The sequence below is a fragment of the Chloracidobacterium validum genome (assembly GCF_018304825.1).
Classification (GTDB): Bacteria; Acidobacteriota; Blastocatellia; order Chloracidobacteriales; family Chloracidobacteriaceae; genus Chloracidobacterium; species Chloracidobacterium validum.
The window spans coordinates 1948653-2063995 of the sequence record NZ_CP072648.1; the positions used below are offsets into that span (position 1 = coordinate 1948653).

A 115343-nucleotide genomic window follows, 5' to 3' on the forward strand; every position below is an offset into this window, starting at 1 on the left:
CACCAGATGGCGGACGTAATCCGCCAGTCGCGCTGCCTCGATGTCACGTCGTGAGTCGTCGTAGGGTGACCGTCCCTGTTCGGGCTTTGGGACGGCTGTGTAGAGAAACGCCACAGCCGGGCGTTCAGCATCGAGCGGCGGACGAAAGGCCTGCCCCGGCTCATAATCCACGAAGCCGCTCCGATACAGTTGACTCGGCTCGCTCCCGGCCGGGAGCTGCATCACGCGGCTGAAGAAGGCATTGAAGAAAGCAACCAGGCGGGGATCGCTACGGAAGTTGACATCCAGGCGGAGATGCTTGCCCCCCTGCGCTGCCGCCGCTTTCAGGACTTCATCGAAAACCTCGACCTCCGCCCCCCGGAAAGCGTAAATGGATTGCTTCCGGTCGCCGACAAAGAAAAACGTCTGCCCCGAACACGGCCCGGCGGCCGCGCCAAGGGCATCCAGAATGTCCCGCTGAAGGTGGTTGGTATCCTGGAACTCATCCACCAAAAAGTGGCGATAACGCAGACGGACGCGCCGCCGGATGTCTTCCGACCCAAGCAGATGGCGCGCCCTGAGCTGCAAATCCTCAAAGTCGAGCGCCGCCGACTCACGTTTCGCCTGGCTGTAGAGAAAATCTATGCCGCGCAGCAGCTTGAAAACCACCTGCTGGTAATCGCGCGCGCACACGTCCAAGTAAGCGGCCTCGAGCTGACCGCCGCCTTGGCTGCGTGTCCCCAGCCAGGCCTGGAGTGACTTGACCGGTTGGCTGAACTTACCGCGCGCGTCCGGCAGCGCCGCCCGCAGACGCGCCAGCGCAGCCAGGAAGGCCGGCATCTGTTCCGGTGTCGGAGCCGGCTCAATCAGGTCACGCTCTTGCGCCCAGGCTTCCAGGAAGCGTTGAGCCGCCTCGAGTGTTTTGGATGGCTTTTGGGGCTGCCCTTCCTCCACAACCAGCGTCCGCAAGGCTTCTACCCAGCCGTCGGTTTCCCGGTAGCGCTTCTCATAATCATCAGGGGTCAACGTCTTTTGCCGGGTCAAGTGTTCGGCTTCATCCAGCGTCACCCCTAGACTGCGCAGTTGGTTGAATACCTGCTTGAGGGCGGCGACGAGTTCGGCCCGGCCATAGGCCGCCACCAGCTCGGCCGCCAACGGTCCACCGCTATCAATCTCGGCCGTCACCACCTGTTGGGCAGCCAAATCGAGGAGAGCCGTCGCGGTGTATTCATCCAGCGTCGAAAAGTAGGGGTCAACCCCGGCTTCGAGCGGGAACTCCCGCAGCAGCCGGGAACAAAACCCGTGAATAGTGCCGATGGCGGCCGCTTCGAGCTGGCGCTTGCGCTGCCGCCACTGAAGTTCGGCTCCCGTGCCGAGATGAGCTGCAATCCGGGCCTCGATACGTTGCCGGATGCGTTCGCGCATTTCATTGGCCGCTTTGTTGGTGAAGGTAATGGCCACGATGTTTTCGACGCCGACGCCTGGCTGTTCGAGCAAGCGCAGAAACCGCTCGGTCAGGACGCGGGTTTTTCCGGCGCCGGGTCCGGCTGTCACCACAACTGAGCCGTCGAGCGTTTCGACAGCGCGTTGCTGGGCGGGGGTGAAACCGGTCGTGGGATCAAGCGCAATCGTCATTGGGAACCGAGGTTATGGATGAGGCACAGCCAGGCGCAAAGGATGGACATATACTTTGAACCAAATGCTGCCACATGTACATGCCGGCCGCGGGTTGGGTTATAGTCGGCACGCAAATTCTCACAAGGCTTCACGAAACCCGCGCCATGTCGCTTGAAACCCTCGACTCATCGCCGGCCGTTGCGCCGCACCCAACCCTTTCTACCGAACAACAACTTGAAATTTACCACTACCTGAAGCTGACCCGGCTGCTGGAAGAGCGGCTCGTCAACCTATACCGGCAGACGAAGGTCGTTGGCGGCTTGTACCGCTCACTCGGCCAGGAAGCGACCGCCGTGGGCAGCGCGTACGCCTTGGATAAGTCCAAAAACGACATGATTGCGCCGCTCATCCGCGACTTGGGGGCAATGCTGGTTTTAGACGCCACGCCCCGTGAGCTGCTTTTGCAGTACATGGCCAAGCGCGATAGCCCAACCCGTGGACGGGATTTACAGATTCACTACGCAGACCTACGACGCGGCTTCATTGGGCCGATTTCGCACCTCGGCGACATGTTGCCCGTCATGTGCGGCGTGGCGCTGGCGTCCCGGCTCCGCCGCGAACCGCGCGTCTGCCTGGTGTACATGGGTGACGGGGCTTCCTCGACGGGCGCCTTTGCGGAAGGCCTGAACTTTGCCGCCGTCCAGCGCCTACCGGTTGTCGTGATCGTTGAAAACAACGGCTATGCCTACTCCACGCCGACGAAGAAACAAATGGCCGTTGAGCGGATTGTGGACAAGGCCGTTGGCTTTGGCGTCCGGGGTGAGCGCGTGGATGGGAACGACGTCTTGGCCGTGTACGATGTCACCCGCCGCGCCGTCGAACACGCCCGCGCCGGTGGCGGAGTGACGCTCATTGAAGCCGTCACCTTTCGGATGAAGGGCCACGCCGAGCATGACGACCAGCGGTACGTTCCCAAGGAACTGCTCGCGGCCTGGGCGGCCAGAGACCCGCTGGCGCGCTATGAGCGGTATTTGCTCGATTGCGGATTGGCGACGCCGGACGATCTCACCGCCATCACGAACCGCATTACCCGGCAGCTCGATGAAGATGTTGCCTTTGCTGAGGCAAACCCGATGCCGGAGCCGGCTTCAGCACTCCTCGATGTATATGCCTCCTGACACCACGCAACGCGCAGGGAACTTGGTATGGCTGCCGCTCGCCCATCGGTTTCATTTCGGTCAGCGCCTCCGCTGGTCAGCCTGACGAAGGCGTTTCCGACGCCCTTCAAAAACGTCATTGCCACGGCGCGCACCTGCTACTCCGCCCGTGGGCTGGTCCGTGACGAGGACATCCAGGAAGGTTTCGAGCCGTTGGCCCGGAGCATTTACGAAGCCGGCCATCACACGACCTACCAGCATGCGCACTTTCAATTCGCGCTGGCCAATGTCTCGCGGCAGTTCATTTGGAGCTTTCTGCACGCCCACCCGTTTTACAACTCCGAGCAGGTGAGTCAGCGGTACGTCCCGGTCAAACCGGGGACGTACTTCATTCCGGCGCTTTCCGGCGAGGCATTAGCGGTTTACGAGGCCGCCATCGCCCAGCAGTTCAGCGCCTATGAAACGCTGATTGAGGCGCTCCGCCCCGTCGTAACGGCAGAGTACCGCAAGTTGTTTTCAAAGCATGACCCGGCACATCCGAAGGTGCGCAGCAAGATTACCAAGCGCGCGATGGAGGCGGCCCGCTACGTGCTGCCGGTGGCGACGTTTGCGTATCTTTACCATACGGTTTCGGGGATAACGCTGCTGCGCTACTGGCGGTTATGTGAGCAGCACGACGCGCCAGACGAAACGCGGGCGGTCGTGGGGGCGATGGTCGAGGCGCTCCTGGCGCATGATCCGCTCTACCAAACTGTCCTGGAAGCGCCATTGCCACCGGAAGCCATCGGCGAGTTCGCCTTTGCTGAGTGGGGCAATGGGGATGGACAGCGGCGCATCTTTCGCCGTGATTTTGACCAATCGCTTGGTGGCTACGTCTCGCGGCTGGTGGACTGGAAGGCGCGCAATGAACAGCTTCTGGCCGACAGTGCGCGCGAAGTGCTGGGATTGCCCATCACGGCGCTTTCTGACGACGACGCAATCCGGATGGTGCTTGATCCGGCCCGAAACCGCTTGCTGGGCGAAAGTCTCAACCTGACTACCCATGCCAAGCTCACGCGGGCACTGGCACATCCGGGCTATACCTTTCGCAAGAAGTTGAGTCACACGGCGGATTCACAAGATCAGCGCCATCGTATGACGCCGGGTTCGCGTCCGCTCCTGACCGGGCACCTCGACACGGAGCCGGACTATGAAACACCGGTCTTGGTTCAACTCGATGCACGGGTGGAACGGATGTACCGTGAAACGATGGCACGGACGTGGGAAGCGATTGACCGACTCAAGGCGCTGGGTGTTTCGGCGGCGGACGCAGCGTACCTTTTGCCCAATGCGGTCTCCATTCGCTTTACCGAGTCATCCGACCTGCTCAACTTGCACCACAAGCACCGCATGCGGCTGTGCTATTTGGCGCAGGAAGAAATCTGGCGGGCATCGGTCGAAGAAGCGCAGCAGATTCGAGCCATCAACCCCCGGATTGGGCGGTGGTTGCTGCCACCCTGTGGCCAGCGGGCGGTGGCTGGCGCGCGTCCGATTTGCCCGGAAGGCGAGCGGTTTTGCGGCGTGCGGGTCTGGAAGTTGGATATTGACGACTACCGACGCACCTTTTAGCGCCCTGCAAGACGAGGTGGCACAGGCATTCCTGCCTGTGAAAGTGGCACGGGCATTCCTGCCTGTGAAAGTGGCACGGGCATTCCTGCCTGTGAAAGTGACACGGGCATTCCTGCCTGTGAAAGTGACACGGGCATTCCTGCCTGTGAAAGCAAGGCAGAATGATGTCAACCCAAATCGGCAATGAGTTCGCCGAGTTCCGCCGCCATGGTGGGATGGCCATGACGCTCGGCGGCTTGCTGTCCCTGTCGCCAGGCTGCCCGGGCTGCCTCGAAGTCGCCTAGTCGCTGATAGGCCTGCCCAAGCAGGCGGTAGCCGGCCCCCTGATCATCACTCCCGGCGAGATAAGCCGTCAGGTGCTTTATGACGGCCGCATAGTCAGACAGTTTCCAATACTCATTTGCCAATCCGTAGTGTGCCATCAGGTTGTCGGGATTGGCAGCCAGCATCTTGTTCATTGACTCAATCCGCGGCGTCATGCTGACACGTCCTCATGGGCAAGCGTGGCCGATTTGTCGGCACTGGATAGCGAAGGCACTTCGTATTTTCGGAAGGTGAGTTCAGGGTGTTCGATTTCAAGGCACTCAAACAAGCCGCGGGTCATACGTAAGCCACGAGTCACCCAAAACGCGCCACGTCCTTCGTACTCGGTTTCAAGCTCGCGGGGCAATCCACGCAGCTCAACTTCCTTGGACCAAAGAATTACGTCAACCATCATGGTGCCATCATACGCTCTCGGAGGTCGGCGTTGAAACCTTGTCCGGTGAAAGCGGACCTGTCCACGGGACGAGCCAGCCCACCCGAACGAGGTACGTTGCCAGGAGCAGTATCTTCGGCTCGATGTGCGGGAGGCCGGCAAGAATGTCGGCCAAGGTGCTCTGGCCGTCGAATAAATCAAAAAGGGCGATATTTGAAGGCGATAGATGGGCGGCTTCCAGCGCGGCTTCCAACGCAGGGGTCCGGCGATAAGGTACATCGAGCCGTGGGGCGAGCTTGGGATCGCTCAACAGCAGTACCAAGTCTTCACTGATTTCAAGGGTTTCCAGCGGTGAGGTGATGCGCGTGTGCGTGCCCTGATTTTCCGCCCATTCAATTTCGTCGGCAACCGTTGCCAAAAGCAGTGCCGGCGTCACAGGTTTGACGAGCGACGACAGCCGCAGTCGCTCCATGGCACGCGAGAGCACTTCGTCAGGCAGGCGAGTCAGTGCAATGATTGGCGTGGTGACAAGCTGTTCGCGCATGAGCCGCGCCGGGGCTAACTCACCAATGCCCGGCGTGGTATCCACGATGACCAGCGTGGGGGGCGGGTTGCAATGCGGGCGAGCGGCATCCGGGTCTGGGAAGACCGTCACTTGGTAGCCGGCCAAGCTGAGTGTCTTCTCGATGAGCTGCCCCGTTTCCGAGTCACTACCAATAAAGAGAATGGTTTGGTGGCGAAGGATACTCATGGCTGCTTCACAAAGGCAGCCGCCAATACCTCTAGCCGCCGGATGCGCTTGTCAAAAACGGCGTTTCTGATTTCGTGGAGAACGTCAAGCTGCTCAAGCTCAACCAGCACGATGTTGATCTGCCACATGACTTGCTGGCGCAACTTGCGGCAGTGCTTTTTCTCGGTGGAATCCGTACGGCGATACCACGCTTCGAGGGTGGCTCGCTTGAACTCGAACTGCCGTTGCTTGAGTTCTTCAACCAGGCCAAGAAAGCGCGTCTCGAGGTCGGCATCACTGGACTCACGGGTGCGCAAGTGATCCCGGAACCGGGCACAAATCCGTTCCGCCAGAACGCGCTTGATGCCAGCCGCCAAAGCAATATCGCTCGGCAGTCCGGTCGTGTAGCTTTCGATCCGAGACATGCCCGCCGCAAAGAGCTTTTGAATCGTCCGCTGCCCAACGCCTTCGACTTGCTTGAGTAAGGTCGTCACGACAATGCTTTCGGATGAAGCCTCCGCCATCGGGATAAAGAAAGCGCTGGGGAGGTATTCCTCCAGATCAGCATAGGCGCTCAGGACCCGAAGCTTCCAGTGCCGCCCATAACGGCGACGGTCGCCTTCACTGCGATCTTGCAGGAGCGCTGCCTCGAATCGCTCTAGCCGACCGCTCAGGTCTATGAAATCAATCGAGGCTGACGCCCGGCGTAAGTTGACGACGGCCGGCCGGCAGGCTTCCAGCCAATCGCGGGCAAAGCTGCCTTTGCGCAACTCGACGATAAAATCCTTGATAGGTTGGATGTAACCGGCCGCAATATCGGTAAACAACTGCCGAACTTCGTCCGGGACACCAGCTTCGGTCGCGTCTGTGCGCCAGGCGCCTTCAGGCAACGCAAATTCCGACGTCGGATGCACCACAGCGTCAAATGCGCCTTCGAGACTTCCAATCACGTCGTCAAGGAAGTCATCGTCAATATCCACAGCCAAGTCGTCGAATGGGTCTTCATTCCCGTCAAAGGTCACTTCCGTGGTGATCCGCCGGGCAGACTGCGTGGTGGTCGGACTTGGCATCGAGGGGGGAACGACCGTAAGCAATCCGTGGAGGCGCTGGGTGAGCTGGCGCGCCAGTGAAACGTCCACCGGGCGGGAGGAATCGCTGAAGGCCCGCACCACATCCACGAAGCAGGCGGTGGACTGAACCAAGCCATCCAGCGCCGCGGTTTGTCGTTCTGGACCAAAGCTTGCCAAGCGGAGGGCAAGGTCAGCCGCCGCCTCGGCCAGCGCCAGCAGAGCCTCGATCCCTTCCATGAGGTGCTCTGGCAGTCCGCTCGGTGCGCGGCGCAGTTCCCGGACGGCCGTGAGCAGTTCATCCGTATGCTCACAGACGGCCAGAAAGTACGCCGGGTTATGGGGCGCGCGACGCACGCGCTCAAGGTAGAGCTTCAGAAGTGTCGTGTGGTCTTCGACGCCAACGACGAAGGCTTCAAGCGTGGTGAACCGATCCATGGAGCTGTTATGTACGCCGTAAAATGTGAAGCTAGTGTAACACATGCGGACGACATGTGTGACGCATGAGAACGTACGATTGTGTAGCCAACACTGGTCTCACCCACGCCCCTGATGGACATCAGCCTCAGTGCGGCCAGTCTGCGCTATCTGTCTGATGAATCTGTCTGGTTGACCAGACCAGCCAGCGCGGCTGGCAACTCGACCTCCATCCGGAGCAGCGCCGTGCTATAGGTTTTCCCTTGCGCGTCACTTCGCAGGGACACCGTCCCACCCCCGCCAAGGGACTTATGAAGCAGGAAGTTGAGTGCCTCCAGATTGGGCAGCTCGTGGCGTTCGACCGGGCCTTGGCAAAGTTCGGCGAAGTGTGCCTTGACGCGCTCTGCCGTGACTTGCTCGCGCAAGACCGGATAAAACTCTGGACGGCGCGCGATGAGGCCGATGTTTGATGTATCGCCTTTATCCCCTGAACGCGCGTGGGCAATGTCGAATAACTTCACGTGCATGGTGAGTGCCTCAAACCGAGCTTTCTATGCTTGGGGTCGTGCCAAGCCTGCTAATCACGCTCAACCGCCAGCGCCACGGCATTGCCACCTCCCAAACACAGAGCGGCGACGCCCCGTTTAGCCTGGCGCGCTTGCAGCGCATGAAGGAGTGTCACGAGAATGCGCGCGCCACTGGCGCCAATCGGATGCCCCAGCGCGATCGCGCCACCGTTGACGTTGACCTTGGCTGGATCAGCACCCACCTCCTGTGTGACGGCAATGGCCTGCGCCGCAAACGCTTCATTGAACTCGAACAAATCCACGTCATCCACTCGCCAACCAGCTTTGGCAAGCACCCGCCGTGTCGCTTCGACCGGGGCCATCATAATCAGCTTCGGCTCAATGCCGCTCATGGCCTGAGCAACAATGCGCCCTAGCGGTTGGCGGCCTAAGCGTTCCGCCTGGGCCGCCGAAGTGACGACAACCGCTGCCGCGCCGTCATTGATGGTCGAGGCATTGCCAGCGGTAACAGTCCCGTCTGGCTGGAAAGCCGGCTTGAGTTTCATCAGCATCGCGGCCGTGGCGTCGGCGCGCGGGCCTTCGTCAACGGCAAAGACCACCGGCTCGCCTTTCCGCTGGGGGATGGTCACCGGCTCAATCTCGGCCTGAAATGCGCCGGCCTGCTGCGCGGCAATTGCCTTGGCTTGCGAACCGACCGCGAAAGCGTCCTGGGCTTCGCGTGAAATGCCATAGCGTTCGGCGACCACTTCGGCCGTGCAGCCCATGTGCCAGTTTTCAAAGGCGCACCACAGACCATCGTGAATCATCGCATCGAGGAGTTCGCCGTGCCCCATGCGGTAGCCTTCCCGCGCTTTCGGCAGCACGTAAGGCGCGTTGGTCATGGATTCCATGCCGCCAGCGACGACAAACTCGGCGTCGCCAGCCTGAACTGACTGCGCTGCCAGCATCACAGCCCGCAGCCCCGAACCACAGACTTGATTGACCGTCAGCGCGGCAACGGCGGGCGGCAATCCGGCGCCAAGCGCCGCTTGGCGGGCTGGGTTCTGCCCAAGTCCGGCCTGGAGAACGCACCCCATGACGACTTCATCCACCTGGACGGCATCAATACCGGCGCGCTCGATGGCAGCGCGGACGGCCCTTGCGCCCAGTTCTGGAGCGGTACAGGGCTTGAGTGAACCTTGAAACTTCCCAATCGGGAGACGAGCCGCAGAAAGAATGACGGGAGTAAGCATTGTGGATGATTTCTCGCAGAAGAATAATGACGTTGGCGTAGTATATGCCAAGTTGGCACTCGCAGACTATGGTCGTTATCTTGGAGTAAAGCATGGTTGGTGGACACACCTATCTTTCGATGACCAAACTGGCAGGAGAAGGCGTTCTTCAGGTGGAAGCCCGCACCCGATGCGGCGAGCTTGCTTGGCGCCCGGTCGCGGTGGCTCCGGTGACACGCTTTGTGGCGGATGACGACGGCATACGTTACACCCTGACCGACGGCCGCGATGGGCTGCCGACCATGCTCACGGCGTTTGACCCGGCGCGGCGAATCGTGCTGTGGAAGACAACCGGAACCCCAAGCACGAATCCGACCCTTGAGGCGCTGGCTGCTATCGTCAAGACCAAGTTTGCGCCGGCCAAGTCACCGCTGGAACCAGACATGTCGCGGATTTTGATGTTCCCGTTGCGCCGGGCTGTCCCTGACCAGGCAACGACTTGGATTGAACGCAGCGCCTAGCCACACATCGGGGACGGGAAAATCCCCAGAAACGATGGGGATGGCGGATTCTCTTGAAGGTAAGCTTGAAAAAAATCCCGGCTGGCTACCCCGGCAGTGAGCGATAGCTTCGTGTCCTCCGGGGCGTGGGGCTGGCAGCCTGCAAGGCAGGGATTGCCAGAATCCATTGCCATTGTTCATTCCGCCTTTTGCCCCCCTTGCAACCGGCAGAAGGTCTCCGGCACACTGCGCACCAGGGCGTTCACGCTCTGGTTGTTGCCGGTTGGGAGAACTTTGCTATGTCCGCACCCGTTGTCCTGGCGCCACCCCGCCGCTTGACCCTTGAAGAGTTTCTTGCCTACGGTGAGCCTGACCGCCGCTATGAGCTTGTCCGAGGTATCCCGGTTGAGATGCCCGCCCCCTCCAAACGCCACCAGGCCATCGTCACGGCGCTGTTGACCCGCTTCAACTGGGTGATTGCCGAGCGCGACCTGCCCTACACCGCGACCGTGCTTGGGGTACAGACAGAAACCGATACGGTGCGCATTCCCGACATCGTGGTATGCCACAAAGCGGTGGGCGATCCGCGGACGCCGGAAGCGGCGGATGGGGTGGTGCGGCTGGCGTTGGCGGCGGCGGTGCTGGTGGTGGAGGTGACGAGTACGAACTGGCGGGATGATTACGAGGCGAAGCGGACGGAGTATGGGCGGCGTGGGATTGGGGAGTACGTGATCGTGGACACGCGGCAGGATCGGGTGGTGGTGTGTCGGCGGCCGGTTGTAGGGGAGGGGAGGTATGCGGAGGTGCTGACCTACGGCAGTGGGGAGGTAATGAGTCTGGAGGCGCTTGGTGGCGTGGCGATTGCGGTGGATGGAGTGCTGGGTGGGGAGACGGCGGATGAGGTGGCCCGGGCGGAGGTGGAGCGGCTGGCAGCGGAGCGGTCGGCGCGGCTCGATGCCGAAGCCCGCGCCGCAGCCGAACACCAGGCCAAGCTTGATGCCGAAACCCGCGCCGAAGCCGAACGCCAGGCCAAGCTTGATGCCGAAGCCCGCGCCGCAGCCGAACGCCAAGCCAAGCTTGACGCCGAAGCCCGCGCCGCAGCCGAACGCCAGGCCAAACTTGACGCTGAAGCCCGGATGCAAGCCGCCGAAGCCCGCGCTGAAGCCGAACGCCAGGCCCGCGCCGCCCTTGAGGCTGAACTGGCCCGTCTTCGCGCCCAACACCAAGCGTCACCGGGTACAAAGTCCTGACGGTGCGCGCAATGCTTTTCTGAAGTGCTCAAACCGGCTTCACCTTGTCGCGCAAGTGTTGGGGTTTCATGCCGCGTGAGGTGTAACCGTACACTGACTGCCTATGGCTGCTGCGGATGTCCACGCTTCACTAGCCTCGGCGGCCGTCCGGCGCGTTCTTTGGACGCTCCTGGTTGCAAACCTGCTGGTGGTCGCAGCCAAAGCCATTGCCGGATGGCAGGCCAACTCGCTTGCCGTCCTGAGCGATGCCGTTCACTCACTCACCGATGCGGCCAATAATCTGATTGGCGTCTGGCTCATCCGGGCGGCGGCCAAACCACCCGACCGGGAGCATCCCTACGGCCATGCCAAACTCGAACCGATTGGGGCTTTTGTCGTTGCGGCCCTGATGGGACTGATGGCCTACGAAATTGGACGTGAAGCCGCGCTCCGGCTTTGGTCAGGCGTTGTCACACCAGTCACACTGACGCCGCTGACATTTGCCATCATGCTTGGCACGCTGGCCATCAACTTGGCGGTCGTCTGGTATGAGCGGTGCGCCGGCCGCCGTCTGGGAAGCACCTTTTTGCTTGCGGATGCCCAGCACACACTGAGTGATGTGTATGTCACGCTGGGCGTCCTGGTCGGGTTGGTGGGGATAGGGGTCGGCTGGGCTTGGCTCGACCCCGTGGCCGCGTTGGTCGTCGTGGCGGCCGTTGGCTGGGGCGCGTATCACGTTCTGGTTACCGCCATCAATGAACTGATGGATGCCGCCGCCGTGGACAGCGCAGACCTCATTGCCCTGGCACGGCAACATCCCGATGTGGTGGATGTCCGTTACGTTCGGTCACGGGGACGCGGGGCACACGGTTTTGCTGAACTAACCCTGGTTTTCCGGCACAACGACTTGCGCCGCGCCCACGCAACCAGTGACCTTTTGGAAGAACAAATTCGGCAGGCCCACGGCATCACCCACATCACGATTCACCTTGAGCCGGCTGAACCTGCGGCGGCGGACGCCGTGACCTCGTAAGGAGTCTTGCTATGAATGAAGCGCGTGATGTTGCCGTTCTGGCTGGTGGCTGTTTCTGGTGTCTTGAAGCGGTGTACCTTGACGTACGTGGCGTTGAAAAGGTGGTTTCCGGCTATGCCAATGGTGAGACGCCCAACCCGACCTACCGCCAAGTCTGTACTGGTGAAACTGGCTACGCCGAGGCTGTCGAAATCACTTTTGATCCGAGTGTTGTGAGCTATCGAGAACTGCTCGAAGTCTTCTTCGTCATCCATGATCCAACGACCCTCAACCGACAGGGCGCGGATGTCGGCACGCAGTACCGTTCGGGCATTTACTACCGCACGCCGGCGCAGCACGAGACAGCAACCCAGGTGGTCGCGGATTTGACCGCCCAGCAGGTCTTTGATGCGCCAATTGTGACCGAAATCGAGCCACTGCGGAATTTCTACCCGGCTGAGGCGTACCATCAGGATTACTTCGCCCGAAACCCTTACCAACCTTATTGCCTGGCGGTGGTGGCCCCGAAGGTCGCCAAGTTCCGCAAGCAGTTTCTTGACAAAGTCAAGGCATAACGTTCCACGCCCATGCCCGACGCCGCCACGCCACTTGCGCCAACCTCACCCATCCAACCAACAGTCGCAGAGCCATCAATCACTGCCGAAGAACCCCTGGTGGTGCGTGGGGCGCGCGTCCACAACCTCAAAAACATCACGGTTGCCATCCCCTACGAAAAACTGACGGTTATCACCGGTGTCAGCGGGTCAGGCAAGTCATCGCTGGCGTTTGATACGCTCTACGCGGAGGGCTATCGGCGCTACGTCGAGTCTCTTTCGGCCTACGCCCGGCAGTTTTTGGAGCGCCTCCCAAAACCCGATGTGGATGAGATTTCGGGCATTTGCCCGTCTATCGCCGTTCAGCAAAAAAACCAAACTCGCCAACCCCGCTCAACCGTCGCCACCCAGACCGAGATTTACGATTACCTCCGGCTGCTCTACGCCCGTGCCGGTGAAGTGTATTGCCTTCGGTGTGGCGGGCGCGTTCGGCGCGACACCCCACAGTCGGTTTGTGAAGATGTGCTGCGCTTGCCCGAAGGAGCGCGTTTTTACGTTAGCTTTCCTCTCCACGCCCCAACAAACGACGCTCCCCCGACAGCCAAAGCAAAGCGGTTGAGCAAAAAGCAGGTAGCAGACACCCGGTTGCAGACGACGGCGCACCTGATGAGCTTGCTTCAGCGGGGGTTTCGGCGCTTGCTCGTCAACGGACAGCCGCTTGAACTCAACACCCCAGACGACTTCCCCAACCTGACGCTCGATGGCGTCGAAGTGATTGTGGATCGGCTCGTCGTGCGCCCCGATGTCGCTTCCCGGCTGGCGGATTCGGTGGAAATGGCCTTTCGTGAAGGCCACGGCGATATGGGGATTCACGTCGTCAGTCCTGACCCAATCGTTTTGCGCTATGGCGAGGCATTTGCTTGCAAGGCCTGTCAACTGGCTTACCCCATCCCTGAGCCGAGCTTGTTTAGTTTCAATAATCCCTACGGCGCTTGCCCAACCTGCCAGGGATTTGGCAGCACGATTGGGATGGACCTAGCCAAAGTCATTCCCGACGCGGCGCGGTCGCTCGCCGAAGGCGCGGTTGACGCTTTTGAAAAACCTCAACTCACCTGGGCAAAGCAAGAACTCCTGGCGGCTTGCCAACGTCATGGCATCCCTTGGCAGACGCCTTTCCGAAACTTGACCGCCGAACAAAAACGACTGGTCATCGAAGGTGAGCCACGGGGCGAATGGGGTGGCATCCGGGGCGTCTTTGATTGGCTGGAGACGAAAAAGTACAAGCTGCACGCGCGGGTGCTCCTGGCCAGGTATCGTGGCTATACGACATGCCCGGACTGCGGTGGCAGTCGGTTGCGGCGTGAGGCGCGCGCGGTGCAGCTTGGCGGGCGTGACTTGCCATCGGTTACCCAAGGCTCGATTCGGGAGGCGCTCGCTTGGTTTACGGCACTACCCAAGCGCCTTACCCAGGAGGCACAGGCGATTGCCAGCCCCCTGCTCGATGAGATTACCAGCCGCTTACGTTTTCTGAGTGATGTCGGACTCGACTATCTGACGCTTGATCGCATGGCCTCGACGCTTTCCGGTGGCGAGGCGCAGCGTATCCAACTGGCAACGCACCTTGGGTCGGCCATGACCGGCGCGCTGTATGTGCTCGATGAACCTAGCGTCGGACTCCACCCCCGCGACACGGCGCGGCTGGTCGCCTCCCTTGAGCAGTTGCGCGACAGCGGCAACACGGTCGTGGTTGTCGAACACGATGAAGCGACCATTCGCGCCGCGGATTACATCGTGGACATCGGCCCCGGCGCTGGTGAGCAAGGTGGGACGGTCGTGTTTCAAGGCGCTTACCCTGACCTTCTGCAAGATCGGCATTCTTTGACGGCGGCTTATCTCCGCGGTGATGAGCGTATTCCGATCCCGACGCAGCGACGCTCGTGGCAACGGGCCATTCAGGTACGCGGAGCAGCCGTCCACAACCTCAAGCACATTGACGTCACCATCCCCCTCGACGTTCTGACCTGCGTGACCGGCGTTTCGGGATCGGGGAAATCCACGCTCATTCACGCCGTGCTGTGTCCGGCGCTTGGGTCGCCCGAAGCAGCGGCGGCAGTGTGCGCGTCGCTCGCGGGGAGCGCGCACATCAGCGGAACCATCGTGGTTGACCAGTCGCCGATTGGACGCTCGTCACGGTCGAATCCGGCAACCTATCTCAAGGCCTATGACGCCATCCGAGAGGTCTTTGCCCAGACGCCGGAGGCGCGCCGCGCGGGATTGAGCGCCGGACATTTCTCGTTCAACGTCCCCGGTGGTCGCTGCGAAACCTGCCAGGGGGCCGGAGCCGTGACCATTGAAATGCAGTTTCTGGCCGATGTCGAATTACCCTGTGAAACCTGCAACGGATTGCGCTTCACCCCCGAAGTCCTAGCCGTTCACTTTCGCGGGAAAACCATCCATGACGTGCTTCAGATGACGGTCCGTGAGGCACTGGCGCACTTTGACGGAATCCGCAAAGTCACCGAGCGGCTGCGCGTCCTCGATGACGTAGGCTTGGGCTACTTGCGCCTTGGACAGCCGGCCACGACCCTTTCCGGTGGCGAGGCCCAGCGCCTCAAGCTGGCGGCTCATCTCAGCGAAGGGGCGGGACCAGGAACGCTCTTCGTGTTTGATGAACCCACCACGGGCTTGCACTTTGCCGATGTCGCCGTCCTGCTGCGGGTGTTTGACCGGCTTTTGGCGGCTGGCGCGTCGCTGGTGGTGATTGAGCATAACCTGGATGTCATCAAAACCGCCGACTGGGTCATTGACCTTGGGCCCGAAGGCGGTGAGTCTGGCGGGGAGGTGGTGGCCGTCGGCACGCCTGAAATGATCGCGGCGGTTGAAGCATCACATACGGGGCGCTTTTTGCGAACAACCCTGTCTCGGCCGTAGGGATGGGCAGCTTGGAGACGGTAGGTGATGGCGGCAAAGCAACGCTTGGATGGCTACCTAGTAGAAGCCGGTTTGGCGGAGTCCCGGCACAAGGCGCAGGCGCTGATTCTGGCCGGGCAGGTCCTCATCAATGATCGGCCGGCAGAAAAACCGGGGCTGCTCGTTCCGCCGGATGCGACGGTTCGGCTCCGCGGCGAGCTACTGCGCTACGTCGGACGCGGTGGGCTGAAGCTCGAAGCCGCGCTGCGGATGTTTGACCTGGACGTGAGCGGGGCAGTCTGCCTCGATGTCGGCGCATCAACCGGTGGTTTCACGGATTGCCTGCTCCAACACGGCGCACGGCAGGTCCATGCCGTGGACGTTGGTCATCATCAACTCGCCTGGAAGCTGCGCTGCGATCCGCGGGTCGTCGTACACGAAGGTGTCAACGCGCGCTACCTGACACCGGCGGTCTTTCCGGAACGGTTTGGGGTCATCGTGGCGGACGTGTCATTCATTTCTCTCGGCTATATCTTGCCGGCGCTCGGTCCGCTGGCATTGCCCGAAGCAGGCTTGGTCTCATTGGTCAAACCGCAGTTTGAAGTTGGCCGCGCAGAGGTCGGCAAGGGTGGCATCGTCCGCAACCCGCGCCTGCACGCCAGGGCCGTGGCAGGTGTTGTGGTTGCCGCGGCACGGGCCGGTTTCCGACCACTGCGGATCATGGCTTCGCCAATCCTTGGTGCGGAAGGCAACCGGGAGTTTTTGTTGTTTGCGCGCTATGGTGCAGCATCAGCGCCATCTGATCAGTTACCGACCGACTGGGCAGGTCTCTTTCCAGATGTGAGGCTTGACGCCTCATTTGAAAATCTCGCGTCGGCTCAGTAGAGTTTTGGTGAGTGATATTTTTCAGCCTATCCAGCTTTCCCCCAAGCCGCGAACGATACCAAAACGATACGGACACGCGATGACCATTCATGAGCGCACAAAAGATGGAATTCTCATCCTCGAACTACAAGGGAGCGTCCTACTGGGTAATGGCGATGCGTTGTTGCGGGAGCACGTGTCGCGCCTCCTGTCTCAGGACGTACGCCGAGTCGTCTTCAACCTGGCCGGCGTGCCGTATGTTGACAGCAGCGGGCTCGGTGAAATCGTGCGGGCGATGACCTCCATCAAGCGTGCCGGTGGAAGCCTCAAGTTGGCCAGCCCAACGCGCCGCCTTGTGGACATCCTCAACATCACCAAGCTGTCTTCGCTCCTCGAAACCTACGACACCGAGGAAGCAGCCGTAGCCAGTTTTCTATCTTCTCCCACCTCGACCCAATCCCCTTGACGATGAAGCTGACCGGGACATCAGGCACGTCTAGTTTGCGTGGCTTTTTGAAGGCTTTGTGTCAATCCGGTGAAACCACAATCATCGCGTCCCTCTGCTGACTGGGGTCATTTCCTCGCGTCTGGGTGAAAAAAGCCCGTCAGCCTGTTGGCTGACGGGCAAGTTCACGACATCACCCGGCGCGCTAGAAGATGATCTTGAACGCCACCTGGATGTTGCGTGGGCCATTGAACGTACTGGTCACGCGCCCAAAGTTGGTCGCGTTCACATTCTGGTCACCGATGTTGAAGATCGGTGAGTTGAACGCATTGAAGAATTCAAAGCGCAGCTCGGTGTTGACCCGCTCGTTGACAGGCGTCCGCTTGACGATGTTGATGTCAAGATTGTAGCGCCGCGGACCGTTGAGAATGAACCGCTGCAACGAACCGGCCCGCCCCGGTGCCGGATTGAAAAACACCTGCCCGTTGAACGGCGCTTGACCATCCGGCTGCACGGCCCGCCCGTCAAAGTTGATCACGCGCGGGTCGATGAAAAATAGCCCCTGGGGCGTACGGTAGATACCGACCAGCCGCTGTAGCTCACGGCGGGTGAGCGTCGTATCCACCGTGTTGAGATCGCCACGTGTCCCAGCCGTAACACGGTTGATGGTGCCACGGCGGGAATAAATGCCAAATGGCGGCCCGCTGCCAACCTCCAGGAAGAACCCAACCTGGAAGCCTCCAACCAGGCGACGCAGGAAGCCATTACCGGGATCGAGCGTCTTGCCCTGTCCAAAGGGAAGCTCATAGATGCCATTGACCTTGAAAATATGTGGAATGTCGAATGGCGCCCGTGAGTTTTCCAGTGATGGCTGCTGGTTGTCGAGGAGCGCCTCGAAGCGCGTCTGGCCTGTTCCGGCCGTGTTGGTCAAGGTTTTGCTGTAGGTGTAGTTGGCCTGAACCTGGAAGTCCCCAACAATGCTTCTGGCAAACCGCCGCCGGAACTCAACCTGTAGCCCGTGGTAGTTGGAGAAGCCGGAGTTGTTGAGAATGTTGGCGGCCAAGGTGTTTGGGTTAGGTTGAAAGACCACGCTGCCGGTCAGGCGGTTGGTGATATAAACACCTGCCAACGAGCCGGCCTCACCCGTTTGAATGAGGTTGCGGATTGTTTGGTTGGTGAGCAGCCCGCCACTGGCCAAGTTGGGAAACACGGTAAGCGGCTGACTACCAGGGATGGACGAGTTGAAGGCCGGGTTGAAGACACCAGTTGCCGCCAAAGCCAGAAACCCATTGCTTCGCGCGCGCGCAACATCAGCCGCAAAGCCGTTGTTGATGATATCCAACTGATTGAGATCGACGGCGCGAATCAGGTTGGTGCTGCGGTTGCCGACATAGCGCACCGTGAGAACCGTGTCGCGGAGAATCTCCCGTTCGATCGAGACATTCCACTGCTGGTAAAACGGTGTCTGGAGGTTCCGGTCCGGGCTACCAAAGGCCGTGTTGGTCGTGATGGCAAACTGGCTGGCGTAGCTATACGGCACGTTGAACGGTGGTGGCGCAAGCAGGGTGTTGATCAGTCCACTGGCATTGCTGAGGCGTGGCCCAGCCGCCTGAATCTGCCCAATGGTTGGGGCGAGGGTCGTACTCAGCCCCGGATTGGTCAGAATGGAGTTGTCGGCTGCGCGGATGGCCTCATCGTTGACGTAAGCGAGTGAATAGCCGCCACGCAAGACGGTTGGCTGGCCGAGCCCCTTGATATCCCAGGCAACGCTGATATTTGGCGCGAAGTTATTCCGATCGGGCTGCCAGAAGCGACCGGCAAAGTTGACAATGCCACCCGGATTGAGCAGCGTTTGCGCTGTCGTCGCACCGGCGGCAGGAACAGGTAGTAGGGCAAAGTCGTTGGCTTCGGACAGCGGTGTAATATAGTCGTACCGCAGGCCGACATTGACCGTGAGATTGGGGCGAAGCCGCCACTGGTCGGTGATGTAGGCCCCTAACTGGTTCAAGCGGAGGTCGCGCGCCTGGGTGGCCGTTGGGTCAAACCCCGCCGTTGGGCGACTGGCGTTGACATTGAACGTCCGTGATAGCCCGCCAATGGCTCCACTGTAGAGCGTCAAAAAGGTGTTCGCGGTCTGAAGCTGCGTGACATTGATGCCGCCCGGAAAGAGAGCCGCCGTCAGCGCTGCCGGGTTACCTCCGACCCCAAGTGACTGCTGACTGAGCGTCAGCGTTGGCACAATACCGGCATCATTGACCGGGCGCACCTTCAGCCAATCGAACTGCACGCCAAAGCGAAGATTGTGCGCGCCAAGCTGAAGTGAAGCATTGTCAATGATGGTCATAATCTGCGTGTCACGTCCCTGCGGAAGAAACGTCACGTCCGGGTTGGTGAACGGGAGTCCACCCAGAAAGAAAGCTGGATTTTGTGACCGGTTCACATTGAAAAACGGCGCAGTGAAATTAGCCCCAAACCGAATTTCGTTATTGAGACGCGGCGAAACATTCCACACCCAGGCGGCGGCCCCGAAGTTCGTCGGACCAACATTGTTGACGATGACCGGATTGTTGAAGGTCGTATCAATATCCGTTCGCCCAATCGTTTCACCCGCTTGGCGGTAAATGAACTCGAGATGGTGCCGCTCCGTTGGGTTGTAGTCCACCCGGAACGCCGATGTGTCGCGGTCAAATGGTGTGCTACGAATGATCTGGAGCCCAGTCGTATTCAAACCATCACCCACGGTCGTGAGGTTTGATTAGTTCGGCACGCGCGCAATGAACGAAGCAATGGTCGGATCAATCGAGATACCGCGGAGAGCAAGCAGGTCAATCGTGCGGCGCACACCGGCATTGTCAATGTAAGTGAAAATGCCCTGGCGCGCGTTCGGTGTCAGGACAGTGGTGGTCAACCCGGCCTGAGACCGCTGCCGAATTCCCTCAAAGGTCGCAAAAAAGAACAAATTCTTGACGCGGGGGCCACCGGGAATGCCCACCGGCCCACCAAGTGTGAAACCGAACTGGTTGCGAATGAAGTTTGGGCGAGCAATGCCGGCGGCATTGTTGAAAAAGGCGTTGGCGTTGAGGACCTTGTTCCGATGAAACCAAAAGACCTCGCCGTGAAACTCATCCGTTCCGGCCGGAGTCACAAAGCGCACGGCCGATGAGCCGGCCACGTCGGCCGTCGCGTTCGAGGTAATGATGGTGGCTTCACCAACCCCGGCGACGGTTGGGTTATTTGGCGAAAAGTCAATCGCGTTGGCACGAATGAAGTTGTCCTGGATATTGATGCCATCCTGGGTCACGACCGTGGTCGAAGACCGTTGGCCGTTGATGACGGTGTTCGTGTTGGCCAACCGGCCGTTCACGCCGGCCTGAAGCTGAACGAGCGCCAGCGGACTCCGGGTAATCAGCGGTAGCTCTTGGGTTTGTCGCGCATTGACGGTGTTACGCACTTCGGCGTTCGTCGTCTGAAGCAAGGCCTCACCACCCGAGATGGTGACGACATCGCTTGCGCCTCCGACCTGAAGCACGGCGGCAACGCCATATTCCTGCCCAACATTCAGGTTGAGATTTTCAATGATGCTTTTGGTAAAGCCATCGGCTTCGATGGTGATGCTGTAGCTCCCGACCGGTAGTGGCGAGGTCGTGAAGACGCCGCTCTCGGTCGTCGTTCCGGTAATGGTTTGCTTTGTCCCCTCATTCGTGACAGAGACATTCGCGCCAGCTACCACCGCACCGCTTGGGTCTTTAACCGTTACAACGAAGCGTCCGTTGGTGGTTTGTCCGAATGTGCCGAGGGACATCACCAAGAGACTAAGGACCAAGGTAAAGCTAGCCGCCCAAGACGGCGGGCATACCCACTGAAGTCTGATCATGAGACGTTCCTTTCGTGAAACTTGGCTCTGAGCCAGTCAAGCTTGTATCCGTACTTGGTGTTTGAGGCTTTGAGATAGGCAAATTTGAAGCCAAATCTGATGCGCACGCCAGTCTTTTTTCAAGGATGAGCATAAAACCAGCTATTCAAAGGCCATGTTGGCTGCACATCCCCGACAGGGAAAGGAGACCGGTTCGGTCAAATCCACGGAGCGGGAAGCATTTTTTCCAGATTTTTGGATAAGTCTTTAGAAAAGACCGGATATCAGCCTCACTTTGGCGTGGCTTCCCCAGTGGTTTTTAACCAAGCGCTGACGAGCTTCATAAAAAAGCCCGCCAGCCAAGAGACTGACGGGCAAACTGGCAACCGGTGTGGAACCGGCAATCAGAAGGTGTACCGCGCCGTGAAGATCATCGAGCGGCCGCCAACATTCGTCTGTCCAAGGTTGAGGAACAGCGCCGGATTGGTGGCGTTGTTGACCGTGTTGGCGGGGATAACCGTGAAGTTCCGCCGGTTGAAGACGTTGAAGACTTCCCAGCGAATTTCGAGCCCCTGCCGCTCACCAAACGTGCGGATGCGCTTGACGAAGGCAAAATTCGTGCTGGCAACCCCGCCGGTCCGCAGAATGTTTCGTCCACTGTTACCATTGATGCCCGAGTTGACCGGGTTGGCAACATAAAATGGGTTGGTCACACCGGTGAAACCGGTCGCCGTGCCGGGCTGGCCGGCCGGGTTGATGCTGACCCGCTGGGACAACTCAACGGTGGAAATCTGCCCAGGGAGAATGCCCAATGCATTGAACGCATTGAGGACACTGAAGGGCGTGCCGGACGAGAACGTGCTGACACCGGACATGGACCAACCGTTGACCAACCGGTCGAAGAATGGATTCGAGATGTCAATGCGTGGAATCTCGAAGGAGTAGTTGGCGACAAAGCGGTGTGGTTGGTCGAGTCCAGAGCGTCCACGATCCTGACTGAAGTTAAGCGGATTGGCCGGCAACGTCGAGTTGGTCTGCCCGCCCAGGATGTCGTCGCTATCGTTGATAAAGGCGCTCCACGTATAGTTCAGTTCATACTGAATGCCATTGCGGAAGCGCTTCCCAAGCGTCAACTGCAACGAGTGATACCAGGAACTGGCCAAACCATCGCCGATGAGGATGGAGCCGCGGGACGGGTCACGCCGAAACGCGGTGATTTGCCCGGCGGCATTCCGAATGGGCTGCAACTGGGGCAGAATGTTGGCGTAAAATGCCGGGTTGGCGTTGACGGCGGTCGCATTGAAGCCCAGATTGCTTTCAACCTCACGCACCAGCTTCAACCCACGTGAGCCGATGTAAAACATGCGGAACACATAATCACTCCACAATTGCCGCTCAAAGCCAAAGTTGAACGACTGTTGATACGGCAGTGACACGCGCTTGTTGGGCGAATACAACCGCACCGGCAGCAGGTTTGGGTCGCCGGTAAACTGCGATGGCGTTGGCGGTGCCGGACGGTTGCTGGCAATGTACAACCGCTGATCGCTGATGGGTCCAATGGCCACGTTGACCCCGCGTGGGAAGTTACGCGAGTTGTTGAGCAAGATGTTGAGAAAGATTTGGTCGTAGGAGATACCATACCCACCACGAATCACCGTCTTGTCCCGGCCGAGCATGGTGGCAATGAACCCATCGCCTTCAACCCGTGGATTCCAGGCAAAGCCGATCCGTGGAGCAAAGTTGTTGATGTCTGGCTCGGCATTGGAGAAAAATCCAAACGGGGCAGACACATACTCATAACGCAGTCCAAGGTTCAGCGTGAGCGAGGGACGGATGCGGTAATCATCCTGGAAGAAAACACCCACCTCGTTGACCCGCGCGGGAACCAGCCCCGTGCCAGCATATTGTGAGAAGCTGGCATTTCGGTCGAAGAGCAGGTCCGACAGCGAGCCGTAGGAAACTGAGCCACGGAAGTTGGGCGCAAAGAAGGAGTCGAGGTTGATGCGATTGTAGCTTCCACCGAACTTCAGCGTGTGTTTGTTAAAGGTCCAGGTCAGCGCGTCGGTGAACTCGATGACCCGGCTGTTGCGGAACTGCGGGAAGTTGGCATTTCCCACTGAATTGAAGCCACCGATACTAATTTGTGGTGGCACATTTTCCGGGAAGTTGAGCGCCCGATCCACAAAACTGAAACGGAACTCATTGACGATACGCGGACCGAAAGTCCGAATGTAGTTGACCGCGCCGTTGTAGTTGTCAACGTTCGTTCCGATTTCGTTGCCGGCAATGGCCGTCGGCGACCCAGGGTCACGGCTGCGGTCCTGGAGGTACCGGAGTGAAAATCGGTCATTACTGGTCAGGTTGATGTCGCCCCTGACGAGGAGCCGCCAGAAGTTTGTGCCATACGGAAGACTTCCGGCCAGCGCCCGGTTGAATTGCTGCACAGGCAACGTTGCCACGATGGCGTTGTCTGACGGCCGCCGAACGGTGATCGTGCCGCGCGGCGTCGGGTCGTTTGCCGTTGGGAACGTATTGGTCAGAAAGGTCAATGCGCCTGGCGCGAGGGCGTTTGGCCCAGATGGATTGGCAGCCGCGTAGGCTTGCAAAGCTGCGATTCCAGACGGAGCAATGGCAACGGTGATCGGGGCGGCCGTTGTCCGAAATGTGTTCCGGTCAAAGCTGGTGAAGAAGAAGATTTTATCCTTCTTGATCGGCCCACCAAAGGTAATCCCCCAGGTATTTTCGACCGTCACGGCACGGGCGCGGCGCAGCGCTTCTTTCTCGCTAAAGCCTTGCGCGCGAGCGGCATTGAAGGTGCGTTGCTGGGCCGTGGTCAGTGAGTCACGACCGTTCCCCAGCCAAGTGTAGTGCGCAATCCCGCTAAACTCATTCGTTCCAGAGCGGGTGAGCTGCTGCACGATGGCGCCACCGTTGCGACCGAACTCAGCCGAAAAGTTATTGGTGATGATTTGGAACTCGGCCAGGGCCTCGGGCGGCAGGTTCTGCACCGGAATCGAGAGCGACGGGTCATTGTTCTGGGTGCCGTCAATGAGGAAGTTGTTGGAACGGGTCCGTGCGCCGTTGACAGCAAAGCCTGAACCTGGACGGGCGTTCTGGTTGTTGACCACACCCGGCTGGAGCAAAGCCAGTCCGTTGAGCGTGTTGCGTCCCGGCAGTTGCAAAATCCGGCGACCATCCACTTGCTTACTGACTTGGCTGCGGCTCGTCTCAATCAAGGTGGCTTCACCCGTCACGGTCACGACTTCCTGGCTGCTGCCGGGCTTGAGCTCGGCGTCCACAATGGCGTCGCGCGCGACCGTGACGTTCACGGGCTCCCGCACGAGCGTCTCGAATGAATCCGCCGAAATGCGAATGGCATAACGTCCGCCAGGCAGCGAGCGAAGAGTATAGGTTCCATCACTGCTACTGACAATTTCGCGAGTCTCTCCGGTGTCGAGATTCCTCGCTTCAATCCGTGCGCCAACGATGGCAGCGCCTGTCTGATCGGTCACCCGACCGGAGACATTCCCGTAGATGGTTTGCGCCACGGCGGCAACATTGGCTAACCCGACGATGAGGCAAAACACGCCGGTTTGAAGCCAATGCAGCCTGCGTAGGCTAGGGTAAGTCTTTACTGAGAACATAGGATTTCCTCTCTAAAGCCTAGCTAAGGGATTCCAAGGGTTATCAACGAGTCACTAGGTAACCCCACCGGAGTCTTTCAGGCAACTTTCGCGCCACAGCTTGCTTACTTAAACAGTTTTCGCTGCCTGGCTGCCTTCCTCAACGCAACCGGATACACCCAACGCTATTTTTCATTGGCTTCTCCAGGGGCTGGTACAAACACACGGACTGGTCGGCCGGTGCGCTCGCCCGCGTAGGGCATTTTATTTTTCGGATTAATTGTTTTTTTTGGATTACTGACCTGGCGCAAGCCTTGATGGTCAACCAAATCCAGGACGAATCTTCAACGCTTGGCCCAGCTTGGTACGCAGTTTTGGTATTCAGTTTTTGATACTCAGGGCTTGGGTTTCAGATGTTGGCAAACAGCGGTTTCAGACGCTGGCAGACAGCCCGCCGCAACGAGACCACGTTTTTCGGCCATACAGGCTGTTCCCACAGGACCGAATTCCACCGGACCGACCAACCTCGGTAAGCGTGGATGAGCGGCGGCGACTGGTCCGACACAGTCTTGATTCGCCAGGCCAGACGCTGTCAGGCTACAGTCGCTTGGCCGGCAGCACTCCTGTAAACCACCAAGCTCTGGAACTTTAGGCTGGGGGATAGCGTTTGAGCCACAGCTGGACGGTGGCCATGTGCCGCCTCAGAAGTGCTTTGTTCAACGAACAGGTAGATCCATTTCCCCCAAATCACCATTGGAAGGAGTTTGCGACATGGTTTCACCGACTGGCTTCTGGATGCGCGGCACGGCCCTTGGTATCGCCGCCCTCCTCACCAGTGGATGCTTTGCTTGCTCAGCATCCCGCCCAGCACCTCAACCGGTTAGCGCCCCACCAGCCAAGCCGTCAACGGTCACGGCAACCAGTAATGTTCCAGGTCAGGGGCTTGACCTTCAGGCGCTCATCGGACTGACCAAGCAGGCTAAGGATGCCGAAACCCTCGAACGCTTGCTCAACCAGCCCGGCTCCATCAATAACCTCGACCTCGACGAAGATGGCAACGTGGACTACGTCCGGGTTCAGGAATATGGTGGCGGAACTACCAAAAACTTCTCCTTCGTCGCGCTGCTCAATGACGGCCAAGAGCAGGAAGTCGCCAACCTCGTCATCGAACAGACGCCAGGACAGTCGGAAGCAACCGTCCAAGTGCAGGGGCATCCGGCCGTGTATGGCCCAAACGTCTATTACTCAGCGGCACTCCCCATCGCGACGGCGCTCTTCTTGGCCTGGGCGCTGACGCCGCGACCGGCTTTTTATGTTTCTCCGTATGGGTTTGGGGCATTCCCGGCCTACTACCGTCCCTATGCGCCAGTGCCGGTGGCGACCTATCGCACGACCGTCACGAACTACACCCGGAATGTGCCCGTTCAGCGGTCGTCCGCGCCGCCAGTTCGGTCGTTGCCGCCGTCACCCAACGCCGGCAAGGTAGCGCCTAGTTTCCGTCAGCCACTCACCCAACCAGGCCAGACCCAACGCCAGTTCCAGCAGCGCGACGACAATCGCCCGGTTGCCGCCGGGGGCTTTGGGCAAGGGCCGGCCGCACAGCGGTCAAATCCAGCATCGGCGCCGCCAGCCCGCCCAGCAGCGCCACCACCGAGCGCCAGCCGTCCAACGGCACCGCCTCCGGTATCACGCCCTGCCCCACCGGCGGCTGCCCGCCCGACAGCGCCGCCACCCAGTCGCAACTTCAACACGCGCGGTCGGCGCAACTGATCCATCCGTCGCCAATCCTGGCGAGCCGAATCCACCCAGCAGCCACTCGTGGCGGACGTATGCCGTAGCTGGTCGCGTCCGCCGCGCATGCCCACACGCACGGCAGGCCGCCCACCAGCGACATGACCACCCCAAGTTGAGGAAGATCCATGACCACACCCAAGCAGACCTATGCCCTAACCGACGCTCAACGGATTGGTTTCGCAAGCATCTTCGTGCTTGACAAAATGGCCCGCAAAGGCCGCCAGTTTGCCGTCGTGCCAACCGACCCGGATGAAATGGCGCTCAAGGATGTCATTCAGACGCTCTTCAACGAACATCTGATTGAAATTCAGGGTGCGCACTACGCACTGACGGAAGCCGGCAAGGAGCGGGTGCGTCGGTTCCGTCAACGTTACGAAGAGTATTTGACGGTTTATGACATCTACTGCGCGGTGGACTTGGCAACCGGCGAATTTGCTTTTGAGCGTTACTACGACTTCGACGACGATGGCTGGCGGCTTTACCTCCAGCAAGACCGCTGGGAAGACCTGCGCGTTGCCGTGGCGATCTACAAAAAGCTCGACCCAGTTGAAATCGTCTTCATGTCCTTCGTGATGGAAGGTCGGTTTGACGATTACGCCGATGGTAAGTGGGAACTGGGTGTGTTGTCGGGCGAGCTGTGGCAGGAGATTCTGGATATCGTCAACACCAACCTCCACCCCTGCCAGCTTGGCTACACGACAACTGACCCTAACAATCCCGGTCAAACCCTCGAAGTCACCCCAGACGATGTCCTGACGGACATGGTCACGCGCGGCAGCCAAATCATGCTCGAACTGGTGCGCCGTGGGCAGGAAATCGAGGCTGAACAGCGCGCACTCGAAGCTGCCACACCCACCACGCCTACCACTGCGACCACCACCACGACCGAAACGGTGTACGACTACGATTTTGTCATCACCAACCCGTACGTGTACTATACGCCCTATCTCAGTCCGTACTACGTCAGCCCGGTGTGGACCGTCCCGCTCTACCCGACTGTCGTCGTCTTCTGAGTCGATCTTGAGGTCAAGGCTGTTTGTTCAATGTCCAACATCTCGATCCGATTTGACTGGACGCGCGATGAACTGCGCGCCATTCACGATCTGCCACTCCTGGAGCTGGTGCACCGGGCAGCCACTGTTCACCGCGCCGGTCATGACCCGCGGGAAGTTCAGGTTTGCCGTCTCATTTCCATCAAAACCGGTGGCTGCCCGGAAGACTGCGGCTACTGTTCACAGTCGGCGCACTACGAAACCGGTATCGCTTCCCAACCGCTCTTGGACAGAGCCACCGTCGTAGCGATTGCCGAACGAGCCAAAGCCAACGGGGTCAGTCGGATTTGCATGGGGGCGGCCTGGCGCAACGTCCGCGACGACGACCAGTTTGAGGCGGTGCTCGACATGGTGCGCGGCGTCAACGCGCTCGGCGTTGAGGTGTGCTGTACGCTGGGCATGCTGACCGAAGCGCAGGCCCGGCGGCTGGAAGCGGCCGGACTTCATGCCTACAACCACAACCTCGATACGTCCCGCGAGCACTATGGTCAGATCACGACGACACGCGCGTATGACGACCGGCTAGAGACACTCGCCAACGTACGCAAAACCAACGTCACGCTCTGCACTGGTGGCATCCTCGGCCTCGGCGAAAGCGTTGCCGACCGCATTGGGCTGCTGCACACCCTGGCGACCATGCAGCCCCACCCGGAATCCGTCCCCGTGAACATCCTCACCCGTGTGCCGGGGACACCGCTGGAAAGCCAAGCGGATGTTTCCGTTTGGGAAACGGTGCGCGTCATTGCGACGGCGCGGATTGCCATGCCGCGTTCGATCATCCGCCTTTCGGCCGGTCGAACGCAGCTTTCCGAAGAAGCGCAAGCGATGTGCTTCCTGGCCGGCGCTAACTCAATTTTTTCAAGTGACGCCAAGATCATGCTCACCGAAGCTTCCCCGACCAATGACTATGCCGAAGATACGCGGCTGCTGGCCACGCTAGGACTTTACCCGCGTGTGCCTTTCAAAGCGCCTGCTTCCAAAGAACCGGTGGATGGAGAACCCTTCGGCTGCGCTGCCGCGGCCGCGACACTCGGTTGAGGGCATTGACTTGAGAACGTCGTTTCACGGCCATGCCATCGTTTTTGGCAGCAAAACTTACTCAACAAACCCATCATAAGGTAACACCATGCGACGACAAGTGTTGGTTGGATTGGGAGTGTCCCTCGCGGCAGCGGTGGCGTTCCCTGCGTTTGGCCAAACTGCGCGCCCAACGCGCATTCGTTTCACGCCTGGGGCGTCATCCACGACGGTGAGCGGCACGCTGCTGCCGAATCGGGCTGGGCGAAAATACGTCCTACGCGCCTCGGCCGGGCAAACGCTTTCATTCGCCCTGAGCAAAACCACCCCACAAGTTGGCGCAGTGGTTTACGATGTTGACCCAGACGAGACTGGCGGCGCAGCTCCGCTGGAAGAAAGCGTGTACCAGCCTGTCCGCACGGCGTCGGTCACACTGCCCAAGACAGGTGATTATATTCTCATCGTCTCGCAGATCTCCCCGCCCGACCGTCTCAGGAGCAGCATCAAGTACTCACTGACGGTCGAAATTCGCTGATGCAGGTTTTGAAGTTTGGTGGCACGTCGGTCGGCAACGCGGAACGCATTCGGCAACTGGTCTTGATCGTTGCCGCCGAACGCGCCCGTGATCCGCATGTGGTCGTGGTGGTGTCGGCAATGGCCGGCGTCACCAATATGTTGCTTGGCGCCGTCCAGGCGGCCGTTGGCGGCAATGTCGCAGCCATTGACCACGCTCATGCCGAACTGCGGCGGCGGCACCTTGAAACGCTGGCGCAGGTGGTCGCTTCGGATGCCGAACACCAGGCGTTGCAGGCTCAACTCGACGCTTTACTGGAGCGTTTCGCCCGAATTGGTGAAGGCATTGCGTTGGTTGGTGAGTTACCGCCCCGCGCCCAGGATTTCATCGCCGGGCTAGGCGAGCGGTTGTCTGCCCGACTGGTCGCGGCAGCGCTGCGCGCGGACGGCATCCCAGCCGTAGCCTTTGACGCCGACCAACTGATTGTAACGGACGATATGTTCGGGTCAGCCACGCCTGACCTGGCCGCAACCGCGCTGGCCGCCCGCGAATGCCTGCGCCCGGTGCTTGAAACTGGGCAGATTCCTGTCGTTACCGGATTCATCGGCGCTACGCCAGAGGGTATTCCGACGACGCTTGGACGTGGCGGCTCGGACTATTCTGCCGGAATTCTGGGCGCGGCACTCGAAGCCGACGGAGTGGTTATCTGGACGGATGCCGACGGCTTCATGACGGCTGACCCACGCCTCGTGCCAACGGCCCAGGTCTTGTCAGAGATTAGTTACGCCGAAGCCGGTGAACTGGCCTACTATGGCGCAAAGGTACTTCATCCCAAGACCTTGCTTCCATTGATTCCAAAGGGGATTCCGCTCTACGTCAAGAACAGCTTTCGGCCCGACTCGCCGGGGACGTGCGTCTCAGCCACCACTGGCGACTGGCAGGCCGATGTCAAGTCAGTGACTTCCATCAAGGGGCTGGCGCTGATCACCGTCGCCGGACGTGGCATGCTGGGCGTGCCGGGCATTGCCGCCAAGACCTTCGCGGCCGTGGCGGCGGCCGGGGTGAATGTTTTACTCATTTCGCAATCGTCATCCGAGAATAACTTGTGCTTCATGATCGAAGGCGCGGATGCCGAAAAAACCCGGGCGGCCCTGGTCAAAGCCCTGGCCGTTGAGTTTCACCAGGGCTGTGTCGAGCGCGTGGATGCGCACCAGCCGGTGGCTATCGTAGCGGTGGTTGGGGCCGGGATGCGCGGCCGGCCGGGAATTGCCGCGCGAATTTTCTCGGCCGTGGCCACGGCCAACGTCAATGTCATCGCCATTGCGCAAGGTTCATCAGAAATCAACATCTCGTTTGTCGTGGCCGAAGGTGAAGCCGCCGCCGCGGTGACTGCCATTCACGAACGCTTTGAGTTGGGCGCGATGACTTCGGCTTAGTGGTCGGGCTTGGCCGGTGGCGCTTGAACCGAAGACGCTTGGACCTGTGCTTGCAGTTCCGTTGCCCGGCAACGCCAGTAGGTCGCCAGTTCGTCACCGGTCAGCAACAGGTTGCCGGACAGGTCGTTCCAGCGCAGCCATTCGTCATCCCGCTGCTCGAACGTTCCACGCCAGAGGGTCAGCCCCAGACCAAGCCGCGGAAGCTGGGTATCTGCCCGGGGCGTCAGGCGTTGTCCATTCCGCTCAAAGACGGTCACCGGTTGCGCCGAACGGAGACGACATGGGTCATAGACCACCCAGTAGGTGACGCCCATCTGTTCGTAGGCCTGCTGCCTTGCGACCGGTGTCTCAGGGCGCTCGGCGGCGCGCGTCAGCAGGTCAATGGCCACATCCGGTGGCTTACCAAACCGGGAAACCAGATACACACGATGGGATGGCTTCCACCATTCGGCAGACGGCGTGACACCAGCGGCGACCAGGACATCCGGCACAACGGTTGTAACCTGGGATAACCGCTCCCCGCACCTGACGGCAACCCGCGCTGCGGCCAGGAAGGTCACGGCAGACGGCCGCCAACTCGCGTACAGCGAGGAAACCAGCAAGCGCAGGGCCTTGTCGGCCGCAAAACCGCCCGTTTCATCATCGCCGTGAATGTCGTCAAAATCGGGGTCGTCAAGCTCCTGCAAGATATACGCCAACGACATCGCCACTTGCCCCCTGCGGCCGGAAACTGCCGTCAGAGACTAGCCGAAAGCGCAGAGGTCGCCAAGCGATGACGGGATGAGCAACGGCGGGACTGGCGCGCCGACGGCTCGCAGCCCTCCACGGTAACCCGGATGGACGGTGACACCGTTGGGCAACGCTTCCCCAAACCATTCCTCACTCAAACAACGAGCGTCCGACTTCCTCGAGCACAATCGTGGTGTGCTGTTCATCTTCCATCCACCCACGATTGAAGAGAAAAATCAAGTCGCCACGTGACCGCCCATCGGCAATCTCCAAGGTGACGTGTGGCTTGCGTCCATAAGCCATCCGCATACTGAGGTCGTGGCACATCTCCGCGCCGTCACTCTGTGGGATTTCGATGGTCAACTGGTGGTAAAGCACATGGCCGATGTAAACCGGCTTGGTTTTACCGACCAGCCAGCCCCGATGGACACGGTTTGTCTTTGAGTTGCGGATTGTGATGGCAGCGTAGTTAGCTTTGTGGTTGTCGCAAGCTGGGCACACATAATCAAAACGGCGTGGTCCAGACTGCGCGGATGCCTCCATGGTTGCCCCACAAGTGCATACCTCAACCGGAGCTTCAACTGCGATTAGGGTCGGCATGGTTATCACCAGGCTTTCTCGGAACTTATTCAGTTGCCGCGATTGAGTGCGCTGTCCGCAGTCGTGCGAACCACACCCGTGATCTTGCCGATGAGGTTTTCCACCCCTTTGTCAATACCATGCTTGGCGACGTTGTCAGAGACAAACGTCAGCCCCTGAGCGAGGCCCAGCGGAACCATCAGCGGCATCATAATGACTGGCGTAATGACAGCCGTAGCCGTGATGTGGGAGGTCGTCGTCTTACCGAGCGGCGTATCTTTGAGTTGCTCAAAGACGAGCTTGCCGGTTTTGTAAATCCCCGTCAGGGGCATGAAGGGCAGACAGGTCATCGGATAGAGAATGCCTGTCACGAGAAGGTTGGAAAAGCCGCGTTCGAGGAGCGGCGTAGCAGGATTCGATTCGCTCATGGCTTCGTGCCTCGCAGGAACCGAGGAATGGCGCTCCGGGGACACGAGCAGTCGCCGATGAACAGACGAGTTGTACACGCCGGCGTAGTTCCACTATCGCTGAAATTGCGCGCAAGTTCAAATTTTCCGCACAAGTCGTCTGACTAATGCAGTCGTCTGACCGATGAAGGGGCCAGGCTGTCCGCTTCCATCTTGCGCAAAGCGCAGCAGGCGATGAGCCGCAAGGTGAAGTTCAGCCGCAACCGGAGGAAAGCCAAAGCGAGGAGACAACGCATGCATGCCCGCGTTCGCCACTCCGCCGCGACGTCCGGCACAAGGTCACGAGCGCCATCGGCCAAAACCACGCCGTGCATCGAGGACTTGCAGGTACGGAACATGTCCAAGTCGGCGGCCGGGACTGCCGCGCAACCGGGTAGAAACGTTCGGGCCAAGTCCAGACTGAACAAGTCCATTATCGAGCAAGGCTGGTTCGAGTTCCGGCGCCAACGAGCTTACAAGCTGGCATGGCGGGGCGGCTGGCCGGTCGCCGCGCCGCCGCAGAATCGCCGCGCCGCCGCAGAACATGAGCTAGACCTGTCGGGCTGTGGTTGCATGTCGGTGGACAACCGTCCAACGCAAGCCCGGTTGTGTCAAGTGTGGCTTCGAGGAAAACGCCGATGTGGTCGGGCGATAACATACCAGGGCAGGGTATGCCCGATGCGCCTGTGAAGTGAGCGATGCCGCATCGCTAGCCGCAGGTAAGGACGCCAAAGCGACTCAGAGGAGGTTTAAAGCCGCGCCTGAGCGTCGTAGGAATTTCCAGCCTTCAGGCCGGGAAGAATGTCCAAACCCCATGGATACCTGCCAGACAGATAGAATATCTATAGCCTGAGACGGAGCGCGAGAGGGGGCAGTGCTGACTTTTGGGTGCGGACGGCGACAGCGGATTGAGTTACCAACGTCACATCTATACGCAGGATAGACTGACTATGTCGCAGCTATGCTGGGTAATTTCGTCGCATTGCCTGCTCTCGAAGCCCGATTACTCTGTTGCTGCTTGGTCCTTTTTGTCGCCTGCCTTCCGATGATTGACGACTGGAGCAGTCCTTCTGGTCACGTTCAGAACAAAGCATGAGTTTTAAAGCATGAGTTTTTCGGCACACCAGAAGATACCGTCAGAAGTACCGTTACCGGTATCTTGATTGTACTGTGAATGGTAGAGTGCAACCTTTTTATCTAGATAGCCGGAATCGACCATGGCTTTGAAGGTCGGGGAATATTTGGAAAGCTCGACAAAACACTGCTTACCTTCTGGTGTGATAGCAAATTCTCCTTCAACAAAAGGCAATATGCTTTTAGGAAAGAAAAAGTCCATAGCACCTTTCATCAGTTCTTTTTCTTGGTCTGACGCCTGCTCGTAAAGAGCCTCAAAAGCTTTGGCGAGTTCAGGACTTTGTCTTTGAGCGTCCTCGTCACTTTTGATATTAAAGCGTGCCTCGATTTCTTCAAGTTTGTTGAGGAGGGCACGCTTGGTTTCAAGCGGAACATCCGGTTGAATAACATGCTCTAAGGCATAGTAGTAGATAAGCTTACGTTTCTCAGGGGACATGGCGATATAGACGCCGCGGCGAACGGGCGGTGGAAGGTCACGAAAGAAGTTCACGCCCTGTTTGAGATCCATTTGGTTGATATAAGCCGCAACTTCACCGTAAGCCTTCCTGAAGTTATTTTTTTCGGCAGCACAGGCTTCAGCGGATTGTGGGGTGGGCCGGTTCGCCTGCTGAGGTGTATCGGATGTGCGTTGAGCGTAAGAAGTCGTTGAGAATGCGAGCATTAACAAGGTGGCAACGATGGCGCAATGGCTTCGCGTAAGTTTCAGAAGCATAGGTTTACCTTCTCCTAGCGTTAGGATGTGACTCTGCTTCCGGCTTGGAAGCAGAGTCAGGTGGTTCACAGTTGAGTTCATGGGTGTGGTCACGAGCGTTTCAAGGTGAAGCTTGTTCGTTCAGGTCGTGGAATTACAACCTCAACGATTGCATAGTCCCCCAGCGTCCCACCTACCAATGCTGGTAATTCCCCACATGCACCAAGTACCACACAAACCATGAGCGGGTTCACAGCTGCGATAGCCTGAAATGCATGTGACCTGACATCCACGACAACCAATATTATAAAGTGCATGTACAAATCCCATTTCGAGTTATCGGCAGTGATAGGCGTTCGTCCAACCAGAAAGTCCCATCGGACATTACTTTACCAGTTTATTGCCTGAGTTGCTCCTGATAGAGGTTGACTTTTTTCCGCAGGTAGCCAGAGTCAACCATTGTTTTCAGGATCGGCGAGTATTCGGAGAGTTGAACGAAGAGCTGTTGTTCTTATCATGAGGAACTTCCGCAAGCCAAGTCAAGCTGATAAGTATCTGTTTGGCAATGATCTTCACATCTGAGGCATCTTGAGGGCAGGCATCAGTGATAATGCAGGATGAGTTTTTTTGGGGTGTCGTTTTTCTGAAAGATCGTCTTCGTCGGGTGGGCTATCACCGAACCCTGTGCCGCCCTTGTTCTCCATGATAACGGCATCCATGCTTGCGAAACGCCCGATACCATGACCTGCCCACAGTTCACTCAAGACGCAACGGTCTCTAACGACGTTGCAGTCATGTCGCTGGGGCACACATCACTTTCTTGGTTCTTGATCGTTACCGTGTTCCCCGGCACAGTGACAGTCATAGAGGCGGTCAATGAGGGGTGAGAGGGTTGGATTCCACAAAAAACATATCCGATCAAGGTTTACCGGCGCGTTGATGAGATTGGCCGGTACTGAGAGCAACCTTCCAGACGCCAGCTCTAAGTGTGGTTGGCAACGACCTGAAAAAGCGTGCCTTTGGTCTATCGGGATTCGCGTGATATGTTCGGCATTTCTCGGTAAACCTTGGTCAACATGGCTTTTTCTGTGGACAGGTTAGCTTCGGCTTTGGTTGGCGCGGCGGTCGAGGCAGTCCGTTGCGGACGGGCTGTGTTGAGGTGAGCGTAGGTTTCATCGTAGGAGCCGGATAGCAGGCAACAGGCAGACGCGAAGGTCGCCACCGCCGTTTGGCCCAATGCAAGCCAGCAATGATGTTTCAGGCGCTGGATGTTTGGTATTGTTTACCCCTGCCAGAGAGAATGGGAGACTTAGCCTACCCAGTATCTGAGCTAGTGCATTGGCTGCCAGTTGTCATGCGATCTTCATCGCCTTCTTCGCTTCCACGCCCATCCGACCCGTTGCCGCCCCGGCGGCTGCGGCCGGTCGTGATTGGCTACGCGATCTGGGTGGCATCGTGCACGGTTTTCTTTGCGCTCGGCGTGAACGTCGGCAAACTATCGCCCTTTGCTTCCCTGACCAAACGTTCTCCAGCGCCGGCGGCGATGCCGTTGGAGCAGCCAATTGAACACGCCATTGTGCTACCCGATGCACGGTACGCCGTGCAGGTCGCGGCAGTGGCCACCGCCGACGAAGCCAACCGACTTGTCGCGGAACTCAATCGGAAGGGCTTCACGAGCGCGTTCGTGACACGCCCAACCCCTGAAGCCGAAAATGAGTTGTACTTGGTCAAAGTCGGCTTGTATAACTTGGCGACAGCCAACCAAGTCAGCGAAGAGTTACGCCGCGATTTTGGTTTTCGCTCGGCCCGAGTCGTACAAAACTGACGCGACGCCAAACCGATCTACCATGTTCCAGCCGACGACACCGCTCATGACAAGCCGTTGCCAGTGCCTGATGGCGCATTGCCGGTTAGTGACCAAGATGGGTGCGATCGGGCTGGTTGTCTGTGGGTGGTTGCTCTGGGGTGCACTGACGAACGCCACGGCTCAACAACGCCCACTTCTGACCGAAGATGTGGATATTGTCGAGACTGGGCGTATCCGCCTTCAGGCCGGGGCTGACTTCTTTCAAAATCAGCGGTTTGGTTTGTCTGGGCTGCGTGGTGATCTGTACCGCCCGGTTGTGTTGGGCCTCCACTTTGGCTTGAACACCAATGTCGGCTTTTCTATCGAAGGGAGTCTGCGGGACTACTTGAGTATTCGTGAGCGTGGTACCAGCGCGATTCCCCTCGCTATCGCACCAGGTGCAGCCTCGACTTCCGGCGCGAGTGACTTCACGCTTTGGACCAAAATCAAGCTACGCAAGGAAACGCGCCGCGCGCCAAGCTTTGGCGTTCGGGTGGGGGTGCAGCTTCCAAACAGCGACCAGTCCCGTGGGATTGGCTTGAACGCGACCAATGTGTTTGGCGTGGCGCTGGTCGGCAAGCGGTTTGCCAACGAGCGCGTCAACGTTTTTGGCAACATCGGCATCGGAATTCTGACGAGTCCGATTGAACCCGGCGCACAGCAGGACGTACTGACCTACGGACTTGCCGCGATATACCGCGTAACCGATCGGGTGGATGTACTCGGTGAGGTGGCTGGGCGCTACAACCCGCGCACCCCAGTTCCTGGACTGGAAAGCCAGGGACAAGCGCGTTTGGGCGCACGCCTGCGAGCGGCTGGCTTCCAGTGGGACCTGGCCGGCGTGGCTGGGCTAACGAAGTTTAGCCCCCGGCGCGGGCTTACCTTTGGAGTGACCTATGAGTTCAAAGGCTTCGAGCCGGTCAAATAACCCCTGGCAAGTGAAATTCAGGCGTCGCCAGACGCAAAAACTGAGCTATAGTCCGATATGTCTTCACCAAGTATGTCGCTACCAACCAATGTTCCCAAGCGCTTCTCCTCTCATTCCACTACTGCCGTGATGAGGCTGCCAATGAGTGCCAACGTCCCAAAGCGCGTCGAACTCGAAATCCCAATTGCTCACGACAAAGAGCTTGAGGCGACCAAAATCGCGGAGCAACTGGCGGCAGAGCTGGAGTTTGGCCCGGACTGCGTGGCTGAGATCAAGTTGGCGCTCGTCGAAGGGATCATCAACGCTTTTGAGCACAGCGGTAGCGCGATCCAGAAGGTGTTCGTTGAGTTTACCATCCATGACGAAGAACTTGAAGTTATTGTCCAGGACTTTGGTCAAGGCTTCGATGCGGCCAACAAACCCAACGTGCGGCCGCTTCAGAAGCGTGGTTACGGACGAATGCTTATGGAAAGCCTCATGGATGAAGTCAACTACTTCACCAGCCCGCAAGGGACACGGCTGGTGATGAAAAAACGCCGCCCCCCGAAGTGCGCCTGACTGAATTTGACCGAGCTGACTCTAGCCTGCGACAGAGCCGATCGGCCGTTATGACAAACCGCTGACGGCACCTGAGCACCAAAAAAACTGAGCGCCAAGCTGCGAATCTTGCATCCACCCCTGAACTTTATGAGCGATGTATTCAAAGTGACAAGCCGCCAGGCTGGAAAATTTATCGTGATCGCGGTTGAAGGCTACATCAACAATCTAGCTGGCGAGAAAATTCTGGACGAGTTCAACCGACGGGCCGCCGAGGGGTATCGGCACTTCGTCCTCAACCTCGAAAAAACGCAACTCGTCAACAGTATCGGCGTTTCGATTCTGATTGAAATGATCGAGAAAACCCAGGAACTCAGCGGCTCGGTGGCGTTCTGCTGCCTGTTGCCGATCATTGCCAAAACATTCAAAATCATGGGGCTTACCCAGTACGCCCGAGTATATGAAACTGAAGCTGAGGCGCTCGCCGGCTGACTGCCCCACGCTCCTGCCAAAGCTAGACCGCATGGGCCATAACGTAGTTTGTTCAGGGCGTTCCCACGGCACGCCAAGGAATCCACCATGTCGCTACCCTCCACGGCAACGCCCCCTGCATCCATGACCGTTAGCGAAGAGCGCATCGAACGTTTGCTGTACAGTCTGTCCGCCCTGGCCGACATTGGCGAAGCTACAACCGCCGGGGGGAGCTTTGAAACGACGGCACGGGAGCTGCTCCATTTGATTCTTGGAACGCTCGCCGCATCGAAGGGAGCGATTCTGCTTTACGATGCTGCCACAGAACAACTCCGGCCAGTCGTAGCACGCGGCATTGATAATCCACCCGCAATCGCCCTGCCATCCCGGACGGCCGAGCAACTGCGGCTTCATCTAAAGCCGGTGGACCTGTTGGCAACAAATCACCTCCTGGCGGAACAAGTCACCGCTACTCCGTCGGCGTTTACCCGGTTGCAGTCACGTCTGTGGATGCCACTCGTCGTGGGGAGTCAGTTGGTTGGCATTCTAAGCCTGAGCGATAAGTTTGGGCGCAGCGACTATACGTCGGATGACCTGCAACTCCTGGCCACCATGGCGCAGCATGCGTCTCTCGCCCTCTATAATTTTCAAATCATCGGCGAGATTCGGGAAGCCAATTTTCGACTCAAGCGAAAAGTCCTCGAAATGCAATCGCTCTACGATGTCGGGCTGGCGATTGGAGCTTTGCATGAGCTAGACCCGATGGCCAGCGAGATTATCCAACGGGCGGTAATGCTGCTCGATGCGAGTGAAGGCGTCCTGTTTTCGCTCGAAAAGGGAGGACTGCGGGTTGCGGCTTCGTTCGGACTGGATGCCGACTACCCCCCCAAAGCCCTGCTCCCGCTCCATCAAATTCAGCCACGTGAAATTCACGAGGTCGTCATTGCCAACCAACAGGGCTGCCGTCTCAACCTGCGGGAACAGGGCGGGTCTAAAAATTACGCCATTCTTCCGTTGGTGGTGAGCGGGCAGATCGTTGGCGTTCTCATGGTTTGCGATAAGCAGAGCCGGGACGGTTACGCCTCCTTCACCGAAGAGGATGAGCAGTTCTTGTCGGCCCTCGCCACCCAGGCGGCCATTGCTATCGAAAACGCCCGGTTACACCAGGAAGCCATCGAAAAAGAACGCATCGAGAAAGAGTTGGAGGTTGCCGCGGCAATCCAGCAACGGATTTTACCCGATGCCTCGCCCACGCTCGACGTTGTCGAAGTCATTGGGGTGAACCTTTCCTGCCGCCAGGTGGGCGGTGACTACTACGACTACATCCGTTTCGACGAACCAAAGCTGGGGATCGTGATTGCGGATGTATCCGGCAAAGGAACGCCCGCGGCCCTTCTCGTTTCCACGCTCCAGGCAAGCTTTCGCGCGCTCGTTGAAAGCCATGATTTGGCTGAAACTGTCACACGCCTGAATCGGGTTATCTACAAGGCGTCGCCGTCATACAACTACATCACCTTCTTCTACGGCGTCCTGGACCTCGAAACGCGGTTATTTCGGTCAATCAACGCCGGGCATAACGATCCACTCCTGTACCGTCCACGCACGGGCGAGTGGGTACGCTTTGCCAGCGGCGGTTTTTGCCTGGGCATGTTTGACTGGGGAACCTACGAGGTTCAGGAAACCCAACTCGAACCAGGTGATTTACTGTTTCTTTACACCGATGGCGTCACCGAATCCACCAATGAACGAGATGAGGAATTTGGCGAGGACCGCGCGCGCGCACTGCTTGCCGCAGCAGCCCACTTACCGGTGGATCAAATTTCAGCTCGCTTGTCAGCCGCCATTCAGGATTTCGTTGGGAACGCCCCCCAGCATGACGACTTGACCTACGTACTTGCACGGGTGAAATGACATGCTCCGACACCAAATTGTCACACCTTTCAGTAATCGCTCGACCTGGGGCCGGCGGCTTTCCTACGGTGGCTTGCTTTTGCTGGTTGTTGTTGGCGCACTGGTGAGTGCCGCAGATCGCCGCGCGGCCGCCAATGACGGACTCGCCCTGGCGCGCGTGCTGCCGAAAGGGGCATTGGCTTATGTGCAGGCGCGTGATTTCTCCGACTTGTTGGCGCGCTGGCGAAACTCGCAGGTCCGTGAGCGTTACGAGGTGAGTGATAGCTACCGGGCCTTTCGCCGGTCACGGTTGTGGGCCAAGCTCAACGAACGGATCAAAGAGTTCGAGACCAATGTAGGTGTCACGCTGACAGAAGATGTCGTCGCGCAAATGGCAGGCAAGGGAGCGGCCATTGCGCTCTATGACATGGGCAAACTGGAGTTGGCTTTTGTCACTGAGCTGTCGGCAACCCAGGCAACGGCAACGCCCCTGCTGGCTCGCAAAGCGCTCTTTGAGAACCGAACAACGGCCACCGGCCAGTCCTACTTGGTACGGGAGCTGGCTACGGATGGCGGACGGCTGCGCCAAGGGCTATGTGTTGCCACCCCACCTGGCCAATTCATTGTCACGACTAACGAAGCTTTGATGCAGCGCGCCCTCGATAACCTTGGTGGCAACCGTGGGGATGACCTTCTTTCCACCATGGGGCCGACGCTGTCCATTGCCGATGGCTTCGTGCCGCATGATCTGACGTTATGGACGGACGTACCGCGCCTCCGCAAGCAGCCTTATTTTGGCTACTACTGGGTACAGGGGGCGGCAGCCACCGAACTCAATGGCATCGAAGCCACGCTGGCAGATGTCACCTTCGCACAAGACGGCATTGAGGAGCGCCGCTGGTCACTGACGACTGGGCGCGTAGTTCCGGCGGCCCTGACATCCCAGCAGCAGTCCGTTGCGCGCCAGTTGCTCAATGCCGCGCCGTTCGCGGCCGTTGAAACAGTCAAGAAGGCGGATGACGCGGTGGAGCGGATCGCCGCCTTGGTCGTTGGAGTGGTTTTCCCTCCATTGCGCACGCCAACCGCAACCGAGCCGCCACGGATTCGGGTGATTGACGATACGACGGACGCGACGGCAAGCCGTGGACGCTACCAGCGACTCGATGCGCGCTTCGACCGCGACCTCGACGACCCCAATGCGCCCTCATCACTCCCCACAGCGCGCCAGACACTGTCACGCCAGACGGCACAGCCACCCGATCCACTGGAGGTTGAGCTGGTCAATCTCCTTCGGTCTGCCCAGCCAATCTATATTGCCAAGCTTGGGGAGACCAACACTGCCCCTGGCTCGCCGTTCGTGACCTTTGAGCGGGCGCTGGTCATTCACTGCGAACGTTCCTTTGATACCAAAGCCTATGAAGCCGCTGTAGCGCGGGCGATTGCGCGGCGGTACTTCGTGGCTGGAACAGTTCCACAAATCACGTGGCAAGTTGGACCCACTGGCGTGGCGGCAGCGCAGGCGGCTGCGCCGCTCGAACGTGGCAGCGCCTACTTCGTGAGCAACGACTTGGTGGTTATTGCCAGTTCCCAAGCCTATGCGGAACAGCTCAAGGCACGCTTGGCCGCTTCGTCTCCGGCAGGTGCCGGAGCGTTGCCGGCTCCCTATCGGCAGGCCATTGTTCGCCTGCCGGATTTGTCGCCAGGCTACCAACAAGCCATGCGAATGATCGGATTTCGGGGCGCTTCGCCCCTGATGCCGCTTGAAGAAGAACCGATGGATGAGTCCGTCGCGTTCTTTGGTCAGAATGTATCTTCTTTGCTCACGGTGACGGAGGAATTCAACACGCTGACGGTTGAGTCAGCGGCTACCGATGGCCGCTTGGTCGAGCGCATTCACTATGGACGCCGAACAATGTCACCCCGGACTGGCGAATAGGGTCAACGGGGCGGCGGGGTGCGCAGCAAGGCAAGGATGCTTTCCAATCCGGCGCGGACTTGATGGAGCGTCGCCAGGGCCTTGTCAACCTGGGACGCATCCGCAGGCGATAACTCAGCCGGGGTTTCCGTGGTCGTTTCCACAAGGGACGACTCCACTGGTTGGGTAACGGAAAGTGAAGCGGCCGGTGAAGGGTCGGCCGGACGCTCGATGGATACGACCTTGAACCGACTACTAGCCGAGCGTTCAGCGGAAAGTCGCTTCTTGGCGCCGGCGATGGTGAAACCTTCATCCTCGCGCAACGACTTGATGCGGAGGGCAATCTCGACATCCTTACGCCGATAGATTCGCTGCCCAGCCGAACTTTTCTGGGGCGCGAGCTGCGGAAACTCTTGCTCCCAGTAACGCAACACGTGCGGCTCGACACCGACAATCTCGCACACTTCACCAATTTTGAAGTACAGCTTGTCGGGGATAGAAACCTTGCCGCGCGGCGTCTCGACGGTATGCGCGGTTTTCCGCCCCTCAGATGAATACGCCATAAACTAACCTCTTGGCGCGCGAACACGTGAGATGGAAGCACAGTTATGCGTAAACGTAACCGAATGTTAGGCTTCATCTCCTTGTCCGTCAACGATTTCAATCATGATCCCTGGTCGCGCGGCGCGACCAGGGCAGGAAAGGCAAAACTCACATGCTCAGTGAAGTGGTTTACCTCTACGATGATGGTTCTCATGAAGCGGAAGTCGGCCAACTCAAGGCTTTTTTCCTAGGTCTCAACGTGGATTGCAACGTAATCAACGTCGCTGAAGATACAGAGGCACAGCACATGGTCGCCAACTGGACTGACCAGATTCCGGCCGCCTTCCCCATCGTGCGCATTGGTGAAAAAATCCGCGCACTGTTTTTCAAGGCGACGCCAGCCACGCTCGCGCCGGCTTACGCGCCTGGGGTGGGCGTTCCGCTGGCCGGACAACCGGTGACCATCTATAGCGCCAACTGGTGCCCGGACTGCCGCCATCTCGAACATTACCTTGATGCCGCTGGCGCAACCTACACCAAAGTTGACATCGAGCAGACTTCGGGGGCGCCAGAGCAGATCATTCGGTGGAGCGGCGGACGGCGGGTCGTCCCGACCGTCAAAGTCGGCGATGCGGCGTTGCTCTTCAATCCAGGACCGCACGTTTTGGAGCGCTTGCTTGGTCTCAACGTAGCCTAATAGCCTTTTGAGCCGTTGCCCCGCAGATGGTTGTCACTTATGATTCGACCAACTGCACAGGAGGACGCGAGACAGACGGCGAGCCGCATCGAGCATCGTGTTGCGCGTGGCGACTTATTCCCGTCTCGCCCTCAAGGGCGAAATCTCTCGCGCAAGATACGGATGGAGCCACTCCCAAAACGCTTTGTCCTAGCGGTACTGGCTGCCCTCGCTTTGGCTGGACTGTCGGTCGGCGGGTACACTTGGCTTGGGTTCCGACCGCCAAACCCAACGGCTTCGACGCCAGGCTTCACACTAGAGACAGTCGCCGCCAAGGAAACCGCCAGTGACGCCATCCTGAGCGAGTTGCTGGCCGACGATTACGCCGACGCCGAGGAACTTGAATACTATGACCGCGCGGCGGTTCGACAGGCGTTGCTGGCCGAGGAGCGACACGCAACCGGGAAGCGCGCAGTGGCGGTTGCTTATTTGCTTGCCGCGCTCGATGAGGACTACACCCGCCATCGGGACATCGTGGTGGCGGCACTTCAGGCGCGCCTGGCCGACCCGACTGAAGATGATGACGCCATCGAATATGCCATTTCGCTTTGCATGCGCGGTGACGCCACGCTTCAGCAGCCGCTTCTGGCAGCCGGACTACGGTGCGCCGGAGAGACGGCCGAACTCCTTGGCTCGTTCTACGCTGAACTCATCGCCAGTGACGTGGATGGTTTTTTGGACGCCCTGAGCCTGTTTCAGGAACCGGAGCAGTGCCGTATCGCCGACTTGATGGCGGCAAGCCTTGTAACGACAACTCAGGAACAAGTTTCCGATGAGGTCTTCGAGGCAGTTTTGGAACGCCTGGAACAGCGCGCCAAATATGGCAAGCCAAGGCTGCGGGCGGTTGCCAAGCGGTGTCTAGCCGCTTTGGACCGCGAACTATCGGACGATACATCAACCTTCCCAAGCCACTTGGCGCGCGACTGAAGGCGGGAAAGGCAAATTCACTTGTTTCCCGTTCTCCTATCCGCCGTCCAGTTACTTGCCGGTCGCCACAGGGCAAAGACCAGGCGCAGACTTAGTGGGTGGTTGTATGGCTATGGCCGCGGTCGCCACTCGGCACGACATTCATTGAAAAACGATTGAAGTCAATCGCCCGCTGGCGCCCAACGATGCTCTGACGGCTATACCCATCGAAGCCCAAGACATCCAAGTAAAGCGCGAGGTCAAAATCTGAAACTAGGTAGAGTACGGCCGGGGCATGTTCTTCCTGGCATAGCATGAGAAGCCGTTCAACGACTTCCACTGGAGCGAAGTGTTTCTGTGGGTCTTGGAACGAGGCCATCGTCTGCCACCTCGGTGGGGTGGCATCCCGTGCGGGATACCTTCCAAACTACGCCACGCTACCGGAAGGGACGAAACAACATTGGTGAGTGATAGATGGCGTGGCACAACCTTGCCCGAACTTGCCACCCCCTGCAAGTCAAGCGCGTGAAGCGACTGGCGTCGTCTCGGTTTCCCAGTTAGCCGGCTCGGTGGGGGTCATGGCTGGCGCGCCCCACACACAGCGCCACTTTTCACGCCACGTTGGGCGCGTTCGCATCGCGTCAACCATCTCTTTCCAGGCGTGGAGATTGGCCCACAGCGGGTTGTAGCTCCGAAGTGGCTTGATGATGCCATAGCGCACCGGCTCGCGTTCCTCGGCAAATGTTCCAAAGAACCGGTCCCAGATGATCAGAATGCCGCCGTAGTTTTTGTCCAGATATGGTTCGTTGACGCCATGGTGAACGCGGTGATGCGTCGGGCAGTTGAAGACCCACTCCAGCCAGCCCATCCGCCCCACAAACTGGGTGTGAATCCAGTACTGATACAGCAGGTTGATCGCATGGGCAGTGAGCACCATCTCCGGTGGGAAGCCAAGCAGCGCAATGGGAACGTAAAAAATCCAGGCTACCAGCCCACCAAACCAGCTCTGACGCACCGCGACACTCAGGTTGTAGTGATCACTTGAATGGTGAACGACGTGCATGTTCCAGAAAAACCGGCTTTCGTGGCTAATCCGGTGGAACCAGTAGTAAAAGAAATCGTCCAGCAGGAGCACCACGGCCCATGACCACCACGCAGGCTCAATTTTGAACGGCGAAATGTACCAACAGAACCAGTAAATCGCAGCGGTGGGGATAAACTTCCCCATCAAACTGCCGGCGCCAATCGCCATGTTCGTCAACGTGTCTTTCCAGCTAAAGAAGCCGGTGCCCTTGATGCGATCCCAAATGGCTTCCAGCGCGATGGTGATGAAAAAAAGCGGAATGGCAGAAAGAATCAGGTTTTTCATGGCAAACGGCTCAGTCTAGCGATAGAAAACGGGTGAACGAGTTTAGCTCACCACACTGGAAACATAAACTTGGTAAACGACTTGTCTTGGTTGCGCTTCCAACCGTTCGGCGACGCACCGACGTCTGGTGTTTCCATACCGTCAGGGGATTGCTTCTGATGCCAAGGGCAAAGGCCACGTAGGTAACACGCAGATAACAAGCACATCGGATGACCAACCACACTGAACGAGGATACTGACATGACAGCCGACCGCATTCGAAGAACTTGCTCGCTAGTATGCGTGACTGGCCTGGCCAGCCTGCTGCTCGGATGGGGCAGTTTGGGAAGTGTCACAACCCAGGCGCAAAGTGGTGGGCGACCACGCACCGTCCCGCCGCCAACCACAAATCCGTCGGAGCAAGACTTCCCATCACCGACCACCGGGCAGAACAACCGATCAGACGTCCGCCGTGGCAGCCCACTCGACATCGAGCGGATCATCGAGCGCTTTGTGGAGAATGAATCGCTGTTGCTACGCGAGTTCGCCAACTACCTTTATCGGCAGGAAGTCCGCATGCAGACCCTAGGGATTGACGACCGCCCAACTGGTGAGTTCTACCGGCTATCTGAAGTGTCTTTCACGGAAAACGGTCAACGGAGAGAGGAAATCAAGCGATTCCCACCATCAACCCTGCAGGGGCTGCAAATCACACCGGCCGACCTCGAAGACTTTGGCACGACCAAGCCTTTCTCAATCACCAAGGAAGATGCTCCGCTGTACAGCATCGAATACGTTACGCGGGAGCGGCTTGACGAGCTGAACACGTACGTTTTTGAGGTTCGCCCCAAGCGAGTTCCCAAGTTTCAGTCTGGCGGCAAGCGATTCTTTGCCGGGCGCGTTTGGGTGGATAGCCAGGATTTGATGGTTGTCAAAACGGCTGGGCGCACGCTGCCTGAAGACAAAAACAACAAGTTTCCACGCTTTGAAAGCTACCGGGAAAATATCGAGGGGCGATTCTGGTTTCCGACCTATGTTTACGCCGACGACGTCCTGGAGTTTCCCGGAAGTTCAGTCCACATCCGGTTGGAAATCCGCTACACGAACTACCGACGCTTTGAAACTGATGTGAAGGTGATTGATTAGCCGGCCGACAAAGTCAAATCTCACCGTTCAAAAGTGAACCTGCACCGAACGTGGACGCGCGCGTTCGACGCGCGTCCACAACGGTTGGTTTGCACAGAAGGCTTGCGAGCCAAGCCCAGGCGCGGCGGGCGGCTTGGAAGTTAGGCGGCCTGGGCGAGATTGGCGGCAGCGAAATCCCAGTTCACCAGGTGGTCAAGGTAGGTCTGGAGAAAGTCCGGGCGGCGATTTTGGAAGTCAAGGTAGTAGGCATGCTCCCAGACATCGCAGGTCAGCAATGCCGTTTGCCCATGCACCAGCGGCAAATCGGCGTTGGCGGTTTTGGTGATTTTCAGGTCGCCATGGTCAAGCACCAGCCACGCCCACCCGCTGCCAAACTGGGTGATGCCGGCTTGCTTGAAGGCTTCTTTGAACTGGTCAAGACTGCCGAAGGCGTGGTTGATGCGGTCGGCCAACTCACCCGTTGGCGCGCCGCCGCCATTTGGCTTCATCGAATTCCAGAAAAACGTGTGATTCCAAACTTGCGCCGCATTGTTGAAAAGCCCGGCATTGGCCTCGGTGTGGGCGGCTTGAATAATTTCTTCAAGCGACTTTTCGGCATGGGGCGTGCCGTCAATGAGTTTGTTCATGTTGTCCACGTAGGCCTTGTGATGCTTGCCGTGGTGAAACTCAAAGGTGGTCGCTGAAATGTGCGGCGCGAGCGCATCCTTGGCATAAGGCAATTCCGGTAGTTCGAAAGGCATGTGGGTTGCTACTCCTGAGAACATGATGGCGCGTCCGGTGGCCGTCAGCGCGGATGAAATTTGGTGTGACGAGACTTTACCGAAGCCCAGCGGCCAGGGCTATCCATTCCAGCAGGTTGTCGCCGGACACCGGTCAGGGCTGCCCAGTCTCTGGCGACTCATCAATAAAGTTGCGAAGTCGCCCTTTGAGAAGCTCGATTTCGGCTTTGATCTGAATGAGTTCAGCGTTTTTCTCATTGAAGCGCGTCTCAAGCCCCACGAGAAGGGTCTGAAACGTCGCGTCACGACTTGCCACATCAGCGCGAACACGCGCTTCAGCATCCGCCTGCGAGACATAGGCCATGCGCGCCACTTCGGTGGACAGACTCTCCAGGCGGGCAAGGTTATTGGCGCGCTCCGTGCGCAACCGGTCATACTCAGTCTGAATGGCCTCGATTTGACTTTCGAGCGTCGTTTGGCGCTTGAGTAAGCTATCAAGGAGGGCACTGGCCGCCTGTACCCTGGTCTGGGCCTTGAGCGCCGCAACCGCCTTGACCAGTTCCTGGAGTTCTCGCACGATGGGGTTGGGCGTGTCCGACTCTGACGTGGTGACTGGTTCGAGCGGCACCCGATCTGGGACGGTTCCCGTGGGGAGTGGTGGCGGCAAGTCACGGCGGCGTGGCGTTTGGCCCTCAGCCGTGGTGAGCCACAAGCTGCATAGCAGAAGCAGATACAATATCCGCATGACGATCAATCTCCAGATAGATAGGTCAGTTGCCGGCCCTGCCGGGCCGGACGCGCAACGCTACACGGTGAGCGTCGAGTTTACGAGGCGGGCGGCGCAGGTCTTGCGGCGGTGGGACGCCGGCTATGCGCCAGCCAATGGTGATGACGCCCAGGCGGCGGTTCTCGTTCCACTGTTTTTCAAGCATGGCATGCCACACTTGCTCTTGACCAAGCGAGCTTCCCACCTACGCCGCCACCGCGGAGAGGTCGCCTTTCCCGGCGGCCGCCGTGATCCGCATGATACCTCTCCGGTGATGACGGCGCTGCGCGAAGCTCACGAAGAGATTGGGTTGCCAGCCGAACAAGTGCTGGTCATTGGCCTGTTGGACCCGTTTGAAACCAACACCGGTTTTCAGATTACGCCGGTGGTCGGCATCATCCCCTACCCCATCGCGTTTCAGCTTGACCACAGTGAAACGGAGTGCCTGATTGAAGTTCCCTTGCCGGTCATTGCCCGCACCGAGGCCCGCGAAACTCGGCAATTCCTGGTCAACAACCGCCTGCGGAGTGTTTACTTTTTCCACTACGCCGAGCGCGACCCAATCTGGGGCGCGTCGGGCTATATCGTGCAGCGTTTTCTGGATGTGGTGTACCCACTCGTCATCGCCGATCTGGCCGGAGAAGCCGTGCTTTAGGCTGATAGCACGCTGTGCGCCAATGCGCCATGAAGGAACCAACCGACCACACGCCACACATTGTTATCGCCATTGACGGCCCGGCCGGTGCCGGCAAAAGCACCATTGGGAAGCTGCTCGCCGCTCGACTCGGCGCGCTCTACATCGACACTGGCGCCATGTACCGCACCGTCGCGCTAAAAGGTTTCCGGCTGGGGGTCATTCGTCCTGATCATCCACCCGAACCACTCATCCCAGAGCAGGAAGCGCAACTGACGCAGATTGCCCAAGCGACCGAAATCACGCTGGCCGGCGACCCCTTTCACTTACAGGTTTTTGCCGACCGGGAAGATGTTTCGAGCGACATCCGACTTCCCGAAGTCAGTCGCTACGCCTCGATTGTGTCAGCCGTGGCCGGCGTCCGGTCGGCGTTGGTTGCCCAACAGCGGCGGATGGGCGCGGAAGGCACAGTTGTCATGGACGGACGTGACATTGGAACGCATGTTTTTCCAGATGCGGATGTCAAGTTCTTCCTTGATGCGAGTGTTGAAACCCGAACCGAGCGGCGCTACAACGAGCAACGCGCGCGCGGCATCGAGTGCACCCGCGAACAGACTCGGCTCGATGTCCTGGAACGGGACCGCCGTGACTACAATCGGGCGGTCTCGCCGCTGCGTCGGGCCGATGATGCCATCTGGCTCGACACATCCACGCTTTCACCAGAGCAGGTTCTCGAAAAAATGCTCAGCCTCATCCACCATCGGTTGACGCTTGCGGCTCCGGTTGGAAAGTCCACCTCTGACGCTAGATGACGCGCCAGAACACCAGTGTCAGGCCTCGGTGAGCAAGAAAAGACCGGCCTGCACGATACCGACCAGCAGCCCGACCAGAGCGCCAAACCGGACAATCATCTGTAACTCGCGTCCGGCAGCCCGGTAAATCAGGTCTTCAATCATTTGATCCGTCAGTTGTTCGAGCTGGTTGCGCAGCAGTAGCTCGATGTTGAGCCGCCGACCTAGCGACTGCACGAACTCTGTCACAGGCGTGACATTGGGCGAGGGCAGCCGCGGCGGCGTGGACTCCGGCTCGAAGATATCTCCACCGACCGTTGTGATTGCCTCGACCATGGCGGCGCGCGCCGGCTCATTCCGGCTCAGCAATGCGGCAATATCTTCGAGCGCCAAGGTGACAATCCGCTTGAGCATGCCGAGTTCGACAAGCCGGTGGGCAATCAAGCGGCCAACCAGGCCATAGGTTGCCCCTACTTCTTCAATCACCACATTGGCAAAGCCATCCGTGAGCCGGCGACCGATGCCAGCGGCATTCCGCTCGTCGGCCAGCAGTTCCACAATTCGCCGCGCCAAGTGGTGAAGAAAATCATCACTGGTCGTTTGCTCAGCGTAATGGCGCATTGACGCCGCCCCAACCTCACCCTCGATGCCAAGCGCCATGATCTCGTCAGCGATTGTTTCGACGGTGAGGACACGCTCGGCAATGACACTGGCAAAGCGTTTGAGAAACGCCGACCGTTCGGCCGGAATCATGCCCGGCGTAAAGGGAATCCGCCATCCAAACAGCTTCCAGGCGCGGCGCGGGCGAAATACCATCCGAACCGCCAGCCAGGCTCCCAGCATTCCATGACCGGTTGCGATGAGCAGGTGCAGAAGCGCCGTCCCAAACACGGAAGTCGTCATGGCGCGTCATCTACTTTGGGTTGATAGGCAGTGGTCGGGCGTCATGCTCAGTCAGTCTTGGCGTGACCCAGAGTGCTTCGTGACGCGCGTCATCGCCACAATTTTCCCTGCAACATCAATCCGACCATCTTGTAATCACCCCGGAGTGAATACCAGGGATTGGTCCACGTCGCCGGACGATTGCGCTCGAAAACAAAATGAGAAAACCAAGCCAGACCGTAAGAAACAAAAGGAATGGACAAAAGCCCCCACCACCAGCCTGTCACGGCGCAAGCGACGATAATCGGCACCTGAAGCACCGTTCCAACAAAGTGGAAAATGCGTGTCATGGGGTGACTGTGCATGGCGAGATACAAGGGAAAGAATTCCTCGAACGTCCGAGGCGACGCTTCAACGAGCGCCTTGGAAGCCGCATCCATGGCGGAGTTCCTCCGATCTACAGGAAAATCCAAAGGAAAATGGCGATCCAAGGGTAGCCGAGGTTTCACGCATGACGCAACCAACCGCCTGAGTTATGGCGTCAAGGTGACCGGAGAAGTTGGGACAAGGTGACTTGGAGAAAAGGCGGCAACGTGACCGGATATTGTGCGCCGCCTCCCCGTCTCCCTCCTGGCCGTCCCGGCTGCCCGCGCCTGAACGCCAACGGCGCTGCCTCTCACTCGGTCAGTTGCTTAGCGCGCAAGTATCACCTAGCATCGGCCAGGTCAGTTTTCTCTTGTTGCGTATTTGTTTTAGCCATGCATCTGCGCCCTGTTGTCTAGGATTCAACCGAGCCGCTGCCGGGCCAACTGATTGGGGAAGGAGTCTTTTGCATGTCTGCGCCACACCAACTGAGTCAGGTTCAACAAAGTTTCAACCAAGTCTTGCAGATGATGCTGTCCGTCTCAGACAAAGTCAGCGATCTGATTTTTTCGCCGGGGCGGCCGCCGCAAGTCGAGCTTGTCGGACAACTCCGCGCCGTCAAGATACAGGGGCTTGAACAGCTCACCCCACAGCACACGCATGCCTTTGCACAGGTTTTGCTGGCTAATAATGCGACCAATCTTGAGAAGCTCGATAAGTTTGGGTCCGTGGATTTGTCCTACAGCGTGCCAGGACATTCACGTTTCAGGGTCAATGTTTTCAAGCAGCGCGGAACAGAAGCCATCGTGATGCGGGTGATTCCAAACCGCATCCCAACCCTGGAAGACTTAGGCTTACCGCCGCAACTTCGTCAGATTGCCGACCTCAAAAACGGCGTTGTGTTGGTGACTGGGCCAACCGGGAGCGGCAAGTCTTCAACCTTGGCGGCGATTATCAACCTCATCAACGAGACAAAGTATTACCATATCGTCACGATTGAAGACCCGATTGAATTCATCCATCCGCACAAGAACTCAACCATTCACCAGCGTGAGCTGCACAGCGACACGCCAGATTTCGCGCTGGCGCTGCGGGCGGCGCTGCGGCAAGCGCCGAAGGTGATTCTGGTCGGCGAAATGCGTGACCGCGAGACCATCGAAATTGCGATGGAAGCCTCGGAAACCGGACACCTCGTGCTTTCCACGCTGCACACCATTGACGCCGCGAAGACTGTGGATCGCATCATTGGGGTGTTTCCAAAGAGTGAAGAGCACATTGTGCGGACGCGCTTGGCGCAGTCGTTCCGGTACATCATCTCCCAGCGGCTCATACCGCGCGCCGACCAGCGGGGACGGGTCGCGGCCATTGAAATTTTGCGCTCGACCATGCGGACCCGCGAATACATCGAGAAAGGCGAGACGGCGGGCAAGACCCTCGTGGACGCCATGCGAGATGGCGAAATCGAAGGCATGCAGCACTTTGACGGTGTGCTTGAAAAGCTGATTCGCCAGAACATCATCACAAAGGAAGACGGACTTGCCTACGCCACCAATCCGGGCAACCTCATGTTGCAGTTGAGCGATATGGGGCGTTCCACGCCGGAGTCCACACCGCAGCCCCTTACCGGCGGGCATCGGGTGCCGAATGATGCGTCAAAATCAGCATCGCCGACCGGTCAGCGGACGGGCTCCATGCTCGACTTGATTGATCGCTGACGCTGTTCCGCCGTGAAGGTTCGGCTAAGCCTTGTCAAGCGCCTGGAACGCGCCACCGGGACGGTTCACCACGCACTCCTGGAAAAAGCCGTTGCCGACCTCAATCCATCGCATCAGGTTGGTGTGGTGGCTGACCACGGCGGGGTCTGGCTCAAGTTGCTTCTGGCTGGCTACCCTGACCATGCCGTTCACCATCTCGCCACATCACCCCAGGAACAAGCCGTGGCGCGCGCGCTGCACGACCAATGCCCTGCACTCATCCAGTGGAACGTACTCAAGCTTCCAAATCTCCCGTCCCCTGAGGCGTGTGCCTTCGATGTGCTCCTTGGCGGGCTATCGGTTGGATGTCTCGACCTGGAGGAATTCCTGACTTGGGCGCGGAAGGCTGTTGTTCCCGGCAGGCGACTGGTGTTGCTACTTGAAACCTTCCAAGGCAATGTCCGCTGGCAAGCTTCCTACACGTGGTTTTGTCAGCAGTGGATGCGGCATATCGCCTGCGCACCGGAGCTTGAGAACCTGAAGTTTCCCACCGACGACAGACTCATTGCCAGCCTTCAGGGGCAAGGCTTCAAGCAAGTTCTACTCTGGGGTTTGCATCGGGCGCCGGCCTGGCGCGCGACCCGCTTCGTGCTGGTCGAGGCGCACTAGTCTTCACCAAAAGCGACGTTCAAGCCGGCGCCATGGTCCGGCCGCGCTACGTTTGCCGTCTAACGCGGACGTTGCTTTGGATCGAGTCGCTCACGCAACCCATCCCCCAGTAGGTTGAAGCCCAGGACAGTCAAGGTGATCATCCCGGCCGGAAAAACGGTCATGTGCCAGCCCGAAGCAAAGTGGGTTCGGGCATCACTGAGCATCGCTCCCCAGCTTGGGGTGGGTGGCGGAATGCCAAGCCCCAAAAAACTCAGGCTGGCTTCAGCCAGGATCGCCCCGGCCATGCCCAGGCTAGCCTGGACAATCAGCGGCTGGACGGCATTTGGGAGGATATGCCAAAGCAAAATCCGTGCGTTGCTCGCCCCCAGCGCGCGCGCTGCGGTGACAAAATCATATTCCCGAACCTTCAACACCTGCGCCCGGATGAGCCGCGCATACCCAACCCAACCGATCACGCACAAAGCCAAGATGAGGTTGACCAGACTGGCGCCCAGAAAAGCTACCGTGGCAATCGCCAGCAAGATACCGGGAAAAGCTAGAAAGACATTGAACCAGAACCCAGAAATAAAGCGATCCACCCAGCCCCCAACGTAACCGGAGACCAGTCCCAGAAGCATGCCAACGAGGGACGAAATTGCGACCACAATCACGCCGACCGTCAACGAAACCCGCGCCCCATAGACCACTCGCGCCAGGATGTCGCGGCCGTTTTCGTCCAGCCCCATCGGGTGCGCCCAGGAGGGCGGATCAAAGCTGCGGTCGAGGTCCTGAAACGTTACCTGTTCTGGGGCGATGAAAAACGGCCCCACGGTGGCGATAAGCACGAGCATCACCACAATTCCCAGACCAATTTTCCCGACGAGATTCATAAGCGGTAGAAAGAAGCCACTGCTCATCGCCGTGGCCGCCAAAGTTCGCTACTATCAACTTTGCTACACTAAGGCCATGACACTTGAGGCAAGGGCTTCACTTGTTATCCACGCTGCCAGTGGTGGTGGCGGCGCAAGAAAGGATGCATGGGAATCGTGACGGACACCAGACTGGAAATTATTCCGCTTGGCGGTCTCGGCGAGTTTGGCATGAACTGCATGGTCATGCGCTTTGGCGAAGACATCATCGTGATTGACGCCGGGATTATGTTTTCTGAGGTCGGTCACTTCGGCGTGGACTCCATGACCCCGGATTTTACCTTTCTCGAACGTCACCGCGAACAGGTGCGCGCCGTCATTCTCACGCACAGTCACGAAGACCATATCGGATCACTTTCGTTCCTACTCAAAAAAGTCAATGTTCCGGTTTATGGAACGCCCTACACGCTGCGGATTGTCGAACCCCGCCTGGAGGAACATCACCTGCTGCCTGCGACAGCGCTGCGGGTTGTCCAGGCCGGGGAGACGGTCGAGGTCGGCGCGTTTTCCATCGAGTATATTCGCGTCTCCCACTCCACTGTGGACTGCTGCGCGCTCGCCATCACGACGCCGATTGGCACCATTGTTCACACCGGAGATTTCAAATTCGATGCTACACCGGTTTGCGGCAACGCCATTGATGTCGCCCGGCTGCGCACCATCGGTCAGCGCGGCGTCTTGGCCCTGCTCTCTGACTCGACGAATGTCGAACGCCCTGGGCAAATGCCTTCCGAGCGCGTCGTCATTCCCGCACTGGAAGAAATTTTTGACCGCGCCCGCCGGCGTATCTTCGTGAGTTGTTTTGCCTCAAGTATCCACCGCATTCAGATCATGTTTGACCTGGCCCAGCAGTTTGGGCGACAGGTCGTAGCCGTCGGCCGCGCCATGGAGCGCAACATCGAGATTGCCGAGCGCACGGGGTTTCTCGACACCGCGGATTTACTGGTTAACCCAAAGGATTTCAAGCACTTCGACCCGTCTGAGATTGTCGTTTTGGCATCTGGCTGCCAGGGTGAGCCAATGGGCGCGATGGCGCGCATTGCCGACCGGAGCCACCGGCAGGCCTGGATGGAAGCCGGTGACACGGTGGTGCTTTCAGCCCGCCAGATTCCAGGTAACGAAAAGGCCATCTCGAAGCTCATCAACCGCTGCTACCGGAATGAAGTCGAGGTGATTGATTCCACGCAGGCGCGTATTCATGTGTCCGGTCACGGCGCGCAGGAAGACCTCCGCCTCATGCTCGAAGCCATCCGTCCCAAATACTTCATTCCCATTCACGGCGAATACCGGCAGCTCTATCGCCACAAATTGTTTGCTTGCCAAACGCTTGGCTATGCGCCTGACCGGGTTCTGCTCATCGAGAGCGGCGATGTTGTGCTCCTAGACGGCGAAACGGCGCAGATTGGCGACAAGATTGCCGTGAATCGGGTGTATATTGACGACACCTGCTCACTGGAACTCGATGAAACGCTGTTGCGCGACCGGAAGCGTCTGGCGTACGAAGGCGTTGTCATTGCCGGCGTCGCGGTGGAAGAAACCACCGGAGCCTTGCTCGGCCCGCCTGAAATCACAACCCGTGGGTACTTGGGCGTAGATGGAGAGGAAGAAGAAATTGCCGAACTGCGCGACGTTGCCCTGTCCGCGGTAGAGGCGATGCCGCCAGCCGAACGGGTCAACGGCGGCAAGGAGCACTTCCAAGAACATCTTCGACTGGCCCTCAAGCGCCACATCATGCGCTTGACCGGGCAAAAGCCAACCATCGTGCCGCTCGTCGTTGTCGTTTAGGAACCAGAGCCAGTCCAGTCAGTCCCGATTCCGAAGCTGGCTGCCTTCCCACCCCCAGCACGGCTTGAGCCGCTCACCATGCCGGAAGTCGAAACGTTGCAATCCGACCTGTTTGCCGAAGTGGCCGTGCCCGCCGCCGTCACAAGCACGTACACCTACCGGATTCCACTGATGTTTCACGCCCAGGCCGAACCTGGCTGTCGAGTGGTCGTTCCGTTTGGACGCCAGACGCTGGTGGGGTACGTCGTGGCCATCCACGAGCAACCGCCGCCCGACTTACCGCTCCACGACCTCAAGGCGATTACCCACTGGATTGATGAGACGCCCATCATCAATGCTGAGATTCTTGCCCTCACAAGGTGGGTGGCGGACTACTACTACGCGCCGTGGGGCGAAACCTTGAAAGCCGCGCTGCCGGCCGGACTCGATATTGTGCTGGAGGAGTGGGTCGTTCTGACCGATGCCGGGCGTCAAGCTGTCGCGCAAGGCACTTCCCGCAGCCGCGAGCAACACTTGCTGGCTTGGTTGGCCAAACTCGGTGGAGAAAGTCTGCTCGATAGTATTCCCAAAGACTTTGGAACAAAGCCGCGTCAACTTGCGCGCGACCTTGAGCGCGATGGCTTCGTTTCCATCACGGTCCGGCCGAGCGAGTCCCGCGTCAGAGCAAAGCAACGCCTGGTTGCCCGGCTCCCGAACCACACCGCCACGCCAGCCTCACCGGCGCAAGCGCGTGTCATTCACTGCTTGCTCGAGACACAGACCAAAACACTCACCGACCTTGCGCGGCAGGCTCAAGTCAGCCCGGCGGTGCTTCGCCAAATGGCTAAGAAGGGACTGATTGAAATCAGTCCCGAAACCGTTCGGCGCGATCCGCTGGCCCATTTGGCGGACTTGCCCTCCACCACGCCACTCGAACTCACCGCCGAGCAGCGCCAAGCCTACGAAGCGGTACTGGACGCCCACGACCGGGGACGGTTCCAGACATTCTTGCTCCATGGCGTGACGGGATCAGGCAAAACGGAAGTCTATTTGGCGGCCATCAGCGCCGTTGTCGAACGTGGGGGGTCGGCGCTCATGCTCGCGCCTGAAATCGGACTCACGCCCATGCTGTCCCGGCGGCTCATCCAACGTTTTGGCCCGCTGGTCGCGCTGTTGCACTCCTCGCTGTCGCCGGGGGAGCGCGTGGACGAATGGGAACGCATCCGGTCGGGCGCCGCGCGGGTGGTCATTGGCACGCGCTCGGCGGTATTTGCCCCGCTGGTCAACTTGCGCCTAATTGTCGTGGATGAAGAGCATGATGCTTCCTACAAACAGTCCGAAGGCGCGCCCCACTACCACGGACGGGATACAGCCATTCTCCGCGCAAGTCGGCTTGGCTGCCCGGTGCTGCTGGGCAGCGCCACCCCGGCTGTTGAAACCTTTCAAAATGCGTTGAGTGGAAAATACACGCGCTTGGTTCTGTCGCAGCGAATTGGCAACCGCACCTTACCTGAAGTGACGCTGGTGGACATGCGTAAAGTCTTTGAGCGCCACCATGCCGCCCGGTTCGTTTCCGATGAACTCCAGACCGCTATTGCCGAGACGTGTGCGCAGGGCGAGCAAGTGATGGTACTCCTCAATCGGCGTGGCTTTGCCAGTTGTTGGCTCTGCCGTGAATGCGGTTTTGTGGCCGAGTGTCCGCAGTGTTCGGTGACGCTCACCTACCATCGTGCCGACCACTATCTGACGTGTCACTACTGTGGCTACACCGTGCCGCCACCAAGACGTTGCCCAACATGTCGCGGCGAAGGCATGGCTTACATCGGTGAGGGCACGGAACAGCTCGAAACGCGCCTACGCGAACTCTTTCCGACGCTTTCCATCGCCCGCCTCGACCGCGACACGACGCGGCGGCGCGGCGCTTTCGAGCGGATCTTCAATGACTTCGCCACCGGTAGCCTCGACATCCTGGTCGGCACGCAGATGATCGCCAAGGGACATGACTTCCCGAACGTCACGCTGGTCGGCGTCGTCTCGGTGGATGCCGGACTCATGATGCCGGACTTTCGCGCCCCGGAACGCATTTTCCAGCTTATCGCTCAAGTGTCTGGACGCGCCGGACGTGGCGACCGCCCAGGGCGAGTCATCGTCCAGACCTATCGCCCTGAACACTATGCACTTGCCGCCGGCTGCCAGCAGGATTACGAAGCCTTTTTTGCCCAAGAAATCATCCAGCGGCGTGAAGCCTACTACCCGCCCTTCTGCGCGCTGGCCAACGTCATGATCCGGCATGAACGGGAACTCGAAGGGCAGGCCCTGGCCGAAAAAGCAGCGTGTTACCTGCGTGCCTTGACGAAAGCCAGCGCGAGGTGGTCACCTGAGTCGGTTCGGGTGCTTGGGCCGGCGCTAGCACCACTTGCCCGCTTGCGTGGCGAGTATCGTTTTCAAATTTTGCTCAAATCCCGTCAGCGACGGCAGGCCCGCCAAGCGCTGGAACGACTGCTGCCTGAACTCACAGACACGGAGCGCCGCCATGTTTTCATCGAAATTGACCCAATTGACCTGATGTGACGTTGACATCCTGCAACCAGCTTGGCATGGCGCTTGAAGCAACCCACAGACGAACTATCGAACAGCTACATCTGAATAACTATGTCCAAGATTCGCATTTTGCCGGATGTCGTCGCCAACCGTATCGCGGCCGGGGAGGTCGTTGAACGCCCGGCTTCAATCATCAAGGAATGTCTCGAAAACGCCCTCGATGCCAACGCCCAGCAGATTGATATTGCCATCGCGCGTGGCGGGAAGGAAAGCATTCGCATTCGGGATGATGGCGAAGGCATGACGCGCGATGACGCGCTGCTGGCCTTCGAGCGTCATGCGACGAGCAAAATCCGCTCGGCCGAAGACTTGACCTCCATACAAACCTTTGGATTTCGCGGTGAAGCCCTGGCGGCCATCGGGTCGGTAACGCGCGTTACCCTGACGACGAAGCTCCACGGAGCAACGTCCGGCACCGAGGTGTTCATCGAGGGCGGAAAGATTCGTCATGTCCGCGATGCGGCTGCCCCGGGCGGCACGGAGCTTGTCTTGCGTGACCTGTTTTTCAACTTACCGGCGCGGCGCAAGTTCCTCAAGACGGATGCCACCGAAGCGTTTCACATTACAAATCTCGTGACGCACTACGCGCTGGCCAATCCAACGCGCGGCTTCACCCTCGAACACAACGGCCGGCAGGTACTTGCGGTCACAGCAACGACTGACCTGCGCGCCCGCGCCTACCAGCTTTTTGGAGCGAACTTATTGGATAATTTGGCAGCACTCGACTTTGCCCAAGCCGATGTCAATGTTCGCGGCTTCGCGTCGCGCCCACACGTTCAGCGAACCAATCGAGATGGGCAGTATCTTTTCGTCAACGGGCGCTTCGTGCGCGACAAGCTCATCGGGCGAGCGCTCTCTGACGCCTACCGAAACATTTTGCCACCGGGCGCCTTCCCATCGGCGATGCTCTTTGTCGAGGTGCCACCCGACATGGTGGATGTCAACGTCCATCCACAGAAGACGGAAGTGCGCTTCCGCGCGCCGCAGCGCGTGCTGGAAAGCATTACCGCGGCCGTCCAGCGTGCGCTGGGCGTGGAGCCCAAGTTTGCTCCATTTCCGGCGACATCCCTCCCACCGCAACCCACCGTCGGCGCGAAACATCGCTCGCCCGTGGCGGCTTCCCCATCAACCATTCAGGCCGCGCTCGACGCCTTTGCGCCGCAAGCCACCGCGCGGCAAGCGCCACCACCACCAGACGCATCAGAACCAGGGACGGCAGAACAGCAACCACCACCTTTTTTCGCCACCGACCCAAGCCCTCGACCGGAAGTTGTCCAGTCCGGCGTTACAGCGCACCCGGACCACCTATCACTCACCGATGAACCACCATCCGAAGACACCGCCGCGCACCGGCTAAGAAGCATTCTGGAAGGTCGTATCGGCGGAGCGTCGCCCCGTCCCTCCCGGACTCACTGCGCCGGCGCTGCCCGCCCGGCGCAGGCCGCCGCGCCATTGCCGGAAACCACGCCTCAACGCGGAGCGCGAACCGACCTTCGCATTCTCGGACAAATCCATGACAGCTACATCGTTGCGACGGACGCCAACGGACTACTGTTGATTGACCAGCATGTGGCGCACGAGCGCATCCTGTTTGAACAGTGCGTCCGCGCCCTGCTTGCCCGTGATGTCGTCACGCAAATGCTACTCACGCCCCTCGTGGTGGATTTGTCACCCGCCCAAGCTACCGTGTTTGATACCCTGGCCGCCGAGCTGGAAGCCGCTGGATTCAGAACCACCCGTCTCGCCGGACGAACGGTAGCCGTGCAGGGCGTCCCGGCCGACCTTGCCCCTGAAGACACCCAACATCTGCTTACGGAACTGCTCGACACCTTGACGGCCGAGCACCACGGCCTCTCCCGTGAGCATTTTCTTCGGGAATTGGCCGCCAGCCTAGCCTGTCGGGCCGCCATCAAGGTCAACATGAACCTGACGCCGGAAAAGATGACTTGGCTGGTGGATGAACTCTTCAAATGCGAACAGCCGACCAACTGCCCGCACGGTCGGCCGGTCATCTTGCGATTCGACCTGCCGCTGATTGAGCGTGGCTTCAAGCGGATTTAGGCCGGCCTTCGGCACGCTGCCCAACGCTCATTCGGCCGCCACCATGCCGGGACGCTTGAGGGTCTCGATGTAACGCTTGATGCCATCGCAGAGCGACTCGGCGATACTTTGGCGAAACTCGATGGTACGCAGCGCTTCCCCATCCTTGGGATGACTCAGAAAAGAGACTTCTGCCAGGATGCTCGGCATATTGGCACCGAGCAGGACCACGAAGGGAGCTTTCTTGACGCCACGGTTGAAGCCAGCCGTTGGGCTGACGCGGCCGAGACCGGCGACGAGGCTCGTTTGCACGCTCTGCGCGAACGTCCGCGACTCAGTGACTCGCGTGTCGGTGACAATCCGTTGAAGCAACCCCTGCAACTCACCGGCGCTGCGCGACGTGGTCGCGTTTTCGCGGGTGGCCACGTCAAGCTCTTCCTTCGTGGCATCGAGGCTGAGGAAGTAGGTTTCGACCCCGCTGGCCAACGGGGTTGGGCTGGAATTGAGGTGAATGGAAATAAACAAATCAGCCTGGCGAGCGTTGGCAATAGCCGTCCGCTCTTCAAGTGGCACGAAGCGGTCGGTGTCGCGTGTCAAGACTACTTCGACATCCTTCAGTTCACGTTGAATGGTTGCCCGCAGGCGCAAAGCGATGTCGAGCGCTATATCCTTTTCATAAATCCCGTCCCGTCCAATGGCTCCGGTGTCTGAACCACCATGGCCGGGATCGATGATGATCCGTTTGACTTTGAGGCCGAGCGCGCGCACCAGCGATCCCGGCACTGAACCGGACGATGGCAGCGCCGGTGATTCCGCAACCAGGGAGGTTTCTTCGGCAATCGGCTGCGTGCCTCGCACATCGGCGACCAAGCGTGCGGGATTGTCGAGCGCAAAGATGGCAAAGTCGCGGAGGCGCACGCACTCGATCCGAATTTCAACCCCGCCGTCGCGGCTGCTGAACCGGATGTGACGGAGCATGCCATTCGATGGCGAAAGATTTTGTACCGGCGACACGAGGGGCGATAACTTGGCCGCCGGCAGTTTGATGACCAGGGCGGACCCCTCGATGCGCCGCTCATAGGTCACGCCGACGCTCAGGTCCAGGATCACCCGCGCATAGTCTGGACCCGAGAAATGGCGAATTTGGCTAATGGTAGCAATGCCGGCCGCATCATCTTCGGAGTGGGCTTCGGCAACGTCACGCGGATAACGCTGCCCAGCGGTGGCGTGGAGACGCGCCACACAGGCGACGGCTTCGCGGGCACTCACCGACTGCGGGAATCGTCGGATGATTTCGCGGTAGGCCTGTTCGGCGGCGTCCGGCGACTGCAAATCTCGCTCGTGGATTCGAGCAACACCGACCAGCGCGCGCACCAAAAATGGACCATCTGGATACCGTCGCAGCACAGCATCGTAGCTATCCAGCGCCGCGTAAAGATAGCGGGGTTTGTCAAAGACCTGCGCCATTTCACGGAAGATTTCCGCCCGAGCGACCAAGGCGGCGTCACCCGTGGTAGCGGAAGCATCCAAGGCAATAGCGCGGGTGTACACATCCACCAGGGCAAGGTATTCACTCTCCTCACGACCGGACGGCGGCTGCCGATACAGGGACTGCGCCAGAAGCGCTGCCCGGTGCATGAGTTCATCGGAGGCGGAAATAGTCGGGGTTGCCTGTGGGTGCGCCTGATGCTCACGCAACGGAGCCAACAGAGTCAGGAGGAAGCTGAGAATGAGCGAGTAACACAGCCTGAGCGAACGTTTCACGGTTCATTCCCTCGGTGGCAACGATGACTGGCATGCCAAGCGTCATCAGATTTCCCTGGACCCATGCGCCGATATGAGAGCCTGTTTGACCGTGGCCAACGCAAAGCATAGCACAAGTCACACGCCGGCCAATGACGCAATACAGCACGAAGCAAAAGCGTGACTGGAGAAAGCTGCCTGCCACCGCAGATGCGCCCTGCCTGACATTTCGGTACAATCAAAGTCAGCCGTTTTGCGACTTGCCTGGTTGTGACCAGCCCACCTCAGACCTGGAAGGAAATCCGCCCTATGCCGACGCCGCCTACCACCGCCGATGCCGCGTGCCTGAGCTTCCCCAGCGACCTTGACGGCGCGTCCCCCACCATGGATGACCTGCCCAGCGAGTTTCCCGGAGAAGAGGGTTTGCCTAACGAGTTTCACGCCCTGTTCGCCATGCTCCTGATGGAGACGTTTTGCCCGACAACCTTCCCCCCTGACCGCGTCTTCAGCGTGCTGGACATGTACCTTTACTTTCCGTACCAGGGCAAGACACGAGGCTTTCGTCCCGACTGGTTTGGCGTCGTTGACGTGCCGGCGCTGTACGAGGGGTATCGGCCGCGCCAGAGCTATGTGACGGCGGTGGAAGGCAAACCACCCTTGATCATTGCCGAGGCACTGTCAAAGGGAACGGCACGCAATGACCTCGGGCGCGGGGCCTGGCCACCGGAAGGTGCGCCCCGGAAGTGGGATGTCTATGAGCGTGTGCTGCGGATTCCCTACTACGTGACCATTGACTATGAGACGGAGGACGTGCGGTTCTTTCAGCATGACGGAACCCGCTTGGTGGAAGTGGAAACACCCAATGGACGGCTGTGGATGCCTGAAGCCGGGTTGTGGGTCGGTCGGTGGCAGGGGGTGTACCGCGGACTCGAAACCGTCTGGGTACGCTTTTTTGACCCGGATGGGGCCGTGATACCGACATGGGCGGAGCGGACAGCCGCCGAGCGAGCCGACAAGGCGGTCGCGCAGCAAGTTGCCGAGGAAGAGCGACGACAACGCGAAGCTGCCCAGCTTGCCGCCGAGGAAGAGCGACGACAACGCGAAGCTGCCCAGCTTGCCGCTGAGGAAGAGCGACGACAACGCGAAGCTGCCCAGCTTGCCGCTGAGGAAGAGCGACGGCAACGCGAAGCTGCCCAGCTTGCTGCTGAGGAAGAGCGACGGCAACGCGAAGCTGCCCAGCTTGCCGCTGAGGAAGAGCGACGGCAACGCGAGGCTGCCCAGCTTGCCGCCGAGGAAGAGCGGCGGCAAAAAGAAGCCTTCCTACAGGAAACTGAGAAACTGAGACGAAAATTGCGCGAACTTGGTGTCGAGCCGGATTAGTTCAAGCTACGGCAACAGTGCATCCAAAGGCGGCACGGGACCACTGGCCTGTGCCGCCAAGGCAAGTCGTTATCGAGTCGGCGTGGTCGCCGGATCGAGCAGGGCTTCGCTCAGGACACGTCCAACAGCACCATTCGGCATCATGACGCCGAGTAACATCGTCAAGGTCGGCGCAATGTCGGACGGGCTGGCTTCCGTCAGATACCGGCCCGGACGCAACCCACGCCCCATGAGGATGACCGGAACGTGGGTATCATAGGGATATGGCGTTCCGTGGGTGGTCGCTGAGGTGTATTCCTCCTCGGAGAAGAAACAAAACGGTTCAGGCACCAGAAACACATCGCCGCTGCGCTGTGGGTGAAACGCCATTTGTACTCGCTGTGCCAGCGTCGTGCGCGGCAACCCGCCGGATAGAATCTGCGTGCGCGTAAAGGCTGCCGCCACACCATTCACCGTCAATGCCGCTTCTGCCGCGACCCGTTCCACTTCTGAACGGTCAAGCTTTTTCTCCGCCAGCGTTTTGAGGTCAAAGTAAACCGATTCCGCCGAAAAGCCCGCAAACCACTGACCGGCGCCAAACCTGGCATCCAATGCGCGCTTGATGGCGACGGCAATCTTCTCAAAGGAAACCCGTTGGCTGCTGAGTCGCTGACGCTGGGCATATTCCGGCACTGGCGATACACCATGGTCAGAGGTCAGAATAACCAACGTCTGGTCAAGCCCAACCTTTTGGTCAATCAAGTCTAGCAAGCGAGCCAGCGTTTGATCGGTCCGAACCGTCATATCCAGCACTTCGTGGCTATTTGGCCCAAAGGCATGCCCAAGAATATCGTTTGCCGAAAAGCTGATGGACAGCACGTCGGGAATGGCATCGCCCCCAAGCTTTTCGTGTTCAATCGCCGCTGCCGCGAAGTCCACCAGGAAGTCATTGGCCCAGGGCGTCATCGTGAACTCGTCGTAAAAACGCGCGTTGGGCCGGTCGCCGCGCCCGACGACATGGGGGAAGGATGACCCGCCCCCGGCAAAGCGGCCTTCGTATGGCACGTCGTCAGCATCGCAACGGGCATAGGCGCTTTCCGGGAGTAACTTTTCCCAGGCTTTCCCGAACCATTGGTCAGGCAGCCGGCGGTTGTTGAAGGATGCCACCCAAGTGGGGAGTTCCTTCATGTAGTATGTGCTCGTTTGCATCTGGCCACGTTTGCTATCGAACCAGTAGGCAGCGTCGGCAGCGCGACCGGCTGGCAGAATCGCCGCGCGATTCTTGAGCGAGATGCCAATGACCTTGGACTGCCCTCCGGTCGCGGATTTGAGTTCATCTCCAAGGGTTGACACTAGCAACCGGCTGGGGGAAGCCCCCTTCCCCTCTGGAACACCGGCCGTCGTGTCATCCGTGATGCTCTCCACAGATTTACCAGTTTCCCGGTCATACCACTTGTTGCCAATGATGCCATCCACGGCTGGGACGGAACCCGTCATAACCACGCCGTGACCTGGTGCTGTATAGGTACAAGCGTGCAGATAATGAGCATTGGTAAAGTAAGCGCCCTTGGTTTTGAGGCGATTGAAGCCCTTGCTGCTAAACAGATCAGCAAACCGCTCGAGGTAATCAGCGCGGAGTTGATCGACCACAATCCCGACGACGAGCCGGTAGGCAGGCGACGCCGGACGCGCTCGGTGTGAAGCGCAGGAAGCCGGTGCTGGCTGCCCGAGAAGTGGCAAGATGGCACTGGCCAGCATCAGCCCGGCGGTAAGGGTTCGATAGGGTAAAAAACGCATTGAGTTTCCTTGGAAACAAGACTTTTAGACAAAGCTAGACTGGACAGGCACTCATAACGTTGCGTGAAGCATGTGACAGCAATATGTCATGACCGCCGGTCGGACTGGCAATCCCCAACTTGCCATCGAGGCCAACGGACTTCAGCGCTGACATTTTGTGTGCTTTTATTTACAAATCAGCTATCTTCCCCCTAGCACGACTCTACTTTGCTCAAACCCGCCAGTGCGTTCTCCGATAAGCGCACCCTGCTCGGTGAGCGCATCCTGATTGGAAAGTCCCATGAGCGCGACTGCAACTGCCGCGGTTACCCCAGCCAAACGCCAAGAGATTGTGAACCGGCATGCCATCCTCGAAGCCATTCGAGGCATTTCGGCCATTGAAGAACTCGTCGAGCATGAGCCAGGCCATGGCTACAAGTTTGGCGTGGATTTGGAAGTCGCCATTTACGGACGCAACTACGGCCCCGGCAAAAAAGTCGGACCGTATATACGGATGTATGACTATCCACCCGGACTGGAGATTGTTCACCAAGGCGATTGGGATACCAACACCTTCTACATCATCGTTTCTGGCGCGGCTGAAGTGTTTGTGGCGGGCGTCACCAATCCGGTGGCGACCTTTGAGCCAGGCAAGCCCTTTGGCGAAATGGGGGTGTTGGCCGGCGTACCGCGCAGCGCGACCGTGATTGCCCACCGGCAGCGGGGTGCGCGCGTGCTTGAAGTGCAGCGCCCGGCGCTGCGGGTGCTCCGCAAACTCAAGAAGTTTGGCGCGGCACTCGACATTACCTACCGCAACAATGGGCGGGCAGCGGCTGCCAACCAGCTTCAGATTTCAGATGACCTCAAGCAAAAAATCGCTGAGATTGCTGAGTTTCGGTTGGTGGCGCGCGGCCATGTGCTGGCTAGTGAGGCCGAACCCGTCCACAACTTGGTCATCATCCGTGATGGGTGGGTCAAACGGATTGGTCAAGCCCAGCAGGGTGAAACGGCTGACTACCTGGGACCAGGCTACATCCTTGGGTTCAACGCTTTGACCACCCGCGGCGCGCGCTTTCCGTACCGTGCCGTCGCCATGAGCCGAACCGAGTTGCTCGAAGTGCCAGTGGAAGCTCTTTACCGTGACCAACAACTCCTTGAAGGGGTGAAGGCGGCCCTGGGCGCGGCCGGTGACATTGGGACGCCACTTCAACCCACGAAAGCGCTAGCGTTCAACCCAGCGGTCAAAGCAGCGCAGGAGCGGATCCTTGACCGCGGGCTAGCCGATGCCAACAACCTGCTCCTGATGGATATGGACCTGTGCATCCGCTGCGGCAACTGCTCCCTGGCCTGCCATGAAATCCACGGACATTCCCGACTCAAGCGAACGGGCATTCATGTTTTGCGCCCACAGACGCCCACCCACGCCAAGCTTGACCAATCGCTCCTGATGCCGGCGGTATGCCTGCACTGTAAGGACCCGGAGTGCCTGACCGGCTGCCCAACTGGAGCCATTGCGCGCTTTGAAGGCGGGCAGGTGGACATCATCCCAAGCCTGTGCATCGGTTGCAGCGATTGCGCGACGCAATGCCCCTACAACGCCATTTCACTCATTCCACGCAGCGAACTCAAAAAGTCCACGCCGACCAAAGCCGCTCCGGCCAAGGTGGCGGCGCCTTCCAAGAATGGCAAGAGCGCGCCAACCAAAGACACCGATGCAAGCCATGAAGCGTTTGATCCCCTCGCTGCCTTTGGCCTGCGTTTCGACCCAAAGCCGAACCCGGTGACCCAAGGCGAAGACTTGGTCGCGATTAAGTGCAACCTGTGCAATAACACGCCGCTCAACCCCAAGGACCAAACCGGCAAGCCGGTCTATGCCACGCACAAACACAACTGCGAAGAAAACTGTCCGACCGGTGCGCTCAAGCGCGTCAAACCCAACCAGTACTTCAACGAGATTGCCCAGATTCACGGCCCGGCTTTTCGACGGGTTGGCGAGATGATTGTCGGGAATCGGTTTGGCCACGCCGACCGCGCCAAGACTCTGGCGCATGTGCTTGGCGTGACGCTCACCCTGTTGCTCTGCGGGGCCACGATGGCCGGCATCGTGCAGTACGGTCTTGGCACACCGCTCCTTCGGTCAGATTGGTTCAACTTTCGGTGGATTACCGGGCTGGTGGGCTTGGCTGGGATCATCATCGTCATGCTTTACCCGGTCCGGCGCCAAATGTGGCGGCGGCGGGGCGGGGCGCTCAAAACCTGGATGCTCTCGCACACCTACGCCGGCGTGATTGCCGGCATCGTCCTCCTCCTCCACGGCGGAACCAACCTGGGGGGCGCAGTCACGGCGGCACTCATGATTTCATTTGATTTGGTGATCTTGACTGGATTGATCGGTATTTTGCTCTACCAAATCGGTCCGCGCCTGCTCACCAAGATTGAGGGTGAACCCCTGTTGGCGGAAGACCTGATGCGGCGGCGCAGTGAGCTTTATCGGGAAATTGCCGACTTGACCGTGACGGCCCAGGAGCAAGCTGAAAAAGAAGGGCGCGGCGCGCAGTTTGCCCAAACGTTTCTTCCGGCGCGTGACCGGGTGATTGCCACGCTTCTCTCGCTTGGTTTCCTATTCCGACAATACATCCGCCGGGAATCACTGGATGACCTGCTGGCCGATGTTCGCCGACGGTTTGATGGTACCATTGCCAAACAACCCCACCCAAACGAGCGGGACGTCATGCGGCAAATTGTCGAAGCCGGCGCGACCATTCGGCGGATTGACGCGCTGCTTTACATTCATCGGGCGCTGAAAATCTGGCTTCCGCCGCACGTCATTTCAACCTCGGTGATGCTGGCCCTGCTGGTCGTGCACATCCTTCAGGTGGTGTATTACCTGTGGCGCTAACCTTCCCTACTCGCTTGCGTTCTTTTGCGCCTTGCCCATCGGCACGCAACCTCTGCTAGCCCCCCGGTCTGGAAAACACCATGGCGAAACTCAGCCGCTTTACGATTCAGCGCAAAGACCTCGTTGATAAAGGCGACCTCGTTCTGGAACTTGAGGGCTTGGTCATTGGCTCGCAGTCCGACTGTGACCTTCTGCTCAATCATCCCACCGTGTCACGTATCCACGCCGGTATCCGCGAAGTGGAAGGCCGGTGGTGGTTGACGAACCTCTCCAGCACGAATGGCACACAGGTCAACGGCGCGCTGGTTGAAACGGTTGAACTTCAGCCGGACGACATCATTCGGATCGGCATTTTTGTCTTGCGCCCAACCTTTGCGGATGGCGTCCTGACGCTCGATGTGGATCGCCAGGTGGACGCCTACGCGGCTGCCGAGCGCACGACGCGCCTGTTGGGCGATCCCATCCAAGCCACGACGCAGGGCAAGACGGCGCTCCTACCCAAACTGACCGGGTACTTACAGCAACGCGGACTCACCCAACCCTTACGCGGACAGACTCAGCAACTGCAACCGAGTCAGCAACGACCAGAAGCCCCGTCCACGCCGCCGCCAGCCGCAGAACCGCCAGCGCCACCATCGGCAACGGGACTGCTTCAGGCCGCTCGGTTGCAACGCGGCATGACCGGGCTACTGACCTCGATCCTGGCGCTGCCGGAGCAAGAGCAGAAGCGTTTCCAGCAGGCGATGAATGTCTTCTGGGAACGGCGCAAAGCTGCCATCAAGGGCGAGCAGAAGCTCGATGAGTATTCCCCGCTTGAACCACGGGAACTCCCCGAAGAACTCAAAAAGCACAACCTCCACCTGGGGAAAAAGCGCTTCAACTGGATTCCGACCAATGACCTCATTCGCCCGTGGCCGCGTGGGTATCTCTATGTGTTCGGCGCGGTGGCAACGGTGCTGTGCATCCTGGCTTTCTTCCTCTGGGAAGCTGCCTACTTGCCGGGCGAAACTTCTCATCCGCATGCGCTGCCAGTTGGCAAATTGCCGGAACCGGTTCGGCAGCGCCTCGACTTAAAGTTGGTCGCCAACGCTCCGGTGGAAAACAATTGTAGCGCCTGCCATGCGGCGGCAACCTCGATGCAGAACAAGTGCGTGGACTGCCACGAAACCAGCCATTTCAACACGACGGTTATCGCCAAGCATGAGGAAGCCAAAATCCAGTGCGTGGACTGCCACACCGAACACAAGGGCGCGGATTTCCGCCCCGGTATCGTGTCGCGCAGCATGTGCATTGACTGTCACCGGGATGCGCCAACCCATCCCAAGGCCGTCAGCCTCAAGGACGGCACACCGTTGCGCGAACCGCACCGTGGCTCGTTTGGCTATCCGGTCGAAAACGGTGTGTGGTCGTGGCAGCATCCCATGAACCCTAAGTGGGACAAGCTCTTCAGCGAGAGTAAAACGCCGCTCGATCCCTCGACCAAGTTTCATCTGGTTCATGCGGCGGTGGCGCCCTCCACGAGCGCGTGGAAGTGCAGCGAGTGCCATGATGGGTCATTCGCCAAGGGCGCGGCGGATGTAAAAGTCATCAACCGCGACAAATGCGCCGTATGCCATGGCCAGGCGTACGTCCAGACGGCTTCGCTCAAAGACCTCGATACCGATGCGCTCCGGCTGGGCATTGACTGCAACTCCTGTCACGGGCAGCACCCACAGTCGCAAACCTTGACGGCGGCCCGTCGCCCGGCCGGGAGCGGGCCCGAGCCGGTCGTGTTTACCAAAGACCGGGTTTACCGGGGTGGCAAAGACTGGCAGTGGACCAGCCTGGCCGCGAAGTTTGGCGGCTTCACCCTTGGCAACTGGGCACTCTTTTTCAGCCTCATTCCGCTGACCGGAATCGGGTTTCTCACCTTTGACACGCTGCGCAAGCGCCGTGAGCAGGCCACGCTCAAAGGCAATACCCTTGACCTAGCCAACCGACACCGGAAGTTTACCGACACGCGCTATGCTGAACGGTGGGAGTCCCAGGTCCAAATCGAACGCGCGCGGACTTCCGCCCGGGAAAACCCGGTTCCACACCCGGTCATCAACTACGAAACCTGCATTGGCTGCCACGCCTGCATTCTCGCCTGTCCGCAGGACGTGCTGGGGTTTGACGAGCAAGAGCACCACGCCATCGTCGTCAACCTCGAACAGTGCATGGAAGACACCGGATGCCAGCAAGCGTGTCCGACGGTTCCGCAGTCTTGCGTTCTCATCAATACCCGCCAAACCATTCGGGAAGCGCCCAAGCCGTTGCGCAAGGGGGCCAACGAGGGATTTGAAACAGAAAGCGCCACAGGTATCTACCTCGTTGGGGATGTCTCCGGCGTGCCACTCATTCGGAACGCCATCAAGGAGGGCCGCCTGGCCATCGAACGGATTGCCGACAAGCTCAAGGCTGAAGGGCCGGTGGCCGGCGCGGATTACGACGTTGCCATCGTTGGCATCGGGCCGGGCGGTATTTCAGCGGTGGCGCGGGCGGCTGAACTCGGGTTGCGCTACGTCGCACTCGAACAGGGCCGCAGGTATTCGACCATTGCCGAGAAATACCCGGCCGGCAAATACGTGGCTTTCAATCCGTTCAATCCATCTGACCCACCGTTGGGTGCGGTTCGACTTGACGGACCGGGCGATCTCAAAGAGGTCATGCTTGGGTGGTGGGATGAAACCGTTGAAAAACTTGGGTTGGTCATCAACGAATACGAAGGCTGCAAGGAAATCACCCGTGAAAACGACTATTTCATTGTCAAAACGACCAAAAACGCCCATGGGTACAAAGCCCGCAAGGTCCTGCTTGCCATCGGCAACGCTGGTGAGCCACGCAAACTGGGGTGCCCCGGAGAAGTCGAAGGACGAGTCCTGTATCGGCTACAAGACCCGAGCGCTTTCAAGGGCAAACATATCGTGGTTGTCGGCGCGGGCAACTCCGCCGTCGAAGCGGCCGTGGACCTCACCGGACAGCGTCAGCCCGATGGAACGGTCAAGTTTCCACCCGATGCCGAGGCAAACCACGTCACACTCGTCATCCGGTCAGACTTTCCGAAAGACCTGACGCTTGAAAACAAAATGTGGGTTTATTACTGCATGGACGCCGGGCGAATTAAGGCGTACTTCGGGGCCGGCATCCGCGAGATCACTGAGCGGGAGGTGGTGCTCGAGAAGGTACGTGACAAGTCTGAAATCGCGCGAATTCCAAACGATTACGTGTTTGCGCTGATTGGGAGCATTGCGCCCAAGGAGTTTCTCACCAAGATCGGGGTCAAATACGCCGGGGATGACAAGAAGAAACGGTAGGCCATTTACCACAACGGAAAGCACGGCACGCCGCCACCGAACCTGAATCCGCCAGATCGAGCGGGGATTCGTTACCCGCCAGTGGTTCAGGGTGGCTGGGCGCGTGCTGCCTTCAGAAACAGGTTTACGGGCCAGTACGCAGCCGATGACTTGACTAAACGGATGGCTGGCGGAGGAGTACCGGCGGTAAAACGGGTGATTCCGCGAGCTTGGTCACGCGCACCCGCGCCACCCGCCGCCGCTCAACCTGCTCGACCCGAAACTCATACCCGTTATAACGGACGACATCGCCCGAATCGAGGAGTCGCCCAGCTTGCATCATGAGAAAGCCGGCCAGCGTAGCGTAGTCATCGGATTCAGGTAAGTTCAGGCCAAACTTTCGGTTGACTTCACGGATGGCAATCGTGCCATCGAAAATGAGGGTTCCGTCTGGCTCATGCCAGACCATCACTTCCTCATCGGTTACGTCGTGTTCGTCGCGGATGTCACCAACAAGCTGCTCAAGAATGTCTTCGAGCGTCACGATGCCCTCAACGGTGCCATGCTCATCCACAACCACCCCAAGCGGCGACTGTGCCGCCCGAAGCTGGCGGAGAGCTTCTTCGAGATGGGCCGTGTCAGGGATAAAGACTGGCCGGCGGAGCATTTCCTGCACTGAAAGCGCACTCTGGTGCGTATCCTTATGCACGAGGCGGTGGAGAATATCCTTGACGTGAACAAAACCCACGATGTTATCTGGATGAGCATCGTGAACCGGCAGCCGGGAATAACCTGACTCACATAACGTCTGCAAGATTTCATCCGAGCTGGCCTTCAGTGGAAGACTAATGACTTCTGGCCGCGGCACCATGACCTCGCGCACAACCGTGTCGCTGAAATGAAAGACATTGCGGATCAGTTCTTGCTCATCGGCCTTGAGGTGTCCGCTCTGGTGGGATAAGGCGACGAGTTGCTGAATTTCTTCTTGCGTATAGGCCGCCGCGTGATGCCCGCCACGCACCGGAACGACACCGAATAAACGCACGGTTTGGCTTCCGGCACGATCCAGCAGCCAAATGAAGGGCCTGAAGACTCGGCAAAAGATCGCCAAGGGAAGTGCAACGGCAAGAGCGATCTGCTCTGAACGCGCCAGTGCCAATGACTTGGGCGCAAGCTCGCCAAAGACAATGTGCAGGGTGGTGATCAGGGCAAAGGCCACGGCCACCGCCAAGGCATGCGCAGAGACAAACAACCACAGCCCCCCCGGTATGAAAGCGGAAAGCCAGCTTTCAAATATCCGTGAGAAGGTCAGCTCGCCAACCCACCCCAAAGCCAAGCTGGCGAGCGTAATCCCAAACTGGGTTGCGGAAATCGTCCCGTCAATGTCATCCAACAAACGCAGCGCCACCGCGGCCCGCCGACTCCCACCGGCGGACAGCGAGAGCAAGCGTGGACGCCGCACCACGACCAGCGCAAACTCAGCCGCCACGAAGAACGCATTCGCGGCCACGAGTAGCCCAACACTCAAGAGTTTGAGGACGACAATGGGAACGGAGTCATCCATTCCTAACCAGCCTGGATCAGTGGAATCGTCAACTGACGCAGCGGTGACAGGGGACAACAGTCCTACACGGCTGCGGCCGAAGCGGCGGCTTTGCCATTTTTCTTCTCAAACTTTACAAAGGCTTTTTGAAGCGCTTGTTCGACCGCTTCCTCAACCTTGCCCTGTGGCTTGCCAGAAGCCATGGTCAGCTCACTGATGACCAAGTAACGGGCGCGCTCAAGCAGTCGCTTCTCACGAAACGACAGTGGCTTGAGGCTGCCGAGATACGTCAGGTGCTTGAGAATTTCCGCGACGCTGAAGATGTCGCCGGTTCGCATCTTTTCTGAAAACTCCTTGAAACGGTCTTTCCAGTCGGAAGGCGGCGCCACGAAGTTCGTCGCCAGCAGCTTCAACAACTTTTCACCGTCAACCGTTTTGATGGGGGTGCGAATGCCAATGGACTGGACCTTGTCAACTGGGACATTGACTGTCGTGTTATTTCCACTCAGGCGCAACTGGTAAAACTCCATCTCGACACCATCAAACTCCATGCGCTTGATCACTTCGATGACGCCGATGCCGTGATTGGGATAAATCACTTTGTCGCCTACTTTGAATCCCACAGTAATGACCTCCTGAAGAACGAAGAAGGAACCGTGCCAGCCTGTCAGCACGGACTGGGTAGAAATGGCAGATGACTCGTATTCGAGAGCGCTACCCAAAAACATAAAACACGACCGTTGAGCATTTTACGCCGGATAGGGTGGACGGTCAAACGGATTGCGATACCATCCATCACGAAATGACTCGCCTGGAATGGTCGCGCCGCTCGCGCGCCAGTTCCCACCAACCAATGTTCACGAGGATTTCGCCCTATGCCAGGTTCGGATGACCGTACGCGCGCTTTCGTTTATGACCTCACCATTGCGCCCCTGTGGTGTGAGTGCTTCGACCGGCTGTTGACTGAAACGGTTTCCCTTCCAGCCAGTGGGCGCATCCTGCTGGTTGAGTGCGGCACCGGCGGACTGGCCATCGAACTGGCGCACCGACTCCGCGAGACTGGTACGGTCACAGCTAGCGACAGCAACCCAGCACGCCTTCAGATCGCGCGTGACAAATGTCAAGTCGCCCAGCTTGACAATCTGTATCTTATTGAAAGTCAAGAACTTGTAGATAATTTCACCGAAGACGGCTATGACCTTGTGGTGGGGGATGCCTCCCTTCTTCCCACCACGGCCCTTGAGCCGATGTTGGCAATGCTACGTGAGCGCGTGGGAGAAGACGGACAAGCCGTCGTCTATGTGGTTTCCCGTGGCAGCTTTGACGAGTTTTTCTCAGTCCTTTGGGAGGCGCTCTATGAATGTGACTTGGCGGAAACGCTGGCGACACCGCTTGAAGCGCTCTTGCATACCTATCCCACACTGTCCGACCTGAGCGACCAAGCGGCCGCGGTTGGGCTGCGCGGCATCCACATCACGGTTGGTAAAGAAATCTTCAAATTTGATAGCGGGCAGGATTTCCTTGACTCACCGCTCATTGCCGGCTACTGGCTCGACCGTTGGCTGGCCATTGTGCCGCCGGCGCATATCGAGACCGTCAAGGCATCGCTACAAGCCATCATTGACCGTGATTGTGGCGCGTATCCGTTTGAGGTCAGCATCAAAGCCGCTTTGCTCGTCGGTCGCATCGAACCGCCATACCTGACTGACGATGAAGACGAGGCTGACGAGGAAGCCGCAGACGACATGACCGATGACGACGACAAAATCAATCATGACGACGAACGTAACTAGCCGCCTCCAAACGACTGGCTACCGATGGAAAGCCGGGAGGTGGGCCGCCCTGCTGTTTGTGGCTTGGTTTGCTGTCGGCGGCGGGGATTGCCCAGCCACAGCCCAAGCGCCGGATGTGCGTCCGACAGATGTCGTCAGGCTCTTTGAAGCCGGACAAGATGCTCACCAGGCCGGCCAGTTGGACGAGGCGCTCCGTCTTTACGATGCGGCCCTTGCGCTCGACGACACGCTCGCACCGATTCACTTTCAGCGCGGCATGGCGCTCCTTGCACTCAAGCGCACCACGGAAGCGGTCGCAGCCTTTGAACACTGCCTAACCCATCAGCCCGATTTCTTGCGTGGCTGGCTCCACTTGGGTGCTGCCGCGCTGGCGGTCGGAGCCAACCAGCGAGCCGAGCAGGCCTATGCCAGGGCGCTTGAACTGTCACCGGAAAACCGGGAGGCGCGACTCCAACTGGCACAACTAGCACTTGCGCGCCAGGAGGCGGACAGAACGCTCGCTCTGCTCGATCCGCTTGGACTGGACGCCAAGACACCTGACGTTGATGTGTTGCGTGGGCAAGCCTATCGCCTCGGCGGGCAGATAGAACCTGCGATTGAGGCGTTTTCCCGTGTGCTTAGTCGCTTGCCGGATCATCCCGTAGCGCGCCGTGGACGGGGTGATGCCTACGCTGCCCAGGGGCGCGCCGAAGCCGCCCTCGACGACTGGCAACGGGCCTATACCGTCAATGCCACACCGGAGCTTGCCGCCGACATCATCAGCGCACTTCACCAGCTTGGCCGCCAGGATGCCGTTCGAGCGTTTATCCGTTCAGCCAGAACGCAGTTCCCCAACGATGAACGACTGGCCACCATCGAAGCCGAGTTGACCAGTGATGCCGCACTGGATGCCGCCGCCGCGCTGCTTCGGGCCGGGCGCTTTGCCGAAGCCGCGGTAGCCTATGCCCCGTTGGTAGCGCAGTCGCCGGAAGCTACCCCGCCACGCGCCGGGCTGGCCACGGCGCTCTTCAAGCTTGAGCGCTTTGCCGAAGCTGCCCAGCACTTTGAAACCCTGCGCCGCTTACAACCGGAAGTTGCCGCAACCTACTTTTTTCTGGGCGTATGTTATGACAAGATACGCGACTACAGGATGGCGCTGGCGGCTTACGAGGCCTTTCTTGCCCGCGCTGATGGCACACAAAACCGACTCGAAATCGAAAAAGTCCAACTTCGGTTGCCAAGCTTGAAGCGGCAAGCCGAACAATCGAAACCACGGAAACCATAGCTCGGCGGGATAGTCGCCGGCAGGTTTCCCTGCCGATGGAGGTGACGACGATGCAGCGTTCGACGTTGTGGTTCAATCGTGGTCAAGTACGGCGACTCCTTGGCCTCTGGCTCTGGATGGTGGTTTTAGGTGGGTTATCCTGGGGGGACGACCTGGGTAACACCGGCGCGCTTCTCCCGGACGGTCTCTCGGAAGTGGAACGTCAGTCCCTACAGAAGAAAACCAACCCCAAGGATCATGTCGAGGATTGTCTGCGGATCGGAACAAACCGTCTGGCCCTGGCAGCGGACGCGGTCAAGCGTGAAAACTTTGACGCCGCCGCCCAGGCATTGCGGGGGTACGCAAACTTGCTCGACTACTCACATGGCTACACGCAACAGATTGCCAAACCGAAGGTTCGCAATCAGATGTATCGCAAACTTGAGATTACCCTGCGCCAACACCTGCCGCTCCTGGAATGGCTGTCCAACGAGATGCCGGACTGCCACGAAAGCTGTGTGCGCCACGCGCTGAGTCGGGCCAAGACCATTCGCCGGGAATCGCTCAATGCCTTCTTTGGGGATGGCTTCCTGAAAGCAAGCACGGAAACAACCACCGAATAGTGGTCTGGCACTTGCACGATGTCCGGCCGGTTTATGCAACGCCACTGGGTGCTTGGCATCCTGTTGGCGCTCCTCATCCAGATTGGTAGCCAGGCTGGTTCAGCCCTGGCCCAGCGTCGTGGAGATACGCTCAACGAGCAGGAAATCGAGCGTATCCGCGAGGCCCAGGAAATTGACCGGCGAACTGATGTTTTCCTTAGATTGGCCAGTCGCCGCCTCGACGCGCTCGAAGGGCGTCCAGACCAACCACCCAAGCGCGAAGCGTGGGGCGATCCACCTACTGGGTCGCCACGTCAGCTCCTGACGGCTTACGCCAGCCTTCTGGAGGAACTCGCCGATAAGCTCGATGCCGTGGCCGAAACCAAAGGCGAGCAAGACCCCAAGCTGCGCAAGGCACTGGCGCGCGTCCGCCATGACATGGAAATGCATATCACGCGCCTTGAACGACTTTCCATTACCGACGACGATCTGGCGGCACGCCGTACCGCGCTCCAAATGGCGCGCCTGTTGCTTGACGGCGCCAGCGCTGCCCTGGCGAAATAGCGCATCCGAGGTACGCCCCCACCACGCTGGCCAACCTTTGACGATTTGCGTCCCCAGCCCCGATGTCTCTTGCTGAAAAACTGTCCAGCCTGCCAACTTGCCCTGGCTGTTACCTACACAAAGACAGCCGCAGCCAGGTCATTTACGTCGGCAAAGCCAAAAACCTGCGCCACCGCGTGCGGAGCTATTTTCAGTCCAGCCGCCAGCATGATCCAAAGACCCAGGAACTGGTGGCGCGCATCGCCGACTTCGAGTTCATCGTCACCGACACCGAGATCGAAGCCTTAGTTCTCGAAAGTAACCTCATCAAGCAATACAAGCCGCGCTACAACGTCCTGCTCAAGGACGACAAGCAGTATCCGCACCTGAAGCTGACGCTCAACGAGTCGTTCCCACGAGTGATCAAGACGCGGCGCGTGCTCAACGACGGCGCGCTCTATCACGGGCCTTACTTACCGGCTTCACTGGCCCACCAGACGCTCAGGCTCGTCAACCAGATGTTTCAGTTGCGGACATGTGAGATTGAGATTGATGGGCGGCGCGACCGTCCATGCCTGGAATACCACATCAAGCGCTGCCTTGGCCCATGTGTGCGCGATTTGTGCAGCAAAGCCGAATACGCTGAGGCCGTCCGCGACGTGAAGTTGTTTTTCGAGGGCAAAAACAAACAGCTCGTTGCCGAGCTACAGGCGCGGATGGAGCGAGCTTCAGAAGCGCTGCGCTTTGAGCAGGCAGCACGCTACCGCGACCAGCTTCGCCTCATCGAACGGCTGGGCGAAACCCAAAAGATGATGCTCAAAGATGCCGCCGATGTGGACATTTTTGGCTACTACCGGGACGGCGCGCGGCTGGCGTTGCAGCTTTTCACCATGCGGGAGGGGCGCATCATTGGGCGGCGCGAGTTTTTCTGGGAGGACCTTCCGCCGGATGACCGGTTTGACGCGGCGACGTTTCTCGGTGAGGCGCTGACGCAGTACTACGCGCTGGGCAACTACGTGCCGCACGAGGTTCACGCGCCACACGACTTTGCCGACCGCGATGTGCTCGAAAGCTTTTTATCCGAACGGCGCGGCGCGAAAGTGCGCATTCTGGATCCACGGCGTGGGCAAAAGCGTGAGCTGGTGGAACTGGTCGAACGCAATGCGCGGGTCGCGTTTGACCAGCGCTTCCGCACACTCAAGCCCGACTTGGCGCAGGTCCTGGACGAACTCGCCGACTCACTTGAGCTACCGCGCTTTCCGGCCCGGATTGAGTGCTTCGATATTTCGCATATTCAGGGGGCGGAAGCCGTCGCGTCACTGGTCGTCTGTGAAAACGGGCAGCCGGCCAAACCGGAGTACCGGAAGTTTCGCATCAAGACGGCGACCGGCGGCGACGATTTTGCCTCGATGCAAGAAGTTGTCCGGCGGCGCTATGCCCGCCTTTTGCGCGAAGCAAAACCGCTGCCCGATTTGGTACTTGTGGACGGGGGAAAGGGTCAGCTCAGTGCGGCCGCGCAAGCGCTGCGTGAACTTGAGCTGGAGGCGCTACCCCTGGCATCCATTGCCAAGCGCGAGGAAATCATCTTTGTCAAAGGCCGCGAACATGACCCAATCCGGCTGGAGCGCCACTCACCGATTCTGCGGCTCATTCAAATGATTCGAGATGAAGCGCACCGGTTCGCCGTGGCCTTTCACCGTCAACGGCGGACGTTACGCGATTTCGACTCGGAACTGTTATCCATCCCCGGCATTGGGCCAAAGCTCAAGACCCGCCTGCTCCGCAACCTCGGCAGCCTCGACAACATTCGGCGGGCAAGCTTGGCGGAACTGACGCCCTTTGTCGGAGAACCGCGGGCAAGGGCAATTTGGCGGCACTTCCACCCCGACGCACTCGAAAGCGCGCAGCCAGCCGCGAAGGCAGACTGAGGTGCCGGTGCAGGCTCGCCAGGTCGGGGCTAGAAACGCTTGGTCACACGCACGTCAAACCCGAAGTTCCCCTGCTGGTCACGCAGCCCAATAATCGAGAGGTTGCTACGCAAGCGGTACTCAATCAGGATGATTTGCTCCTCGGCGGTCGCCAGGTTGGTGGAGAAGGTCACGCTCAAGTCCTTCGTAATCCGACGCCCGACGGTGAGCCGCGCCGTCGGGTCACCACCCCGCCCAACCAGCAACGGGTCAATCTGAAACCGATTGATGCCAAAGAGTCGCCCGGTTTGTTCCTCGATGCGCTCGGTGAGCAGTTCAGAAAGCAGGGTCGTCGCGGCACTCACATTGGCTTGCTGGGCCGCCGTCGTTGTGTTGGCAATGTCCGGCGGTGGCAGCGTCCCAGTCGCCAGCAGCGACAGAATGCTCGATTGCGGCAGGTTTGGCTCCGAACGCAAAATGGGGTTGAAGTTGTCAGCCGTGCCAGTGAGGCCGACAATGATCCGGTAGCCCTGAATCGTGGCCTCGGCCTGGATGTCGTAGAAGGTCGTTCCAGTTGGTCCTTCGGGAATGGCGACAATGCCGCGCGTGACCTCGAAGCGGTCGTTGCGAAACTCGAGTTGCCCACGGGTGATCAAAATCCGACCAGAAACGTCCGGGTCGTCAATCGAACCGCTCAAGCGCAGTGACGCTGAGCCGACCACATCGGCAATGTTATTCCGAATAAAGAGCGTATCCGGCGCTTCTACCCGGACATCGAGCGTCGTGAAGGTATTCCGCTTCGCACGGGTCTGAAGTGAACTGCCGACCCCCCCTAGCCCAACGAACTGCGTCCGAACCAGCGTCGCCAAATCGGTGTTCGTGGTGTATTCGGCGCGCTTGATCCGCACCACGCCGCTGAGGACTTGCAGCGACTGATTCCCTTGTAACACCAGATCGCCATCCGCCAGTGAGCGGATGTCGCGTGGGTACTTGACCCGCACATTTTCCGCCCGAATCCCAAAGCGCCACCGCACATCGCTGATTCGTTCAAAAATTGCCCCGCCCGTTACCTCGACCTTGCCGCTTCCGGCATCGGCGGTCAGGGTCTCGATTTGCGCCCGGTTGGCATTGAACAACACCCGTCCGCCACCATTTTCGAGCGCCAGCGGCACGTCGGTGATGCGCAGCCCAAAGTCGTCGAGATCGGTGTAGCCGGTGAGCCGTGGATTGGCCAAGCTTCCGGCAATGGTTGCCTTGATGGTCAGCAGTCCGCGTGAGGTGATGCGCTTTGAAAAACCACGCAGGAGCTTCAAGTCCACCTTGCCATCGGCCGTCACCGTGTCGCGCCCACTCAACAACCCAAGCCGCCCGGATAGTGAAAACGACGTGGTATCGCCGGGTTCATCCCGGAGGCGAAAGTTTTTGAACTCCAGCGCGCGGTCACTCAGGCTGAACTGAAGCGGTCCGTCATTGACAATGACGTAGTTATCCGCGGCTGCGCCCAGTTCGCCCAGCGGGACGGCCAACTTGAGCGCCGAAAAATCGCCGGTCAATGCCAGCTTACTGGTTGTGAAGCCGCCTTCATCGGTCGCTGGATCAACGGCATAAAGCGGTCCCGCCAAGCGTAAACGACCAGTGACTTCGCCACTGAGGCTTTGCGGTCCAATATCGAAAATGGCGAGGAGTGGCGTGAGCGGTGTCCGGTCGAAATCAAACTGGCTTTCGACGAGGAGGGCCAATTCGCCGTCTGGATCGAGGTAGGTCACAGTGGCGTCCGAGCGGTAGGGAAAATCACGATACCGCGCGGTCAGCGTGAGCGTCGCTTTTTCACCGGCCGCATCGCTGGCTGCCGCCAGCCGCACATCCCGGAAATCATCATTGCCGACCGTGAGCTTCTCGCTGGTCGCCTTGAGTGCAAAATCAAGATGGTTGGTCAGAATTTGCCCGACCGTGGAGCGTGAACTGAAATCCAACTGGATGACGCCATCGAGCGGTATGTCCGAACGCCCCAGGGACTGACCTAGGGCCTTGGCATCGAGTCCGTTTGATTGGAGGGTCACTTCATAAGCGCCATCAGTCGGGTTGTAGCGCCCTTGACCGTTGAGGACGCCGGCCGGGAAACGGGAGACAATGCCATCAACCACCAGCCCTTGGTCACGGAATGAAACCCGCGCTTCGCCGCGCCGCAACTCACCGACTGGGGTTTTCGTGGCGGTGAGTGCCAACGTCCCCCCGCCACGGATGGTTTCCACGGCCTTGGTCCAGTCGCGCAGTGTCAATCCAGCTCGCAGGGTTGCCAGATTGGGAAGTCCCGTGAGGTCAAGATCGCCAGCGGCAATGCCCCCGGCCGCCGTCAACTGCTCGCCCACCGACTTGGTGGCTGGAATCGTCTGGAGGATTGCCCCGACCGATGCCAGCCTGAGATCATAGGCCCTGAGTTTGACTTGTGTCGGGTGCGCTTCCGTCCAGCCGCCTCCAAAACTGGCTATCACGCACCCGCCATCCGGTTGGATTAGGGAAGCTTCCGTCACCGTTAGCTGGGTGGGCGCAGCCTCGAAGTGGACGGCAGCCCGACCAATTCGTTGGTCATTGACTCGAATTTCGCCAACGCTTGCCGTTCCGCTCAAGGTCAGGGCGCGGAGGTTTCCAGAAAGCTGCCCGGTGACATCGCCCGCGCCACGCAGCTCTAACCGAGCCTCATCGGTTTGCGTTGTGAGTGCTGGAATCTTGACCCCCAACCACGTTGCCAGCGTTTGCGCCTGGGCGAGTTCAGGCGTGTGGTAATCCACCGTTGCCTCTACTTCACGTGCGCGCCAGCGATAACGTCCAGAAACAGTTAGCGTGCCTTCCCCAACACGGGCCAGAAACGGGTCAGCCTGCACGACCCCCGGGGTCAGGATGGCGCGCGCTTCAACCGAGAGCGGCAGTGGCGTGGTGTCTGGGCTGGCATCCGGCGGACGGGCCTGCCCGGTCAAGGCGGCCTGTATCCGTCCGGTTGCCTGGAGCGCATCAAGCCCAGGCCATGTCACATCCAGTTGCGCCTGTCCGCGCCCAGCCAGTGAACCGCGAGCAACGGCCAGGCGACGAGTAAGCTGTTCGACATCAAGCCCGCTGGCAGTCAGTTTGGCCATGGAACGTTCACGGGTGCCGGCTGGATAAGCCAGTCGCGCCTGCCCTTGCAACCGACCACCCAGGACGCGCGCGGTGATGTCGGTGATGTCCACGGCGACTGGCGATACGGAAACATGCGCAGCCGGGGCGTCCAGGACATACCCGGCAAAGGTCACCTGTCCGGCCTTGACATCCGCCTCCGCGCGTTTTGGGACTTGCCCAAAAGGTGTATCGAGAACGTAGGCCGCCGTCAGCCCAGCGACGGACGCGCCTCCCAGTCGCCCGGTCAGGGGTTCGAGGTTGCCCTCAAGCACGAGTCCCGTCGCGTCACCGGCCACCCGAACCGGCATCTGAACCCGGCCCGTCAACGGAAGCCCATCCAAAAGCGACTGGCTGGCTGTCGCCAGATCGAGCACGACGTAAGCATTGCCCTCGTAGCGCACGTTTTCATTCGGCCAGCGCACGGTGCCGGACAGCGTCATCTCGCCCATTGGGGTAGTGATGATTAGCGACTGGATGTTGGCGGCATCTTTTTTGACTTCGGCCGTGAGGCGCAACGTGGCGTCCCGCAACATCCGCCGCCGGCCATCCGTGGCGGTAATGCTTACCTCGCCAGCATCGAAGCCGGTTTCGACCTGAAGGGTTTGTTCATCCGCCGCGCGGCCAAAGAGATTGAAGTTACGGACTTGTCCTTGTACGCCATAGGTCTCGGCGCCAACGTTGACTAGCCCATCCCGCACGACCACCCGTCCACCGCGCAGGACTTCATCTACCAGTGGTTCATCGGGTTCGGTGGGCAGCGTCCGTTTGCGTTCCGGCATCCGAATACGCGCTAGATTCACTCCCCGCTCGTCAAAAACGATATTGAGCGTTGGATGGTCAAGCGCCGCATGACGCACTGAAAAGGCCTGTCGCCAAAGGCTTTCGACTTCGACTTCAGCCGCCAGGCGATCAGCCGTGAAGAATGGTTTGGTGTCACCCGGTAGGAAACAGGCAATTTGCCTGGCTTCGGCCGATACAGAGAACACATGCACGCGCAGTTCACCGATTTCAGCCCGCACATCGGTTTGCCGTTCGAGTTCGGCAATGAGCAGGCGGCGCGCCCAGTCGTCCAACCCGCCGCGGTTGAGCCAAACGATGCCCCACGTCAGAAGGCTGACCATCGCCAGCGTCAGGCCAAGCAATCCGATGATGACGATTCGTCTGCGTGTCAAAGCCATCAGAAAAACCTAAACCACAGAGGCTTTGGCGCTCCGCGCCACACTGCCAGTCAACGCAGCCTAGCATGGCGCGTTCCCTTTCCGCAGGGTTCCAGCCAATGGCTAGCTGCCCGGCTGAACCAGCAGATTGCCTTCTCCACAAAACCTTTGGTCAAATGGTGACCTTCGTGCCACAGCTAGCCTAACCAGTGGCGCGTCGGCTAAATCTTTTTATGCTTGCGATGAACTTTGCCTTATCCTTTGCTTATGTAGCGCCGTATAACCAGGAGAACTCTTCGTGGCACCATCTGCTGCATCAAACCTGGACTTACTCGATTTGATCCGCCGTATTGCCAGTGGGGATCAAGCCGCTCTGGGAGCCTTGTATGACGCCACCGCCCGGCAGGTTTTTGGCGTCGCAAAGCGGATCTTACGTGACGACAGTGATGCCGAAGAGGTGACGATGGCCGTCTATTTAGAGGTTTGGCGGCGCGCCAAAGACTATGAAGTGCAGCGCGGCCTTCCTATGTCCTGGCTACTGATGATGGCGCGCAGTCGCGCCATTGACAGTTTCCGCACGCGCCGTAAAGACCAGCACGTACGGATTGAGCTAGCCGAAAACGATATTGGTTGTGCGGCGTTGGAGCCGTCGGAGAGCCTGCAAGGTATCGAACAACTTTTACTTGAGGCGCAACAGGGCGACCTTGTTCGTAAGGCAATTCAGACGCTGTCGCCCGATCAGCGGCAGGTGATTGAGCTTACGTTTTTCGGAGGCTTGACCAATCAGGAAGTTGCCGATTACCTGGCCGTGCCACTGGGCACGGTCAAAGGGCGCATCCGATTGGCGCTTCAGCACTTACGACGCCGGCTAGAGCCAGCGATGAGAAAGGGATGGCTATGACAAACGCTGACTGGGGCGAGACGGAGCAACCACTGGAAGGGCTGCTTGGCTATGTGCTCGAAACCTTGGACGCAAGTGAGCGCCAAGCCATCGAGGAGGCCCTGGTGAATGATCTCTGGATGCGTGGCGAAGGGCTGGAGATCATCCGTCAGATAGCAGCTCACGTGCTGGAAGCGCAGGCGGTGGACGCCCCCCCAGCCCATCTGCGCGAACGATTGATGTCAGCCATTAGCCGTCAGCCATCTGATTCGGCAACAACGCCACCAGAGGCTATTGCCTATTCAACGCTTGCGCGCGCCAGTGACGCAGCTTGGATACCCTGGCGCAAGGGTTGGACGACACGACTGCTCTACCAAAACAAGACGGAAGACCTCATTGTGGCGGTGGTTCGCGCTGAACCAGGCGTTGCCTTGCCACCACATCGGCATAATAGGGCGGAAGAAGTGTTTGTCCTCGAAGGCGATTTGACCATCGGCGAAGCCGTGTTTGGACCAGGCGATTACATTCGGTCGGAAGCCGGCACGCTCCATGCAGCCAACTTCACAACCACGGGATGCCTGATTCTGGTTCGCCGGTCACTCGCTGAATGCCAGGCCGAGATGTCAGACTAAGCAGCCGTTGTTTTTTAGAGAGACCGGCAGGGGCGCGTTCAGCTACCCAGACGACCGACCAGACAACGAACAGAGGTGTAGGCTTATTGCCTGCGGCTACTATGCGATGCGGGCTGTCTGGTGCTATCGCACCAAGTCGCCCGCCGCGCTCATTGACAATGCGGATTGCTTGAAAGACGCAGTAACTGGGAGGCTCGACAACCGCTTGGCATCAATCAAGTATCAAGCAGCAACGGATTTCTCTGGCTCGATAATCTCATTGCCACGGCCAAACATGAACCGCGTTGGGTGATCGCGCATGATTTTGTCCTGCAACCGCATCAACCCATACAGCAGCGCCTCTGGCCGCGGGGGGCAGCCCGGCACATAGACATCTACCGGGATCACCCGATCAACCCCCTGCAATGTCGAATAGGTGTTGAAGGGCCCACCCACATTCGAGCAAGAACCCATTGAAATCACCCACTTCGGGTCTGGCATCTGCTCGTAAACGCGGCGGACGACCGGGGCCATTTTGAGCGTGACGGTGCCGGCAACAATGATGAGGTCAGACTGACGCGGGCTTGGACGAAAGACCCCTGCGCCAAAACGGTCGAGATCAAACCGCGATGCCCCGGTTGCCATCATCTCGATGGCACAGCAAGCCAAACCAAATGTCATCGGCCACAGGGCCGACTTACGCGCCCAGTTGAAAATGTAATCAACTGATGACAACACCAAGCCAGGAGCCTCTTCGCGCACCATATTTGCCATCCTTTCAAATCTTTTGTTTAGCCCTTGCGTTTGCCAGCCAGCCTGCGCAGTCCAGCCTGCGCAGTCCAGCCTGCGCAACGGCAAACCCCATCCGTCACTCATTACACCCAGTCAAGCGCTCCCTTGCGCCAGGCGTAGTAGTAACCAACGATCAGAATGCCGATGAAAATAAATGCCTCAATCAAGCCAAACAGAGCGAGTTGGTCGTAGATGACGGCCCAGGGAAAGAGAAAAATTGTTTCCACGTCAAAAATCAGGAACAACATGGCAATGATGAAGTAACGCACCGAAATGCGCTCACGGGCGTCGCTGACCGGGTCAACACCGCACTCGTAGGCCATCATCTTTTCAGGCGTCATGACCGTTCGGCGGAAGAACCGCCCAACCGTCAGCGCGCCAAGTGGGATCGCCAAGGCAATGACAAAAAGGATGACAATCGGTATGTAGCCCATGATGGGGCCGCGTACCGGGGTGTCCACTGCCGCTTGTTGCAAGAGAAAGAAAACCGTAGAAACCATAGTGCGCAGACAATGGGCGATGCGCGGGTGACTTTCTGTAACACAGCATACGCTGACGGAAGCCACCCGGCGGCGCGCGCCTCGTTGGGCTTATTCCACAACTGCTTATCCAGTTGTGACCTCTTCGGTTACGGTTACTCGGTCGCGGCTGGCGGCGCTTCACTCGCTGGCGCTTCCGGCTCCGTGCTCGGCGCGGCATTCAGTGGGGCACTGCTTTGGGCAGTGGCAGCCGGGGCTGGCGGTTCCTTGGTATCTTTCGTTTGCCGCGTGTCCAGCTCGCGGATGCGCGCGGCCTTGCCACGCAGCTTGCGGAGGTAGTACAGCTTCGCCCGGCGCACCCGTCCACGGCGAACAACTTCAATCTTGTCAATGCTTGGTGAGTGAAGCGGGAAAATCCGCTCGACGCCGATCCCAAAGCTCACCTTGCGGACGGTGAAGGTCTCGCGCACGCCGCCGTGCTTACGGGCAATGACCACGCCTTCAAAAACCTGGATGCGCTCTTTTTCACCTTCCTTGATCTTGACGTGGACACGCACCGTATCCCCGGCAATAAAGGATGGGTGCTGGCGTAAGTAGGTTTGTTCAACGGCTTGCAATTCGGGCTTAATCATCGGTTTCTCATTCCTCTCGCTGTAGTCATAGGTTGCATTCCACGGGCTGGGTCACCGGAGGTGGCGTGTGTAACAGTTCCGTCAGCAAACGGCGGTCCGTGTCATCCAGGCGGGTCGGATCGGCCAGCAGGTCGGGGCGATGGCAGAGGGTTTTACGTAAGGCTGCCCGCCGCCGCCATAGCTCAACTTCCGCGTGGTTGCCGGTGAGCAGTTCAGCCGGGACGGCGTGGCCACGGTAGCGTGCCGGGCGGGTGTACACCGGATAATCCAGCCGTCCGGTCTGAAACGACTCATGCTGGGCTGACGTTGGGCTGCCCAGTACATCTGGCCGCAGTCGAATCACGGCATCCATGACCACCATGGCCGCCGGTTCACCCCCGCTCAACACGTAGTCGCCAATTGACAGCTCTTCCGTGGCTAGATATTGCGCCACCCGCTCATCCACGCCTTCATAGCGGCCGCAAATCAATACGACCTGGGACGACTGGCTCAGGCGGTAGGCAGCGGCTTGGTCAAAGCGGCGACCCTGGGGCGTCAGCAAAACAATGGATGGGTTCGGTTGGTGATGCGTCAGTGCCTCGACCGCGCGAAAGATTGGCTCTGGCTTGAGCACCATCCCATCTTCTCCGCCATACGGGCGGTCATCCACGATGCGGTGGCGGTCATAGGTCCAGTCCCGCAGGTCATGGACGGCCACGTCGACCTGCCGCCGCTCACGAGCGCGACGCACAATGCCATGCGCCAGGAAACCATCGAAGAAGGTCGGAAATATCGTGAGTACGTCGAACCGCATCATTGCTTAGGCCGCTGCCTACATTCCCGCCTGAATGAGCCGTTGGCCGCCTCCCTTACTTCAGTCAAATAAACCTTCCGGTGGCGCAATCCGAATGCGTTTAGCCGTCACATCCACATCCGGGCAAATCGCGCGCACAAACGGCACAAGGTGTTCCTGGCGCTGCCCATCCGGGTGGACTCGCTCAACAACCAGCACGCCACCGCCGTATGGCGCAAAGTCCACAACTGTCCCGACACCTTCCCCACTCATCAACTCAACCTGGCAACCGATCAAATCATCATAAAAAAACTCGTCGGGTGGCGGCGTCACCCGCGCCGAGAGCGGCACGCACACTTGGCAGCCGGTCAGCGGTTCAACGTCATTGATGTGGTTCAGTCCGACAAACTTCAGAATGACATTGTTTTTATGAAACCAAGCCCGCTCAATCACAGCGGGCCGCGCCGCGCCACGGGCTGGACGCAGCCACACCGACAGGCCAGCAGCAAACCGCTCTGGATAGTCGCTCAGGGAAATCGCTACCACCTCGCCGCGCAGCCCACGCGGGCGACGAATAGCCGCGATGGTGACGAGTTCCTCGCTGGGTGGCAGCGCCTGGTTCATGGCCAGCGTCATTCGACAACCTCAAGCAGTACCCGGCGGGACACGCCCGCGCTGGTGGACGACAACAAGCTGCGGAGCGCCATGATGGTGCGTCCTTGGCGGCCAATAACCTTTCCGACATCGGGTGGTGCAACCGTCAGCTTGACCAGGAGCGTCTGCCCCTGAAGTTCGGCCGATGCCGACACAGCCTCTGGGGCGTCCACCAGCCCGCGCGCCAAGTGCTCTACCAAACGAACCACGTCCACCATGACCATCCAGCCACCCTGATAATCCAGCCCGGTGGGGCCCAGTGCGAGCGTTCCCACGGGCAGGCGTCGTTGATTCGACGATACCTTACTCTACTCGCCTCATGCCTTGGACGCAGCCGTAGCGGCTTCGGCTTCACGCCGCGCCCGCGCAATTAATGCCCGTACCGTATCGGATGGTTGCGCGCCGCACTTGAGCCAGTAATCCACCCGATCAAGCTTGATAACGAGCTTTTCTGGGTCAGTCAGGGGATCGCGATAGCCGAGAATCTCGATAAAACCACCATCCCGCTTCGAGCGTTTTTCAGCCACGACGATTCGATAAAATGGCCGCCGATGCGCACCACGGCGCGTCAAACGAATGGAAAGCACCGCTCTGTTCCTCCACCACTGGTTGAAAAAAGTTATTTCCCGACGTGGGCTGGCAGCCTTGGCTGCCAAGTCACATCACTTCCGTTTCTTCTTTTTCGACGGCGTGTGCTGCTTGCTGCGTTTTCCGCCACCCATGCCACCGCCGAATCTCATGCCGCCACCGCCGCCGCCACGCGGGCCGGTCGGGAGCAGTCCGCCCAGTCCACCACCCATCCCACCACCAAACAGCCCGCCCAAGCCACCAAACAGTCCGCCACGGGTCATCTGCTGCATCATGCGCCGCATCATGGAAAACTCGTTTAGAAGCTCTTCGACTTTGCGTACCGGCATTCCGCTACCTCTGGCCACGCGCTTGCGCCGGGACAGTGTTTTGGCCAGCAGCGTATGATCCTCTCGCTCTTGCTTCGTCATCGAGTTGATGATGGCTTCGGTTTCCTTAAGCTTCCGCTGCATCATCTGCGTTTGCTGGGGTGTCATCCGTAAGTTCAGGCCTGGCAGTAGTCCATCGGGAAGCATTCCTAACAGCTTATCGAGTGAACCGAGCTTGCCGACTTGCCGCAACTGGGCCCGGTAGTCCTCCAGCGTGAAGCGGTTTTCCAGCATCCGCTGCTGGAGCCGAACCGCTTCAGCCTCATCTACCTCCTGCTGCACTTTTTCAATAAGCGAGAGCACATCCCCCATGCCCAGGATGCGTTGCGCAATCCGGTCGGGGTAAAAGGATTCAAGCGCGTCGTATTTCTCTCCGACCCCAACAAACTTGATGGGTTGGCCGATCATGCTCCGAATGGAGAGGGCGGCCCCACCGCGGGCGTCACCATCCATTTTCGACAAGACGACGCCGGTCAGCCCGATGCGCTCATGAAACTCGGTCGCGCTGCGGACTGCGTCCTGACCAATCATCGCATCGGCGACGAACAGTGTTTCAATCGGATTGAGCTCAGACTTGAGCTGGGCAAGCTCCGTCATCAGCTCGTCGTCAATATGCAGCCGCCCGGCGGTATCCACCAGGAGCGTGTCAAAGCCACGCAACTGAGCGTCCCGATAGGCCGCGCGGGCCAGTGCAAGGGGATCATTGGTCGTGGCATCCTCATAGACCGGCACCCCAATCGCCTTGCCAATGACTGACAACTGATCACGCGCCGCCGGGCGGTACACATCCACAGAAACCAGAAGTGGGTGGCGCTTGCGCTGTTGCGCCAAGAACCGGGCGATTTTGCCGGTCGAGGTGGTTTTACCCGACCCTTGCAACCCAACCATCAAGATGACGTTAGGATTGTGCGCCGTGAACGTCACCTCTGAAGCGTCTCCGCCGAGCAGCTCAACCATCTCATCAAACACGATTTTGACGACTTGTTGAGCCGGTGACAGGGACTGCCAAACTTCTTGTCCAAGTGCTTTTTCCTTGACCCGCTCAACAAACTGCTTGACGACACCGTAGTTGACATCCGCTTCCAGCAACGCGATCCGAATGTCACCCATCGCCGCGGTAATGTGCGCTTCCGTGAGTTTGCTCTCGCCACGAAGCGTTTTGAGCGTTTTTTTCAGTTTTTCCGAAAGCGTCTCAAACATTGGCGGTCCTCCCCCACTTTTTGAAAGCTGCGTTGAGCAGACAGTCGGCGGCCAGGCTTCCACAAAGGAAAGCGGTGAGGATAACGACTGGCGCCACCTGCGTCAAGCGCCGCCCAAAGCAGTCCTCGCTCCGGCGCCACCAACCGGTTGCTCGCCAACGCTGACGACAAGTCACTGGTGACTTTGACTGGGCAGGAACGGATTGGATAGCTAGACTTACCTCCCCCTCTGCACTTGCTTGGGCGCACCCCGCCCAGTCAGCCCCCTAGCTCGTCACCGGGTTCAACCTAGCGACATGGCTCAACGACTTTTGCCTTCTACCATTGGTCTCGCCCTCAGCGGCGGCGGACCACGCGGACTTGCGCACATCGGCGTTGTCAAAGCGCTCGAAAGCTATGGCATGGTGCCGTCCTTCATTGCCGGCACCAGCGCCGGCAGCATTGTCGGCGCGATGCTGGCAGCCGGGATGTCGTGGCAAGAGATGCGCGCCATTGCGGCTTCGACCTTCTGGCCCGAGCTGTTTGATGGCAAAAACCTGGAACGCTTTTGCGCCCAGCACTTACCGGCAACCTTTGACAAGCTTGCCCGCCCCTTCGTTGCGGTTGCCAGCGAGTGGCCGTCACGGCGGCTGGTCGTCTTGCGGGAAGGTGACTTGCCCAGCGCCATTAGCGCCAGTTGCGCCCTGCCTGGCGTGCGGCGACCGGTCATCCGCGATGGGCTTTCCCTGCTCGATGGCGGCATGGCGTGTCCCCTGCCGTCCGCGCCAGCGCGCGACTTGGGTGCCACCTACATTATTGCATCAGACGTGCTGGGCATATCTTCCGTTTTGCGCGCGGTCGGCGTCGAGCCTACCGCGCCGACGGTCAGACGCTTTTTCCCGCGCCACTACCGACAGGCGCTCGATGCGGCGGATGTGCTCGTGTCACCAGCGATTCCACTTGCCGGGATGCTACCCATCGGCAGCGGCCTCGATGCCGTGATTGCCGCCGGAGAAGCGGCAACTCACGCCATGCTTGGTTGTCAGCTCAAACAGAGCGCCCAAGTCGCCTAGCCAGACGCTTGACTGCCACCTTCAATGACCTTCAGTCGCCCCCGTGCAGGTGGTTGTTCCGGGATGAGCGATGAAAAAAGCAGGCGCTCTTGGAAAGTACCGACACTGGCTTTTGGGCCTGAAGTTGCCCCAGGCGCTTCCGGCAGGTGAAAAACCTTGCGGGGACTGCGCACTTGTGAAGAGGTTGCGAGCCTTTCAGCGCGGATTGCCTGGAACGGAGATAGCTTCTTCGTCGCCGGCCTCCTCAGTTACGGCTGAAAGCAAAACGGATTGCGCATCAGCCGGGGAAAGTGCTTCCAACTGACGTTCGAGTTCCAGAATGGCCAGACGACGGTTGAAGACGGCTCCGACCAGAAACACAAATGCAATGACATACATCCAGACCAGCAACACAATGACCGTCCCAATGCTGCCGTAAATGCGTCCGTAGGCACTGAAGTTGGCCACATAGATACCGAAGCCAAAGGTTGCCAGTCCCCAGAGCGTGGTAGCAAAGACGGCCCCGGGCAAGATATGCCGCCAGCGTGGTGGGCGACTTGGGGCCAAGCGATAGAGGAGCATTTGAATCAGAAAGACGCTCATCACGATGAAAACCCACCGCGCGGCGGCCCAGACATAGCCAAAGGTCAGGCTGCCACCGCTGAGGCGGGTGATGATACTTTCGAGGTGTGCGCCAACCACGCCGGCAACCGAAACCAGCACCAGTGGAAGGCCGACCACAAAGACCAGCTCCAGACACAAAAGCTGCTCTCGCCAAAATGAGCGGCGGGGTGAGATGTTGTAGATGCGGTCCAACGCCCGCGACAGCGTCGCAATCAGGCCAATGGCTGGCAAGAGCGTTGCGAAAAACGACAGCAGCGCGACTTGTCCGGGACGGCCTTGCATGAGTTGCTGCAAGTAGGCTTCCACGACGCTAAAGGTGCCCGGCGGCATGATGCGCTGCAAGCCACTCAGAATCACGCCAGTCTGCTCGCTCCCCAGCGCCGCAAAGGCCGCCACGAAAAACAACAGCAAAGGGAAAAAGGTGAGAACAAATGAGTAAGCAGCTTCCTTGGCAAAGCCGATGCAGTCGTAATCAAGCGTGTCAAGGATCGTTTTCCAGAGAAGGCGACGGAACTGTGCAAGCCGACCCATGGCAACCTACCTCGTGCGCACTGGCTCGTTTGCCGTGGCCTGTTTGCCCTAACTTGACTTACAGAGCCGTGTTGTCCGGCACAACGGCGTCTTTGGGGATGATAATGATGCCATCCCGGATGAAGTAATTTGGTCCATCGGCCTCTTTGATCCCGCTTTCATTGAGCAGGCGCACATTGTTTCCAATGCGAGCGCCCTTATCGAGAATGGCATTGCGAATGCTACAGAATTTTCCAACGCCAATGTCTGGCCGCCCGGCCGCGCGGTTTTCCCGAAGGTCATCGAGCGTTTCATATTCGTCCGCGCCCATCATGAGCACGTGGTCAAAGTTTGTTCCGCTTTCCACCCGGCTGCGAATCCCCACAATCGAGCGCCGAATCGTCGCCTCATTGATGATACAGCCCTCATTCACAATCGAGTTGATGATTTGCGCGTTGCGCACCTTGGTGCCCGGCAGAAAGCGTGGACGGGTATAAATAGGCGCGACCATGTCGAAGAAGTTGAAGCGCGGCAACACATCGGTCAACTCGATATTGGCGCGGAAAAACGCGCTGATCGTCCCGATGTCTTCCCAATAGCCGTCAAAGAGGTAGGCCCCGACCTGATGGGTTTCGAGCGCATGCGGAATGACTTCCTTGCCAAAGTCCACCCGGTTGGTGTCTTGGAGCAAGGCCTCCAAGACATCCATTTTGAATACATAAATCCCCATGGAAGCCAAGTAGGGGCGTTTGGCGGCTTCTTCCGCAGACAGACCGAAGCGCGTCGTGTCAACCCGCATGCTTTCCAGCGCCGCGCCGGTCGGCTTTTCCCGGAACTCAACCACGCGCCCGGCTTCATCCACTTTGAGCAAGCCGAATTCCGAAGCGTCGTCGGGCGGGATCGCCGTGACGGAAACCGTGATGTCGTTGCCAAATGACTCATGGTAAGCAAGGAACTTGGCGTAATCCATGCGGTAGAGATGGTCGCCCGACAGAATGAGAATCGTCGTCGCATGGGTGCTTTTCAAGTGCCGGAAGTTTTGCCGAACGGCGTCGGCCGTTCCCTGAAACCAGTCGGGATTTTCCGGCGTTTGTTCGGCGGCCAGAATTTCGACGAAACCGTTCGCAAACTGGCTGAAGCGATAGGTGCGGGCAATATGCCGGTTGAGTGAGGCTGAGTTGAACTGCGTCAAGACCAGAATCCGGGCAATACCGGCGTTGATGCAGTTACTAACGGGGATGTCAATCAAGCGATACTTCCCGCCTAGCGGGACAGCCGGTTTCGAGCGTTCACGGGTCAGCGGATAAAGCCGCGTCCCCTTGCCGCCACCTAAAATGACAGCCAGAACTTTTTCCATTGCGCCAATCATTGGGGTACTCCAAAAAAGCTATGCCATTTTCCTGTGCTATTTTCCTTGGTATGACGATCCCCGATAGCGCCCAGAACTAATCTTGCGCTTTTGGCAACCGAGGGCGGGGCGTCACGAATAACCGGCGGTGGCGGTGCGTCCAGGGGCGGCGACTGCGCGTCACCCGCGGCGTTGCCAGGCCACGGCGGAGCGCCGCCACCTCAGTCGTCAGCCGCTCGATTTGAGCGCGCATGTATCGCTGCTCCACTTCCATTTTTTCCATCACATCAATCGAACGGGACTGGATATTCAACAATCGCCCCACTGTCTGCTGAAATGAGTTGACAATGCGCGTCCCCACTTCAGCGAACAAACGCTCGACGCATTCAGAGACATAGGCCTCAAAGTGTTCTCTGGCTTCGTGTTCTCTGGCTTCGCCACCAGAACGTGTGGCAGCCTTCAGGGCAGAGATGCCCGGCGCATCACCCGACCGGGCATCAGAAGACAGTTCCTTAGACATTGGACTGAAACTACTCATCATTTGGATTTTTGGCTTCAGCTCCTGCGCGTTGAGCGTAGAGGCTGTACGCATGCTAGCACTGTTTTGCCAGTCGTTACCAAGCCACAGCGCGTAAGTCATACAGGAAAGGTCGTTACACTGATGGACATTCCCCACTATTGGGCAAAGGCGGAGCGAACCGTTTACCGTGGGCAGGGAACCACTCGGCTTGAGCGCCATCTCATTGTTTGGCGTGGTTCTGACCGGTCGCTGGAAGAGGCTCAAGCTCGCGCGCAACACGAACTCGAAACCCGGATTACCCGCTTTCAACGGGGCGAACCACTCGGCGACTATCCCGGCGACATCCGGCCGCTCCGCGAACCGGTCATCCAGACCCTCGACGCCGCCACCGGCGAGCGCGTTGCCGTCGTCACCCGCAACGCTTCTGGCTGCCTGGTGCTCAACACCGCGCAGGTGATGTTCATTGACCTGGACTTTGCGACGGCCCTGGCCGGGGAGTGGCACAACAGTCTGACCAGGGTCTGGAACTGGCTGCGGGGCAAACCGGCTCCAGACGCGCAGGAGCGGTTGCTGGCGCGCATCCAAGACTGGCATGAACGCGAAGCGCGGGACTGGCAGGTAAGAGTCTATCGAACCCGCGCCGGCTTTCGCCTGCTGGTCGGGCAGGCGCTCTTTGAGCCGACGGCACCGGCCACCCAGGACCTCCTACGCCGGCTTGGGTCCGACCAGCGGTACGCCCGGCTCTGCGCCGTGCAGGCGTGTTTTCGCGCTCGGTTGACACCCAAGCCGCATCGGATCGGTCTCGCGCGTCCGCCGGGGCGTTATCCGTGGCTGACGGCCGACGACATCGAACGCCAGCGCCAGTGGGAAACGATCTATGCCTCACGCATCGGACAGTTTGCCGTCTGCCAATGGCTTTGTGACCTCGGCCCGCCGAATGTGCATCCAATGGTTTACGACATCCAACGCTTTCACGACGCGCACACCGTGCCGCCAACCAACAAGCCCCTAGCGTAATGACGCGCGGCGACGAGCCATACAAAGAAAAAACTCCCCAGAAAACACTCAGCGGTGATGCGCCGGACGACGGGCTGGGGCGGTCTCCGGCGCACTGGAGGCGGCTCCACGGGCTACGTCGGAGGCTGGGCTTCCGGCCGGCTTTGGCGACTTCAGGGCAGCGGCCTTCATCCGACGCAGTTCGGCGATACCCTGCTCAAAACGCGCCTTCAAATCAGCTTTGCCCAAGTCGGTGAGCAACCGGGACCCCGGCTTGATGAGCGGTGTCACCTGGGCGTTCAAAACGAAAGCTGGCTGCGCCGGAAAGGCCGTCAGCACCAAGTAGATCACCGACAGAATCAACCACGCCCGCCCGACCCCCAAGGCGCCACCGCCCACCCGGTCGAGAGTGGCCAGTGGAGTTTTTCGGAAGCGTTTGTGGAGCTGCCGGACGAGTAGGCTGCCCCCAAGGCCGGACAAGACCACCGGGGCCAAGACCCCCACGCCGGAGGCGACCGGCGACGCGACCCCAAGCGCCTGCAACCCTTGCCCAAGGTCATCGTAGAACAGCAGCGCCATCACCAAGCCCACCAGGAGCGCGCCACTGGCGATCACCGTCTTCGTCAGTCCCTTGATGGCGCCGCTGATGACTGAAAACGCAACGACGACCACCGCCAACCAGTCAAATGGCGTCACAAGCCAACCTCTCTCAAAACAGCGCGTCGAGCGCGTCCAAAACCGACCGCACCCCGACGACGCTCAAGCCTTCCGGCAGTTCAAGACCTGGCAAATTTCCCGCTGGCATGACAACTCGCTCGAACCCCATGGCGGCAATTTCACGCAGCCGGACGGCGGGCTGGCTCGTGGCGCGGACCTCACCGGCCAAGCCGACTTCGCCAAACACGACGGTTGCGGGATCAATCGCCGTGTTGCGAAAACTCGAAGCCAGTGCCGCCACGATACCCAAATCTACGGCCGGTTCGTCGAGGGTCAGTCCCCCGGCCACATTGACGAACACATCATCGCCGAGCATCTGGAGTCCGGCGCGCTTTTCGAGCATGGCAATCAACAGGGCAACGCGGTTGGGTTCGACACCTTCGACCGTCCGGCGGCCCGTGCCGTACTTACTGCTGCTGACAAGCGCCTGGAGTTCGACCAGCATCGGGCGGGTTCCCTCCATGCAGGCCACGACCACCGACCCGGCCACACCCACCGGCCGCTGCTGCAAAAACAGCGCCGATGGGTTGGCTACCGGCACCAGGCCCAAGCCGGTCATTTCAAACAGGCCGAGTTCATTGGTCGCGCCAAAGCGGTTCTTGGTGGCACGCATGATCCGGTGGTTGTGGTGCCGTTCGCCCTCGAAGTAAATGACCGTGTCCACGATATGTTCGAGGGTTTTCGGTCCGGCCAGCGCGCCATCCTTGGTCACATGGCCAATGAGAAACACCGGCACGCCCTGATGTTTCGCCAACAGCAAGCATTGTCCGGCAGTTTCACGTACTTGGGAGACACTGCCCGGCGCGCTGTCCAGTCGTTCGGAATAGGTGGTTTGCACGGAGTCCACCACAATGAGCGTCGGCCGAAGCTCGGCAACGACTTCCAGAACCCGTTCCAGACAGGTTTCCGGCAACAGGTGCAGGTCGCCGGGCTGGAGGCCCAGGCGTTCGCCGCGCAACTTGATTTGGCGCTCGGATTCCTCGCCACTCACGTAAAGCACCCGTTCACCGGCGCAACTCAATCCGGCTGCCATTTGCAGCAGGAGCGTTGACTTGCCGACACCGGGATCGCCGCCAATGAGCAATAGGCTGCCCGGCACGATGCCGCCGCCAAGGACGCGATCAAGTTCCGCCATCCCCGATGAGAAGCGGGCGTCGTCCTGACTGGGCACCTGCGCATAGTGGGTTGGCGCAACCCTGGTGGTTGCGCGCGCCCCAGGCTTCGCGCCGCCGAGACTCCGGGCCACCGCCGCCGCCGAGATGGTCTTTTCTTCACGTTCCTCAACAAACGTATTCCATGCGCCGCAGTCTGGGCAGCGGCCAAGCCACTTTCGGCTTTGGTAGCTACACTGCTGGCAGGCATAAATGGTTTTTTCTTTCGGCATGGTCGGTTGTCTGCGGCCTGGCGCTGCGCCCCTGGAAGACTTAGATTTCCACGAATTTAGTTCATTCGACAATGCCCCACAGCCAGGCCACCATCATGCAACTTTCCGATCTCGACTACGTCTTGCCACCGGAATGTATCGCCCAGCAACCCTGTGAGCCACGTGACCAGGCGCGCTTGCTGGCGCTTGACCGGAAGACAGGCGCGCGGCGCGACTGCCGCGTGAGCGACTTGCCGGACTTGTTGCGTGCCGGCGATGTGCTCGTGCTGAATGATACCCGCGTCTTTCCGGCGCGACTCATCGGCCGGCGCGAACCAACTGGCGGTGCGGTAGAAGTTTTTTTGGTTCGGGAAACTGCTCCCAAGACTTGGCTGGCGCTTGTCAAGCCGGGGCGTCGCGTGCGGGTGGGCGACCGCCTGACGTTTGGCGATGGCGTCTTGCGCGGCGTTGTCACCGGTCGTATGGCGGATGGACGCCGCCTGATAACCTTCACTTGTGATGGCGATTTCTTTTCAACGCTCGATGTCATTGGACGTACGCCACTTCCGCCCTACATCACACGCGCGACCGAGCACCCAAACGACCGAGAACGCTACCAGACGGTGTATGCGGCCGCGCGCGGTTCGATTGCCGCGCCAACGGCCGGTTTGCATTTCACCCCGGCACTGCTGGCAATCCTGGAACGCCAAGGTGTCGAGATTGCCAAGCTGACCCTGCATGTCGGCTATGGGACGTTTCAGCCCGTCCGTACGGAAAATCTGGCCGAGCATCGGGTTGAACCCGAAGTCTATGTCGTGCCGGAAGCAACCGCCCGGCAAATCACCCTGGCCAAACGCTCAGGCCGCCGCGTCATTGCCGTTGGGACAACCTCCACCCGGACGCTTGAAACGGTCGCCCGCGCAACAGACGACGGCATGGCGGTCGTTCCCGGTCAGGGCATGACGGATTTGACGATTGTGCCGGGATTCGAGTTTCGCGTCCTGGACGGACTGCTGACCAACTTCCACCTGCCCAAGTCGTCGCTTTTGGCGCTCGTGGTGGCGTTTGGTGGCTACCAGCCGGTGATGGAAGCCTACCGCCATGCAGTTGCCGCGCGTTATCGTTTTTACAGTTACGGCGACGCCATGCTGCTACTGTAAGCCAATTAACATTGCCAATTCGACTGAAACTTCTGCCCCCCCAATTACATTACTTTGACTTGTCATTGCCCATTTCATCGTTTTGAGGTTTTGCCCATGAAGCTTGCGTTGTTACGCGGGCTAACCAGCGCGGCGCTCGTGGTCGCGTTGGTTAGCCCTGCTCCGCTGTTCCCGCTGACAGTCAAGGCGCAGCCACCAGCCCAGTCTGTTGCCTTGCCACCCGGCGTCACGCGCGTCACGAGTGTCGAAGGCATCACGGAGTACCGGCTGGCAAACGGCCTGCGCGTCCTCCTGTTTCCGGATGCATCCAAACAAACCATCACGGTCAACATCACGTACTTGGTTGGGTCGCGCCATGAAAACTATGGCGAAACCGGCATGGCGCACCTGCTCGAACACCTCGTGTTCAAGGGCACGCCACGTCACCCGGACATCCCCAAGGAACTTTCCGAACGGGGCGCGCGCCCAAACGGCACGACTTGGTTTGACCGCACCAACTACTTTGAAACGTTTCAGGCCACGGAAGACAATCTCCGGTGGGCGCTCGATTTAGAGGCCGACCGCATGGTGAACAGCTTCATCGCCAAAAAAGACCTCGACTCAGAAATGACCGTCGTGCGCAATGAGTTTGAGGCAGGTGAAAACAGTCCCTATCGCGTGCTGCTTCAGCGGACGCAAGCCGTCGCCTACGACTGGCACAACTATGGCAAATCCACGATTGGCGCGCGCTCCGACATTGAAAATGTCCCGATTGAGCGCCTCCAGGCGTTTTATCGGAAATACTACCAGCCGGACAATGCCGTGCTCTTGGTTGCCGGGAAGTTTGATGAGGAAAAAACGCTGAAGATGATTCACGAATACTTCGGCCCGATTCCAAAGCCCGACCGGGTGCTGCAACCCACCTACACGCTTGACCCGACCCAGGATGGCGAACGCACCGTAACCATCCGGCGCGTCGGTGATACCAAGGTGGTCCTCGCCTGCTATCACGTTCCCGCGGCGTCCCACCCAGACAAGCCGGCCGTTCAAATTCTTGCCGGCGTCATCGGCGATACACCTTCGGGACGTTTGCACAAGGCCCTGGTCGAAACCAAAAAAGCCGCCTTTGTGCAGGGGTTTAGCTTTGACAACAAGGAACCGGGACTGGTCAATTTCGGAGCCATTCTCACAAGCAGTTCAGACATTGAAGAAGTCCGCAAACTTTTGCTGACGACCATTGAGGAAACGGCCACGGCAAAGCCCCCCACCGAGGAAGAAGTCGAGCGCATCCGCCAGCAGTACCTGACCGACATCGAACAAAGCATCAACAACTCGGAACGGCTCGGGCTCGAACTCAGCGAGTGGATCGGCGCGGGTGACTGGCGGCTGTTTTTCCTCAACCGCGACCGGCTCAAGCAAGTCAAGGTTGACGATGTGCAGCGCGTCGCCAAGGCGTACCTCAAGCCTGACAATCGCACGGTTGGCATGTTCATTCCAACCGAAAAGCCTGACCGCGCCGATATTCCGGCCACCCCGGACGTCGCCGAGTTGCTCAAGGACTACCGCGGCAGCGCAGCCATTGCGGCGGGCGAAGCCTTCGAGCCGACGCCTGAAAACATTGATGCCCGTTCACGCTTTCTGGCGGAGCAGGGCGGACTACAGATGGTTCTCTTGCCGAAAAAGACACGTGGCAATACCGTCACCTTGGTCATGACGATTCGACTGGGCAATGAACAAGCGCTGCGCAATCAGGCGACGATCGGCAATCTGACGGGACAGATGCTCCAGCGTGGGACGAAGCGCAAGACCCGCCAGCAAATCGAGGATGAGTTCACCCGTTTGAAAGCGCAGGGCGGTGTTTTTGGCGGCGCGACAAGCATTAACTTCAGCGTGACGACAACGCGGGAGAACCTGGCCGAGGTCGTACGCCTCGGGGCGGAGATTCTGCGTGAGCCGGCCTTCCCGGAAAGCGAGTTCGAGCAGCTCAAGCAGCAAATCATTGCCAGCATCGAGCAAAGTCGCCGCGAGCCGCAGAATGTGGCCATTACTGCTTTTTCACGTCACCTGTCGCCCTACCCCAAAGAAGACGTACGCTACCGGCCGCTGCCCGATGAAGAAATCGAGCAGGTCAAAGCCGTGACCATAGAAGACATCAAGCGTTTCTATGACACATTTTACGGTATCGCCAACGCGCAGATTGCGGTTGTGGGCGACTTTGACGCAACCGAGATGGAAAAGCTCGGCAACGAACTCTTTGCCGGATGGAAGGCCCAAACGCCCTTTGCCCGACTGGAAAACCCCTTCCGCGCGGTGCCGGCCGTCAGTGAAACCTTTGAGACGCCTGACAAGGCAAATGCCTTCTTCGTGGCGGGACAGCCACTCGAAATCCGCGACGACGACCCAGACTATCCGGCGCTGGCGTTGGCCGGTTATATCTTTGGCGGCGGCTTCCTGAACTCCCGCCTGGCAACGCGCATTCGCCAGAAAGAAGGGATCAGCTATGGCGTCGGGGCGCAGCTTCAGGTTGGGTCGCTTGACCGGAACGGGCTCTTCATAGCCTTCGCCATTTACGCGCCGCAGAATCTGGAACGGCTCGAAACAGCCTTCAGGGAAGAAGTCGAACGCGCCATCCGCGAAGGGTTCACGGAGGCGGAAGTCACGGCCGCCAAGAGTGGCTACTTGCAGAGTCGGCAAGTATCACGTGCGCAGGACGGCACGTTGGCGTCCGTATTGGCGAACTATCGCTACCTGGGGCGACGCCCAACGTGGGATGCCGACTTTGAAGCCAAAATCAAGGCACTGACGGCCGAACAGGTGTCGGCAGCGTTTGCCAAATACATTCGCTATGAAAACATGAGCCGGTTCAAGGCCGGCGACTTTGCCAAGGCCAAAGCCGCCCAGCCATAGCCAAGCCCACCCCGTTTTCCAAGACCGGTGCGTTGGAATTGTTCCGGCGCACCGGTTTGTTTTGCCGTTTGTCCTAACGTGCTGGTGGAAGTTCCGAACATGGACGGGATCAAGGAACGCAGGCGCTCTCGTCTGGGGCCTGAAGGTAACGAAGGAGAAGAAGCGGTTGCCCCAGTTCTTTCAGACGCACTCGATATTGGCTTGTGAGCAGTTGTGGAAATTCCCTGGAACTTACCAGCCATCTAATCGTGTTTTTGGGCAGGTTAAGTAAGTCACCGAACAGTGTGACACTCGCACCTAGCACGTCAAACTGGTGTCAGTTCTTTCATTCGAGGCAAAACCCCTATGCGGTTCAACGTTGCATTCAGCTTTTTCTCCAAGCCAGGCGTCCAGCGGCTTGACCGGGTGGCGCTGGCGCTCGCGGTTCCGTTTTGTTTATCAGCTTCGATACTGGCGCACGAGTCAGTCGTCACCACGCTCCCAACCGAAGCCCAGCAAGCGCCGGGGACCCCGCCGGATACCGAGACGCCCCTGCGCCAACCCAGCATTTACCTTGGCGTCTTCCCCCAGACGCTTTCTGAGCAGCGGGCCCAGGAACTTGGCGTATCGCCGGCTCAGGGCGTTTATTTGATGCGGGTCGTTGCCGACAGCCCGGCGAGCAAGGCCGGACTCAAAGCCGGCGACGTCATCGTTTCCATCAATGGTCAGTCGGTCGTCAACGCCGAACACTTTCGGGACCTCCTCCGCAAACAGTCACCAGGACAAGCCATGACGCTTGGGATCATACGCGACAAGCAGCTTGTCACCCTGACGGTCGTCCCAGAAAAACCACTGGTTGGCATTGTGAGACTGCCGAATGGACCGATCTCCATCACGATTGATCCGGGCGAAGTCCAAAAGACGGAAGAAATGGTGCGGGAGCTGGCCGACCGCCTTCGGCAGCAGGGCGAACAACGCCGGTCTGAACTCAAGTCAATGGCCGGCGGGTTGGTCGTGACGTTCAGTGACCGTGGACGATTGGGCGTTCGTACTCAACCCCTCTCCGAGCAACTTGCGAAGTATTTTGGCGCACCCGGCGGACTGCTCATCACGGAGGTCATACCAGACTCACCGGCCGCCAAAGCCGGGCTACGGGCCGGCGACTGTCTCGTGAAGATTGGCGACCAGGAAATTCATGACAGCCGTGACTTCCTGCGAGAACTTCGGCGGGTGGAGTCCGGCGAGGTCAAGCTGACGGTTGTCCGCGATAAACAAACCCAGGTGATGACGCCAACGCTTGGCCCGCGCACGCCACAGGGTGCTGGGCTACACAACGTTTTGGAACTGTATCGTCTGCCGATGGTTCATCCGCTCCACCTAGACTTTCATCTTGAATCTGATTTCCCCATGGTTGGCCCGATGTGACGGGTAACCGGGACGCGCTCGATGCTCAATCCAATGCCAAACGACTTGAGCCGGGTAACTTCCCGGCTCAAGCTGCTTTCGTGATTTGTCGTCGGTTATGACACTGGTTCGTTGAGCGCGGCTTCGATGGCACTGGTCAGTTCAGCCGACATCGGATCGACGCTCGACGGAAAAACAGCGCGCAACTTTCCATCGCGGCCGATGAGATACTTGTGAAAGTTCCAGCGCACTTCTCCGGCCAGCTTCTCATTGCCGCCGCCCGACGTGAGGTACTGGTACAGCGGATGCTTGTTAGGCCCCTTGACCGTTATTTTGGAAAACATGTCAAACTGCACGCCATAATTCGATGTGCAGAATTCCTTGATTTCAGCGTCACTCCCCGGTTCCTGGGCGCCAAAGTCGTTGGCCGGGAAACCCAAAACGCGCAGTCCCTTTTCACGATACTTTTGATTGAGCGCTTCAAGCCCCTTGTACTGCGGTGTATAACCACACCGCGAGGCAACATTGACCATCAAGAGGACGTTGCCTTTGTAGTCGCATAGATTGACTTCCTTGCCATCAATACTCTTCATCGTGAAATCCAGCGCCGGCGGACAACCAGGTGTAGGATTGGGATTCGTGTAAGCCGTCACAGGTGCAGTGCCTCCTTCAGGTTGGGCAGATGTGGATGACCGGGGAGATTCGGCCGACGCAGCGCAGCCAACGCCCATGAGCGTCGCCAACGCCAGCGCAAACAAGGTTTTTTGATTCATGTCACGTCCTCGTCAACTGAAACGTTATTCAACGTAAGGTCTCAGCAGAGTTGATGCTGGTGGGCGCAGGCAATGTGCCGCGCCAGTCCACGCCCTGACCGTACGTTTCACCGCACTTGGTACTTCGGCATCCGACACACCGGTGGATTACTGAACTTTGGGGGTCAACTGATGCGGATCGTTGAGGAGTTCCGTCGTGCTTTCGGTCACACTTGGTGGCTGGGCGACGGTCGCCGGAGCCGGGAACGCGGACCGATAGGGGGTTTCCACACTGGGGGTCGGCATTGGATGCAGTGGCAACTGTCCGGTCATGCCAAGTTGTGGCGCAGGCAGCACGACGACTTGTGGGAGCGGCTCGTTCTTGAAGGCCATGCGGACATACACCAGCAAGACGATGCCGGCGAAAAACATCAACCCGCCAAACCCGCTAAAGGAAGCCACAAACCGGGCCAGCCAGTGGCTGACGTTTTCCAATACGGAGGCTGAAATCCCAAGCGTTGCCGCCATAAGCGGGCCGCCGGCTATCAGCGCCCAACCGGCCCGACGAAGCTTTGTCCGCCACAGCATATCCTTGGAGTGCTGGAGGGTCGCCAATTGCTGCGCCACGGCTGCGGCCATGTCGCCTGGAACCTGACCGGAACTGGATTGCAGCGCATTGGTCACAGCGGTCAAGTTCATACCACACGCCTTGCAGAAGTTTTGATCGGGAATTTGCGTCTGAGTGCCACAGGTTGGGCAAAACATGCGTGTCGAAAGCCTCCAAATCACAGCCTAGCCAAACCACAAAACACCACGGCTTGCACAAGGTATCTCACATACCGACTGGGGTGGTCAAAAGATGCGCCAGCTTGTCAGTCTAGGTAACGGCACAGCCGGGCCTTGAGTTCCACGACGGCATACCGCACGCGACTTGGGCAAAGCCGTTGCCTGGCAGGGCCAGGCCCTCGGAACAAGACGCTTGCACTTGGCAGATATTCCAACGCACGATACCGGCATGCCGAGCTTTCCACCGACATCGCCACCCATTGCCAAACCAACCCTAACCCAGTTTTCACCCGAGGCCGAATCGTCACCGGCCGCTGACGCCTCCGCGCCGGAGAACATTCCAACTTGGCTGCCCACGGCGCTGCACGCCTTTGCCTTTCGAGACTACCGCCGCCAGTGGGCCGGGGCGTTTGCATCGAGCATTGGGAGCTGGATGCAACAAGTCGCCCAGGCCTGGCTCATCCTCGAACTCACGTCCAGTCCGTTTTACCTTGGGCTGGACGCTTTTCTGGCCATGGCGCCAATGCTTGGGCTGTCGCTCGTCGGCGGGGCGATTGCCGACCGCGTTGACCGGCGCAAGCTTCTGCTGGCGTCCCAGGCCGTTCAACTCACCAGCGCGCTGACCCTCACCCTGCTGGTTGGGACGCAGGCGTTGCCGGGCATGCGGCTCGTGTACGCCATACTTGGACTGTCGCTCTTGACCGGCATGGCGCAAGCCATGAGTGGGCCGGCCTACATGGCGCTCCTGCCCAACCTGGTGCCGAAGTCCTTTGTCGGGCAGGCCGTGGCCGGTAACGCAATCCAGTTCAACCTAGCGCGCGTGATTGGCCCGATGCTGGCCGGGCTGGTGATGGCCTACTCCGGCGCGACGGCTTGCTTTGCGTTGAACGCACTGTCGTTTCTCGCGGTGATGGCGGCGCTGGCAACCATTCAGCCGCCACAACAGATCAGCAGCGGGCCATCGCTATCCTGGCGACAAGAAATCCTCACCGGCCTGCGCTATGTCTTCGGCGACCCGGCGCGGCGGCAGTTGTGCCTCCTTGCCGCGCTGACAACCGGCTTAGGGATTGCCGTCCCGACCTTGCTGCCGCAGTACACTAAAATCACCTGGCAAGGCGATGAAGTCTTGTTTTCACGTCTGGCAGCTTGTTCCGGTCTGGGTGCGGTCGGCGGAGCGATGCTCGTTGCCACGCTTGCCAAGCAAACGCATTCACTACTGTTCATTGCGGCCGCTCAGGTCGCGCTCGGCCTATGCATGGCGCTACTTGCCCTGACAGGTTGGTTTTGGTTGGCGTGCCTGTGGCTTTTCCTGGGTGGGGCCCTCCTGGTCGCGGCCTATGCGCTGGTAACGACTTGTTTTCAGCAAATGATCACCGATGACATGCGCGGGCGGGCGGTCAGTCTCTACATGGTTTGTTTTCGGGGCGGCATGGCCATTGGTGGCTTACTGGCCGGCGCGCTGGCGCACTGGTGGAATGTGCCGGGGACGTTCGGGCTGGCCGGCTTCGGGTTGACAGCCGTGGGTTTGTGGGCCGCTCTCGAACAACGCCTGGCCCCGCCGTCCGATGTCAACCTCCAAACTTAGGAGATGACGTACAATGGGCAGCGCAAAGCTGTCCAGCCACCTCAACGAGCGTGCCGACTTGGGGACGTTCCCGATGACGACCTAGGTGAAAACGACGGTGACAACGCTCCGGCGTGACGAGGAAACACCACCATGAAACTCGGATGGGTAACGGTTGTTTTACTGACCGGCATGATGCTGCCGGTTCAAGCGGCCGTCAACGCGAAGCTCCGTACGTTTGTCATCAACCCAATTTACAGCGCGCTGATCAGCTTCTGCGTGGGCACGGTTTTGCTGATTATTCTGGCTTCAACGATGGCATGGGCAGGTCAATCTGGTCATTTGCGGGCGGCCGCAGCCGCACCCTGGTGGACTTGGGTAGGCGGGGCGCTTGGGGCCGTTTTCGTGACGATGGCCATTCTGGCCGTGCCACGGATTGGGGCGGCCGGCTACTCGGCAGCAATCATTACGGGGCAGCTCATTGGGGCGTTGATCCTCGACCACTATGGCTGGCTAGGGCTTCCCCAGCAGCCCTTGACGTGGTCACGGCTGCTCGGCGCGCTGCTCTTGCTCGTCGCGATCTGGCTCATCCAACGCTAACCTGCCATATCTGGCGGACTAATCGCGCCCCTGGGTAGCCGGCGGCCGCGGCTCACGCGCCGGTAGCCGCTCGGGCCGCGCCGGCGGCGGTGGCTCTGGCAACGGCAGCTTTACGTCAGGCTCAGTGATCAGTCCCGGGGCGTCCATTTCGTCCACGGTCGCCTGTGTGCAATCCTTCTGGGGCGCTGTCCCGGCAAGAAACCACTCCTCGATCGTTTCACCTTGACAAGCTGGTGACGGCAGCAATCCGGTCTGTAAATCCACAGTGACCTTCTCCACGCCCTCGGCCTCTGGAAACGCCTCGCCGGCCAAATCTGGACGAAACTTGAGCGCGGCCCGCAAGAAATTTATGAAAATCGGCAACGCCGAACTGCCACCAGTGATACCAAGCTGACGGTTATCATCGTAGCCGACATACACGACGCAAACCAGATGCGGCGTGAACCCAGCAAACCACCCATCGCGGCTGGTGCCGGTTTTGCCGGCCAGTGCCTTGGTTAAACCCTTGGCTTTGGTTGCCGTGCCGCGCTCAATCGGGCCGCGCAGGAGATGGGTCATGACGGCCGCGACGGCGGGCGACGTCACGCGCGTCGCGTGCGGCTCGACGTTTTCTACAAGGTTACCTTTCCCGTCGCTGATCAGCGTGAGCGCGCGCGGCTCGACCCGCATACCACGATTGGGAAACGCCGTGTAGGCGCGGGCGACTTCGAGCGGCGTCGCTTCTTTCGTGCCCAGTGCCAAGCTTGGGTACGCCTCCGGGCGCGGGAGTCCAAATCGCTCGGCCGTGCGCGCGACGCGATCATAGCCCACAGCTTCGGCCACACTGACGGTGACGACATTGAGTGATTTGGTAAGAGCCGTGCGCACGGTTACGCTACGGTTGCTGTAGGCCTGGCCAAAGTTATCCGGGCTATAGGTTTGATTGTTCCCGTAGGTGAATGTCCGTTTTTCATCCTTGAATAACGACGATGGGGTGACGACTTCTTCTTCGATTGCTGCCGTGTAAACGAATGGCTTGAAGACCGATCCAGGCTGCCGCCGAGCCTCAGTGACCCGGTTGAGCTGCGACTGCGAGTAATCCCGCCCCCCGACCATCGCCAGGATGTCACCCGTCCGGGCGTCGAGGGCGACCAGCGCCGCATCCAGTCCCGGTGCTGGCTTCTTGACGAGGTTGGCAACGCCATCTTGAACGGCTTCGACCGCCGCTTGCTGAAGGTTGATGTCCAGCGTGGTGTAGATGCGGGCAGCAGGATCGGACAGAACGTTATCCAGCTTGCGCTCGGCCAGAACCGTCTGGAGATAATCCAAATAATACGGCGCATCCGCATTGCTGGCGGCGCGCCGTGGGGCAACGCCGAGCGGCGCGGCTTTGGCTTTTTCATACTCGGCTTGACTGATGAACCCGACTTCTAGCATGTCGCCAAGGACTTTGTTGCGCCGTTCGAGCATACGCTCCGGGTGCTTGAAGGGTGAGTAATAGCCGGGCCCACGAATCACGCCTGCCAGGAAAGCCGCTTCGGGCAGCGTCAGGTTGACAAGGTCTTTGCCAAAATAAAACCGCGCCGCTTCACCGACGCCGTTGATGGAATAGCTCCCGTCTTGCCCAAGATAAATCTCGTTGCAGTACATCTGAAAGATTTGCTGCTTGGTCAGGCGGGTCTCCAAAATGATGGCAATGTAGGCTTCCTTGAGCTTGCGGCTCAGCGTCCGCTCTGGCGTCAGAAAGAAGTTTTTGACGAGCTGCTGGGTAATGGTTGAGCCGCCTTGCAGTCCGCCGTCGCGTTCGAAAAAGTTGCGGTAAATGGCGCGGAACAGTCCGCGGAAATCAATCCCCGGATGGTCAAAAAAGCGGCGGTCTTCGACGGCTACGATGGCGTTGACGAGGTGTCTTGGCAAATCGTTGAACTCAACAATCTTACGCTTCTCGCGTTCTTTGTTGAGGGAGGTCAGTAGGGGTGGTTCAAGCAGGCATTCCGTGAGTTCGCGCTGGGTGGAGAGATCGCTGATGACGGCTGGGGTGTTGCCGTTGAAGCGAATCCGTACCTTGGAAAACGTCCCCCCAGACAATTGCGCATCGGCGCTGGGCGTGATGTCGAGACGATTACCATCGAGCGCATAGCGTCCGCGGTTGGTGTCGCTGCCTTGAGACTGCGCCACATAGCCAACCCGCGCAAGATAGTCCAGAATTTGGGTCTTGCCAAACGGCCCACCCTTGACCACCCGAACCGGTGCCGCATAGATACCGCTCGCCCGCACGAAGGACTCACCCCGTAGCTTGTTGTCAATCATCGTAGAGAAGACAACATAGTAGTAAATGAGCAAAGCGATAACCGGCAGTAAGGCGAGCGCCAGAAAAAAGATGCGACGCGGCGTGATGAGCCGCTGCCACCAGCGCTTAGCGCGAAAAACCCGCGGATCATTCTTGAAAGCAGGGTTGTGTCCAGTCATGAGGCAATAGTACTGTGATTTTGTCGCTCGCCAAGCGCCGCTTTGCCAAGCCTTCGTTTTTTGCTGTTAGGAGTTTCGTGCATGGATTTTACTGGAAAAGTGGTTTTGATTACGGGGGGAGGGCGTGGCATTGGCCGCGCGGCCGCTCTGGGGTTTGCCCGTCATGGGGCCGATCTGTCGCTGGCAGCCCGCACGGCGGCTGACTTGGAGTCCGTTGCGACTGAGGTTCGCGCCCTGGGCCGCCGGGTGGTGGCGATTCCAACCGATACGACGCGCCGCGAGCAGGTAACGGCCTGGGTTGCCACGACCGTTGCCGAACTCGGTCGGATTGATGTGGTCGTCAATGCGGCCGGTATCGGCATTCTGAAGCCCTTCTCTGATCTGACGGAAGACGACCTAGATCGCATGCTGGCCGTCAATGTTCGGGGCGTTTTCTCGGTCACGCAGGTGGCGGCAGCGGAAATGGCAAAAACTGGCGGGGGCATCGTCGTCAACATCCCAGGCATTCTGGGGCGAGCGGCAATGATGCAGGCGGCCGGGTACTGCGCCTCGAAGTTTGCCGTCACCGGGATGACGCGCGCGATGGCGCTTGACCTCAAACGCAGCGGTATCCGCTTTACCTTGCTTCACCTTGGTGGTGTGGATTCCCCATTTTGGGATAACATTGCCATGCGCGTCCAACGTGACAAGATGCTGTCAGTTGAAGATGCGGCAAACACCATTTTGTTTGCCGCGTCGCAGACCGGTAATGGCGTGTTGAACGAACTCGTTCTCCAGCCGGAGAGTCACCAAATGTAATTCACGCGGCAAGGGCAAGCATCGCCCTTGCCGCCATTGAGTTGTATGGAAATCGTGACTCGTATTCCACGCATGCGAATGCTTGCCCCACGCCTCAAACGCGATGGAAAGAAGTTGGCGCTCATTCCCACCATGAGTGCCCTCCATGATGGACATGCCAGCCTCATCCGGCGCGCGCAGATCATCGCCGACGTGGTCGTGGTTTCGATTTTTTTCAACCCCATTCACTTTCAACAGGGAGATGAGTTTGAAGTTCCCACCCGCGACTTGGCGCGCGACGCCGAACTCGTCGCCAATAAAGGCGTGGACGTCCTGTTTGCGCCAAGCGTGGATGAGATCTACCCGGAAGACTTCCTGACCTATGTGACGACAGACATCCTGGACTGTCGGCTGTGCGGGGCCAATCAGCCAAACTACTTTCGTGGCGTGACCACGATCATCAACAAGCTCATCAATATCGTCCAGCCGCACTTCACTCTGGTTGGGCAGAAAGATGCCCAGCAATCCATTATCATCCGGCGCATGGTTCGTGATTTATCCATGGATACGGAAGTGGTGATTTGTCCGACGGTGCGTGGTTCTGATGGACTGGTTATTTCCTCACGCAATGCGTCGCTCAATCCGGCGGAGCGCCGCGCCGCGCTGGTGCTTTACCGCGGACTTCAACGCGCGCAAGAATTGGTTGAGCGGGAGGGCGTGCGAGAGGCTGCCACGCTGACCGAGGCCGTCCGCCAAGTGCTAGAAACGGAACCTCTGGTGCGCCCAGAATATGTCGCCTTGGTGGACATGGAAAACCTCAATCCCTTGACGACACTGGCCGATGACTCAGAGTCACTCCTGGCGCTGGCGGCCCATGTCGGCCAGGTGCGGCTTACCGACAACATCGTTCTGAGCACAGGCACGACCTAGCATCTCAGCGCACTTGTTGCGTCGGTCTGGCTTGGACGAGAGACTAGGCTTTCTTGCCGGGGGCTTTTTCAAGGTGGTACTATCAACAAGGTTTCGTCTTGGTGACCTTGACCTGTGGACGGCAACCTGCTCTATCTAAGTGCGGCCGGGAGATAAGGTCTCCAGAATCTGCCTCGGTAGTGTGACCTGGGCCAGTGTGAGTCAACCATCATGTTCTGCCCAAAGTGCGGTACCGAAAATCGCCCAAACGCTCGCTTCTGTAAAGCCTGCGGACATTCCTTCGGTGGAACAAGAGCGGACGAGTCATCACCGCTGACTGAATCATCTCCGATTGAGCAGACATTCATCATGCGCTCAGTCGGACCAGATGACCCAGGGCGAACGAATATATCACTTCCCTCGCTTGGACTGTCTCCCCAAGCGGCTGAACCAGCGATGCCGCCTGCCCACGCTGCTGACAATGGCAACCAAGCAGATGGGGAAGGCTTCATTTTAGGTGAAATTTCATCGCCTAACCTCAAGTCTCCGCCACGTGTCGCAAGGGAGTCAGAGCCTGAACCTAGCTTGTTTCTGAGTGATAACGAGCCACAACCGCCGCCGACTATCATCCCACCGCTTCCGCCACCACCACCGGCCGTGTTGCCGCCTAATGGGCCTGTTGCGAATACCAGCGCTCAAGGGAGTTGGCCACCGCCGCCGCCGGTCACACCAACCCCACCCAGCGGTGTTCCGCTTCCACCAGAAGTTGCCTCAACGCCATTTCGTCCGATTGAGCCGTTAACTGGTGCGCCGCGTCCCATGGGACGCAACCAAACGAGTGAGATACCAGTTGTGCCGCCCAAGCCACCGGCTGACCTTTTTGCTCCGGCGGTACCATCGCCTGCACCGGCAAGGGGTTTGTCATCTCGCCTGGGGTTGATCATCGGACTTGCCGTTGCCGTGGTTGTGCTTGTGATTGGGGCAGTTGCGGTTGTCACCTACTTCCAGTTCATTGCGCCACCTGCGCCAACCGCTTCAGAGCCACCGTCCCCCGAGACAACCCCACCTGACAGCATAACGCAGCCCCCTGCTGAGAAACCGCTAAAGCCAGCCATTCCGGAAAACATGGTTGCCATCCCAGGCGGTGAATATGACATCGGGCGGGACGCCGGTGATTTCCTTGACCCCTACGAAAAGCCGCGACACACGGTGACACTGCGTCCGTTTTTCATTGACAAAACAGAAGTCACTAACGTTGATTACCTGAAGTTCATAGAGGCGACCGGCCATCCGGCACCAACCTCGTGGAACAATGGGCGAATTGAACCCGGTAAGGAGCTGTTTCCGGTCACGGGTGTCACCCTCACCGACGCTGAAGCCTATGCCAAGTGGGCTGGCAAGCGGCTGCCAACCGAAGAAGAATGGGAAGCGGCTGCGCACGGACGGACGCCAACCGTTTTCCCCTGGGGGAATGCGTTTGATCCCAGTCGTGCCAATGTCAAAGCAAGCGGTTTTGGCGCGCCGGCTCGGGTCGGTTCGTATCCAGCCGGGGCCAGCCCCTTTGGTGTTCTCGATATGACTGGCAATGTCTGGGAATGGACGGCCTCAGAAGCCACGCTTTATCCCGGAAGCAAAGCGTCCCCGCCCAGTTGGGACAAGCCACTCGACCCGGGTGCTCGGCTACAAATTATTCGCGGCGGCGCATTTAGCGAAGAGACAAAAAAGTGTACCGTGACCTATCGCAACTGGGTTCCCTCTAACTTCAGCGCCCGTGAACTTGGCTTTCGGTGCGTCCTGGATCAACCGTCTCAGTAGGGGTCATCCAGTTTAGCTTTTGAATATCATCTGCTGAATACTACTTCTGCTGAATACTACTTCCGTCGTATGGTTACCATTCAGCTTACTGCCGCGTGTTTATCCATCAAGTGGCTTGGTCGGCTATTGGCAACGAGTGCATTGGGGCTGCTCCTGCCTTCCCAAAGCATAGCCTTCGCACAGATCGGACGCTCCGATACACCACCCCCTTCCTCATCGCCAGCAGCGTCCCCATCGTCTGGGACGGCGGCTGGCAAGCGGCTGCCACCGCGCCGCCCACCAACGGTCAAGACGCCAACGGGTGTGATGATGCCTTTGGGACGGTCCCCCGAATTTTACTTCGAGGAAGGTAGCGAACTTTTCAATAAAGAAGACTTTGTTTCCGCGCGCATGTTCTTCGAGCAGGGCGGAAAGGTGGCGCGTCCCAAGAGTGAGCTAGCAGATGCATTGAACCGGCGGTCTGAAGTGACCAGCCACATGGTGCTCGGGATACAGTTCGAGCAACAGGGAAGCTTCAGTGAAGCACTATCGGAATACGACAAGGTCTTGGCTTTAGAGCCATCTAATTTCCTGGCTAAAAAGCATGCCGGGCGGGCGCTCAAAGCGCTTGGGACGACAGCGATGGCAAACCAAGACTGGGCAGCAGCGATTGCCGCCTTAGACCGCTCGCGCGAGCTTGCGCCTGATTCGGCGACCGATGACGCACTGGTCTCGGCTTTACTTGGGCTGGCTCAACAGCAAAGCGATCTGTCTCAAGCCCAGGAAATCTACCAGCGCATTCTATCCATTGCGCCAAGCAACAGTGAGGCACGCAATGGGCTGCGCCGTACTGAGGCGGTGACTCGGATACGCCGGGCAGAAACGGCGTTCCAAGCCGGACGCTATAACGAAGCGCGGAGTGAGTACGAAGCAGCACTCAGCTTAGATCCGAGTAATGCTGACGCAGTGGCCGGCAAAGCAAAGGCAGAAGCTTACCTGACCCGCCTGTCCGCCGATGCTGCCTACAATCAGCGCGACTTCCGCACTGCCTACGCTCACTATCAGAAATTCAAAACGTTTGCGCCTAACGATCCGCAGGTGACAGCCCGCCTGGATGAGTTGTCAGTACGCCTAGAGCCGGCATTGCCCTTACGCGGTAGCCTAACCTACAAGTTCAAAACGGCGAGTCCATTTCGGATTCGCTTACAGCGCGATCAAGTAACAAGTGCGCTTCTCGACAGTGAGCAGCCGATCGAACCAGAAGTGAAACTTCAAGGCCGGCTTCCAGCGCAAGATGCTCTGTTCCGCCTTGGCAAGTCATCACCCAATGTCACGGTCCGTATCACCATGATGCCATCAGCAGCCAATGACTACACGGCTGAACTGGTTGCCACGCCCAAGAATCCACGCTCCGAAGACATCACGGTGGTTGCAGAATGGACACTCCCCACCAAGGGCCTGCTTCAGTGGACAAAACAGCTCCAACCGGGCCTTTATCGGGTTTACTGGCAGGGTCCTTATTTCGAAGTCTTCGATCCTGCGGGCGTGTGTATTGAATCGGGCGTCCAATCTCGGCTTCCCCGACAACCCTTGGTGGTCAAGGTCAAGCCGGTCAAGGGTGTGACCTTCCAAATCGCTGAACAACCCAAACCGGAAAACAACTTTACCTTCGCCCTTAACCTGGCCGTCACCACCCCAACCAACCTGTTACTTGATTTGAGCTGGGCGGTTGGGGGCAAGTAGGGCGCAGCGGCGCTTGCATGAAGCAATACTGATTGAAAGAATAAAATGACAGCCGTACCCGAAGTTGAAGGCAGACCCCGCACGGACACTCCCTAGAGCCTGGGTACGGCTGTTCTCTTGAACATGAGAGCAGCAACTTTCATACCAATGTTTGATCTCGGCTGAAACTCGTATCCAGCCCAGTTTTTTGCCCTGAGTTGACAATTCTTTTCAACCGGCCAGTGTCATTTTTTGTCACCTTAGACTTTTTTTGACAGGAAAAGGTAACATTTTTCGTGTCTGACCCTCTACTCCTTCTCCTTTCACTTTTTGGCTCGACGCTCCGCCTTTCAACTCCTTTGATTCTTGCTGCCTTGGGTGGGCTGTATGCCGAGCGGAGTGGCGTCATCAACATGGCGCTGGAAGGCATCATGCTGGCCGGGGCGTTCACAGCAGCGACGGTGACAGCTCTCGTTGGAAATCCCTGGCTGGGTTTGCTGGCGGGACTCGGAGCCGGGCTCATGGTGGCAGCGCTCCATGCGTTTTGCTGTATCACCTGCCGCGCGGATCAAGTAGTAACCGGAACGGCTATCAACATTTTGATGCTGGGGATTCCGCCGTTGGTTTCGGGAGCGCTGTTTGAGTCCACCGGTTCGACGCCGGCGCTGGCCAAAACCCAGACGCTCCCGACCCTGCCAATCGTTGCGGCGCTGGTTGCCGTTCCGGCGACGATGTTCATACTGTTCAAGACACCCTTTGGGTTACGTCTCCGGGCAGTCGGCGAAACGCCGGAGGCAGTGGCCACGGCTGGGATTAGCGTGAACTGGCTGCGCTGGCAAGGGGTCCTAATTTCAGGCCTGCTAGCCGGGCTTGGTGGCGTTTATCTCTCGATCGGGCAAAACTCACTCTACACACGCAACATGACAGCCGGACGCGGCTACATTGCCTTGGCAGCACTCATCTTTGGCAATTGGCTTCCCTTCCGGGTGCTGGTGGCGTGCTTGCTCTTTGGTTTCATGGATGCGGTGCAGATTCGCCTCCAAGGGACGGCTTCCCTGCCCACGCAGTTCATCCAGGTCATTCCATATATTTTTACGATGGTGGTTTTAGCTGGCTTCATCGGCAAGGCTGTGCCGCCGCGGGCGCTGGGAACGCCCTACATCAAAGGGCGCCGCTAGGAAGCCGTTTCACCCTGGGCAATGCGCGCTTGCAGTCGCTCGAGAGGAAACTGTCCGACGCCCTGTCGGGTTTGGATGGACTCGGCAACTGCCGCCATGAGGGCGCGGTTGATTGGGGTTGGAACCCCATACTGCTGACCGAGGCGGACGATCTCGCCATTGAGGTAGTCAACTTCCGTTTCTGGACGGCGGAAGTGAAGGTCCTGCCACATCGAAGGGTAGCCGCGCTGCTCAGGCGGCGTGTCGGAAAACTCGAGGCGGCGCGCCGCAAAGGCCTCGACTTGAGCGCGAATATCGAAGCGACCGGTGACATCGGCCGGAGAAATGCCGGCCGCAGCCAACACGCGCAACCCTTCGTCCATGATAGCCCGCATCATCGCCAGCATGGCTGGATCGGCAAAAGCCTTCTGCCAGTAGCAATCCGTCACCGCCAACAAGGCGTTGTTGAGATTGCCAATGAGCTTGCCCCACTTGACCGCCATGGCGTCGGGATGCTCCCGGGTGGGGAGTCCAGCCACGGTGAGATCGGCCGCGACCTGAGCAGTGAGGGCGTCCGTTCCCGCCGGAAAGCGGCCTACGGCCAGAAAGTCGGTGATGGTCAGGATCACGCGCCCCGGTTCAGGCAGTACGGCGTTGAAAAGAACGAGCACCGGATACACATTGGCAAAAGACGTGGCGACGACCGGCTCGTTGGCCACACCGTTTTGCAGGCAGAACACCGGGGTGTCCGCCGGGAAATGGGCGGCAAGTTCGGCAGCGGCCGCTGCCGTCTGGGT

At 59.1% G+C, this 115343-nt stretch carries 99 protein-coding genes and 1 pseudogene (2 of these 100 cut by a window edge); 53 read left to right on the top strand and 47 right to left on the bottom strand.

Annotated features, from left to right (window positions below):
- Positions 1-1614, bottom strand: the beginning of a protein-coding gene (locus J8C06_RS08120) for a UvrD-helicase domain-containing protein (protein ID WP_211428210.1). 2226 nt of this gene lie to the left of the window's left edge; only the first 1614 of its 3840 coding nucleotides appear in the window; its start codon is at positions 1612-1614; the stop codon falls past the left edge of the window.
- A 146-nt stretch (positions 1615-1760) separates the two neighbouring features.
- Here J8C06_RS08120 and J8C06_RS08125 point away from each other — a divergent pair, with 146 nt between their 5' ends.
- Together J8C06_RS08125 and J8C06_RS08130 are read left to right on the top strand one after the other, a co-directional pair.
- A complete protein-coding gene (locus J8C06_RS08125; protein ID WP_211428211.1) occupies positions 1761-2774 on the top strand; it encodes a thiamine pyrophosphate-dependent dehydrogenase E1 component subunit alpha in 1014 nt (337 codons plus the stop codon).
- Positions 2775-2801: 27 nt separating this feature from the next.
- Positions 2802-4361 carry an FAD-dependent thymidylate synthase gene (locus J8C06_RS08130; protein ID WP_211428212.1) on the top strand — a complete coding sequence of 520 codons (1560 nt, stop codon included), beginning with the start codon at positions 2802-2804 and terminating at the stop codon, positions 4359-4361.
- A gap of 167 nt (positions 4362-4528) precedes the next feature.
- Here J8C06_RS08130 and J8C06_RS08135 read toward each other — a convergent pair whose 3' ends face one another.
- The 6 genes from J8C06_RS08135 to J8C06_RS08160 all read right to left on the bottom strand — a co-directional run bounded on the left by J8C06_RS08135 (position 4529) and on the right by J8C06_RS08160 (position 9031).
- A complete protein-coding gene (locus J8C06_RS08135; protein WP_211428213.1) occupies positions 4529-4840 on the bottom strand; it encodes a hypothetical protein in 312 nt (103 codons plus the stop codon).
- Positions 4837-5079 carry a hypothetical protein gene (locus tag J8C06_RS08140; protein WP_211428214.1) on the bottom strand — a complete coding sequence of 81 codons (243 nt, stop codon included), beginning with the start codon at positions 5077-5079 and terminating at the stop codon, positions 4837-4839. Before J8C06_RS08140 ends, J8C06_RS08135 begins: the two co-directional genes overlap by 4 nt.
- 7 nt (positions 5080-5086) lie before the next feature.
- Complete coding sequence (locus tag J8C06_RS08145) at positions 5087-5809, bottom strand: response regulator transcription factor (protein WP_211428215.1); 723 nt, start codon at positions 5807-5809, stop codon at positions 5087-5089.
- On the bottom strand, positions 5806-7293 hold the full coding sequence (locus tag J8C06_RS08150) for a hypothetical protein (RefSeq protein WP_211428216.1): 1488 nt from the start codon (positions 7291-7293) through the stop codon (positions 5806-5808). The genes J8C06_RS08145 and J8C06_RS08150 overlap by 4 nt, the downstream gene beginning before the upstream one ends.
- Before the next feature lie 146 nt (positions 7294-7439).
- Entirely contained in the window at positions 7440-7799 is a 360-nt protein-coding gene (locus J8C06_RS08155; protein ID WP_211428217.1) for an AtuA-related protein, read from the bottom strand.
- 50 nt (positions 7800-7849) lie between these two features.
- A complete protein-coding gene (locus tag J8C06_RS08160; protein WP_211428218.1) occupies positions 7850-9031 on the bottom strand; it encodes an acetyl-CoA C-acetyltransferase in 1182 nt (393 codons plus the stop codon).
- 92 nt (positions 9032-9123) lie between these two features.
- On the opposite strand from J8C06_RS08160, the gene J8C06_RS08165 reads away from it, so the two are divergent.
- Complete coding sequence (locus tag J8C06_RS08165) at positions 9124-9531, top strand: hypothetical protein (RefSeq protein WP_211428219.1); 408 nt, start codon at positions 9124-9126, stop codon at positions 9529-9531.
- On the opposite strand, the gene J8C06_RS08170 is transcribed toward J8C06_RS08165, so the two are convergent.
- On the bottom strand, positions 9528-9704 hold the full coding sequence (locus tag J8C06_RS08170; protein ID WP_211428220.1) for a hypothetical protein: 177 nt from the start codon (positions 9702-9704) through the stop codon (positions 9528-9530). The genes J8C06_RS08165 and J8C06_RS08170 overlap by 4 nt on opposite strands.
- Positions 9705-9809: 105 nt before the next feature.
- On the opposite strand from J8C06_RS08170, the gene J8C06_RS08175 reads away from it, so the two are divergent.
- The 6 genes from J8C06_RS08175 (at position 9810) to J8C06_RS08200 (ending at position 16545) form a co-directional block, all read left to right on the top strand.
- Positions 9810-10760, top strand: a complete 951-nt coding sequence (locus J8C06_RS08175) for a Uma2 family endonuclease (RefSeq protein WP_211428221.1) — start codon at positions 9810-9812, stop codon at positions 10758-10760.
- A gap of 103 nt (positions 10761-10863) precedes the next feature.
- Positions 10864-11772, top strand: coding sequence for a cation diffusion facilitator family transporter (locus tag J8C06_RS08180; protein WP_211428222.1), 909 nt, complete (start codon positions 10864-10866; stop codon positions 11770-11772).
- Between the two features lie 11 nt (positions 11773-11783).
- A complete protein-coding gene (gene msrA / locus J8C06_RS08185; RefSeq protein WP_211428223.1) occupies positions 11784-12326 on the top strand; it encodes a peptide-methionine (S)-S-oxide reductase MsrA in 543 nt (180 codons plus the stop codon).
- 12 nt (positions 12327-12338) lie between these two features.
- Positions 12339-15236 carry an excinuclease ABC subunit UvrA gene (gene uvrA / locus J8C06_RS08190; protein WP_211428224.1) on the top strand — a complete coding sequence of 966 codons (2898 nt, stop codon included), beginning with the start codon at positions 12339-12341 and terminating at the stop codon, positions 15234-15236.
- 27 nt (positions 15237-15263) lie between these two features.
- A complete protein-coding gene (locus J8C06_RS08195) occupies positions 15264-16100 on the top strand; it encodes a TlyA family RNA methyltransferase (RefSeq protein ID WP_455423692.1) in 837 nt (278 codons plus the stop codon).
- Positions 16101-16179: 79 nt separating this feature from the next.
- A complete protein-coding gene (locus J8C06_RS08200; RefSeq protein ID WP_211428226.1) occupies positions 16180-16545 on the top strand; it encodes an STAS domain-containing protein in 366 nt (121 codons plus the stop codon).
- 184 nt (positions 16546-16729) lie between these two features.
- Here J8C06_RS08200 and J8C06_RS08205 read toward each other — a convergent pair whose 3' ends face one another.
- The 3 genes from J8C06_RS08205 to J8C06_RS08215 form a co-directional block, all read right to left on the bottom strand.
- Complete coding sequence (locus J8C06_RS08205; protein ID WP_211428227.1) at positions 16730-19252, bottom strand: TonB-dependent receptor; 2523 nt, start codon at positions 19250-19252, stop codon at positions 16730-16732.
- 27 nt (positions 19253-19279) lie between these two features.
- Positions 19280-20398 carry a carboxypeptidase-like regulatory domain-containing protein gene (locus J8C06_RS08210; protein ID WP_211428228.1) on the bottom strand — a complete coding sequence of 373 codons (1119 nt, stop codon included), beginning with the start codon at positions 20396-20398 and terminating at the stop codon, positions 19280-19282.
- A 383-nt stretch (positions 20399-20781) separates the two neighbouring features.
- Positions 20782-24021: a TonB-dependent receptor gene (locus J8C06_RS08215; protein WP_211428229.1), complete on the bottom strand. Its 3240-nt coding sequence runs from the start codon at positions 24019-24021 to the stop codon at positions 20782-20784.
- Between the two features lie 750 nt (positions 24022-24771).
- Between J8C06_RS08215 and J8C06_RS08220 the strand changes: the two genes are divergently transcribed.
- The 5 genes from J8C06_RS08220 (at position 24772) to J8C06_RS08240 (ending at position 29813) form a co-directional block, all read left to right on the top strand.
- Complete coding sequence (locus J8C06_RS08220) at positions 24772-25770, top strand: hypothetical protein (protein ID WP_211428230.1); 999 nt, start codon at positions 24772-24774, stop codon at positions 25768-25770.
- A 149-nt stretch (positions 25771-25919) separates the two neighbouring features.
- Complete coding sequence (locus tag J8C06_RS08225) at positions 25920-26807, top strand: hypothetical protein (protein ID WP_211428231.1); 888 nt, start codon at positions 25920-25922, stop codon at positions 26805-26807.
- Positions 26808-26837: 30 nt separating this feature from the next.
- Positions 26838-27884, top strand: a complete 1047-nt coding sequence (gene bioB / locus J8C06_RS08230) for a biotin synthase BioB (RefSeq protein WP_211428232.1) — start codon at positions 26838-26840, stop codon at positions 27882-27884.
- An 88-nt stretch (positions 27885-27972) separates the two neighbouring features.
- Positions 27973-28398, top strand: coding sequence for a hypothetical protein (locus tag J8C06_RS08235; RefSeq protein WP_211428233.1), 426 nt, complete (start codon positions 27973-27975; stop codon positions 28396-28398).
- Positions 28398-29813 carry an aspartate kinase gene (locus tag J8C06_RS08240; protein ID WP_211428234.1) on the top strand — a complete coding sequence of 472 codons (1416 nt, stop codon included), beginning with the start codon at positions 28398-28400 and terminating at the stop codon, positions 29811-29813. The genes J8C06_RS08235 and J8C06_RS08240 overlap by 1 nt, the downstream gene beginning before the upstream one ends.
- On the opposite strand, the gene J8C06_RS08245 is transcribed toward J8C06_RS08240, so the two are convergent.
- The 6 genes from J8C06_RS08245 to J8C06_RS08270 form a co-directional block, all read right to left on the bottom strand.
- Positions 29810-30517 (bottom strand): Uma2 family endonuclease, encoded by a 708-nt coding sequence (locus J8C06_RS08245; protein ID WP_211428235.1) that lies wholly within the window; start codon positions 30515-30517, stop codon positions 29810-29812. The two genes, J8C06_RS08240 and J8C06_RS08245, sit on opposite strands and share 4 nt — an antisense overlap.
- A 39-nt stretch (positions 30518-30556) precedes the next feature.
- Positions 30557-30700, bottom strand: a complete 144-nt coding sequence (locus J8C06_RS08250) for a hypothetical protein (protein ID WP_211428236.1) — start codon at positions 30698-30700, stop codon at positions 30557-30559.
- Positions 30693-31142 carry a hypothetical protein gene (locus tag J8C06_RS08255; RefSeq protein ID WP_211428237.1) on the bottom strand — a complete coding sequence of 150 codons (450 nt, stop codon included), beginning with the start codon at positions 31140-31142 and terminating at the stop codon, positions 30693-30695. Before J8C06_RS08255 ends, J8C06_RS08250 begins: the two co-directional genes overlap by 8 nt.
- A 29-nt stretch (positions 31143-31171) precedes the next feature.
- Complete coding sequence (locus J8C06_RS08260; RefSeq protein ID WP_211428238.1) at positions 31172-31549, bottom strand: hypothetical protein; 378 nt, start codon at positions 31547-31549, stop codon at positions 31172-31174.
- A gap of 1117 nt (positions 31550-32666) precedes the next feature.
- The gene (locus J8C06_RS08265) at positions 32667-33413 is read right to left on the bottom strand and encodes a magnesium and cobalt transport protein CorA (RefSeq protein WP_211428239.1); all 747 of its coding nucleotides are present in this window, start codon (positions 33411-33413) and stop codon (positions 32667-32669) included.
- A 551-nt stretch (positions 33414-33964) separates the two neighbouring features.
- A complete protein-coding gene (locus J8C06_RS08270; protein ID WP_211428240.1) occupies positions 33965-34156 on the bottom strand; it encodes a hypothetical protein in 192 nt (63 codons plus the stop codon).
- Positions 34157-34746: 590 nt separating this feature from the next.
- On the opposite strand from J8C06_RS08270, the gene J8C06_RS08275 reads away from it, so the two are divergent.
- The 6 genes from J8C06_RS08275 to J8C06_RS08300 all read left to right on the top strand — a co-directional run bounded on the left by J8C06_RS08275 (position 34747) and on the right by J8C06_RS08300 (position 41000).
- Positions 34747-35217 (top strand): SPOR domain-containing protein, encoded by a 471-nt coding sequence (locus J8C06_RS08275; RefSeq protein ID WP_211428241.1) that lies wholly within the window; start codon positions 34747-34749, stop codon positions 35215-35217.
- Positions 35218-35263: 46 nt separating this feature from the next.
- Positions 35264-36166: a hypothetical protein gene (locus J8C06_RS08280; protein ID WP_211428242.1), complete on the top strand. Its 903-nt coding sequence runs from the start codon at positions 35264-35266 to the stop codon at positions 36164-36166.
- Positions 36167-36307: 141 nt separating this feature from the next.
- Entirely contained in the window at positions 36308-36724 is a 417-nt protein-coding gene (locus tag J8C06_RS08285) for an ATP-binding protein (RefSeq protein ID WP_211428243.1), read from the top strand.
- 129 nt (positions 36725-36853) lie between these two features.
- Entirely contained in the window at positions 36854-37195 is a 342-nt protein-coding gene (locus J8C06_RS08290) for an STAS domain-containing protein (RefSeq protein ID WP_211428244.1), read from the top strand.
- Positions 37196-37282: 87 nt separating this feature from the next.
- On the top strand, positions 37283-39085 hold the full coding sequence (locus tag J8C06_RS08295) for a SpoIIE family protein phosphatase (RefSeq protein WP_211428245.1): 1803 nt from the start codon (positions 37283-37285) through the stop codon (positions 39083-39085).
- 1 nt (position 39086) lies between these two features.
- On the top strand, positions 39087-41000 hold the full coding sequence (locus J8C06_RS08300) for a hypothetical protein (RefSeq protein WP_211428246.1): 1914 nt from the start codon (positions 39087-39089) through the stop codon (positions 40998-41000).
- Between the two features lie 2 nt (positions 41001-41002).
- Here the strand turns inward: J8C06_RS08300 and J8C06_RS15360 are convergent, their stop codons facing one another.
- Positions 41003-41542 (bottom strand): MerR family transcriptional regulator, encoded by a 540-nt coding sequence (locus J8C06_RS15360; RefSeq protein ID WP_211428247.1) that lies wholly within the window; start codon positions 41540-41542, stop codon positions 41003-41005.
- A gap of 152 nt (positions 41543-41694) precedes the next feature.
- On the opposite strand from J8C06_RS15360, the gene J8C06_RS08310 reads away from it, so the two are divergent.
- Positions 41695-42219, top strand: a complete 525-nt coding sequence (locus tag J8C06_RS08310; RefSeq protein ID WP_246602009.1) for a glutaredoxin family protein — start codon at positions 41695-41697, stop codon at positions 42217-42219.
- 39 nt (positions 42220-42258) lie between these two features.
- A complete protein-coding gene (locus J8C06_RS08315; RefSeq protein WP_211428248.1) occupies positions 42259-43185 on the top strand; it encodes a hypothetical protein in 927 nt (308 codons plus the stop codon).
- A 91-nt stretch (positions 43186-43276) separates the two neighbouring features.
- Here the strand turns inward: J8C06_RS08315 and J8C06_RS08320 are convergent, their stop codons facing one another.
- Entirely contained in the window at positions 43277-43543 is a 267-nt protein-coding gene (locus J8C06_RS08320; RefSeq protein WP_211428249.1) for a hypothetical protein, read from the bottom strand.
- A gap of 138 nt (positions 43544-43681) precedes the next feature.
- Positions 43682-44533, bottom strand: coding sequence for a sterol desaturase family protein (locus tag J8C06_RS08325; RefSeq protein ID WP_211428250.1), 852 nt, complete (start codon positions 44531-44533; stop codon positions 43682-43684).
- Between the two features lie 240 nt (positions 44534-44773).
- On the opposite strand from J8C06_RS08325, the gene J8C06_RS08330 reads away from it, so the two are divergent.
- Positions 44774-45658, top strand: coding sequence for a hypothetical protein (locus J8C06_RS08330; RefSeq protein WP_211428251.1), 885 nt, complete (start codon positions 44774-44776; stop codon positions 45656-45658).
- 140 nt (positions 45659-45798) lie between these two features.
- Here J8C06_RS08330 and J8C06_RS08335 read toward each other — a convergent pair whose 3' ends face one another.
- Both J8C06_RS08335 and J8C06_RS08340 read right to left on the bottom strand, forming a co-directional pair.
- Positions 45799-46398, bottom strand: coding sequence for a superoxide dismutase (locus tag J8C06_RS08335; RefSeq protein ID WP_211428252.1), 600 nt, complete (start codon positions 46396-46398; stop codon positions 45799-45801).
- A gap of 133 nt (positions 46399-46531) precedes the next feature.
- Entirely contained in the window at positions 46532-47122 is a 591-nt protein-coding gene (locus J8C06_RS08340; RefSeq protein ID WP_211428253.1) for a hypothetical protein, read from the bottom strand.
- Between J8C06_RS08340 and J8C06_RS08345 the strand changes: the two genes are divergently transcribed.
- The gene (locus J8C06_RS08345) at positions 47121-47798 is read left to right on the top strand and encodes a CoA pyrophosphatase (RefSeq protein ID WP_211428254.1); all 678 of its coding nucleotides are present in this window, start codon (positions 47121-47123) and stop codon (positions 47796-47798) included. The two genes, J8C06_RS08340 and J8C06_RS08345, sit on opposite strands and share 2 nt — an antisense overlap.
- A 29-nt stretch (positions 47799-47827) precedes the next feature.
- Positions 47828-48589: a (d)CMP kinase gene (gene cmk / locus J8C06_RS08350; RefSeq protein ID WP_211428255.1), complete on the top strand. Its 762-nt coding sequence runs from the start codon at positions 47828-47830 to the stop codon at positions 48587-48589.
- 18 nt (positions 48590-48607) lie between these two features.
- On the opposite strand, the gene J8C06_RS08355 is transcribed toward cmk, so the two are convergent.
- Positions 48608-49471: a DUF445 domain-containing protein gene (locus tag J8C06_RS08355; protein WP_211428256.1), complete on the bottom strand. Its 864-nt coding sequence runs from the start codon at positions 49469-49471 to the stop codon at positions 48608-48610.
- Positions 49472-49560: 89 nt separating this feature from the next.
- On the bottom strand, positions 49561-49890 hold the full coding sequence (locus tag J8C06_RS08360) for a DUF962 domain-containing protein (RefSeq protein WP_211428257.1): 330 nt from the start codon (positions 49888-49890) through the stop codon (positions 49561-49563).
- Positions 49891-50283: 393 nt separating this feature from the next.
- Between J8C06_RS08360 and J8C06_RS08365 the strand changes: the two genes are divergently transcribed.
- Both J8C06_RS08365 and J8C06_RS08370 read left to right on the top strand, forming a co-directional pair.
- The gene (locus tag J8C06_RS08365) at positions 50284-51528 is read left to right on the top strand and encodes a type IV pilus twitching motility protein PilT (protein WP_211428258.1); all 1245 of its coding nucleotides are present in this window, start codon (positions 50284-50286) and stop codon (positions 51526-51528) included.
- 12 nt (positions 51529-51540) lie between these two features.
- Positions 51541-52176: a hypothetical protein gene (locus J8C06_RS08370; protein WP_211428259.1), complete on the top strand. Its 636-nt coding sequence runs from the start codon at positions 51541-51543 to the stop codon at positions 52174-52176.
- A 59-nt stretch (positions 52177-52235) separates the two neighbouring features.
- On the opposite strand, the gene J8C06_RS08375 is transcribed toward J8C06_RS08370, so the two are convergent.
- Positions 52236-53075, bottom strand: a complete 840-nt coding sequence (locus J8C06_RS08375) for an ABC transporter permease (protein WP_246602010.1) — start codon at positions 53073-53075, stop codon at positions 52236-52238.
- Positions 53076-53204: 129 nt separating this feature from the next.
- Here J8C06_RS08375 and J8C06_RS08380 point away from each other — a divergent pair, with 129 nt between their 5' ends.
- The 3 genes from J8C06_RS08380 to mutL all read left to right on the top strand — a co-directional run bounded on the left by J8C06_RS08380 (position 53205) and on the right by mutL (position 59513).
- On the top strand, positions 53205-54872 hold the full coding sequence (locus J8C06_RS08380; RefSeq protein WP_211428260.1) for a ribonuclease J: 1668 nt from the start codon (positions 53205-53207) through the stop codon (positions 54870-54872).
- 78 nt (positions 54873-54950) lie between these two features.
- Complete coding sequence (gene priA / locus J8C06_RS08385) at positions 54951-57422, top strand: replication restart helicase PriA (protein ID WP_211428261.1); 2472 nt, start codon at positions 54951-54953, stop codon at positions 57420-57422.
- A gap of 81 nt (positions 57423-57503) precedes the next feature.
- Positions 57504-59513, top strand: a complete 2010-nt coding sequence (gene mutL, locus J8C06_RS08390; RefSeq protein WP_211428262.1) for a DNA mismatch repair endonuclease MutL — start codon at positions 57504-57506, stop codon at positions 59511-59513.
- A 27-nt stretch (positions 59514-59540) separates the two neighbouring features.
- On the opposite strand, the gene J8C06_RS08395 is transcribed toward mutL, so the two are convergent.
- Positions 59541-61256: an N-acetylmuramoyl-L-alanine amidase gene (locus tag J8C06_RS08395; RefSeq protein WP_211428263.1), complete on the bottom strand. Its 1716-nt coding sequence runs from the start codon at positions 61254-61256 to the stop codon at positions 59541-59543.
- Between the two features lie 288 nt (positions 61257-61544).
- On the opposite strand from J8C06_RS08395, the gene J8C06_RS08400 reads away from it, so the two are divergent.
- Positions 61545-62615 (top strand): Uma2 family endonuclease, encoded by a 1071-nt coding sequence (locus tag J8C06_RS08400; RefSeq protein WP_211428264.1) that lies wholly within the window; start codon positions 61545-61547, stop codon positions 62613-62615.
- 69 nt (positions 62616-62684) lie between these two features.
- On the opposite strand, the gene J8C06_RS08405 is transcribed toward J8C06_RS08400, so the two are convergent.
- Entirely contained in the window at positions 62685-64391 is a 1707-nt protein-coding gene (locus tag J8C06_RS08405) for an alkaline phosphatase family protein (RefSeq protein ID WP_211428265.1), read from the bottom strand.
- 280 nt (positions 64392-64671) lie between these two features.
- Between J8C06_RS08405 and J8C06_RS08410 the strand changes: the two genes are divergently transcribed.
- Both J8C06_RS08410 and J8C06_RS08415 read left to right on the top strand, forming a co-directional pair.
- Positions 64672-67269: a cyclic nucleotide-binding domain-containing protein gene (locus tag J8C06_RS08410; protein ID WP_211428266.1), complete on the top strand. Its 2598-nt coding sequence runs from the start codon at positions 64672-64674 to the stop codon at positions 67267-67269.
- A gap of 80 nt (positions 67270-67349) precedes the next feature.
- On the top strand, positions 67350-70604 hold the full coding sequence (locus J8C06_RS08415; RefSeq protein WP_211428267.1) for an NAD(P)-binding domain-containing protein: 3255 nt from the start codon (positions 67350-67352) through the stop codon (positions 70602-70604).
- Between the two features lie 154 nt (positions 70605-70758).
- Here the strand turns inward: J8C06_RS08415 and J8C06_RS08420 are convergent, their stop codons facing one another.
- Both J8C06_RS08420 and J8C06_RS08425 read right to left on the bottom strand, forming a co-directional pair.
- Entirely contained in the window at positions 70759-72147 is a 1389-nt protein-coding gene (locus tag J8C06_RS08420) for a hemolysin family protein (protein ID WP_211428268.1), read from the bottom strand.
- A gap of 62 nt (positions 72148-72209) precedes the next feature.
- Positions 72210-72749 (bottom strand): CarD family transcriptional regulator, encoded by a 540-nt coding sequence (locus J8C06_RS08425; RefSeq protein ID WP_211428269.1) that lies wholly within the window; start codon positions 72747-72749, stop codon positions 72210-72212.
- Positions 72750-73001: 252 nt separating this feature from the next.
- On the opposite strand from J8C06_RS08425, the gene J8C06_RS08430 reads away from it, so the two are divergent.
- From J8C06_RS08430 to uvrC, 5 genes are all read left to right on the top strand, one after another.
- Positions 73002-73919: a methyltransferase domain-containing protein gene (locus tag J8C06_RS08430; RefSeq protein WP_211428270.1), complete on the top strand. Its 918-nt coding sequence runs from the start codon at positions 73002-73004 to the stop codon at positions 73917-73919.
- Positions 73900-75183 (top strand): tetratricopeptide repeat protein, encoded by a 1284-nt coding sequence (locus J8C06_RS08435; RefSeq protein WP_211428271.1) that lies wholly within the window; start codon positions 73900-73902, stop codon positions 75181-75183. The genes J8C06_RS08430 and J8C06_RS08435 overlap by 20 nt, the downstream gene beginning before the upstream one ends.
- Before the next feature lie 50 nt (positions 75184-75233).
- Positions 75234-75785: a hypothetical protein gene (locus J8C06_RS08440; protein WP_211428272.1), complete on the top strand. Its 552-nt coding sequence runs from the start codon at positions 75234-75236 to the stop codon at positions 75783-75785.
- 33 nt (positions 75786-75818) lie between these two features.
- Positions 75819-76328, top strand: coding sequence for a hypothetical protein (locus tag J8C06_RS08445; protein ID WP_211428273.1), 510 nt, complete (start codon positions 75819-75821; stop codon positions 76326-76328).
- Between the two features lie 62 nt (positions 76329-76390).
- Entirely contained in the window at positions 76391-78235 is a 1845-nt protein-coding gene (uvrC, locus tag J8C06_RS08450) for an excinuclease ABC subunit UvrC (protein ID WP_211428274.1), read from the top strand.
- A gap of 29 nt (positions 78236-78264) precedes the next feature.
- On the opposite strand, the gene J8C06_RS08455 is transcribed toward uvrC, so the two are convergent.
- Positions 78265-82545, bottom strand: a complete 4281-nt coding sequence (locus tag J8C06_RS08455; RefSeq protein WP_211428275.1) for a translocation/assembly module TamB — start codon at positions 82543-82545, stop codon at positions 78265-78267.
- A gap of 277 nt (positions 82546-82822) precedes the next feature.
- On the opposite strand from J8C06_RS08455, the gene J8C06_RS08460 reads away from it, so the two are divergent.
- Entirely contained in the window at positions 82823-83425 is a 603-nt protein-coding gene (locus J8C06_RS08460; protein WP_211428276.1) for a sigma-70 family RNA polymerase sigma factor, read from the top strand.
- On the top strand, positions 83422-84036 hold the full coding sequence (locus J8C06_RS08465) for a cupin domain-containing protein (protein ID WP_211428277.1): 615 nt from the start codon (positions 83422-83424) through the stop codon (positions 84034-84036). The genes J8C06_RS08460 and J8C06_RS08465 overlap by 4 nt, the downstream gene beginning before the upstream one ends.
- A 222-nt stretch (positions 84037-84258) precedes the next feature.
- Here J8C06_RS08465 and J8C06_RS08470 read toward each other — a convergent pair whose 3' ends face one another.
- The 8 genes from J8C06_RS08470 to ffh all read right to left on the bottom strand — a co-directional run bounded on the left by J8C06_RS08470 (position 84259) and on the right by ffh (position 89500).
- Positions 84259-84780, bottom strand: a complete 522-nt coding sequence (locus J8C06_RS08470; RefSeq protein ID WP_211428278.1) for an NADH-quinone oxidoreductase subunit B — start codon at positions 84778-84780, stop codon at positions 84259-84261.
- Between the two features lie 110 nt (positions 84781-84890).
- Positions 84891-85307, bottom strand: a complete 417-nt coding sequence (locus tag J8C06_RS08475; RefSeq protein ID WP_211428279.1) for an NADH-quinone oxidoreductase subunit A — start codon at positions 85305-85307, stop codon at positions 84891-84893.
- 134 nt (positions 85308-85441) lie between these two features.
- Positions 85442-85918: a 50S ribosomal protein L19 gene (gene rplS / locus J8C06_RS08480; protein ID WP_455423693.1), complete on the bottom strand. Its 477-nt coding sequence runs from the start codon at positions 85916-85918 to the stop codon at positions 85442-85444.
- A 25-nt stretch (positions 85919-85943) separates the two neighbouring features.
- Positions 85944-86714, bottom strand: coding sequence for a tRNA (guanosine(37)-N1)-methyltransferase TrmD (gene trmD, locus J8C06_RS08485; RefSeq protein ID WP_455423694.1), 771 nt, complete (start codon positions 86712-86714; stop codon positions 85944-85946).
- Positions 86715-86771: 57 nt separating this feature from the next.
- Positions 86772-87326, bottom strand: a complete 555-nt coding sequence (gene rimM / locus J8C06_RS08490; protein WP_211428280.1) for a ribosome maturation factor RimM — start codon at positions 87324-87326, stop codon at positions 86772-86774.
- Positions 87323-87619 carry a KH domain-containing protein gene (locus J8C06_RS08495; RefSeq protein ID WP_246602011.1) on the bottom strand — a complete coding sequence of 99 codons (297 nt, stop codon included), beginning with the start codon at positions 87617-87619 and terminating at the stop codon, positions 87323-87325. The genes rimM and J8C06_RS08495 overlap by 4 nt, the downstream gene beginning before the upstream one ends.
- Before the next feature lie 42 nt (positions 87620-87661).
- A complete protein-coding gene (gene rpsP / locus J8C06_RS08500; protein WP_211428281.1) occupies positions 87662-87931 on the bottom strand; it encodes a 30S ribosomal protein S16 in 270 nt (89 codons plus the stop codon).
- Between the two features lie 75 nt (positions 87932-88006).
- A complete protein-coding gene (ffh, locus tag J8C06_RS08505; protein WP_211428282.1) occupies positions 88007-89500 on the bottom strand; it encodes a signal recognition particle protein in 1494 nt (497 codons plus the stop codon).
- Positions 89501-89810: 310 nt separating this feature from the next.
- Here ffh and J8C06_RS08510 point away from each other — a divergent pair, with 310 nt between their 5' ends.
- Positions 89811-90551: a patatin-like phospholipase family protein gene (locus tag J8C06_RS08510; protein ID WP_211428283.1), complete on the top strand. Its 741-nt coding sequence runs from the start codon at positions 89811-89813 to the stop codon at positions 90549-90551.
- A 195-nt stretch (positions 90552-90746) separates the two neighbouring features.
- Here the strand turns inward: J8C06_RS08510 and J8C06_RS08515 are convergent, their stop codons facing one another.
- From J8C06_RS08515 to J8C06_RS08525, 3 genes are all read right to left on the bottom strand, one after another.
- Positions 90747-91685: a YihY/virulence factor BrkB family protein gene (locus J8C06_RS08515; protein ID WP_211428284.1), complete on the bottom strand. Its 939-nt coding sequence runs from the start codon at positions 91683-91685 to the stop codon at positions 90747-90749.
- Positions 91686-91743: 58 nt separating this feature from the next.
- Positions 91744-93021 (bottom strand): glucose-1-phosphate adenylyltransferase, encoded by a 1278-nt coding sequence (locus J8C06_RS08520; protein WP_211428285.1) that lies wholly within the window; start codon positions 93019-93021, stop codon positions 91744-91746.
- 88 nt (positions 93022-93109) lie between these two features.
- Positions 93110-93532 (bottom strand): hypothetical protein, encoded by a 423-nt coding sequence (locus J8C06_RS08525; protein ID WP_211428286.1) that lies wholly within the window; start codon positions 93530-93532, stop codon positions 93110-93112.
- A gap of 141 nt (positions 93533-93673) precedes the next feature.
- On the opposite strand from J8C06_RS08525, the gene J8C06_RS08530 reads away from it, so the two are divergent.
- A complete protein-coding gene (locus J8C06_RS08530; RefSeq protein ID WP_211428287.1) occupies positions 93674-94549 on the top strand; it encodes a hypothetical protein in 876 nt (291 codons plus the stop codon).
- Positions 94550-94597: 48 nt separating this feature from the next.
- Here J8C06_RS08530 and J8C06_RS08535 read toward each other — a convergent pair whose 3' ends face one another.
- The gene (locus J8C06_RS08535; protein WP_211428288.1) at positions 94598-95224 is read right to left on the bottom strand and encodes a CvpA family protein; all 627 of its coding nucleotides are present in this window, start codon (positions 95222-95224) and stop codon (positions 94598-94600) included.
- Positions 95225-95237: 13 nt separating this feature from the next.
- Complete coding sequence (gene radA / locus J8C06_RS08540; RefSeq protein WP_211428289.1) at positions 95238-96629, bottom strand: DNA repair protein RadA; 1392 nt, start codon at positions 96627-96629, stop codon at positions 95238-95240.
- A 95-nt stretch (positions 96630-96724) separates the two neighbouring features.
- Between radA and queA the strand changes: the two genes are divergently transcribed.
- The 3 genes from queA to J8C06_RS08555 all read left to right on the top strand — a co-directional run bounded on the left by queA (position 96725) and on the right by J8C06_RS08555 (position 102058).
- Complete coding sequence (gene queA, locus J8C06_RS08545; RefSeq protein ID WP_211428290.1) at positions 96725-97768, top strand: tRNA preQ1(34) S-adenosylmethionine ribosyltransferase-isomerase QueA; 1044 nt, start codon at positions 96725-96727, stop codon at positions 97766-97768.
- Between the two features lie 96 nt (positions 97769-97864).
- Entirely contained in the window at positions 97865-100654 is a 2790-nt protein-coding gene (locus J8C06_RS08550) for a M16 family metallopeptidase (protein ID WP_211428291.1), read from the top strand.
- A 345-nt stretch (positions 100655-100999) separates the two neighbouring features.
- Positions 101000-102058 (top strand): PDZ domain-containing protein, encoded by a 1059-nt coding sequence (locus J8C06_RS08555; RefSeq protein WP_211428292.1) that lies wholly within the window; start codon positions 101000-101002, stop codon positions 102056-102058.
- Positions 102059-102153: 95 nt separating this feature from the next.
- On the opposite strand, the gene J8C06_RS08560 is transcribed toward J8C06_RS08555, so the two are convergent.
- Both J8C06_RS08560 and J8C06_RS08565 read right to left on the bottom strand, forming a co-directional pair.
- Positions 102154-102810: a glutathione peroxidase gene (locus J8C06_RS08560; RefSeq protein ID WP_246602012.1), complete on the bottom strand. Its 657-nt coding sequence runs from the start codon at positions 102808-102810 to the stop codon at positions 102154-102156.
- A 147-nt stretch (positions 102811-102957) separates the two neighbouring features.
- Positions 102958-103488 (bottom strand): hypothetical protein, encoded by a 531-nt coding sequence (locus tag J8C06_RS08565; RefSeq protein WP_211428293.1) that lies wholly within the window; start codon positions 103486-103488, stop codon positions 102958-102960.
- A gap of 316 nt (positions 103489-103804) precedes the next feature.
- Here J8C06_RS08565 and J8C06_RS08570 point away from each other — a divergent pair, with 316 nt between their 5' ends.
- Together J8C06_RS08570 and J8C06_RS08575 are read left to right on the top strand one after the other, a co-directional pair.
- Positions 103805-105160 (top strand): MFS transporter, encoded by a 1356-nt coding sequence (locus J8C06_RS08570; RefSeq protein ID WP_211428294.1) that lies wholly within the window; start codon positions 103805-103807, stop codon positions 105158-105160.
- 132 nt (positions 105161-105292) lie between these two features.
- Positions 105293-105739 carry a DMT family transporter gene (locus J8C06_RS08575; protein WP_211428295.1) on the top strand — a complete coding sequence of 149 codons (447 nt, stop codon included), beginning with the start codon at positions 105293-105295 and terminating at the stop codon, positions 105737-105739.
- An 18-nt stretch (positions 105740-105757) separates the two neighbouring features.
- On the opposite strand, the gene J8C06_RS08580 is transcribed toward J8C06_RS08575, so the two are convergent.
- On the bottom strand, positions 105758-108187 hold the full coding sequence (locus J8C06_RS08580) for a penicillin-binding protein 1A (RefSeq protein ID WP_211428296.1): 2430 nt from the start codon (positions 108185-108187) through the stop codon (positions 105758-105760).
- Between the two features lie 81 nt (positions 108188-108268).
- Here J8C06_RS08580 and J8C06_RS08585 point away from each other — a divergent pair, with 81 nt between their 5' ends.
- From J8C06_RS08585 to J8C06_RS08605, 6 genes and pseudogenes are all read left to right on the top strand, one after another.
- Positions 108269-108985 (top strand): SDR family oxidoreductase, encoded by a 717-nt coding sequence (locus J8C06_RS08585; RefSeq protein ID WP_211428297.1) that lies wholly within the window; start codon positions 108269-108271, stop codon positions 108983-108985.
- A 45-nt stretch (positions 108986-109030) separates the two neighbouring features.
- Positions 109031-109894 (top strand): pantoate--beta-alanine ligase, encoded by an 864-nt coding sequence (panC, locus tag J8C06_RS08590; RefSeq protein ID WP_211428298.1) that lies wholly within the window; start codon positions 109031-109033, stop codon positions 109892-109894.
- A gap of 210 nt (positions 109895-110104) precedes the next feature.
- Positions 110105-110167, top strand: a pseudogene (locus tag J8C06_RS15440) (zinc-ribbon domain-containing protein); the annotation flags it as partial.
- A gap of 75 nt (positions 110168-110242) precedes the next feature.
- A complete protein-coding gene (locus tag J8C06_RS08595; RefSeq protein ID WP_246602013.1) occupies positions 110243-111688 on the top strand; it encodes a formylglycine-generating enzyme family protein in 1446 nt (481 codons plus the stop codon).
- A 69-nt stretch (positions 111689-111757) separates the two neighbouring features.
- Positions 111758-113410 carry a tetratricopeptide repeat protein gene (locus J8C06_RS08600; protein WP_211428300.1) on the top strand — a complete coding sequence of 551 codons (1653 nt, stop codon included), beginning with the start codon at positions 111758-111760 and terminating at the stop codon, positions 113408-113410.
- Between the two features lie 275 nt (positions 113411-113685).
- Positions 113686-114567, top strand: a complete 882-nt coding sequence (locus tag J8C06_RS08605; RefSeq protein WP_211428301.1) for an ABC transporter permease — start codon at positions 113686-113688, stop codon at positions 114565-114567.
- Here the strand turns inward: J8C06_RS08605 and J8C06_RS08610 are convergent.
- Positions 114564-115343, bottom strand: the 3' portion of a protein-coding gene (locus J8C06_RS08610; RefSeq protein WP_211428302.1) for a ketopantoate reductase family protein. Its footprint extends 246 nt past the window's final position; 780 of the gene's 1026 nt are visible here — the last part of the coding sequence; the start codon falls outside the window, past its right edge; the stop codon is at positions 114564-114566. The genes J8C06_RS08605 and J8C06_RS08610 overlap by 4 nt on opposite strands.

Excerpts from the sequence above, each read along its gene's own strand:
- J8C06_RS08125 (WP_211428211.1), top strand. The coding sequence starts at position 1,761 with ATGTCGCTTGAAACCCTCGACTCATCGCCGGCCGTTGCGCCGCACCCA.
- J8C06_RS08130 (WP_211428212.1), top strand. The coding sequence starts at position 2,802 with ATGGCTGCCGCTCGCCCATCGGTTTCATTTCGGTCAGCGCCTCCGCTG.
- J8C06_RS08135 (WP_211428213.1), bottom strand. The coding sequence starts at position 4,840 with ATGACGCCGCGGATTGAGTCAATGAACAAGATGCTGGCTGCCAATCCC.
- J8C06_RS08140 (WP_211428214.1), bottom strand. The coding sequence starts at position 5,079 with ATGATGGTTGACGTAATTCTTTGGTCCAAGGAAGTTGAGCTGCGTGGA.
- J8C06_RS08145 (WP_211428215.1), bottom strand. The coding sequence starts at position 5,809 with ATGAGTATCCTTCGCCACCAAACCATTCTCTTTATTGGTAGTGACTCG.
- J8C06_RS08150 (WP_211428216.1), bottom strand. The coding sequence starts at position 7,293 with ATGGATCGGTTCACCACGCTTGAAGCCTTCGTCGTTGGCGTCGAAGAC.
- J8C06_RS08155 (WP_211428217.1), bottom strand. The coding sequence starts at position 7,799 with ATGCACGTGAAGTTATTCGACATTGCCCACGCGCGTTCAGGGGATAAA.
- J8C06_RS08160 (WP_211428218.1), bottom strand. The coding sequence starts at position 9,031 with ATGCTTACTCCCGTCATTCTTTCTGCGGCTCGTCTCCCGATTGGGAAG.
- J8C06_RS08165 (WP_211428219.1), top strand. The coding sequence starts at position 9,124 with ATGGTTGGTGGACACACCTATCTTTCGATGACCAAACTGGCAGGAGAA.
- J8C06_RS08170 (WP_211428220.1), bottom strand. The coding sequence starts at position 9,704 with ATGGCAATGGATTCTGGCAATCCCTGCCTTGCAGGCTGCCAGCCCCAC.
- J8C06_RS08175 (WP_211428221.1), top strand. The coding sequence starts at position 9,810 with ATGTCCGCACCCGTTGTCCTGGCGCCACCCCGCCGCTTGACCCTTGAA.
- J8C06_RS08180 (WP_211428222.1), top strand. The coding sequence starts at position 10,864 with ATGGCTGCTGCGGATGTCCACGCTTCACTAGCCTCGGCGGCCGTCCGG.
- msrA (WP_211428223.1), top strand. The coding sequence starts at position 11,784 with ATGAATGAAGCGCGTGATGTTGCCGTTCTGGCTGGTGGCTGTTTCTGG.
- uvrA (WP_211428224.1), top strand. The coding sequence starts at position 12,339 with ATGCCCGACGCCGCCACGCCACTTGCGCCAACCTCACCCATCCAACCA.
- J8C06_RS08195 (WP_455423692.1), top strand. The coding sequence starts at position 15,264 with ATGGCGGCAAAGCAACGCTTGGATGGCTACCTAGTAGAAGCCGGTTTG.
- J8C06_RS08200 (WP_211428226.1), top strand. The coding sequence starts at position 16,180 with ATGACCATTCATGAGCGCACAAAAGATGGAATTCTCATCCTCGAACTA.
- J8C06_RS08210 (WP_211428228.1), bottom strand. The coding sequence starts at position 20,398 with ATGATCAGACTTCAGTGGGTATGCCCGCCGTCTTGGGCGGCTAGCTTT.
- J8C06_RS08215 (WP_211428229.1), bottom strand. The coding sequence starts at position 24,021 with ATGTTCTCAGTAAAGACTTACCCTAGCCTACGCAGGCTGCATTGGCTT.
- J8C06_RS08220 (WP_211428230.1), top strand. The coding sequence starts at position 24,772 with ATGGTTTCACCGACTGGCTTCTGGATGCGCGGCACGGCCCTTGGTATC.
- J8C06_RS08225 (WP_211428231.1), top strand. The coding sequence starts at position 25,920 with ATGACCACACCCAAGCAGACCTATGCCCTAACCGACGCTCAACGGATT.
- bioB (WP_211428232.1), top strand. The coding sequence starts at position 26,838 with ATGTCCAACATCTCGATCCGATTTGACTGGACGCGCGATGAACTGCGC.
- J8C06_RS08235 (WP_211428233.1), top strand. The coding sequence starts at position 27,973 with ATGCGACGACAAGTGTTGGTTGGATTGGGAGTGTCCCTCGCGGCAGCG.
- J8C06_RS08240 (WP_211428234.1), top strand. The coding sequence starts at position 28,398 with ATGCAGGTTTTGAAGTTTGGTGGCACGTCGGTCGGCAACGCGGAACGC.
- J8C06_RS08245 (WP_211428235.1), bottom strand. The coding sequence starts at position 30,517 with ATGTCGTTGGCGTATATCTTGCAGGAGCTTGACGACCCCGATTTTGAC.
- J8C06_RS08255 (WP_211428237.1), bottom strand. The coding sequence starts at position 31,142 with ATGCCGACCCTAATCGCAGTTGAAGCTCCGGTTGAGGTATGCACTTGT.
- J8C06_RS08260 (WP_211428238.1), bottom strand. The coding sequence starts at position 31,549 with ATGAGCGAATCGAATCCTGCTACGCCGCTCCTCGAACGCGGCTTTTCC.
- J8C06_RS08265 (WP_211428239.1), bottom strand. The coding sequence starts at position 33,413 with ATGCTTCTGAAACTTACGCGAAGCCATTGCGCCATCGTTGCCACCTTG.
- J8C06_RS08275 (WP_211428241.1), top strand. The coding sequence starts at position 34,747 with ATGCGATCTTCATCGCCTTCTTCGCTTCCACGCCCATCCGACCCGTTG.
- J8C06_RS08280 (WP_211428242.1), top strand. The coding sequence starts at position 35,264 with ATGACAAGCCGTTGCCAGTGCCTGATGGCGCATTGCCGGTTAGTGACC.
- J8C06_RS08285 (WP_211428243.1), top strand. The coding sequence starts at position 36,308 with ATGAGTGCCAACGTCCCAAAGCGCGTCGAACTCGAAATCCCAATTGCT.
- J8C06_RS08290 (WP_211428244.1), top strand. The coding sequence starts at position 36,854 with ATGAGCGATGTATTCAAAGTGACAAGCCGCCAGGCTGGAAAATTTATC.
- J8C06_RS08295 (WP_211428245.1), top strand. The coding sequence starts at position 37,283 with ATGTCGCTACCCTCCACGGCAACGCCCCCTGCATCCATGACCGTTAGC.
- J8C06_RS08300 (WP_211428246.1), top strand. The coding sequence starts at position 39,087 with ATGCTCCGACACCAAATTGTCACACCTTTCAGTAATCGCTCGACCTGG.
- J8C06_RS15360 (WP_211428247.1), bottom strand. The coding sequence starts at position 41,542 with ATGGCGTATTCATCTGAGGGGCGGAAAACCGCGCATACCGTCGAGACG.
- J8C06_RS08310 (WP_246602009.1), top strand. The coding sequence starts at position 41,695 with ATGCTCAGTGAAGTGGTTTACCTCTACGATGATGGTTCTCATGAAGCG.
- J8C06_RS08315 (WP_211428248.1), top strand. The coding sequence starts at position 42,259 with ATGATTCGACCAACTGCACAGGAGGACGCGAGACAGACGGCGAGCCGC.
- J8C06_RS08320 (WP_211428249.1), bottom strand. The coding sequence starts at position 43,543 with ATGGCCTCGTTCCAAGACCCACAGAAACACTTCGCTCCAGTGGAAGTC.
- J8C06_RS08325 (WP_211428250.1), bottom strand. The coding sequence starts at position 44,533 with ATGAAAAACCTGATTCTTTCTGCCATTCCGCTTTTTTTCATCACCATC.
- J8C06_RS08330 (WP_211428251.1), top strand. The coding sequence starts at position 44,774 with ATGACAGCCGACCGCATTCGAAGAACTTGCTCGCTAGTATGCGTGACT.
- J8C06_RS08335 (WP_211428252.1), bottom strand. The coding sequence starts at position 46,398 with ATGCCTTTCGAACTACCGGAATTGCCTTATGCCAAGGATGCGCTCGCG.
- J8C06_RS08345 (WP_211428254.1), top strand. The coding sequence starts at position 47,121 with ATGACGATCAATCTCCAGATAGATAGGTCAGTTGCCGGCCCTGCCGGG.
- J8C06_RS08340 (WP_211428253.1), bottom strand. The coding sequence starts at position 47,122 with ATGCGGATATTGTATCTGCTTCTGCTATGCAGCTTGTGGCTCACCACG.
- cmk (WP_211428255.1), top strand. The coding sequence starts at position 47,828 with ATGAAGGAACCAACCGACCACACGCCACACATTGTTATCGCCATTGAC.
- J8C06_RS08355 (WP_211428256.1), bottom strand. The coding sequence starts at position 49,471 with ATGACGACTTCCGTGTTTGGGACGGCGCTTCTGCACCTGCTCATCGCA.
- J8C06_RS08360 (WP_211428257.1), bottom strand. The coding sequence starts at position 49,890 with ATGGATGCGGCTTCCAAGGCGCTCGTTGAAGCGTCGCCTCGGACGTTC.
- J8C06_RS08365 (WP_211428258.1), top strand. The coding sequence starts at position 50,284 with ATGTCTGCGCCACACCAACTGAGTCAGGTTCAACAAAGTTTCAACCAA.
- J8C06_RS08375 (WP_246602010.1), bottom strand. The coding sequence starts at position 53,075 with ATGAGCAGTGGCTTCTTTCTACCGCTTATGAATCTCGTCGGGAAAATT.
- priA (WP_211428261.1), top strand. The coding sequence starts at position 54,951 with ATGCCGGAAGTCGAAACGTTGCAATCCGACCTGTTTGCCGAAGTGGCC.
- mutL (WP_211428262.1), top strand. The coding sequence starts at position 57,504 with ATGTCCAAGATTCGCATTTTGCCGGATGTCGTCGCCAACCGTATCGCG.
- J8C06_RS08400 (WP_211428264.1), top strand. The coding sequence starts at position 61,545 with ATGCCGACGCCGCCTACCACCGCCGATGCCGCGTGCCTGAGCTTCCCC.
- J8C06_RS08405 (WP_211428265.1), bottom strand. The coding sequence starts at position 64,391 with ATGCGTTTTTTACCCTATCGAACCCTTACCGCCGGGCTGATGCTGGCC.
- J8C06_RS08410 (WP_211428266.1), top strand. The coding sequence starts at position 64,672 with ATGAGCGCGACTGCAACTGCCGCGGTTACCCCAGCCAAACGCCAAGAG.
- J8C06_RS08415 (WP_211428267.1), top strand. The coding sequence starts at position 67,350 with ATGGCGAAACTCAGCCGCTTTACGATTCAGCGCAAAGACCTCGTTGAT.
- J8C06_RS08420 (WP_211428268.1), bottom strand. The coding sequence starts at position 72,147 with ATGGATGACTCCGTTCCCATTGTCGTCCTCAAACTCTTGAGTGTTGGG.
- J8C06_RS08430 (WP_211428270.1), top strand. The coding sequence starts at position 73,002 with ATGCCAGGTTCGGATGACCGTACGCGCGCTTTCGTTTATGACCTCACC.
- J8C06_RS08435 (WP_211428271.1), top strand. The coding sequence starts at position 73,900 with ATGACGACGAACGTAACTAGCCGCCTCCAAACGACTGGCTACCGATGG.
- J8C06_RS08440 (WP_211428272.1), top strand. The coding sequence starts at position 75,234 with ATGCAGCGTTCGACGTTGTGGTTCAATCGTGGTCAAGTACGGCGACTC.
- J8C06_RS08445 (WP_211428273.1), top strand. The coding sequence starts at position 75,819 with ATGCAACGCCACTGGGTGCTTGGCATCCTGTTGGCGCTCCTCATCCAG.
- uvrC (WP_211428274.1), top strand. The coding sequence starts at position 76,391 with ATGTCTCTTGCTGAAAAACTGTCCAGCCTGCCAACTTGCCCTGGCTGT.
- J8C06_RS08455 (WP_211428275.1), bottom strand. The coding sequence starts at position 82,545 with ATGGCTTTGACACGCAGACGAATCGTCATCATCGGATTGCTTGGCCTG.
- J8C06_RS08465 (WP_211428277.1), top strand. The coding sequence starts at position 83,422 with ATGACAAACGCTGACTGGGGCGAGACGGAGCAACCACTGGAAGGGCTG.
- J8C06_RS08470 (WP_211428278.1), bottom strand. The coding sequence starts at position 84,780 with ATGGTGCGCGAAGAGGCTCCTGGCTTGGTGTTGTCATCAGTTGATTAC.
- J8C06_RS08475 (WP_211428279.1), bottom strand. The coding sequence starts at position 85,307 with ATGGTTTCTACGGTTTTCTTTCTCTTGCAACAAGCGGCAGTGGACACC.
- rplS (WP_455423693.1), bottom strand. The coding sequence starts at position 85,918 with ATGATTAAGCCCGAATTGCAAGCCGTTGAACAAACCTACTTACGCCAG.
- trmD (WP_455423694.1), bottom strand. The coding sequence starts at position 86,714 with ATGATGCGGTTCGACGTACTCACGATATTTCCGACCTTCTTCGATGGT.
- rimM (WP_211428280.1), bottom strand. The coding sequence starts at position 87,326 with ATGACGCTGGCCATGAACCAGGCGCTGCCACCCAGCGAGGAACTCGTC.
- ffh (WP_211428282.1), bottom strand. The coding sequence starts at position 89,500 with ATGTTTGAGACGCTTTCGGAAAAACTGAAAAAAACGCTCAAAACGCTT.
- J8C06_RS08515 (WP_211428284.1), bottom strand. The coding sequence starts at position 91,685 with ATGGGTCGGCTTGCACAGTTCCGTCGCCTTCTCTGGAAAACGATCCTT.
- J8C06_RS08520 (WP_211428285.1), bottom strand. The coding sequence starts at position 93,021 with ATGGAAAAAGTTCTGGCTGTCATTTTAGGTGGCGGCAAGGGGACGCGG.
- J8C06_RS08525 (WP_211428286.1), bottom strand. The coding sequence starts at position 93,532 with ATGTCTAAGGAACTGTCTTCTGATGCCCGGTCGGGTGATGCGCCGGGC.
- J8C06_RS08530 (WP_211428287.1), top strand. The coding sequence starts at position 93,674 with ATGGACATTCCCCACTATTGGGCAAAGGCGGAGCGAACCGTTTACCGT.
- radA (WP_211428289.1), bottom strand. The coding sequence starts at position 96,629 with ATGCCGAAAGAAAAAACCATTTATGCCTGCCAGCAGTGTAGCTACCAA.
- queA (WP_211428290.1), top strand. The coding sequence starts at position 96,725 with ATGCAACTTTCCGATCTCGACTACGTCTTGCCACCGGAATGTATCGCC.
- J8C06_RS08550 (WP_211428291.1), top strand. The coding sequence starts at position 97,865 with ATGAAGCTTGCGTTGTTACGCGGGCTAACCAGCGCGGCGCTCGTGGTC.
- J8C06_RS08555 (WP_211428292.1), top strand. The coding sequence starts at position 101,000 with ATGCGGTTCAACGTTGCATTCAGCTTTTTCTCCAAGCCAGGCGTCCAG.
- J8C06_RS08560 (WP_246602012.1), bottom strand. The coding sequence starts at position 102,810 with ATGAATCAAAAAACCTTGTTTGCGCTGGCGTTGGCGACGCTCATGGGC.
- J8C06_RS08565 (WP_211428293.1), bottom strand. The coding sequence starts at position 103,488 with ATGAACTTGACCGCTGTGACCAATGCGCTGCAATCCAGTTCCGGTCAG.
- J8C06_RS08570 (WP_211428294.1), top strand. The coding sequence starts at position 103,805 with ATGCCGAGCTTTCCACCGACATCGCCACCCATTGCCAAACCAACCCTA.
- J8C06_RS08575 (WP_211428295.1), top strand. The coding sequence starts at position 105,293 with ATGAAACTCGGATGGGTAACGGTTGTTTTACTGACCGGCATGATGCTG.
- J8C06_RS08580 (WP_211428296.1), bottom strand. The coding sequence starts at position 108,187 with ATGACTGGACACAACCCTGCTTTCAAGAATGATCCGCGGGTTTTTCGC.
- J8C06_RS08585 (WP_211428297.1), top strand. The coding sequence starts at position 108,269 with ATGGATTTTACTGGAAAAGTGGTTTTGATTACGGGGGGAGGGCGTGGC.
- panC (WP_211428298.1), top strand. The coding sequence starts at position 109,031 with ATGGAAATCGTGACTCGTATTCCACGCATGCGAATGCTTGCCCCACGC.
- J8C06_RS08595 (WP_246602013.1), top strand. The coding sequence starts at position 110,243 with ATGCGCTCAGTCGGACCAGATGACCCAGGGCGAACGAATATATCACTT.
- J8C06_RS08600 (WP_211428300.1), top strand. The coding sequence starts at position 111,758 with ATGGTTACCATTCAGCTTACTGCCGCGTGTTTATCCATCAAGTGGCTT.